The 114,180-nt window shown below is 72.6% G+C and carries 100 protein-coding genes, 2 tRNA genes, 6 pseudogenes and 1 riboswitch (2 of these 109 running past the window's edge); of the genes and pseudogenes, 59 read left to right on the forward strand and 49 right to left on the reverse strand.

Annotation, left to right across the window (positions count from 1 at the left end; translation table 11 throughout):
* A protein-coding gene (locus V1634_RS21225; protein WP_331209635.1) for a DNA-3-methyladenine glycosylase 2 family protein crosses the window boundary here: on the reverse strand, positions 1-1,027 show its 5' portion. It extends 590 nt beyond the left edge of the window; the window shows 1,027 of its 1,617 coding nt (coding positions 1-1,027); its start codon is at positions 1,025-1,027; its stop codon lies beyond the left edge, outside the window.
* Between the two features lie 202 nt (positions 1,028-1,229).
* Between V1634_RS21225 and ychF the strand changes: the two genes are divergently transcribed.
* The 3 genes and pseudogenes from ychF to V1634_RS21240 all read left to right on the forward strand — a co-directional run.
* Positions 1,230-2,318: a redox-regulated ATPase YchF gene (gene ychF, locus V1634_RS21230; protein ID WP_331209636.1), complete on the forward strand. Its 1,089-nt coding sequence runs from the start codon at positions 1,230-1,232 to the stop codon at positions 2,316-2,318.
* Positions 2,319-2,342: 24 nt separating this feature from the next.
* Positions 2,343-2,999 (forward strand): HAD family hydrolase, encoded by a 657-nt coding sequence (locus V1634_RS21235; protein ID WP_331209637.1) that lies wholly within the window; start codon positions 2,343-2,345, stop codon positions 2,997-2,999.
* 7 nt (positions 3,000-3,006) lie between these two features.
* Positions 3,007-3,438: pseudogene (locus V1634_RS21240) on the forward strand (winged helix-turn-helix transcriptional regulator); the annotation flags it as partial.
* Between the two features lie 198 nt (positions 3,439-3,636).
* On the opposite strand, the gene V1634_RS21245 reads toward V1634_RS21240, so the two are convergent.
* Both V1634_RS21245 and V1634_RS21250 read right to left on the reverse strand, forming a co-directional pair.
* A complete protein-coding gene (locus tag V1634_RS21245; protein ID WP_331209638.1) occupies positions 3,637-3,999 on the reverse strand; it encodes a PH domain-containing protein in 363 nt (120 codons plus the stop codon).
* A gap of 56 nt (positions 4,000-4,055) precedes the next feature.
* Positions 4,056-4,367, reverse strand: a complete 312-nt coding sequence (locus V1634_RS21250) for a 4a-hydroxytetrahydrobiopterin dehydratase (protein ID WP_331209639.1) — start codon at positions 4,365-4,367, stop codon at positions 4,056-4,058.
* 269 nt (positions 4,368-4,636) lie between these two features.
* Between V1634_RS21250 and V1634_RS21255 the strand changes: the two genes are divergently transcribed.
* Complete coding sequence (locus tag V1634_RS21255) at positions 4,637-5,023, forward strand: (deoxy)nucleoside triphosphate pyrophosphohydrolase (protein WP_331209640.1); 387 nt, start codon at positions 4,637-4,639, stop codon at positions 5,021-5,023.
* Between the two features lie 124 nt (positions 5,024-5,147).
* Here V1634_RS21255 and V1634_RS35495 read toward each other — a convergent pair.
* The 8 genes and pseudogenes from V1634_RS35495 to V1634_RS21290 form a co-directional block, all read right to left on the reverse strand.
* Positions 5,148-5,390: pseudogene (locus V1634_RS35495) on the reverse strand (succinate dehydrogenase/fumarate reductase iron-sulfur subunit); the annotation flags it as partial.
* 54 nt (positions 5,391-5,444) lie between these two features.
* A pseudogene (locus tag V1634_RS21260) lies at positions 5,445-6,233 on the reverse strand (succinate dehydrogenase/fumarate reductase iron-sulfur subunit); the annotation flags it as partial.
* Positions 6,233-8,158: a fumarate reductase/succinate dehydrogenase flavoprotein subunit gene (locus tag V1634_RS21265; protein ID WP_331209642.1), complete on the reverse strand. Its 1,926-nt coding sequence runs from the start codon at positions 8,156-8,158 to the stop codon at positions 6,233-6,235. The pseudogene V1634_RS21260 and the gene V1634_RS21265, both read right to left, overlap by 1 nt.
* 12 nt (positions 8,159-8,170) lie before the next feature.
* The gene (locus V1634_RS21270) at positions 8,171-8,992 is read right to left on the reverse strand and encodes a hypothetical protein (RefSeq protein WP_331209643.1); all 822 of its coding nucleotides are present in this window, start codon (positions 8,990-8,992) and stop codon (positions 8,171-8,173) included.
* A 292-nt stretch (positions 8,993-9,284) separates the two neighbouring features.
* A complete protein-coding gene (locus V1634_RS21275) occupies positions 9,285-10,037 on the reverse strand; it encodes a hypothetical protein (protein ID WP_331209644.1) in 753 nt (250 codons plus the stop codon).
* Positions 10,038-10,116: 79 nt separating this feature from the next.
* The gene (locus tag V1634_RS21280; protein WP_331209645.1) at positions 10,117-11,505 is read right to left on the reverse strand and encodes a TldD/PmbA family protein; all 1,389 of its coding nucleotides are present in this window, start codon (positions 11,503-11,505) and stop codon (positions 10,117-10,119) included.
* Positions 11,506-11,786: 281 nt separating this feature from the next.
* Complete coding sequence (locus tag V1634_RS21285) at positions 11,787-13,223, reverse strand: TldD/PmbA family protein (RefSeq protein WP_331209646.1); 1,437 nt, start codon at positions 13,221-13,223, stop codon at positions 11,787-11,789.
* Between the two features lie 85 nt (positions 13,224-13,308).
* Positions 13,309-13,863, reverse strand: coding sequence for a Uma2 family endonuclease (locus V1634_RS21290; RefSeq protein WP_331209647.1), 555 nt, complete (start codon positions 13,861-13,863; stop codon positions 13,309-13,311).
* A gap of 358 nt (positions 13,864-14,221) precedes the next feature.
* Between V1634_RS21290 and V1634_RS21295 the strand changes: the two genes are divergently transcribed.
* From V1634_RS21295 to V1634_RS21315, 5 genes are all read left to right on the forward strand, one after another.
* Positions 14,222-15,298: an ABC transporter ATP-binding protein gene (locus tag V1634_RS21295; protein ID WP_331209648.1), complete on the forward strand. Its 1,077-nt coding sequence runs from the start codon at positions 14,222-14,224 to the stop codon at positions 15,296-15,298.
* Positions 15,295-16,323, forward strand: coding sequence for an ABC transporter ATP-binding protein (locus tag V1634_RS21300; protein WP_331209649.1), 1,029 nt, complete (start codon positions 15,295-15,297; stop codon positions 16,321-16,323). The genes V1634_RS21295 and V1634_RS21300 overlap by 4 nt, the downstream gene beginning before the upstream one ends.
* 114 nt (positions 16,324-16,437) lie before the next feature.
* Positions 16,438-17,496: an ABC transporter permease gene (locus V1634_RS21305; protein WP_331209650.1), complete on the forward strand. Its 1,059-nt coding sequence runs from the start codon at positions 16,438-16,440 to the stop codon at positions 17,494-17,496.
* 9 nt (positions 17,497-17,505) lie between these two features.
* Positions 17,506-18,504, forward strand: a complete 999-nt coding sequence (locus tag V1634_RS21310) for an ABC transporter permease (protein ID WP_331209651.1) — start codon at positions 17,506-17,508, stop codon at positions 18,502-18,504.
* Between the two features lie 137 nt (positions 18,505-18,641).
* Positions 18,642-20,402, forward strand: a complete 1,761-nt coding sequence (locus tag V1634_RS21315) for an ABC transporter substrate-binding protein (protein ID WP_331209652.1) — start codon at positions 18,642-18,644, stop codon at positions 20,400-20,402.
* 66 nt (positions 20,403-20,468) lie between these two features.
* On the opposite strand, the gene V1634_RS21320 is transcribed toward V1634_RS21315, so the two are convergent.
* From V1634_RS21320 to metH, 4 genes are all read right to left on the reverse strand, one after another.
* Positions 20,469-20,957, reverse strand: a complete 489-nt coding sequence (locus V1634_RS21320; RefSeq protein ID WP_331209653.1) for a type II toxin-antitoxin system PemK/MazF family toxin — start codon at positions 20,955-20,957, stop codon at positions 20,469-20,471.
* A gap of 143 nt (positions 20,958-21,100) precedes the next feature.
* Positions 21,101-21,700: a TIGR03086 family metal-binding protein gene (locus tag V1634_RS21325; protein ID WP_331209654.1), complete on the reverse strand. Its 600-nt coding sequence runs from the start codon at positions 21,698-21,700 to the stop codon at positions 21,101-21,103.
* Positions 21,701-21,946: 246 nt separating this feature from the next.
* Entirely contained in the window at positions 21,947-22,549 is a 603-nt protein-coding gene (locus V1634_RS21330; protein ID WP_331209655.1) for a hypothetical protein, read from the reverse strand.
* Positions 22,550-22,654: 105 nt separating this feature from the next.
* Positions 22,655-26,302, reverse strand: a complete 3,648-nt coding sequence (gene metH / locus V1634_RS21335; protein ID WP_331209656.1) for a methionine synthase — start codon at positions 26,300-26,302, stop codon at positions 22,655-22,657.
* A gap of 16 nt (positions 26,303-26,318) precedes the next feature.
* Positions 26,319-26,401, reverse strand: a riboswitch (S-adenosyl-L-homocysteine riboswitch).
* A gap of 146 nt (positions 26,402-26,547) precedes the next feature.
* On the opposite strand from metH, the gene V1634_RS21340 reads away from it, so the two are divergent.
* On the forward strand, positions 26,548-26,961 hold the full coding sequence (locus V1634_RS21340) for a VOC family protein (protein ID WP_331209755.1): 414 nt from the start codon (positions 26,548-26,550) through the stop codon (positions 26,959-26,961).
* Positions 26,962-27,003: 42 nt separating this feature from the next.
* On the opposite strand, the gene V1634_RS21345 is transcribed toward V1634_RS21340, so the two are convergent.
* Complete coding sequence (locus V1634_RS21345) at positions 27,004-28,251, reverse strand: RNA polymerase sigma factor (protein ID WP_331209657.1); 1,248 nt, start codon at positions 28,249-28,251, stop codon at positions 27,004-27,006.
* 13 nt (positions 28,252-28,264) lie between these two features.
* On the reverse strand, positions 28,265-28,675 hold the full coding sequence (locus V1634_RS21350) for a YciI family protein (protein ID WP_331209756.1): 411 nt from the start codon (positions 28,673-28,675) through the stop codon (positions 28,265-28,267).
* A 267-nt stretch (positions 28,676-28,942) separates the two neighbouring features.
* Here V1634_RS21350 and V1634_RS21355 point away from each other — a divergent pair, with 267 nt between their 5' ends.
* Positions 28,943-29,770 carry a hypothetical protein gene (locus V1634_RS21355; protein ID WP_331209658.1) on the forward strand — a complete coding sequence of 276 codons (828 nt, stop codon included), beginning with the start codon at positions 28,943-28,945 and terminating at the stop codon, positions 29,768-29,770.
* 44 nt (positions 29,771-29,814) lie between these two features.
* On the opposite strand, the gene V1634_RS21360 is transcribed toward V1634_RS21355, so the two are convergent.
* On the reverse strand, positions 29,815-32,079 hold the full coding sequence (locus tag V1634_RS21360; RefSeq protein WP_331209659.1) for a S9 family peptidase: 2,265 nt from the start codon (positions 32,077-32,079) through the stop codon (positions 29,815-29,817).
* A gap of 166 nt (positions 32,080-32,245) precedes the next feature.
* On the opposite strand from V1634_RS21360, the gene mshB reads away from it, so the two are divergent.
* Entirely contained in the window at positions 32,246-33,265 is a 1,020-nt protein-coding gene (gene mshB, locus V1634_RS21365) for an N-acetyl-1-D-myo-inositol-2-amino-2-deoxy-alpha-D-glucopyranoside deacetylase (RefSeq protein WP_407951823.1), read from the forward strand.
* Positions 33,266-33,282: 17 nt separating this feature from the next.
* On the forward strand, positions 33,283-33,738 hold the full coding sequence (locus V1634_RS21370) for a hypothetical protein (RefSeq protein WP_331209660.1): 456 nt from the start codon (positions 33,283-33,285) through the stop codon (positions 33,736-33,738).
* 148 nt (positions 33,739-33,886) lie between these two features.
* Here the strand turns inward: V1634_RS21370 and V1634_RS35500 are convergent, their stop codons facing one another.
* Together V1634_RS35500 and V1634_RS21375 are read right to left on the reverse strand one after the other, a co-directional pair.
* Positions 33,887-34,246 (reverse strand): zinc ribbon domain-containing protein, encoded by a 360-nt coding sequence (locus V1634_RS35500; RefSeq protein WP_407951819.1) that lies wholly within the window; start codon positions 34,244-34,246, stop codon positions 33,887-33,889.
* A 6-nt stretch (positions 34,247-34,252) separates the two neighbouring features.
* Positions 34,253-35,080: an RNA-guided endonuclease InsQ/TnpB family protein gene (locus tag V1634_RS21375; protein WP_331209661.1), complete on the reverse strand. Its 828-nt coding sequence runs from the start codon at positions 35,078-35,080 to the stop codon at positions 34,253-34,255.
* A gap of 134 nt (positions 35,081-35,214) precedes the next feature.
* Here V1634_RS21375 and V1634_RS21380 point away from each other — a divergent pair, with 134 nt between their 5' ends.
* On the forward strand, positions 35,215-35,679 hold the full coding sequence (locus V1634_RS21380; protein WP_331209662.1) for a hypothetical protein: 465 nt from the start codon (positions 35,215-35,217) through the stop codon (positions 35,677-35,679).
* 26 nt (positions 35,680-35,705) lie between these two features.
* Here the strand turns inward: V1634_RS21380 and V1634_RS21385 are convergent, their stop codons facing one another.
* Positions 35,706-36,800 carry a GNAT family N-acetyltransferase gene (locus V1634_RS21385; protein WP_331209663.1) on the reverse strand — a complete coding sequence of 365 codons (1,095 nt, stop codon included), beginning with the start codon at positions 36,798-36,800 and terminating at the stop codon, positions 35,706-35,708.
* A 79-nt stretch (positions 36,801-36,879) separates the two neighbouring features.
* Here V1634_RS21385 and fdxA point away from each other — a divergent pair, with 79 nt between their 5' ends.
* Both fdxA and dapC read left to right on the forward strand, forming a co-directional pair.
* On the forward strand, positions 36,880-37,203 hold the full coding sequence (gene fdxA, locus V1634_RS21390; protein WP_331209664.1) for a ferredoxin: 324 nt from the start codon (positions 36,880-36,882) through the stop codon (positions 37,201-37,203).
* 35 nt (positions 37,204-37,238) lie between these two features.
* Positions 37,239-38,342, forward strand: a complete 1,104-nt coding sequence (gene dapC / locus V1634_RS21395) for a succinyldiaminopimelate transaminase (protein ID WP_331209665.1) — start codon at positions 37,239-37,241, stop codon at positions 38,340-38,342.
* 58 nt (positions 38,343-38,400) lie between these two features.
* Here the strand turns inward: dapC and V1634_RS21400 are convergent, their stop codons facing one another.
* Complete coding sequence (locus tag V1634_RS21400) at positions 38,401-38,877, reverse strand: MarR family winged helix-turn-helix transcriptional regulator (RefSeq protein ID WP_331209666.1); 477 nt, start codon at positions 38,875-38,877, stop codon at positions 38,401-38,403.
* A gap of 100 nt (positions 38,878-38,977) precedes the next feature.
* Between V1634_RS21400 and V1634_RS21405 the strand changes: the two are divergent.
* Positions 38,978-39,992 (forward strand): annotated as a pseudogene (locus V1634_RS21405) (GNAT family N-acetyltransferase); the annotation flags it as partial.
* Positions 39,993-40,028: 36 nt separating this feature from the next.
* Here V1634_RS21405 and V1634_RS21410 read toward each other — a convergent pair.
* The gene (locus V1634_RS21410; protein ID WP_331209668.1) at positions 40,029-40,877 is read right to left on the reverse strand and encodes a class I SAM-dependent methyltransferase; all 849 of its coding nucleotides are present in this window, start codon (positions 40,875-40,877) and stop codon (positions 40,029-40,031) included.
* 280 nt (positions 40,878-41,157) lie between these two features.
* Between V1634_RS21410 and V1634_RS21415 the strand changes: the two genes are divergently transcribed.
* Positions 41,158-41,385 carry a hypothetical protein gene (locus tag V1634_RS21415; RefSeq protein ID WP_331209669.1) on the forward strand — a complete coding sequence of 76 codons (228 nt, stop codon included), beginning with the start codon at positions 41,158-41,160 and terminating at the stop codon, positions 41,383-41,385.
* Between the two features lie 70 nt (positions 41,386-41,455).
* On the opposite strand, the gene V1634_RS21420 is transcribed toward V1634_RS21415, so the two are convergent.
* Positions 41,456-42,325 (reverse strand): tetratricopeptide repeat protein, encoded by an 870-nt coding sequence (locus V1634_RS21420; protein WP_331209670.1) that lies wholly within the window; start codon positions 42,323-42,325, stop codon positions 41,456-41,458.
* Positions 42,322-42,753 (reverse strand): hypothetical protein, encoded by a 432-nt coding sequence (locus V1634_RS21425; protein ID WP_331209671.1) that lies wholly within the window; start codon positions 42,751-42,753, stop codon positions 42,322-42,324. Before V1634_RS21425 ends, V1634_RS21420 begins: the two co-directional genes overlap by 4 nt.
* Before the next feature lie 205 nt (positions 42,754-42,958).
* Here V1634_RS21425 and V1634_RS21430 point away from each other — a divergent pair, with 205 nt between their 5' ends.
* The 4 genes from V1634_RS21430 to V1634_RS21445 all read left to right on the forward strand — a co-directional run bounded on the left by V1634_RS21430 (position 42,959) and on the right by V1634_RS21445 (position 49,315).
* Positions 42,959-43,618 (forward strand): SIMPL domain-containing protein, encoded by a 660-nt coding sequence (locus tag V1634_RS21430; RefSeq protein WP_331209672.1) that lies wholly within the window; start codon positions 42,959-42,961, stop codon positions 43,616-43,618.
* Positions 43,619-43,826: 208 nt separating this feature from the next.
* Complete coding sequence (locus V1634_RS21435) at positions 43,827-45,329, forward strand: class I tRNA ligase family protein (RefSeq protein WP_331209673.1); 1,503 nt, start codon at positions 43,827-43,829, stop codon at positions 45,327-45,329.
* Positions 45,330-45,336: 7 nt separating this feature from the next.
* A complete protein-coding gene (locus V1634_RS21440) occupies positions 45,337-45,984 on the forward strand; it encodes a nucleoside/nucleotide kinase family protein (protein ID WP_331209674.1) in 648 nt (215 codons plus the stop codon).
* Positions 45,985-46,171: 187 nt separating this feature from the next.
* The gene (locus tag V1634_RS21445; protein ID WP_331209675.1) at positions 46,172-49,315 is read left to right on the forward strand and encodes a putative bifunctional diguanylate cyclase/phosphodiesterase; all 3,144 of its coding nucleotides are present in this window, start codon (positions 46,172-46,174) and stop codon (positions 49,313-49,315) included.
* Between the two features lie 33 nt (positions 49,316-49,348).
* On the opposite strand, the gene V1634_RS21450 is transcribed toward V1634_RS21445, so the two are convergent.
* A complete protein-coding gene (locus V1634_RS21450; protein WP_331209676.1) occupies positions 49,349-49,927 on the reverse strand; it encodes a sugar O-acetyltransferase in 579 nt (192 codons plus the stop codon).
* An 18-nt stretch (positions 49,928-49,945) separates the two neighbouring features.
* Positions 49,946-50,899, reverse strand: a complete 954-nt coding sequence (gene dapD / locus V1634_RS21455; RefSeq protein ID WP_331209677.1) for a 2,3,4,5-tetrahydropyridine-2,6-dicarboxylate N-succinyltransferase — start codon at positions 50,897-50,899, stop codon at positions 49,946-49,948.
* Between the two features lie 116 nt (positions 50,900-51,015).
* Between dapD and dapE the strand changes: the two genes are divergently transcribed.
* Positions 51,016-52,089 carry a succinyl-diaminopimelate desuccinylase gene (dapE, locus tag V1634_RS21460; protein WP_331209678.1) on the forward strand — a complete coding sequence of 358 codons (1,074 nt, stop codon included), beginning with the start codon at positions 51,016-51,018 and terminating at the stop codon, positions 52,087-52,089.
* Positions 52,090-52,188: 99 nt separating this feature from the next.
* On the opposite strand, the gene V1634_RS21465 is transcribed toward dapE, so the two are convergent.
* Complete coding sequence (locus V1634_RS21465) at positions 52,189-52,350, reverse strand: hypothetical protein (RefSeq protein WP_331209679.1); 162 nt, start codon at positions 52,348-52,350, stop codon at positions 52,189-52,191.
* Between the two features lie 171 nt (positions 52,351-52,521).
* On the opposite strand from V1634_RS21465, the gene V1634_RS21470 reads away from it, so the two are divergent.
* Positions 52,522-53,403 carry an LOG family protein gene (locus V1634_RS21470; RefSeq protein ID WP_331209680.1) on the forward strand — a complete coding sequence of 294 codons (882 nt, stop codon included), beginning with the start codon at positions 52,522-52,524 and terminating at the stop codon, positions 53,401-53,403.
* A 76-nt stretch (positions 53,404-53,479) separates the two neighbouring features.
* Here the strand turns inward: V1634_RS21470 and V1634_RS21475 are convergent, their stop codons facing one another.
* Both V1634_RS21475 and V1634_RS21480 read right to left on the reverse strand, forming a co-directional pair.
* Positions 53,480-53,848, reverse strand: a complete 369-nt coding sequence (locus V1634_RS21475; protein WP_331209681.1) for a hypothetical protein — start codon at positions 53,846-53,848, stop codon at positions 53,480-53,482.
* Between the two features lie 163 nt (positions 53,849-54,011).
* Positions 54,012-54,389, reverse strand: coding sequence for a nuclear transport factor 2 family protein (locus V1634_RS21480; protein ID WP_331209682.1), 378 nt, complete (start codon positions 54,387-54,389; stop codon positions 54,012-54,014).
* 71 nt (positions 54,390-54,460) lie between these two features.
* Here V1634_RS21480 and V1634_RS21485 point away from each other — a divergent pair, with 71 nt between their 5' ends.
* From V1634_RS21485 to nudC, 10 genes and pseudogenes are all read left to right on the forward strand, one after another.
* Positions 54,461-54,901 carry a MarR family winged helix-turn-helix transcriptional regulator gene (locus V1634_RS21485; RefSeq protein WP_331209683.1) on the forward strand — a complete coding sequence of 147 codons (441 nt, stop codon included), beginning with the start codon at positions 54,461-54,463 and terminating at the stop codon, positions 54,899-54,901.
* A gap of 90 nt (positions 54,902-54,991) precedes the next feature.
* Complete coding sequence (locus V1634_RS21490; RefSeq protein WP_407951824.1) at positions 54,992-58,468, forward strand: ATP-dependent helicase; 3,477 nt, start codon at positions 54,992-54,994, stop codon at positions 58,466-58,468.
* Positions 58,465-61,932, forward strand: a complete 3,468-nt coding sequence (locus V1634_RS21495) for an ATP-dependent helicase (protein ID WP_331209685.1) — start codon at positions 58,465-58,467, stop codon at positions 61,930-61,932. Before V1634_RS21490 ends, V1634_RS21495 begins: the two co-directional genes overlap by 4 nt.
* A 259-nt stretch (positions 61,933-62,191) precedes the next feature.
* Positions 62,192-62,395: a transcription antiterminator/RNA stability regulator CspE gene (gene cspE / locus V1634_RS21500; protein ID WP_101369720.1), complete on the forward strand. Its 204-nt coding sequence runs from the start codon at positions 62,192-62,194 to the stop codon at positions 62,393-62,395.
* Positions 62,396-62,619: 224 nt separating this feature from the next.
* Positions 62,620-63,901, forward strand: a pseudogene (locus tag V1634_RS21505) (DEAD/DEAH box helicase); the annotation flags it as partial.
* 434 nt (positions 63,902-64,335) lie between these two features.
* Positions 64,336-64,542: a hypothetical protein gene (locus tag V1634_RS21510; protein WP_331209687.1), complete on the forward strand. Its 207-nt coding sequence runs from the start codon at positions 64,336-64,338 to the stop codon at positions 64,540-64,542.
* A gap of 69 nt (positions 64,543-64,611) precedes the next feature.
* On the forward strand, positions 64,612-65,583 hold the full coding sequence (locus V1634_RS21515; protein WP_331209688.1) for a hypothetical protein: 972 nt from the start codon (positions 64,612-64,614) through the stop codon (positions 65,581-65,583).
* Between the two features lie 82 nt (positions 65,584-65,665).
* Positions 65,666-66,979: a M16 family metallopeptidase gene (locus V1634_RS21520; protein WP_331209689.1), complete on the forward strand. Its 1,314-nt coding sequence runs from the start codon at positions 65,666-65,668 to the stop codon at positions 66,977-66,979.
* A complete protein-coding gene (locus tag V1634_RS21525; RefSeq protein WP_331209690.1) occupies positions 66,976-68,301 on the forward strand; it encodes a M16 family metallopeptidase in 1,326 nt (441 codons plus the stop codon). Before V1634_RS21520 ends, V1634_RS21525 begins: the two co-directional genes overlap by 4 nt.
* The gene (gene nudC / locus V1634_RS21530) at positions 68,298-69,269 is read left to right on the forward strand and encodes an NAD(+) diphosphatase (protein ID WP_331209691.1); all 972 of its coding nucleotides are present in this window, start codon (positions 68,298-68,300) and stop codon (positions 69,267-69,269) included. The genes V1634_RS21525 and nudC overlap by 4 nt, the downstream gene beginning before the upstream one ends.
* A gap of 286 nt (positions 69,270-69,555) precedes the next feature.
* On the opposite strand, the pseudogene V1634_RS21535 reads toward nudC, so the two are convergent.
* Positions 69,556-69,789: pseudogene (locus tag V1634_RS21535) on the reverse strand (hypothetical protein); the annotation flags it as partial.
* A 407-nt stretch (positions 69,790-70,196) separates the two neighbouring features.
* A complete protein-coding gene (locus tag V1634_RS21540) occupies positions 70,197-71,171 on the reverse strand; it encodes a helix-turn-helix domain-containing protein (RefSeq protein ID WP_331209692.1) in 975 nt (324 codons plus the stop codon).
* A gap of 315 nt (positions 71,172-71,486) precedes the next feature.
* Here V1634_RS21540 and V1634_RS21545 point away from each other — a divergent pair, with 315 nt between their 5' ends.
* A complete protein-coding gene (locus V1634_RS21545) occupies positions 71,487-72,797 on the forward strand; it encodes an MFS transporter (RefSeq protein WP_331209693.1) in 1,311 nt (436 codons plus the stop codon).
* Positions 72,798-72,876: 79 nt separating this feature from the next.
* On the opposite strand, the gene V1634_RS21550 is transcribed toward V1634_RS21545, so the two are convergent.
* Positions 72,877-73,122: a mycoredoxin gene (locus V1634_RS21550; protein ID WP_278058540.1), complete on the reverse strand. Its 246-nt coding sequence runs from the start codon at positions 73,120-73,122 to the stop codon at positions 72,877-72,879.
* Positions 73,123-73,262: 140 nt separating this feature from the next.
* On the opposite strand from V1634_RS21550, the gene V1634_RS21555 reads away from it, so the two are divergent.
* The 3 genes from V1634_RS21555 (at position 73,263) to V1634_RS21570 (ending at position 76,624) form a co-directional block, all read left to right on the forward strand.
* Entirely contained in the window at positions 73,263-75,428 is a 2,166-nt protein-coding gene (locus V1634_RS21555; RefSeq protein WP_407951820.1) for an ATP-dependent DNA helicase UvrD2, read from the forward strand.
* A 571-nt stretch (positions 75,429-75,999) separates the two neighbouring features.
* Positions 76,000-76,365 (forward strand): WhiB family transcriptional regulator, encoded by a 366-nt coding sequence (locus V1634_RS21565; RefSeq protein WP_278058546.1) that lies wholly within the window; start codon positions 76,000-76,002, stop codon positions 76,363-76,365.
* 1 nt (position 76,366) lies between these two features.
* Entirely contained in the window at positions 76,367-76,624 is a 258-nt protein-coding gene (locus V1634_RS21570) for a hypothetical protein (RefSeq protein ID WP_234359501.1), read from the forward strand.
* A gap of 115 nt (positions 76,625-76,739) precedes the next feature.
* Here V1634_RS21570 and V1634_RS21575 read toward each other — a convergent pair whose 3' ends face one another.
* The 3 genes from V1634_RS21575 to V1634_RS21585 form a co-directional block, all read right to left on the reverse strand.
* On the reverse strand, positions 76,740-78,131 hold the full coding sequence (locus tag V1634_RS21575; protein ID WP_331209696.1) for an ABC1 kinase family protein: 1,392 nt from the start codon (positions 78,129-78,131) through the stop codon (positions 76,740-76,742).
* A gap of 273 nt (positions 78,132-78,404) precedes the next feature.
* Complete coding sequence (locus tag V1634_RS21580; protein ID WP_331209697.1) at positions 78,405-79,559, reverse strand: hypothetical protein; 1,155 nt, start codon at positions 79,557-79,559, stop codon at positions 78,405-78,407.
* A gap of 225 nt (positions 79,560-79,784) precedes the next feature.
* Entirely contained in the window at positions 79,785-79,952 is a 168-nt protein-coding gene (locus V1634_RS21585; protein ID WP_165436864.1) for a DUF5679 domain-containing protein, read from the reverse strand.
* Positions 79,953-80,466: 514 nt separating this feature from the next.
* Here V1634_RS21585 and V1634_RS21590 point away from each other — a divergent pair.
* A complete protein-coding gene (locus V1634_RS21590; RefSeq protein WP_331209698.1) occupies positions 80,467-80,997 on the forward strand; it encodes a M48 metallopeptidase family protein in 531 nt (176 codons plus the stop codon).
* 85 nt (positions 80,998-81,082) lie between these two features.
* The gene (locus tag V1634_RS21595) at positions 81,083-81,682 is read left to right on the forward strand and encodes a hypothetical protein (protein WP_331209699.1); all 600 of its coding nucleotides are present in this window, start codon (positions 81,083-81,085) and stop codon (positions 81,680-81,682) included.
* A gap of 150 nt (positions 81,683-81,832) precedes the next feature.
* Here the strand turns inward: V1634_RS21595 and V1634_RS21600 are convergent, their stop codons facing one another.
* Positions 81,833-83,038 carry a zinc-dependent metalloprotease gene (locus tag V1634_RS21600; RefSeq protein WP_331209758.1) on the reverse strand — a complete coding sequence of 402 codons (1,206 nt, stop codon included), beginning with the start codon at positions 83,036-83,038 and terminating at the stop codon, positions 81,833-81,835.
* A gap of 182 nt (positions 83,039-83,220) precedes the next feature.
* Between V1634_RS21600 and V1634_RS21605 the strand changes: the two genes are divergently transcribed.
* From V1634_RS21605 to V1634_RS21640, 8 genes are all read left to right on the forward strand, one after another.
* Positions 83,221-84,237, forward strand: a complete 1,017-nt coding sequence (locus tag V1634_RS21605) for a YlbL family protein (protein WP_331209700.1) — start codon at positions 83,221-83,223, stop codon at positions 84,235-84,237.
* A gap of 100 nt (positions 84,238-84,337) precedes the next feature.
* Positions 84,338-87,370 carry a UPF0182 family membrane protein gene (locus V1634_RS21610; RefSeq protein WP_331209701.1) on the forward strand — a complete coding sequence of 1,011 codons (3,033 nt, stop codon included), beginning with the start codon at positions 84,338-84,340 and terminating at the stop codon, positions 87,368-87,370.
* 105 nt (positions 87,371-87,475) lie between these two features.
* Positions 87,476-87,552, forward strand: a tRNA-Met gene (locus V1634_RS21615).
* 203 nt (positions 87,553-87,755) lie between these two features.
* Positions 87,756-87,832: transfer RNA gene (locus tag V1634_RS21620), tRNA-Met, on the forward strand.
* Positions 87,833-87,969: 137 nt separating this feature from the next.
* Entirely contained in the window at positions 87,970-88,920 is a 951-nt protein-coding gene (sigJ, locus tag V1634_RS21625) for an RNA polymerase sigma factor SigJ (protein ID WP_331209702.1), read from the forward strand.
* A gap of 110 nt (positions 88,921-89,030) precedes the next feature.
* Entirely contained in the window at positions 89,031-90,224 is a 1,194-nt protein-coding gene (locus V1634_RS21630; RefSeq protein WP_331209703.1) for an NAD(P)/FAD-dependent oxidoreductase, read from the forward strand.
* 155 nt (positions 90,225-90,379) lie between these two features.
* Positions 90,380-90,871 (forward strand): anthrone oxygenase family protein, encoded by a 492-nt coding sequence (locus V1634_RS21635; protein WP_331209704.1) that lies wholly within the window; start codon positions 90,380-90,382, stop codon positions 90,869-90,871.
* A 67-nt stretch (positions 90,872-90,938) separates the two neighbouring features.
* Positions 90,939-91,190 (forward strand): hypothetical protein, encoded by a 252-nt coding sequence (locus V1634_RS21640; RefSeq protein ID WP_331209705.1) that lies wholly within the window; start codon positions 90,939-90,941, stop codon positions 91,188-91,190.
* Between the two features lie 132 nt (positions 91,191-91,322).
* Here the strand turns inward: V1634_RS21640 and V1634_RS21645 are convergent, their stop codons facing one another.
* Positions 91,323-92,624, reverse strand: coding sequence for an ABC transporter substrate-binding protein (locus V1634_RS21645; RefSeq protein WP_331209706.1), 1,302 nt, complete (start codon positions 92,622-92,624; stop codon positions 91,323-91,325).
* A 227-nt stretch (positions 92,625-92,851) separates the two neighbouring features.
* Between V1634_RS21645 and V1634_RS21650 the strand changes: the two genes are divergently transcribed.
* Positions 92,852-93,682, forward strand: coding sequence for a phosphoribosylaminoimidazolesuccinocarboxamide synthase (locus V1634_RS21650; RefSeq protein WP_331209707.1), 831 nt, complete (start codon positions 92,852-92,854; stop codon positions 93,680-93,682).
* On the opposite strand, the gene V1634_RS21655 is transcribed toward V1634_RS21650, so the two are convergent.
* The 3 genes from V1634_RS21655 to V1634_RS21665 form a co-directional block, all read right to left on the reverse strand.
* Positions 93,663-93,818 (reverse strand): hypothetical protein, encoded by a 156-nt coding sequence (locus V1634_RS21655; RefSeq protein WP_331209708.1) that lies wholly within the window; start codon positions 93,816-93,818, stop codon positions 93,663-93,665. The genes V1634_RS21650 and V1634_RS21655 overlap by 20 nt on opposite strands.
* Positions 93,819-94,006: 188 nt before the next feature.
* A complete protein-coding gene (locus V1634_RS21660; RefSeq protein WP_331209709.1) occupies positions 94,007-94,270 on the reverse strand; it encodes a hypothetical protein in 264 nt (87 codons plus the stop codon).
* Entirely contained in the window at positions 94,267-98,073 is a 3,807-nt protein-coding gene (locus tag V1634_RS21665; RefSeq protein WP_331209710.1) for an nSTAND1 domain-containing NTPase, read from the reverse strand. The genes V1634_RS21660 and V1634_RS21665 overlap by 4 nt, the downstream gene beginning before the upstream one ends.
* A gap of 152 nt (positions 98,074-98,225) precedes the next feature.
* Here V1634_RS21665 and V1634_RS21670 point away from each other — a divergent pair, with 152 nt between their 5' ends.
* The gene (locus V1634_RS21670; protein ID WP_331209711.1) at positions 98,226-98,855 is read left to right on the forward strand and encodes a hypothetical protein; all 630 of its coding nucleotides are present in this window, start codon (positions 98,226-98,228) and stop codon (positions 98,853-98,855) included.
* A 73-nt stretch (positions 98,856-98,928) separates the two neighbouring features.
* Entirely contained in the window at positions 98,929-99,333 is a 405-nt protein-coding gene (locus tag V1634_RS21675; protein ID WP_331209712.1) for an MmcQ/YjbR family DNA-binding protein, read from the forward strand.
* A 24-nt stretch (positions 99,334-99,357) separates the two neighbouring features.
* On the opposite strand, the gene V1634_RS21680 is transcribed toward V1634_RS21675, so the two are convergent.
* From V1634_RS21680 to V1634_RS21690, 3 genes are read right to left on the reverse strand one after another with little or no spacing between them, the layout of a single operon-like run.
* Positions 99,358-100,329, reverse strand: a complete 972-nt coding sequence (locus tag V1634_RS21680) for a phosphotransferase family protein (protein WP_331209713.1) — start codon at positions 100,327-100,329, stop codon at positions 99,358-99,360.
* Positions 100,326-101,840, reverse strand: coding sequence for a glycerol kinase GlpK (glpK, locus tag V1634_RS21685; RefSeq protein WP_331209714.1), 1,515 nt, complete (start codon positions 101,838-101,840; stop codon positions 100,326-100,328). Before glpK ends, V1634_RS21680 begins: the two co-directional genes overlap by 4 nt.
* Positions 101,841-101,894: 54 nt before the next feature.
* Complete coding sequence (locus V1634_RS21690; RefSeq protein WP_331209715.1) at positions 101,895-102,356, reverse strand: ATP-binding protein; 462 nt, start codon at positions 102,354-102,356, stop codon at positions 101,895-101,897.
* A 144-nt stretch (positions 102,357-102,500) separates the two neighbouring features.
* Here V1634_RS21690 and macS point away from each other — a divergent pair, with 144 nt between their 5' ends.
* Positions 102,501-103,676, forward strand: coding sequence for a MacS family sensor histidine kinase (gene macS, locus V1634_RS21695; RefSeq protein WP_331209716.1), 1,176 nt, complete (start codon positions 102,501-102,503; stop codon positions 103,674-103,676).
* A gap of 70 nt (positions 103,677-103,746) precedes the next feature.
* A complete protein-coding gene (locus V1634_RS21700; RefSeq protein ID WP_331209759.1) occupies positions 103,747-104,382 on the forward strand; it encodes a response regulator transcription factor in 636 nt (211 codons plus the stop codon).
* Positions 104,383-104,405: 23 nt separating this feature from the next.
* Here V1634_RS21700 and V1634_RS21705 read toward each other — a convergent pair whose 3' ends face one another.
* Positions 104,406-104,972, reverse strand: a complete 567-nt coding sequence (locus V1634_RS21705) for a DUF5709 domain-containing protein (RefSeq protein ID WP_331209717.1) — start codon at positions 104,970-104,972, stop codon at positions 104,406-104,408.
* Between the two features lie 301 nt (positions 104,973-105,273).
* Here V1634_RS21705 and V1634_RS21710 point away from each other — a divergent pair, with 301 nt between their 5' ends.
* Positions 105,274-106,473, forward strand: a complete 1,200-nt coding sequence (locus tag V1634_RS21710) for a glycosyltransferase (protein ID WP_331209718.1) — start codon at positions 105,274-105,276, stop codon at positions 106,471-106,473.
* 44 nt (positions 106,474-106,517) lie between these two features.
* Here the strand turns inward: V1634_RS21710 and V1634_RS21715 are convergent, their stop codons facing one another.
* Together V1634_RS21715 and hisN are read right to left on the reverse strand one after the other, a co-directional pair.
* Entirely contained in the window at positions 106,518-107,465 is a 948-nt protein-coding gene (locus V1634_RS21715; RefSeq protein ID WP_331209760.1) for a hypothetical protein, read from the reverse strand.
* Positions 107,466-107,536: 71 nt separating this feature from the next.
* Complete coding sequence (hisN, locus tag V1634_RS21720; protein ID WP_331209719.1) at positions 107,537-108,328, reverse strand: histidinol-phosphatase; 792 nt, start codon at positions 108,326-108,328, stop codon at positions 107,537-107,539.
* Positions 108,329-108,379: 51 nt separating this feature from the next.
* Between hisN and V1634_RS21725 the strand changes: the two genes are divergently transcribed.
* Complete coding sequence (locus tag V1634_RS21725; RefSeq protein ID WP_331209720.1) at positions 108,380-108,985, forward strand: DUF2087 domain-containing protein; 606 nt, start codon at positions 108,380-108,382, stop codon at positions 108,983-108,985.
* 13 nt (positions 108,986-108,998) lie between these two features.
* Here the strand turns inward: V1634_RS21725 and rsgA are convergent, their stop codons facing one another.
* Both rsgA and aroA read right to left on the reverse strand, forming a co-directional pair.
* The gene (gene rsgA / locus V1634_RS21730) at positions 108,999-109,946 is read right to left on the reverse strand and encodes a ribosome small subunit-dependent GTPase A (protein ID WP_331209721.1); all 948 of its coding nucleotides are present in this window, start codon (positions 109,944-109,946) and stop codon (positions 108,999-109,001) included.
* Positions 109,947-110,117: 171 nt separating this feature from the next.
* Entirely contained in the window at positions 110,118-111,428 is a 1,311-nt protein-coding gene (gene aroA / locus V1634_RS21735; RefSeq protein WP_331209722.1) for a 3-phosphoshikimate 1-carboxyvinyltransferase, read from the reverse strand.
* Positions 111,429-111,529: 101 nt separating this feature from the next.
* On the opposite strand from aroA, the gene V1634_RS21740 reads away from it, so the two are divergent.
* The 4 genes from V1634_RS21740 to V1634_RS21755 all read left to right on the forward strand — a co-directional run.
* Positions 111,530-112,252, forward strand: coding sequence for an SOS response-associated peptidase (locus V1634_RS21740; RefSeq protein WP_331209723.1), 723 nt, complete (start codon positions 111,530-111,532; stop codon positions 112,250-112,252).
* A 200-nt stretch (positions 112,253-112,452) separates the two neighbouring features.
* Entirely contained in the window at positions 112,453-112,857 is a 405-nt protein-coding gene (locus V1634_RS21745; RefSeq protein WP_203859080.1) for a WhiB family transcriptional regulator, read from the forward strand.
* 55 nt (positions 112,858-112,912) lie between these two features.
* Entirely contained in the window at positions 112,913-113,527 is a 615-nt protein-coding gene (locus V1634_RS21750) for an alpha/beta hydrolase family protein (RefSeq protein ID WP_331209724.1), read from the forward strand.
* A gap of 251 nt (positions 113,528-113,778) precedes the next feature.
* On the forward strand, positions 113,779-114,180 hold the 5' portion of the coding sequence (locus V1634_RS21755; RefSeq protein ID WP_331209725.1) for a sigma-70 family RNA polymerase sigma factor. The gene runs 450 nt beyond the window's last position; the window shows 402 of its 852 coding nt (coding positions 1-402); the start codon lies at positions 113,779-113,781; its stop codon lies beyond the right edge, outside the window.

Genomic DNA, 114,180 nt, shown 5'->3' on the forward strand with positions numbered 1-114,180 from the left:
CGAAGCCGTCCACCGCACGCGGCACCCGGATGCCGGGCTCCTTCGCCACCGCCTCCGCGAACGCGGGATCCGTGCCGAGCAGGGCGTCCACCGCCTCCGGGTCGGCGTCCAGGTCGAAGAGCCGGCGGCAGCGGGCCACCGCCGGAGCCAGGTCGCGGACGTCGGCGAGCCGGAGGGTGGCGCCGACGTACCCGGGCATCGGGGTCAGCGCGATCTCGGCCGGTCCGTTCGGCAGCCGCAGGCCACGGCGGTACGACCCGGCACCGACCTCCTCGATCCCGGGCACCGCCCGCAGGGCGAGGAAGTCCAGCAGCGCGTCGGCGTGCAGCGGTGCCCGGTAGGCGAGCCGCAGCGAGATCGTCCCCGGTACGCCGTTGCCGTCGGGGCCGGCAGGGACGGTCGAGGTGGCCGACGCAGCGCCGCGCGGCGGCCGGGAAGCACGGCGGGAGCCCGTACCGGCGGCGCGGCGTGCGGCGTCGCGCAGCCCGGACGGCGCGACCGCGTACACCTCGCGGATCGTGTCGTTGAACTGCCGTACGCTGCCGAAGCCGGCGGCGAAGGCGATCTCGGCCAGGCCGAGGTCGGTCGTCTCGACCAGGATCCGGGCGGTCTGCGCCCGCTGTGCCCGGGCCAGGGCGAGCGGACCGGCGCCGACCTCGGCGACCAGCATCCGGTTCAGGTGCCGCTCGGTGTAGCCGAGCCGGCTCGCCAGCCCCGGCACCCCCTCCCGGTCGACCACGCCGTCGGCGATCAGCCGCATCGCCCGGCCGACGACGTCGGCCCGGACGTTCCACTCCGGCGAACCGGGGGCGGCGTCCGGGCGGCACCGCCGGCAGGCGCGCAGTCCGGCCCGCTGGGCGGCGGCGGCCGACGGATAGAACCGGACGTTGTGCCGCTTCGGGGTCATCGCCGGGCAGGACGGCCGGCAGTAGATGCCGGTGGTGGTGACGCCGGTGTAGAACCAGCCGTCGAACCGCTGGTCCCGGCTGTCGACCGCCCGATAGCACCGCTCGAAGTCCAGCTCCATGCCTTCGATGGTGCACCGTGCCGGCCGCGCTGACTCGCGGAAATCGGACCTGGCCGTGCGTAGCCGGGCGCGGGTGGCCGGGGTCACCCGCCCGTCTCGCCCGTTGCGGTATCCCTCCGGCGGCGTCCGTAGACTTCATCCCGGGCCGGGCCGGTGACCGCACCGGGTCGCGGAAGGCTACGAGAGAGGCAGTCGCGTTCGCATGACTTCACTGACCATCGGTATCGTCGGCCTGCCCAACGTCGGCAAGAGCACGCTCTTCAACGCGCTGACCAAGAACGACGTACTCGCCGCGAACTATCCGTTCGCCACCATCGAGCCGAACGTCGGGGTGGTCGGCCTGCCGGACGAGCGGCTGGGCAAGCTCGCCGAGATCCACGGCTCGCAGAAGATCATCCCGGCGCCGGTCTCCTTCGTCGACATCGCCGGCCTGGTCCGGGGCGCGTCGAAGGGGCAGGGCCGCGGGAACGCGTTCCTGGCCAACATCCGGGATGCCGCCGCGATCTGCCAGGTCGTCCGGGTCTTCTCCGACCCGAACGTCGTACACGTCGACGGCAAGGTCTCGCCCGGCGACGACATCGAGACGATCAACACCGAGCTGATCCTGGCCGACCTCCAGACGATCGAGAAGGCCCTGCCCCGGCTGGAGAAGGAGGCGAAGGTCCGCAAGGACCGGGCCGCCGCCGTCACCGCCGCGAAGAAGGCGGCCGAGCTGCTCGACACCGGGGTCACCCTCTACGCGGGCGCGGCCAACGCCGGGATCGAGGTCTCCGAGCTGCGCGAGCTGCACCTGCTGACCACCAAGCCCTTCCTGTACGTCTTCAACGTCGACGAGGCGGAGCTGAACAACGCGGACCTGCTCGACGAGCTGCGGCTGCTGGTCGCCCCGGCCGAGGCGATCTTCATGGACGCCAAGGTCGAGTCGGAGCTGACCGATCTGCCCCCGGACGAGGCGCGGGAGCTGCTGGAGTCGATCGGGCAGTCCGAGCCCGGTCTCGACCAGCTCATCCGGGTCGGCTTCCGTACGCTCGGCCTGCAGACGTACCTGACCGCCGGGCCGAAGGAGGCCCGGGCCTGGACCGTCCCGATCGGGGCGACCGCGCCGGAGGCGGCCGGCGTGATCCACTCCGACTTCCAGCGCGGCTTCATCAAGGCCGAGATCGTCTCGTACGACGACCTGGTCGCCGCCGGCTCGATGGCGGCGGCCAAGGCTGCCGGCCGGGTCCGGATCGAGGGCAAGGACTACGTCATGCAGGACGGCGACGTGGTCGAGTTCAGGTTCAACGTCTAGTTCCGATCCGACGTCCGAGTACAAGTGATCAACGCGATCTTCTTCGATGTCGGCGGGACGATTCTCGACGAGTCCCGCGAGTTCGAGACCTGGGCGGACTGGCTGGGCGTTCCCCGGCACACGCTTTCGGCGGTCTTCGGTGCGGTGATCGCCCGGGGCCTGGACTACCGGGAGACGTTTCGGGTCTTCCGGCCCGATTTCGACCTCACGGTCGAGATCGAGCGCCGGGCGGCGGCCGGCAAGCCGGAGTCGTTCGACGAAGAGGACCTCTACCCCGACGCCCGACGGTGCCTGACCGCCCTGAAGGATCAGGGCCTGTTCGTGGGCCTGGCCGGCAGCCAGCCAGCCTGGGCCGAGAAGACCCTCCGCGCTCTCGACCTCCCGGTGGACGCGATCGGCACCTCGGGTGGTTGGGGCGTGGCGAAGCCGTCGCCGGCCTTCTTCGAGCGGGTCGTCCAAGAAGGCGGTGGCGACCGGTCCTCGATCCTGTACGTCGGCGATCGGCCCGACAACGATGTACGCCCGGCCGGGGCGGCCGGGATGCGGACCTGTCTGATCCGGCGCGGTCCGTGGGGTCACATCCTCGACGACCCGGCCGCCGCCGAGCAGTGCCTGTTCCGCATCGATTCGCTGGACGAACTCCCGGGCCTGGTCGCGAAGCACAACGCCGCAGCCGGCTAGCTCGCCGATGGTGCGGGGAACAGCCCGCTCAGCGGGATTGCCCGGCCGGGCTCGCCGCGACGGTGCCCGCGATCGGGGTGGTCGGGCGGCCGGTGAGCCGGGACGGGTCGCCGGGTGTGCCGGCGAGCAGACCCCGGCTGATCGCCTCGTCCACGTCGACCAGTACCTCGGCCAGCGGGGCGGGGACACCGGCGCTGGTCAGCACCGCGGTGCCCCGGCTCAGGATCCCCGGCAGCTCGTTGACGGCTGGACACCCGACGTCAACCGGGCGGACTGCCCGTCCCGGGGCGTGCTCGAACACGTCACCAGCCGCTGGGGCGTGCTGGTGCTGGCCGCACTGCCGCACCGGTCGTACCGGTTCAGCGAGCTGCGCCGCCAGGTCGGCGGGGTGGGCGAGAAGATGCTGGCCCAGACCCTCCAGACCCTGGAACGAGACGGCTTCGTGCACCGCGCGGCCCGGCCGGTGATCCGGCCCCGGGTGGACTACTCGGCGACCTCCCGGCCGGCCCGGAGGTCGCGGAGCAGGTGTCGGCGCTGGCACGCTGGGTCGAGGGTCGGCTCGGCGACGTGCTCGCGGCGCGCAGGGCGTACGACGCGACGCGGGAGTCCTGAACTCCGCCGTCGGCGCGGTCGGCGGTCAGGAGATGTAGTGCAGGATCACGTTGTGCACGTGGTGACTCTTCTGGTCGCCACGGAACTCCACCTCGTAGGTGTGGGTGCCGACGTTGATCGCGATGGCGCCGGTGGAGAAGAACGACCCGCCCCAGGACTTGTTGCTGACCACGCTCACACTGGTGATCTTCGAGTACGGGATGCTGGTGATCGCGAACTTCTTGCCGACGAACGACTTGTCCTGGATGATCACGCGTCGGTCGGTCAGCCCGATGAACCCGGTGCCCGTGCCGATGGCGTCGTAGACGGCGATGACCCGTTCCCCGTCGAGGAGGCCGCTCTCGATCTGCTTGAGCTGCTCGCGACGGTCATAGCTGACGTTGGTCATGATCCGAGGGTAGGGAGGGTGCGCCACCCGGGTGCCGCCCCGCCGGCCGGGCTCGGTCAGTGCGGAGCGGTCACCGCGCGGTAGACGTCCTCGATCCGGGCCGCAAGCGTGACCTCACCCTCGGTGATCTCGCTGTCGTCGCGCGAGCCGATCCTGATCTGGGTGTGTCCGTCCAGCCGGCGGATCTCCGGGCGGAGATGCAGCGCGTCCGCGATGATCTTTATCCGCTCGGTGAGGGCCGCGTGCTGGGTGTCGTCGAGGATGAGGGTCCTTCTGATCTGCTGTCCCTCGCGGGTCCAGCTGCCCAGTAGGGTGAGTGCGTCGCTCAGGTAGTCACGGTCCATCCGGCCACCCCACAGAGCACGCATCGCCAAACCTCCCAGGCGTCGTTGCCGGCTTGTGGCCAAATCGTCGCCATCCCGTGTCTCGGTCGGTGCTCCCTAGTCTGTCGCTGGCCGGCTGGTGTGTCCACGTCCACCCTTCCGTCTTCTGTTGACCGGTGGGCCCGGCGCAGCTACCCGAATTCCCGATTGATCTGGCACGCTGGACGCCCGTGCGGACCGATTGGGCGAACGGTAACGACCGTGATGGGCATTCCGAGGGGCATTCCGGGCGGGGGCGCCGGGATCCGAAGGTCGTGGTGGGGGCCGCCATCGTGGTCGCCGGCCGGGTACTCGCCTGTGCCCGATCTCACCCGCCGGAGGTTGCCGGCCGTTGGGAGTTTCCGGGCGGGAAGGTCGAGCCGGGCGAGTCCGAGGTCGCCGCGCTGGTCCGGGAGTGCGCCGAGGAGCTGGGCGTACGCGTCGAGATCGGTGACCGGGTCGGCCGGGACGTCCGGATGGGCCACGGCCGTTCGGTGCTCCGGGTCTATCTGGCCGAACTCGTCGACGGCGACCAGCCGCAGCCCCTGGAGCACTCCGAACTCCGCTGGCTGCGCCCCGAGGAGCTGGACAGCGTGCCGTGGCTGCCGGCGGACGTACCGATCGTGGCGGCGCTGCGCCCGCTGCTGGCTGCCGCCTCCTGACGAGGCCGGACCGGGCTGACCGACGGGCCGGGGCTGACCGACCGGAGCCGGACCGGGCCGATCGACCTCCGGGCCGTGGGCCGGGACCGCCGGGTGGCGACCCCTGCCCACGACCCGGGACGGATCAGTCCTTTGCCGGCGGCTGGTCCGGGTGGCTGTAGTTGAGCCCCTCGGACGGCAGCGGGAAGGTCACGTCGTCGCCGAACGGCGAGGGCGCGGCCGCCCTGTCGAAGGTGAACTCGCTGATCGCCAGCCGGCCCCGGGAGTCCAGCGGCGGAGCGGTCGGGTGCGGGACCTGGCGGGCCCAGTGCACGCCGCGCTCCGCGCTGGTGTCGGGGTCGTGCGACCCGCCGCCGTGCGCGTGCGCCGTGCCGAGCTGGTCGGGGTCGCGCGGGGTCTGGGCCTGCGCGGCCTCGTTCTGCTTGCCACGGCGGAAGATCTTGCTACCGAGCCACACAACAGGATCGTACCGTCGGTCGACGACGCGTTCCTTCATTGGGATGATCGCGTTGTCGGTGATCTTGATGTGCTCGGGGCAGACCTCGGTGCAGCACTTGGTGATGTTGCAGTAGCCGAGGCCCTGTGACGCCTGGGCGTACTCCTTGCGGTCCGACTTCGCGTCCAGCGGGTGCATGTCCAGCTCGGCGGCGCGGATGAAGTAGCGCGGCCCGGAGAAGGCGACCTTGTTCTCCTCGTGGTCCCGGACCACGTGGCAGGTGTTCTGGCACAGGAAGCACTCGATGCACTTCCGGAACTCCTGCGACCGCTCGACGTCGACCTGCTGCATCCGGTAGTCACCCGGCTCAAGGTCTGCCGGCGGCGCGAACGCCGGGGTCTCCCGGGCCTTCTCGTAGTTGTACGAGACGTCGGTGACCAGATCCCGGATGACCGGGAAGGTCCGCAGCGGGGTGATGGTGACCGTCTCGTTCTCCTCGAACGTCGACATCCGGGTCATGCAGCCCAGCCGGGGCATGCCGTTGATCTCCATCGAGCAGGAGCCGCACTTGCCCGCCTTGCAGTTCCACCGGCAGGCCAGGTCCGGCGCCTCGGTCGCCTGCAACCGGTGGATGACGTCGAGGACCACCTCGCCCTCGTTCACCTGCACCTGGTAGTCGGTCAGCTCGCCGCCGGACTCGTCGCCGCGCCAGACCTTGAAGTTCCGGGTGGAACCGGCCTTGCCGGCGCCGCCCGGCGCGTTCTGTGTCGCCATTACTTGGCCGCCTCCTCAGCGTGCGCCTCTGCGGTGAGGGCGTCGAAGTCCGCCAGTTCCTCTTCGGTCAGGTACTTGGCCAGCTCGGTGCGGTCGAAGAGCTGGATCAGCTCGGCCCGCATCTTCGGCAGCGGCTTCTGCTCCAGGCGTACCTTGTCGCCGTCGAGCGAGCAGACCAGGTTGACCGTGCGCCACTGCGGCGCCATCGTCGGGAAGTCCTCCCGGGTGTGGCCACCCCGGGACTCCTCGCGCTCCAGCGCCGCCCGGGCGGTGCACTCCGAGACCACCAGCATGTTGCGCAGGTCGAGCGCCAGGTGCCAGCCGGGGTTGTAGCGGCGACCGCCGGCCACCGCCACCCGGGTCACCCGGTCGCGCAGGTCGGCGAGCTTGACCAGCGACTCCTCCAGCTCACCCTTGCGCCGGATGATGCCGACCAGGTCGCCCATCACCGCCTGGAGGTCCTGCTGCAACGTGTACGGGTTCTCCCCGCCCTCGCGCTCCAGCGGGGCCAACGCCCGGTCCACCGCGGCCTCGACGTCCGACGCCGACACCTTCGGCCGGGCCGGCAGCCGACCGGCGTACGCCGAGGCGTGCTCACCGGCCCGCTTGCCGAAGACCAGCAGGTCGGAGAGGGAGTTGCCGCCGAGCCGGTTGGAGCCGTGCATGCCGCCGGAGACCTCACCTGCGGCGAAGAGCCCCTGCACGTGCCCGGCCGCAGCACCGCTGTCCGGGTCGACCTCGACGCCACCCATCACGTAGTGGCAGGTCGGGCCGACCTCCATCGGCTCGGCGGTGATGTCGACGTCGGCCAGCTCCTTGAACTGGTGGTACATCGAGGGCAGCCGGCGGCGTACCTCCTCGGCCGGCAGCCGGCTGGCGATGTCCAGGTAGACGCCGCCGGCCGGCGTACCCCGACCGGCCTTGACCTCGGCGTTGATCGCCCGGGCGACCTCGTCCCGGGGCAGCAGCTCCGGCGGGCGCCGGTTGTTGTCCGGGTCGGTGTACCAGCGGTCCGCCTCCTCCTCGGTCTCCGCGTACTGCTTGCGGAAGACGTCGGGGACGTAGTTGAACATGAACCGCTTGCCCTCGGAGTTCTTCAGCACCCCGCCGTCACCCCGGACCGACTCGGTGACCAGGATGCCCTTCACCGAGGGCGGCCAGACCATGCCGGTCGGGTGGAACTGGAGGAACTCCATGTTGATCAGCGTGGCGCCGGCCCGCAGTGCCAGCGCGTGCCCGTCACCGGTGTACTCCCAGGAGTTCGAGGTGACCTTGTAGGAGCGGCCGACGCCGCCGGTGGCCAGCACCACGGCCGGGGCCTCGAAGAGGACGAACTCGCCGGACTCCCGGTAGTAGCCGAACGCGCCGGCGATCTTGTCCCCGTCGAGCAGCAGCTCGGTGATGGTGGTCTCGGCGAAGACCTTGATCCGGGCCTCGTAGTCGCCGTGCGCCTTCTTGTCCTCCTGCTGCAACGAGACGATCTTCTGTTGCAGGGTGCGGATCAGCTCCAGCCCGGTCCGGTCGCCGACGTGCGCCAGCCGCGGGTACTCGTGGCCGCCGAAGTTGCGCTGCGAGATCTTCCCGTCCTTGGTGCGGTCGAAGAGCGCACCGTACGTCTCCAGCTCCCAGATCCGCTGCGGCGACTCCTTCGCGTGCAGCTCGGCCATCCGGAAGTTGTTCAGGAACTTGCCACCCCGCATGGTGTCCCGGAAGTGCACCTGCCAGTTGTCCCGGCTGTTCACGTTCCCCATCGCGGCGGCGGCGCCGCCCTCGGCCATCACCGTGTGGGCCTTGCCGAACAGCGACTTCGAGATGATCGCCGTCCGCTTCCCGGCGAGCCGGGCCTCGATCGCCGCGCGGAGGCCGGCGCCACCGGCACCGATGACGACGACGTCGTAGTGGTGTCGTTCGATTCGGGTAGTCATGTCAGAGGCCCTTTAGTTGATGAACCGCAGGTCGTCGAACCAGTTCGCGGAGAGCGCCATGACGTAGAAGTCGGTCAGCGCCAGGGTGCCCAGGGTGATCCAGGCGAGCTGCATGTGCCGGACGTTGAGCTTGGAGACGAACGTCCAGGCCCGGTACCGGACCGGGTGCTTGGAGAAGTGCTTCAACCGCCCCCCGGTGATGTGCCGGCAGGAGTGGCAGGAGATCGTGTACGCCCAGAGCATCACCACGTTGCCGAGCAGGATCAGGTTGCCCAGGCCGAAGCCGAAACCCTTCGGGCTGTGGAAGGCGAGGACCGCGTCCCAGGTGTTGATCAACGAGATGATCACCGCGGCGTAGAAGGTGTAGCGGTGCAGGTTCTGCCCGAGCAGCGGGAAGCGGGTCTCACCGGTGTAGGTCTTGTGCCCGTCCGGGACCGCGCAGGCCGGCGGCGAGAGCCAGAACGACCGGTAGTACGCCTTGCGGTAGTAGTAGCAGGTGAGCCGGAACAGCAGCAGGAACGGCAGGGTCAGCGCGGCGTCCGGGATGATCCACCAGCCGGGCAGTACCCGCCCGAAGTGCGCCGCCTCGGGAATGCAGGCCTCGGTCACGCACGGCGAGTAGAACGGGGTCAGGTAGTGGTAGTCCGCCACCCAGTAGAAGTCGTGCATGAATACCCGCACCGTCGCGTACGTGACCCAGGCGCCGAGCCCGATCACCGTGATCAGTGGAGCGAACCACCAGCGGTCGGTACGCAGGGTTTTTGCCGCGATGGCCGCGCGCTGGCGCACGCTCCCCGGCAGTCCGGCCGGAGGTGGGGCCGTCCTCGTAGTCATCTATGTCTCCCTGACGGGGCCCGGTCGCTATGACGGGCACGGATGGTGTTCCGGCGGGGCGCGCGGGGCAGGGGAAGACCCGCAGCCGCGCTACCTGCGTCCGCGTCGGTGCACACGTTACGCCGCACGTTGACAGGCACATGCGCAAGGGAGTCTCGCGGGTTTCCTGCCGATTACGAAAGTCCCGCTCCCGGATCCGGGCGCGGTTGTGCAGAACTTCACTCGGTGCGACCGGTCGTCGACCCCGGCGACCGGTCACCGGCGTCGACGTACCGGAGTGGAACGCGAGAGGTTACAGGTCCGGCGCGGCGAGTCTGCGGGCGGCGGAGGCACACTCCTCGGGCCCGTGCTGCAACCGGTCCAGCACCGGTCGGCCCGCCGGATCGCGCGGTGCGATGAAGAACGCCGGCTCACCGTTGGTCACCTGCCGGTCGAGCGCGTCCGCATAGCTGGCCCGGGCGTCGACCAGCCGCTGCCAGGACTCACCCCGACCGCCCGGTTCGTCGTCGTCCGGTTCGTCGTCACGCCCGCCCCACCAACCGCGTAGTCGTTCGATCTCGGAGAGGAACGGTCGTACGGCGGCGTTCTCGTCCCGGATCGCCGCCGCCCGCTCGCCCGGACCGCCGGTGGCACCGGGCGGGATCAGCCGGTTGAGCCGCTTCTCCAGCTCGCGGCAGGCGCTCTCGCCCCGGGCCTGCACCGTCCGCTCCCGGTCGGACTCCCGGGCGAACCGGCCCAGCCCGGCCGCGAACGCGCCGAGGCAGCCGCAGACCAGCAACACAACGACCGCCGCCCCGGCGATCGCGGCGATGGTCAGCCGGCGGCGCCGTCGGGCGGCCGGGTCGGGCTGGCGTCGCTGCCCTGCCGACCCGTCGGGACCGGCCGGCCCACCCGGAGGTACGTCGCCGGCCCGGCCCGCCGGCTCGGCCGGTCGATCGGTTCGCCCGGCGCTGCCCACCGACTCGGTCCGGTCCGGTTTCCCGGGCCCGTATCGGGAGCCGGTGCCCGCGTCGTCGGCGGCGGGGGTGGTCGCGTCGTCCGTCACGCCACACAGTCAAGCACCGCGACGCGATCCGGGCATCCCCGCGCCGGACGACGGGCACGTCCCGCCGTCCGGGCACCGGTCAGCCGGAGGCGCCGCCGGTGAAGTTCCACGAGGCCAGCCGGAGCGGCAGCGCCGACCACCACGCGCTGGAGAAGGTCTGGGACTGCAATGCCAAATGCCGGCCGATCCCGAGTACGGCGCCGGGGGCGAGCGCCTGCGGATAGGACTGGGTGAACCGGAAGTTCTGTACGGCGGCGGCCACCTCTCCGTCCTCGATCAGCCACACGCCGTTGCGGGTGAGCCCGGTGACGACCAGACTCCTCGGGTCGAGAACCCGGGTGTACCAGAGGTCGGTGACCAGCAGCCCACGGCGTACCTGGCCGACCAGCGCGGCGGTGTCCGCGTCGACCACCGGTCCGGAGACCTCGCCCGGCCTGGTCACCCCGTTCGGCGAAGCGGCCGGCGCGAGCCCGAGGTGCAGCGGTACCGCCCCGAACGACGCCCCGCCCGGCACCGCGTGCCCGGTCGACGCGGTACCGGCCTCGGCGGCGGTCCGCCGGTCGTGCGTGACCGTCCGGGTGACACCGTGCTCGACCAGCGCGACCGGGGTCCGGCGGGTGCCCTCGGCGTCGAACGGCAGCGCCGGGCCGGCCAGCGGGTCGTCCAGCAGCGTGACCGAGCGGTCGAACTGTTCCTCGCCCGGCACCGCGAACGAACGCTGCTCGTTGTACGCCTTGCCGTTGAAGCCGTACGTCGCGAGGTTCTGCAACAGGTCGGCGACGGCGGTCGGCTCCAGCACCACCTCGTACCGGCCGGGGGGAAGTTCGACGGGGGCGACCCCGGCCCGCGCCTTCACCGACGCCCGCGCGCCGAGTACCCCGCCGTGCAGGTCGGCGAGGCGGAACGAGCCCAGTCGGGCCACCCCGTCCGCACCGCCGCACCGGGCGATCCCGTCCATCGCCGCCTCGGTGCTCCGCCCGGAAGCCGCGTGCCCGGCCGTGTTGGCGAACGCCCCCTCCCGCCGCCCGGTACGGCAGTAGCCGGCTGCCTCCAGGCCGCCGACGGCGTCGACGAACTCGCGTACCCGCTCGGCCCGCTGTTCCGGCCCGGCCGCGGCGGTCGCCTCGTCCCAGTTGCCGTCGTCGTCCACGGCGGTCGGTGGGGTCAGCCCCGGCCAGCCCGGGTCGGGCGGGCAGTGCCGGACCGCCGCGACCGTACGCTCGACCAGGTCACGTACTCCCTCGGCACTGACCACGGTGGACGATCCGGTCGCGGTACGCCCGTCGAGGTGCAGCCGCAGCCGTACCGTCGTGGCGACGTCGGCCAGGTTCTGGTGGATGAAGGAGTTCGCGAACCGGGTCAGCGCCAGTTCGGCCCGCTCGGTGCCGACCTCCGCCTCCGCGCTCGGCCCGGCGACCTGCCGGACCAGTTCGACGACCCGGCCGGCAAGGTCGAGTGGGGATGTCATCGCTGCCTCCATAACCGCGCACACTCCCTCGTCGCGCTCACCGGTGCTGGCTTCGTTCGCGACTGCGGGGCTCGCAGGCCCGGCTCACTCCTCGCGCTCACCGGTGCTGGCTTCGTTCGCGACTGCGGGGCTCGCAGGCCCGGCTCACTCCTCGCGCTCACCGGTGCCGGCCTTTCGTTCGCGACTGCGGGGCTCGCAGACCCGGCTCACTCCTCGCGCTCACCGGTGCCGGCCTTTCGTTCGCGACTGCGGGGCTCGCAGACCCGGCTCACTCCTCGCGCTCACCCGCGGACTCCGACCCGGACGTTGCGGAACCGGGCCGGGGCGGCCGGGTGGCCGGTGTGGCCGATCTGCCCCGGCTGCCCCTTGCCGCAGTTCGGCGTGCCCCAGGCGACGGTCTCCGAGGAGAGCATGTCCATCGACCGCCAGAACTGCGGCCCGATCCCGGTGTACGTCGGGTTGCGCAGCATCCGGCCCCGCCGGCCGTTCTTGACCTCCCAGCCGATCTCGCAACCGAACTGGAAGTTCAGCCGCTTGTCGTCGATCGACCAGGAGCGGTTCAGGTCCATCAGCACACCGTCGTCGGTGGCCGCGATGATCTCGTCCAGGGTGTGTGGTCCGGGCTCCAGCCCGACGTTGGTCATCCGGACCATCGGCAGCCGGGCCCAGCCGTCGGAGCGGACGCTGCCGGCGTAGTCCAGGCCGGCGACCGCCGCCGAGTCCCGGCCGGCGAGCGTACCGACCCAGCGACCCTCCCGGACCGCGTCGCGCTTGGCCGCCGGGGTCCCCTCGTCGTCGAAGCCGAAGCTGCCGAGGGCGCCGGGGATGGTCGGGTCGATGGTGACGTTCATCAGTTCGGAGCCGTACCGCAGCGCGCCGAGCTGGTCGAGATCCAGCCAGGACGTGCCGGCGAAGGCGGCCTCCCAGCCGAGGATCCGGTCGAGTTCGATGGCGTGCCCCACCGACTCGTGGATCTGCAACGCCATCTGCTCGCTGCCGAGGATCAGGGTCGTCTCACCGGCGGGGCAGAGCGGTGCGGTCACCAGCTCCCGCGCCTCCTCGGCGATCCGGGCGGCGTGCGCGGTCAGGTCGAGCGAGTCGACCAGCTCCCAGCCCTGGGTGCCGTACTGGCCCCGGTAGCTGGGGTAGGAGCGGCGCTGCGTCTCGCCTTCGCCGAGCACCGTCGCCGAGATTCCCGCTCCCGACTCCCGGATGTGCTGGTCGATCCGGTGCCCCTCGCTGGAGACGAACCACTTGCGGGTGTCCCAGATCTGGTAGAGCCCCTCGGCCAGGTCGGCGCCGTGTTCCCGGGACGTGCCGGTGGCCCGGACCAGCAGGTCGCCCTTGTCCGACAGCGACACCGAGAGCGGGTCGACGGCGCACGGGGAACTCCACGATCCGGTGCTGGCCGGCGTCGGCAGCAGGCCGCTGCCGGGACCGGCGACCCGGCCACTCGCGGCGGCGATCCGCGCGGCCCGCTCACCCGCCGCCCGGGCCGCCGACTCCGCCAGCTCGGGTACGGCGTAGAAGCCCCATCCCGAGCCGACGAGTGCGCGTACCCCGATTCCGGCGCTCTCGTCCTGGGTGACGGACTCGATCTCGCCGTTGCGGGCGGACATCGACTCGTACCGGCGGTGCATCACCCGCGCGTCGGCGTACCGGGCCCCGGCGTCGAGGGCGGCCTGTACCGCCGCCGTCGCCACGTCGAACTCGGCCATCGGCATCTCCTCGCTGGTTCGCCCGTTCGCCTGATCCGGCCGGAGCCGAACCCGATCATGGATGACCTTATGCGAGGAGACGGGTTCAGCGCCGGGGGAGCAGGTCGTCCGGCCGGATTTCCGCCACCACCGGCTCGCTGAGCCGCAGGGATTCGCCGGACTTGGCCACCGCGTGCTCCACATAGTGGGAGCCGTCCAGGCGGTGCAGCCGTAGCGTGCCGGTCTCCTGCTCGACCAGCAGATACCACGGGATCCGGGCAGCGGCGTGGTAGTGCATCTTGAGCACCTTGTCGGTGGCGGCGTTGCTCGGCGAACTGATCTCGCAGACCAGCCGGACCGCCGTACCGTCGACGACCGGCTCGTCGAAGTCGATCTCGCCGGTGACCACCAGGTCGGGGATCGGAATCCGGCCCGGTTGCGGCCGTACGTTCACCGCCTCCAGCACGTGGAGTCCGGCGGCGCGCACGGCCGGCCGCAGGGCCGAGCGGATCTCGCCGGAGATGTGCTGGTGGCGAGGAGTGGGGGCAGGTGTCACGTGGAGGCTCCCGTCGAAGAGTTCGACGCGATCCCGGGTCTCGCCCAGGGCGAGGTATTCCGCTTCGGTCCACGGCCCGCCGTGCTCGAACACCGCCGCGGTCATGGCCACCTGCGGCCCGTCGTCGTGACTCGGTAGTTCGCCTCCGGTACGGCGCCAGTCTGGCACAGCGGACCGACACCGCGTGGACTGCGAGGCTCCTTCTCGGAAGCAGTGGCTTCCGTCGCGGGTACCCCACTGTCTCGGGGAAACAGCGCGATCTTCCCGGGGTGCCGGCGGTGGGGGTGGGTGGGGTCGACAGGGTGGGGCGGAGCCATTTGAATAGGGCGATGCGCCGGTCTGCCGGTGTGGGAGCCCGGTGGACTGGGAAGATCGGCACGTGTAGCTTATTTTCACCCTCTGAACTCTGCTGTAGGTTACCTTCACGCTCCCCCAGGGACGGAGCAGGAAGAGGAGGGCGCTGGTGGGAACACCGGAATCGGCAGCGTCGTCCGGAGCCCCGGTAACCGACCCCTACCTGCGAGTGCAGGACCTGCGGGTGCGGTTCCGCACCGAGGACGGGGTGGTACGGGCGGTCGACGGGCTCTCGTTCGCGGTGCGGCGCGGGCGCACCCTGGGCATCGTCGGCGAGTCGGGCTCGGGCAAGAGCGTGACCAGCCTCGCCATCCTCGGCCTGCACGACCCGAGGCGTACGGAGATCAGCGGCGCGATCCTGGTCGGTGGGCGGGACATCGTCGGGCTGCCCGACGCGCAGTGCCGCAGACTGCGCGGCCGGGACATGGCGATGGTCTTTCAGGACCCGCTCTCCGCGCTGCATCCCTACTATCCGGTGGGGCGGCAGATCGCCGAGGCGTACCGGGTGCACCATCCCGGTGCCGGTCGCCAGGCCGCTCGGCGACGTGCTGTCGAGATGCTGGGCCGGGTCGGCATCCCGCAGCCGGAGCGCCGGATCGACGACTACCCGCACGAGTTCTCCGGCGGGATGCGCCAGCGGGTCATGATCGCGATGGCCCTGGTCAACGACCCCGACCTGCTGATCGCCGACGAGCCGACCACCGCGCTGGACGTCACCGTGCAGGCGCAGATCCTCGACCTGCTGGCCGACCTGCAGTCCGAGTTCAACTCGGCGATCGTGCTGATCACCCACGACCTCGGGGTGGTCAGCCAGGTCGCCGACGAGGTACTCGTGATGTACGCCGGCCGGGCCGTCGAGCACGGCAGCGTCGAGCAGGTACTGCGTCGGCCGCAGCATCCGTACACCTGGGGGTTGCTCTCCAGCGTGCCGTCGTTGCACGGTGACGCGGACGCGGACCTGGTGCCGATCCGGGGCAACCCGCCGAGCCTGATCAACCTGCCGCCCGGCTGCGCCTTCCATCCCCGCTGCCGCTACGCCGACCGCACCGGCGGGCGCGCCTCGACCGAGGTTCCCGAGCTGCTGCCGGTGACCGAGGCCGGTCACCTGGTCGCCTGCCACCTGGCCGAGGCCGACCGGCAGCGGTTCTACGCGGCCGAGATCGCCCAGGTGGGGGTGGCACCGTGAGTGCGCGGACAGAGGTAGCGGTGGATCAGCCGGTCGGCACCGGAGGCGGTGAGCCGCTGCTGGCCGTGACCGGGTTGACCAAGCACTTCCCGGTGCGGTCCGGGCTGCGCCGTCACGGCCTGGTCCGCGCGGTCGACGGGCTGGACTTCGAGGTACGGGCGGGGGAGACCCTGGGGCTGGTCGGCGAGTCCGGCTGTGGCAAGACCACCACCGGCCGGCTGCTGGTCCGGCTGCTGGAGCCGACCGCCGGCCGGATCGTCTTCGAGGGGCGGGACATCACGCACGCCTCCCGGGGCGAGCTGCGGCCGCTCCGCCAGGACCTTCAGATCATCTTCCAGGATCCGTACGCCTCGCTGAATCCCCGGCACACCGTCGGACGGATCGTGGCGATGCCGTTGCAGGTCAACGGGATCGCCCCGCCCGGCGGGGTGAAGCAGCGGGTCCGCGAGCTGCTCGAACTCGTGGGCCTGAACCCGGAGCACTACAACCGCTATCCGCACGAGTTCTCCGGCGGCCAGCGGCAACGGATCGGGATCGCCCGCGCGCTGGCCCTGCGGCCGAAGCTCGTCGTCGCCGACGAGCCGGTCTCCGCGTTGGACGTGTCGATCCAGGCGCAGGTGGTCAACCTCCTCCGCGACCTGCAACGGGAGCTGGATCTCGCCTTCGTCTTCATCGCGCACGACCTCGCCGTGGTCCGGCACTTCTGCCAGCGGATCGCGGTGATGTACCTCGGGAAGATCGTGGAGACCGGGGACCGGGTGGAGATCTACCAGCGGCCCCGGCATCCGTACACCCGGGCGCTGCTCTCCGCCGTACCGGACGTGACGAAGTTGGGGCCGGCGGGGCGGATCCGGCTCACCGGGGACGTACCGACACCGCTGGACCCGCCGTCCGGCTGCCGGTTCCGGACCCGCTGCTGGAAGGCCCAGGAGATCTGCGCGACCCAGGAGCCGGCGCTCACCGGGTACCCGGGCGGGGGCGGCGCGGTGGCCTGCCACTTCCCGGAGGAGGGCGATCTCCAGTGAGTGCGAGGAATGAGCCGGGTTTGCGAGTCCCGCAGCGCGAACGAAGGCGGGCACAGTGAGTGCGAGGAATGAGCCGGGTTTGCGAGTCCCGCAGCGCGAACGAGGGCGGGCACAGTGAGTGAGCAGCAGATCGCGGCACAGGTCGGTGCGGTGGCGGCCGGGGTCGGGCCGACGCTCGACGACGTACCGCCGGAGGGCTCCACCTCGTCTGGCGGTGCGGCCATCCCACCGGGAGTCGAGGCGGCCGAGATCGTCGGCCGGTCGCCGGGTCAGCTCGCCTGGCGGCGGTTGCGCCGGGACAGGGTGGCACTGGTCAGCGGGGCGGTACTGGTCTTCTTCGTCCTGCTGGCGGTGGCCGCGCCGCTGGTGGCCCGCCTCTACGGCAAGGGCCCGGAGGACCGGTTCCCGGAACGGCTGGACCGCAACGGCTTCCCGCTCGGCTACGCCGGAGTCTCCGGGGAGCACTGGTTCGGCATCCAGCCGGGGATCGGGCGGGACATCTTCATCCAGGTGGTCTACGGGCTGCGTACCTCGTTGATGATCGCCTTCACCGCCGCCGTGCTGACCATCGCGCTCGGCGTGGTGATCGGCATCCTCGCCGGGTACGTCGGCGGCTGGCTCGACGCCGTGATCACCTGGATCATCGACCTGGCGCTCGCCTTCCCGTTCTACATCTTCTGCTTCGCGTTCGTGCCGCTCGCGGTCAACCAGTTCTACGGACCCCGCGACGAGGTGGCGTCGTGGTTCCGACCCGCGCTGTTGGTGTTGATCTTCGTACTCTTCAACTGGACGATCTCCGCCCGACTGGTCCGGGGACAGGTGCTCTCACTGCGTGAGCGGGAGTTCGTCGAGGCGGCCCGGGCCTCCGGGGCGGGACTCGGGCACATCCTGTTCCGGCAACTCCTGCCGAACCTCTGGGCGCCGATCCTGGTGACCTTCTCGTTGAACGTGCCGGCCCTGATCACGGCGGAGGCGGCGCTGTCGTTCCTCGGCATCGGGGTGCTGGAACCGACCCCCGACCTGGGCCGGTTGATCAACGACAGCGTGCGCTACATCCGGGACGTACCGAGTTTCACCATCGTGGGCGGGACCACGCTGTTCCTGCTGGTGCTGGCGTTCAACCTCTTCGGCGACTCGCTGCGCGACGCGCTCGACCCGAAGTCGAGCAGGTAGGAGGCGTCCGTGCTGCGATTCGTGGTCAAGAAGATCCTGCTGGCGCTGAGTACCCTGCTCGCGGTCAGCGTGATCACCTTCGGGATGTTCTTCGCGGTGCCGAACAACCCGGCCGAGCTGATGTGCGGGGACAGCAAGAACGTGTGCAGCCCGGAGCGGATCGAGATGATCGAACGCCGGATGGGGCTGGACAAGCCGATTCCGGTGCAGTACGGCGACTTCATGCGGGGCATCTTCGTCGGCCGTACCATCGGCTCCGGTGAGACCGCCCGGGACTGTCCGGCGCCCTGCCTCGGCTTCTCGTTCCGCAACGACGAGCCGGTGACCGGGATCGTCGGGCGTACCCTGCCGGTGACCCTGAGCATCGTCTTCGGCGCGGCCGTGGTCTGGCTGCTGCTCGGCATCTCGATCGGGATGGTCTCGGCGTTGCGCCGGGGGACCGCCTTCGACCGGCTGGCGGTCGGCACCTCGCTGGTCGGCGCCTCCATGCCGATCCTGCTCTTCGGGCCGCTGCTGCTGATCGGTCTGGTCTACGAGAGCGGCCTGCTGGGCTATCCGCGCTACACCCCGTTGACCGAGAACCCGCTGGCCTGGGCGTCGGCGATGATCCTGCCCTGGTTCGCGCTCGGCTTCCTCAACTCCGCGACCTACGCCCGGCTGGCCCGGGCGCAGATGCTGGAGACCCTCTCCGAGGACTTCGTCCGGACCGCGCGGGCCAAGGGACTGTCCAAAATCACCGTGTACGGCCGGCACGCGCTGCGCGCCGCGATCACCCCGATCATCACCATCGCCGGGCTGGACCTCGGCGCCTACCTCGGCGGCACGGTCATCACCGAGACGGTCTTCGGGTTCACCGGGCTCGGCAAGACCGCGCTGAACGCGGCGCTCAACCTGGACATGCCGATCGTGATGGCGACGGTGCTGCTCGCCGCCGTCTTCGTGGTGGCCGCCAACGTCCTGGTCGACGTGCTCTACGCGGTGGTCGATCCCCGGGTCCGACTCGGATGACCGGCCGGTGGCGGGTGCGGAAACGTTGTCCCATCGTTACTGCTATGAAACTTACCTTCAAGTTCCTTTGAGTGAATATTTCCTTCAACAGATCGATGCCGATCCGACCTGCGGGAACGAGACCAGGAGGACTTCCTATGCGACCCAGGCTCGCGGTGGCCGCGACGAGCGCCGCGCTCGTACTCGCGACCAGTGCGCTGGCCGCCTGCTCGGAGAACACCGGCGACAACGGTGACTCCGACAACGGCGGCGGCAAGCAGTTCACCAGCTCGATCGCGACCGACCCGAAGGACTCACAGGGGCCGGCGGCCGAGGTGCCCGGAGCGAAGCCCGGCGGCACGCTGAAGATTCTCCAGGAGGAGGACTTCGAGCACCTGGACCCGCAGCGCACCTACACCTTCTTCGGTATGTCGATCCAGCAGATGTTCCTCCGGACGCTGACCGTCTTCAGGGAGGACGGCAACGGCAACGTGCTGCTGGTTGGCGACCTCGCCACCGACCCGGGCAAGGACGTCAACAAAGACTGCAAGACCTGGGAGTACACCCTCAAGGAGGGGGTGAAGTTCGAGGACGGTACGCCGATCAGGGCGGCCGACGTGGCGTACGGGATCGCCCGCTCCTTCGAGGAGAGCATCGACGGCGGGCCGACGTACATCCAGGAGTGGCTGGCCGACAACGCGACGTACAACGCGAACTACAAGGGGCCGTACACCTCGGGCGTCGACGACGTCCCCGGGCTGGTCGTGCGCGGTGACCGTACGCTGATCTTCAACTTCGCCAAGCCGCACTGCGACCTGCCGTTCGCGCTCTCGCTGCCGACCTCGGTGCCGGTGCCGAAGGCCCAGGACACCCGTACCGAGTACGACCGCCGGGTGGTCTCCTCCGGACCGTACAAGATCAAGGAGTACGTCAAGGACACCCGGTTCGTGCTGGAGCGCAACCCGAACTGGGACCCGAAGACCGACCCGCTGCGGCACGCCTACCCGGACGGCATCGAGGTCGAGATCGGCCCGAACGACAGCGCCGCGACCGAGCGGGCGCTGGCCAGCCAGGGCGCCGACCAGTTCGCCGTCGCCTGGGACGAGGTCCCGCAGGCGCTGGTCAACCAGGTACTCGGCGACTCCTCGCTCGGTGAGCGGGCGCTGCGCAAGACCGCCCCGTCGGTCTGGTACCTGAGCATCAACAACGAGCGGATCAAGGACGTCAAGGTCCGCCAGGCGATCGCGTACGCCATCGACAAGCAGGGCATCCTTGCCACCCAGGGCGGCGACGCCTCCGGCAAGCTGACCCACACCCTGCTGGCCGACACCACCATCGGCCGGGCGGATTACCCGAACCCGTACGACGGCGGGCCGACCGGCAACCCGGAGAAGGCCAAGGAGTTGCTCGGCGGGCAGAAGCCCAAGCTGGTCTTCATGTCCCGGAACAGCGCCTTCGGCCAGCAGACCGCGCCGATCGTGGAGCAGAGCCTGGAGCGGGCCGGCTTCGACGTCACGGTGCAGTACGTCGACCAGCCGACCCACAACCCGACCGCCCGGACCCGCGGCAACCCGTACGACATCTACCTGTCGAACTGGGCGGCGGACTGGCCGAGTGCGGTCTCGACGATCCCGGTCCTCTGGGACGGCCGCAAGATCGGGCCGCAGGGCAACTCCAACGTGTCGTACTTCAACGCCGACGACGTGAACGCCGAGATCGACCGGGTGAGCAACCTACCGGCCGGCGAGGCTGGCCCGGAGTGGGCCAAGCTCGACCAAATGATCATGGAGAAGTACGTTCCGGTCGTGCCGGTCTACCAGGACAACACCTTCCTGGTCACCGGCACCAAGGTCGGGGGCCTGGTCATCTCCGAGCAGTTCGGCACCCCGGTCTTCTACAACGCACACATCAAGCAGTAGCGGTGTAAGGAAGGGCCCCTTCTTATCGCTTTTTGTATAAGAAGGGGCCCTTCCTTACACCTCGGCTCAGCGCCAGCCGTACCCGGTGCGCAGCGCTCGGCCGACCAGGTCGAAGCGGGCCCGGTCCAACACCGCGCCCTCCCGCCGGATGCTGTCCTCGCGCATCGTCAGCACCCGGTCGAGCCGGACCCAGCTCGGCCGGTTGTCCCGGTCCCACTCGCCGGGGCCGAGGGCGAGCCAGTGCCGCTGACCGTCCCGGTCGCTCTTGCTGGAGAGCATCAGCCCGAAGAGGGTCCGGCTGACCCGCCCGACGACCAGCACCGGACGGTCCTTGCCCTGGCGCGGATCGTCCTCGTAGGACACCCAGGTCCAGACGATCTCGCCCGGGTCGGCCTGCCCGTCCAGCTCGGGGGCGTAGACCAGCTCCCGGCGCTGCAACGCGGAGACCTGGCGTCGCCGTGCGAGCTGGGCGGGAACGGGGCCGGCGCTGCGAGCGGGGGTACGCCGAGCCACCCGGCTGACGGTCGCGGTCACGCCCTTCCAGAGATTCGCCACGGCGGAACCCTACCCGTCACCGTCGCCCCGGTCCGGTCCGGTCCGGTCCGGTCCGATCGATCACACCGGGCCGGACCGGAAGGAAGCGGGTCGTACCGCGCTCGCGGCGGGCCGACCGCCGGTGGGGACGCAGGGACGGCGGCTCAGCGAGCCGGCGGTTTCCAGCCGGGGTCGCGGCCGGCGAAGCCCAACGCCCTGTCGAACGGCGACGCGTCCGCCGGCACCGGCACCACCGGCCCGAACAGCCCCTCGCGGCCGGCGGCCTGCTCGGGGCGGGCCGACTCGGCGGTGAACGCCAGCACCGCCTCGGTGCTGGCCGGATCGCAGTGGAACGGCTGGCCGGTCGCCTTGGCCAGGTCCCAGCCGTGCAGCACCAGCTCGTCCAGCGCGACCACACCCATCACCTCGGCCGGCAGCGTCACCCCACCGGCCGTGGTCATCCCGGCCCAGGCGTCCGGCTGCCGCCAGGACTCGACCAGTTCGGTCAGCCTCGCCGGCAGCACGGTGCGCCACCGCGGATCGAGGTTGTCGGGACTGGCCGGCGGTGGCGGTGCGGAGGCGCCGGGGCCGTCCCCGCCGGACTTCCGCGCCGCCCAGCTGAAGGCGAGCGAGAGGCCCATCAGGTGGTCCAGCAGGGCGGCCACCGAGGTGTCGGTGCTCGGTGTCGGATCGGTCAACTGGTCGTCGGTCACGCCGCCGACCAGCCGGATCACCTCCTGCGCGGCAGGACCCAGGTCGAGCATCTGCGACTCCCTTCGGCGACTGGTGTGCGCAGGCGCGCCGGGCTCGACCCGTCGACCGACGGGCGATGCCGGAGCGGCGTGCCGGCGGGTGCGCTTCGGGCCGGCCGAACCGGCCCACGTCCGGCGGGCCGGACCGGGGTCGGACCGAGGCCGGACCGGGGTCGGCCGACCGTCCGGGAGACTATCCAGCACCACCGACAACCCTGGCCGGAAACCGGCCGGCGACCGCGTGGCGGGGTGCGCGGGTCAGCCGATCCGGAGCACCAGGTCACGGAGCCAGACCGACCACCGTGGACTGTCGTGCACCCGCTCCGGGACCAGGTAGCGCTCGTGGTCCACCCGGCGGATCACCTCGTCACGTACCGGCAGCAGGGTGATCTCGATGCTGAACGGCCGAACCGACCGGCCCAGCGACCGTTCGACCTGGCGTACCACGTCGGTGGCGGCCGAGTTACCCGGACCCGGCCGGGTGAAGGAGTCCCCCTGCCGGGCAACGTGCCAGTCGCGGGCCTCCGGCCAGCGTTCCGCGACCACCCGGCGCAGCGCCGGCCGCGGTGCCAGGCCGAGCGGATCCGGGGTGTCGTCGGCGGGCTCCAGACCGGCCCGCGGACGCGGACGCCGTCCCGCCGGGTCGACCAGCGAGAGCCACCAGCCGAGCCACTCCGCGCCCGGCACGAAACCGAGCGGCCGGGTCGGCGCCGGGAGTTCGTCGAGGTCCAGCGGGCCGGGCACCAGCCGGTGCGCCGGCACCTCGATGCACTCGCTGGCCCGGATCCACAGTGCGCAGTCGAGCAGAAAATCCCACCGGCGGATGCCGATCCGCCAGGAAAGCGGGCCTCGCAGTTCCACCGGCGTCTCCTCACCTCGGCCGCCACTGACCAGGGTAATGAGCCGAACGGAGGATAGGCGGGGACAAATGGGTGGAGAGCTGGCTAACCGACCGGGCGACGTCGGTCACTGTTCGGGTTCGTACCCCAGGTTGGGGCGGAGCCAACGCTCGATCTCGGCGACCGGCAGGCCCCGCCGTGCCGCGTAGTCCTCGACCTGGTCCCGGCCGAGCCGCCCGACGGTGAAGTACCGCGACGACGGGTGCGCGAAGAGCAGCCCGCTGACACTGGCGGCCGGCGTCATCGCGTACGACTCGGTCAGGCCCATCCCGAGTGCCTCGGCGTCGAGCAGCTCGAAGAGCCGCCGCTTGAGGCTGTGGTCGGGGCTGGCCGGATAGCCGAGGGCGGGACGGATGCCCCGGAACCGTTCGGCGTGCAGATCCTCGATCGCCGGGTCGGCGTCCGGCTCGTACCAGTCCCGCCGGGCCCGCAGGTGCAGGTATTCCGCGAACGCCTCGGCGAGCCGGTCGGCCAGCGCCTTGACCATGATCGCCCGGTAGTCGTCGTGCCGCGCCTCGAAGCCGGCGGCCAGCTCCTCGGCACCGTGGATCGCCACCGCGAAGCCGCCGAGGTGGTCACCGGCCGGCGCGACGTAGTCGGCGAGGCAGCGGTTCGGCCGCCCGGCCGGCTTGGCGGTCTGCTGGCGCAGCATCGGGAAGCGGGTGTCGGCCTCGCCGGTCAGCACGATGTCGTCACCCTCGGCGCGCGCCGGCCAGAAGGCGTACGAGCCGACGGCGTGAAGCGAGCCGTCCGCGATGATCTGGTCGAGCATGGTGTTGGCGTCGTCGTAGAGTTCCCGGGCCACCGGCTGGTCGAGAATCGCCGGGAACTTCCCCTTCAACTCCCAGGCGAGGAAGAGGAACTGCCAGTCGATCATCTCGCGCAGCGCGGTCAGCTCGGGCCGGACGACGCGTACGCCGGTGAAGGCCGGCACCGGCGGCTCCGTGTGGTCGACCTCTTCCCGGTTCTCCCGGGCCTGGTCGAGGGTGAGCAGCGGAACCCGGTCCCGCCCCTCGTGCTGCTCGCGCAGCCGCTGCTGCTCGGCCCGGTTGCGCACGTCGAGTTCGGCGGCCCGCTCCGGGTTCAGCAGGTCGGAGACGACCCCGACCACCCGGGACGCGTCGAGCACGTGCACGGTGCTGCCGTCGTACGCCGGGGCGATCCGGACCGCGGTGTGCTGCCGGGATGTGGTGGCCCCGCCGATCAGCAGCGGCAGGTTCATCCCGCGCCGCCGCATCTCGGTGGCGACCGCGACCATCTCGTCCAGGGACGGTGTGATCAGCCCGGAGAGCCCGATCGCGTCGGCGCCCTCGGCGATCGCGGTGTCCAGGATCTTCGCGGCCGGCACCATCACGCCGAGGTCGACCACGTCGTAGTTGTTGCAGCCGAGCACCACGCCGACGATGTTCTTGCCGATGTCGTGCACGTCGCCCTTGACCGTCGCCAGTACCACCTTGCCCTGGCCCCGGTTGCTCTCCAGCCGGCCCTCCGCCCGGGCCTGCTCCTTCTCCGCCTCCATGTACGGCTCCAGGTAGGCGACCGAGCGCTTCATCACCCGGGCGCTCTTCACCACCTGGGGCAGGAACATCTTGCCGGAGCCGAAGAGGTCGCCGACGACCTTCATGCCGTCCATCAGCGGCCCCTCGATCACGTCGAGCGGGCGGTCGGCCTGCTTGCGCGCCTCCTCGGTGTCGGCCTCGATGAAGTCGACGATGCCGTGCACGAGCGCGTAGGAGAGGCGCTCGGAGACCGGCGTCTCCCGCCAGCCGAGGTCGACGGTGCGCCGGGTGCCGGAGCCGCTGACCGTGGAGGCGAAGCCGACCAGCCGGTCGGTCGCGTCCGGACGCCGGTCGAAGAGTACGTCCTCGACGAGTTCCAGCAGGTCGGCGGGGATGTCCTGATAGACGGCGAGCTGACCGGCGTTGACGATGCCCATGTCCAGCCCGGCCCGTACGGCGTGCAGCAGGAACGCCGAGTGCATCGCCTCGCGTACGACGTCGTTGCCCCGGAACGAGAACGACAGGTTGGAGATGCCGCCGCTGGTCCTCGCCCCCGGGCAGCGCTCCTTGATCAGCGGGAGCGCCTCGATGAACGCCTTCGCGTACCCGTTGTGCTCGCTGATCCCGGTCGCCACGGCCAGTACGTTCGGGTCGAAGACGATGTCGGTGGGGGCGAACCCGGCCCGCTGGGTGAGCAGGTCGTACGCCCGGGCGCAGATCGACACCTTGCGTTCGGTGGTGTCCGCCTGGCCGAGTTCGTCGAAGGCCATCACCACCACACCGGCGCCGTAGTCCCGGATCCGCCGCGCCTGCTCCAGGAAGACCTCCTCACCCTCCTTGAGGCTGATCGAGTTGACGATCCCCTTGCCCTGTACGCACTTGAGCCCGGCCTCCAGCACGCTCCACCGCGAGCTGTCGATCATGACCGGGATGCGGGCGACCTCGGGCTCGGTGGCGATCAGGTTCAGGAAGGTGGTCATCGCCCGCTCGCTGTCGAGCAGGTCGGCGTCCATGTTCACGTCGAGGATGTTGGCGCCGCCGCGTACCTGCTCCAGCGCCACGTCGACGGCGGCCTGGTAGTCGTCGGCCTCGATCAGCCGGCGGAACCGGGCCGAGCCGGTCACGTTGGTCCGCTCGCCGATCATCACGAAGCCGGTGTCGGCGCCGATGGCGAACGGCTCCAGGCCGCTGAACCGGGTGGCGGCCGGCACCGCCGGCACCGGCCGGGGCGGCTGGCCGGCGACGGCGGCGGCGATCTGGGCGATGTGGTCGGGGCCGGTGCCGCAGCAGCCGCCGACGATGTTGACCATGCCGGCGTCGGCGAACTCGCGGAGCAGCCGGCCGGTCTCCTCGGGCTGCTGGTCGTAGCCGCCGAACGCGTTCGGCAGCCCGGCGTTGGGGTGGCAGGCGACGTAGGTGTCGGCCAGCCGGGCCAGGTCGGCGACGTGCGGGCGCATCTCGGCGGCGCCGAGCGAGCAGTTCACCCCGACCGCCAGCGGTTCGGCGTGCGCGATCGAACTCCAGAACGCCTCGACGGTCTGCCCGGAGAGGGTCCGGCCGCTCAGGTCGACGATGGTCACCGAGATCCAGAGCGGCAGCTCGGGCGCGACCTCCCGGGCGGCGGCGATCGCGGCCTTCGCGTTCAGCGTGTCGAAGATCGTCTCGATCAGCAGGATGTCGACGCCGCCTGCGGCCAGCGCCCGGATCTGCTCCGCGTACGCCTCGCGGACCCGGTCGAAGGAGACGGTCCGGAAGGCCGGGTCGTCCACCCGGGGCGAGAGCGAGAGGGTCACGTTCAGCGGCCCGACCGAGCCGGCGACGAACCTGCCGCCCGCGGAGTCGGCGGCCTGCCGGGCGAGCTGGGCGCCGCGCAGGTTCATCTCCGGGACCAGCGACTGGAGGCCGTAGTCGGCCTGCGCGATGCTCGTCGCGGTGAAGGTGTTCGTCGAGGTGATGTCCGCGCCGGCCGCCAGGTAGCGCCGGTGTACGTCGAGGATGACGTCCGGCCGGGTCAGGTTGAGCAGGTCCGGGTTGCCGGTCACGTCCTGTGGGTGGTCGGCCAGCAGCTCGCCCCGGTAGTCGGCGGGAGTGAGCCCGGCACCCTGGAGCATCGTGCCCCAGGCACCGTCCAGCACCACGATCCGCTCGGCGAGCAGCTCCCGCAGGGCCCGGGTGCGGGCCGCCCGCGTCTCGGTGCCGTTCGAAGCCGTACCCATTGGCCACCTCCGTCGTAGAACGGAGGCGCCCTTGGAAAGATCGAATCCTCGGGTCGAGCGTGGCGGGCATCTCTGCCCGTTGCAGCGCCTCTCGACCCGGGGATCGAGAATACCGGAAAGGGCTCGGCGGGACCGAAACCTTCGCGCAGTGTGGGACAGCGCTCAGCACCTGCCCGGGTCTTGACCTGAAGCGCGGTTCAACTCGCAGGCTTGATCCTTCCGATGGAAGGAGTCTGGCGTTGACGATCGATCCGAGGGCCCATCTCCGGCTGGCCCGACCGACCCGGGATCCCGCCGCGATCGAACGCTTCTATGTCGCCGGGCTCGGCCTGGAGGTGCTCTACCGGGGCGTCGGCAACGGTCCCGGGGAGCACGACCTGGTGATGCTGGGCTGGCCCGGGGCGGGGTGGCACCTGGAGATCGTCAGCGGTGCCCACCTCGCCGCCGAGCCGGCGCCGAGCGCCGAGGACCTGCTGGTGCTCTACCTTTCCGGACCGCTCGACGAGGCCCTGCTCGCCCGACTCGCCTCGGCCGGTGGCCGCCGCGTCTCCCAGGGCCCGTACTGGGACCGCTGGGCCGTCACGTTCGCCGACCCCGACGGCTACCGCCTCGTCCTCTGCACCCGCTCCTGGGGGACGGGGGCCACTTCCGGGGAGTAGCGCGCTCGACGACTCGGACAGGCCACTGTTCCCGAAACAGCGTCACGGATCGGTGCTGGCGAGGCGGGCGGCGCGGGCGTTGAGGTAGCGCTGTTGGGGGAGGGCGGGGGCGCGGCGGGCCGCTGTGGCGTACGCCGCTCGGGCTGCGGGGCGGTCTCCGGCCAGTTCGAGCAGGTGTGCCCGGACCGCGTGCAGGCGGTGGTCGTCGGCGATCCGGTCGTCGGCGGTGAGCCGCTCCAGCAGGTCGAGCCCGGCACGCGGCCCGGAGGCCATCGCCACCGCCACGGCGTGGTTGAGCGCCACCACCGGGTTGGCGGCGATCCGCAGCAGCACCTCGTAGAGCGCGACGATCTGCGGCCAGTCGGTCGCCTCGGTGCTCGGCGCCTCGTCGTGCAGGGCCGCGATCGCCGCCTGCACCTGGTAGTGCCCGGTCGGTCCCTTCGGCAGCGCCGCGCTGACCAGGGCCACCCCCTCGGCGATCTGCCCGGCGTCCCAGCGGCTCCGGTCCTGCTCGGCCATCGGGACCAGCGCGCCGTCCGGGCCGGTACGCGCCGGGCGGCGGGCGTCGGTGAGCAGCATCAGGGCCAGCAGCCCCGTCACCTCGGCGTCGTCCGGCAGCAGCCGGTGCAGCAGCCGGGCCAGCCGGATCGCCTCGGCGGAGAGTTCGGTGCGGTAGAGGGCCGGGCCGGAGGTGCTGACGTACCCCTCGTTGAAGATCAGGTAGAGCGCGTGCAGCACGGCGCCGAGCCGGCCGGTGCGCTCTGCGGCCGGCGGCATCCCGAAGGGGATGCCGCTGTCCTTGATCCGCTGCTTCGCCCGGGTGATCCGCCGGGTCATGGTCGACTCCGGCACCAGGAAGGCCCGGGCGATCTCGTGGGTGGTCAGGCCGCCGACCGCACGCAGGGTCAGCGCGATCTGCGAGGCCGGCGACAGGGCGGGGTGGCAGCAGAGGAAGAGCAGGATCAGGGTGTCGTCGGCGTCCGACGGCGGTCGGTCGGCGGCCGGGGCGAGCCGCTGCTCCGGGAGGGCACGGCGGGCGACGGTCTCCTCCCGGCGCCGCCGGGCCTGCTCGGCCCGGAGCAGGTCGGTGAGCCGGCGCGACGCGACGGTGATCAGCCAGGCCCGGGGATTATCCGGAACGCCCTCGTCCGGCCACCGGGTGGCGGCGGCCAGCAGGGCCTCCTGTACGGCGTCCTCGGCCGTGTCGAAGTGCCCGTACCGGCGGATCAGCGCACCGAGGACCTGCGGCGCCAGCCGGCGCAGCAGGTCCTCCACGTCGTTTCCCGGCACGCCGGCGACGGTCCTACAGCTCCTCGACGCCCTCGGCGATCGGCCGGATGTCGACGTACCACTCGTTGCTCAGGGTCGCGGTCTCCGGGTGCGGAGTGCGGGCCAGCTTCGCCGCGATCTCGGTCGCCCGGTCGAAGCTGGCGCAGTCGACGATGGTGTAACCGGCCAGCACCTCCTGGGTCTCCGGGTACGGCCCGTCGGTCACCACCGGTACGCCGTCGGAGAGCCGGACCCGCCGGGTGTGCACCGGTGCGCTCAGCCCCCGGGCGTCGACGAACTCCCCCGATTCGACCAACTCGTTGTTCCAGGCGGCCATGAACTCGTGCAGCGCCGCCATGTCCTCCGGCGCCCAGGCCGGGGAGTCCTCGCTGTCCTTGCCCGCCATCGCGTCGTAGTCGCGCTGCGACCCGGTCAACATGATCATGTACTTCACGGTGACTCCTCTCCGGTCGGCACCGCCTCCGGTGCCTGCTCGGTGGAGACGTCGGGGCCGGTGGACGGTTCCGGACATCCATCCGGGCGGTAGTCCGCCAGACCGGTCCGCCGGGCTGGAGGCCGACCGGGACCCGGCCGTGCCATGGCGTGATTCTCGCACCTAGGCCCGCCCCGCCGGCCCCCGCCGGTGGGCACGGTTCCGTTTTTCCGGCAGGCTGTCCGGAACCGGTGTGCCCGGCCCGGCCGTCTCAGCGGGATGCGGTCACCGATCCGGGCCACCAGTGGCCTCGTCCCGGCCGTCGTGGCGGTCGGCCTGCTCGGTCTGCTCACCGGCTCGACACCCGGGTTCGACCCGGGTACGGTGCCGGAACCGCCGGCCGACCCGGGCACACTGGTGCTCCAGCTGCGGGAGTGGCGGAGCATGACCCCGCCGTACGAGCGGGCGGAACTGCCGGAGTTCACCCTCTACGGGGGCGGCCGGGTGATCGTCGGGGCCGGCTGGGACGGCTCGGTGTACCGGGCCCGCGAGTACCGCCTCGACCAGGACCGCTACCGGCAGCTCTACCGGCTGGCCCACGCCGCCGGCCTGGCCCGGGCCCGTCATCTCGACGAGCCGATGCCCGCCACCGACGGCTCGTTGCTGGTGGCCTCCCTCCGCTCGGCCGGACGGTTGCACACCACCACCCTGGTGTCGCCGGCCGAGGACGAGACCGGGGCACGGCGGCGGATCGTCGAGTTCCGCCGGACGGTACGGCTCCTCGTGCCGACCGAGGACCGGATCGGCGGCGCCGGCTACCGTCCGACCCGGCTCGCCGTACTCGTCACGGTCGGGTGGGGTGCGCCGGGGGACGACAGCGCGTCGCCGCCGTGGCCGGGGCCGGAGCTGCTGACCGGGACCCGTACCCGGGTCGGTCTCTGCACGCTGCTCGGCCCGGCGGCTCCCGACGCGGAGACGGTGGCGCTGGCCCGCGCCGCACCGCTGACGACCCGCTGGCGCAGCGGTGGGCAACTGGTCGGCGTCGTGATCCGCCCGTTGCTGCCGGACGAGTACGACTGCGCCGACCTCGACCGCAACACCCCGTGACAGATCGTTGGGCGGATCTTCCGGGATGCTGCCGCAGCGGCCGCCTACAGGTGTTGCCGGAGGAATTGCAGTTCGAGCGCGAGCAGCCGCTCGGCGGTGCCACCGGCGGCCATGTGGGTCGCACCGGTCAGCGGGATCACCGAGTGGGTACGGCCGGCGGCCAGCAGCGCGGCGGAGAGCCGCAGGGTGTGTGCGGCCACCACGTTGTCGTCGGCCAGCCCGTGCAGCAGCAGGATCGGCCGGACCTCGTCGGGGGCGCGTACCGGTTCGGCGGCGACCTCCAGCAGCGAGTGGTGGGCGTACACCTCGGGGCTGTCGGCCGGCATCCCGAGATAGCGCTCCGTGTAGGCGGTGTCGTAGAGCGTCCAGTCGGTGACCGGGGCACCGGCGATGGCGCACCGGAACAGGTCGGGCCGGCGCAGCGCGGCCAGCGCGGCCAGCCAGCCCCCGAACGACCACCCCCGGATCGCCACCCGGCCCAGGTCGAGGTCGGGGTGCTTGCCGGCGAGGGCGGTCAGCGCGTCCGCCTGGTCGGCCAGGATCACGTCGGCCAGCCGCCGGTGCACCACCTTCTCGAACGACGGCGCCACCCCGGGGGTACCCCGGTTGTCGATGGTGACCACGGCGTAGCCGGCGTCGGCCCACCACTGCCGCTCCAGCCACGCCGACCGGGCGGCCACCACCTCCTGGTGGCCGGGGCCGCCGTAGACGTCGAGCAGCACCGGCAGCCGCCGGCCCGCGACGTGGTTGCCGGGATAGACCACCGCGGCCGGCAGCCGCCGGTCGGTGACCCGTTCCAGCGCGGGCCGGGGCGCGTACGGCGGGCTCGCGGCGAGCGAGCGCAGCGCGGCCACCTCCTGGTCGCCCCGCCAGACCGTCCAGGTGCTGCCGGCCACGTCGAGCGAGCGGGACTGCACCACGAGTACGTCGCCGCCGGCCGTCGCGCTGTGCCAGCCCGGGTCGCCGGTCAGCCGCCGGGCGTCGATCCCGCCGGCACCGATCGCGGTACGCACCCGGAACAGGTGCTGCTGGCTCGGCTCGCCGTCGCTCCCCTCGACCAGCAGGTCGGGGCTGCCGTTGCGGTTCGGCAGCCAGCCGACCACCCGGCGGACGTAGAGCGACGGCGGGGTGAGCAGGGTGCCGTCGGCGAAGAGGCAGCGGGCGTCGTAGCCGTCGTGCGCGAGTTCGCCGCCGACGAGTACCCGGCCGTCGGGCAGGTGTCGAGGGGTACCGGCGACCGGCTCCACCCAGCGCGGGTCGGCGAGTTCGGCGTGCACCTGCGTCTCGCCGGTACGCGGGTCGACCGCCAGCACCAGACCGTGCTGCTGCAACCGGCGCAGTACGGTGATCAGCGGCCCGGTCTCGGCCCACTCCACCGAGACCAGGTAGGGGTAGGTCTCCCGGTCCCAGTGCACGTCCACCCAGCCGCCGTCGAGGTCGAGCAGGTGCAGGCTCACCTCGGCGTTCGGCCCGCCGGAGCGCGGGTACGCCACCGAGCGCGGCGGGCTGGCCGGGTCACCGGGGTCGTGCAGGTACCAGCGGGGCAGCCGGGACTCGTCGACCCGGGCGGCCAGGATGGAGCGCCCGTCCGGCGCCCACCAGTACCCCCGGAACCGGTCGAACTCCTCGGCCGCGACGAACTCGGCGAGCCCCCAGGTGACCCCGGCGTCCTCGCCGGCCAGCAGGGTGTCGGTGCCGTCGGAGTCCACCACCCGCAGCTGCCCGACCCGGCCGCCGTCACCGGCGGCGTCGGTGACGTAGGCGAGCCGCTGGCCGGTCGGGTCCGGTCGGGGGTCGACCACCGGGCCGGTGACGGCGACCTCGACGACGTCCCCGTGCACCAGGTCGGCCCGGAACAGCCGGCCGTCGAGGGTGAAGACCGCGATCCGGGCGGCCGGGTCGGTGGCGTAGGAGGCGATGCCGGAGGCGCTCAGCCGGAGCCGTTCGCGTAGGGCCCGCTCGGTCGAGTGCGGCGTGCCGGCCAGGTCGGTGCCGACGGCGGGTCCGGGACCGGCGAACCCGGTCGGCTGGGCGCCGGCGGCGGCCGCCGCCAGGTCGGTGGGGTCGGCGACCGGGCGCGTCCGGGTCGGGTCGGCGTCGGCCGCCGGGTCGGCGAGCAGGTCGGCGGGGTCGGCGACCAGCCGTTCGGTACCGTCGGTGACGTCCAGCATCCAGAGCGCGTCGACCGGGTCGGTGGGGCCGCCGGAGCGGAGGAAGACCACCCGCGAGCCGTCGCTCGCCACCGTCACGGCCCGCGGCGCGCCGCGGCTGAACCGGCGGGTACGGGCGGCCAACTCCGGGTACTCCACACCGTGATCGTAGAGCCGGGCGGTCGGCGATGTGGCCGAGCCGGGCATCGCCGCCCGGTCGGGTACCGGTGGTGGCCTGATTACTCTGCGGAGGTGGCGGGCCGCTCCTGCGTAGGGTGAATCGGTCCGGCCGCGTAGAGTTGCCCGGGTGACGAACCCGAGCGAGGTGGCCGTCCCGGCCGAGGAAACCGAGCCGTTCGGTTCCGCCGATCCGGCCCGGCCGATCCGGCGGCTGCTGCTGGTGCACGCGCATCCGGACGACGAGGCGATCGGCACCGGCGCCACGATGGCGTACTACGCGGCGGCCGGCGCCGGGGTCACCCTGGTCACCTGCACCCTCGGCGAGGAGGGCGAGATCCACGTACCGGCGCTGCACGGGTTGGCCGCCGCCGAGGCCGACCAGCTCGGCGGGTACCGGATCGCGGAGCTGGCCGCCGCCTGTGCCGCGCTCGGGGTGCGCGACCACCGGTTCCTCGGCGGCGCGGGGCGGTACCGCGACTCGGGGATGATGGGGCTGCCCACCAACGACCACCCGAGGGCGTTCTGGCGGGCCGATCTCGACGAGGCGGCCGGTCACCTGGTCGAGATCATGCGCGAGGTGCGCCCGCAGGTGCTGGTCACCTACGACCCGAACGGCTTCTACGGGCACCCGGACCACATCCAGGCGCACCGGGTGGCGATGCGGGCGGCCGAACTCGCCACCGCCGAGGGTTTCGGCCCCGACAAGATCTACTGGACGGCGATGCCGAGGAGCGTGCTGGAGGCGGGTCTGGTCGCCTTCGCCGATGCCGCCGACAACCCGTTCGCCGGCACCGAGCAGGCCGACGACCTCCCGTTCGGTACCCCGGACGAGCAGATCGCGGCCCGGATCGACGGCACCGACCAGCACGCCGCCAAGGAGGCGGCGATGCGGGCGCACGCGACGCAGATCCCGGACAACTCGTGGCTCTACTCGATCGCCAGCAACTTCGGTGGCGAGTTCATGGGCGTGGAGTACTACACCCTCGCCATCGGCTCCCGGGGCCCGGGCGCCGGCCCGTACGGCTGGGAGGACGACCTCTTCGCCGGGCTACCGGTGGCGGATGCCGACCCGAGCGGGCCGGTACCGGCCGGCGATGCCCCGACCGACCCGGCCGCAGCCCCGACGCCCCCGACCGGTACGCCGGCGGAGGCGGGCGCGCGGTGAGCCTGTCGGGCCCGTCTGTGTCCATTCCGTCCGAGCTGGAGCCGGTTCCGTCGCCCGCCGAGCCGTCGGCGGTGCACCGGGTGGTCGACGTGCTGCTGCGGGTGGTCGGTGGCGTGGTCGCGGTGGTGGCGGCGGCGGTCACCGCGGTGCTGGAGCTGATCCTGTCGATGCTCCGGGTCGGCGGGGTGTTGATCGGGGTTTCGGTGCTGGTCACCGTGCTGGCGAACGTGGCGCTGGGCTGGTTCGCGCCCCGGGTGGTGGGCCGGCGCTGGGCGCTGGCGCTGCCCGCCGTCGTCTGGTTCGCCCTGATGGTGGTCGCCGCGGGTGGCACCTCGGAGGGTGACGTGCTGATCGCGGCCGACAACTGGGTCGGACTGGTGATGATCTTCGCCGGTTCGGTGACCTTCGCGATCATGGGCTTCCGCGTGATCATGAACCCGCGCGGTCCGGAGTCCCGGCAGCTCCGGCTCTGATCCCACCTGTCCCGACCCCGCCACCGCTCGGCCCCGGACCGCTCGCACCATGGATCCACGTAGGCACGGGTGGTAGAACTCTGTGGCAAGAAGCTCCGCACGGACGGGGCCCCGAGGGAGGCGGGGGAGGAGGCCAAGAGGACGTGCGTTAACGCTTCCCCATGGCTGGAAGCCGGGGAATTTCTGGCTCGGATTGCACCCGACCACCATCCTGGGAGGAGGTGATCGCATGTCTTACGTCGTCGGCACCAGCACGGCCGCGCTCTGCCGTGGCGAGGATCGTCCTCGCGGCGTTCCGGTCCCGACATGCGGTGTATCCGCATTCGTCGCACCGGAAGACTCTGACACCCAGCCCGAGGCGGTGCTTGGCTCTCGTACCGCACTGCGAGCAGGTCATCGTGGTGTAGGCGGGCGGTACCAGCACCACCTTCCGGCCCGCCCGCCGGCCACGCTCGACCAGTTCCCGTTTCGCCGCCCCGATCGCCGCGTCGGCCGACTTGCGAGCCATCCGGGATTAGGTCAGGAATGTCGGCGTGAAGTCCTCGACCGCGATCGTCGCGTGGTTGTCGACGATCTTCTTCGCCCAGACGCGGGCGTCGTGGGTGTTCTGCCGGGCCGCCTTCTTCGCGATCTTCGCCGCCTGGCGTCTGGCGCGCAGGTAGCCCTTCGACGGCGGGGCGCCCTTCGCCCTGCGACGGCGGGCCATCCGGCGTTGGAGTTTGGCGAGTTCGGCGGCGCACCGTTTCCGGTGGCCGTGGTGTGGCAGGTCGTAGACCGGGTCGGTGGTCGTCGCGGTCGTGGCGACACCCCAGTCGACACCGATCGCACCACCAACCTCGGGCGCGGGCGCGATCTCGCGGCGGACGACGAAGGAGGCGTACCAGTGCCCGAGCGTGTCCTGGTAGACCCGGACGCTGGTCGGATCGGACGGCAGTTCGCGGGACCACACGACCGGGATGGTGATGCCGCCGGGCAGCCGCAGCCGCTGGTCGCGCATCGAGAAGCCACGTGTGGTGTATCCAAGGCTGGGCAGTGCGTTCTTCAGTCGTTTGGCCCTGGGTCGGCCGCGTCCCTTCACCTTGAAGGAGTGGTGGAGGGCGAGAGCGTAGGTGCGCAGCGTCTGCTGCTGGACGACCTGGGACCCGTCCCGCAGCCACGACGAGTGGGCCCGCGCCTCGGTCAGCAGCTTCGACAGCTTGCCGAAGGTGGGTTTACGCCCGGTCTTGTACTGGTGGACGGCCTCGTTCCACAGCCAGCGGCAGCGTCCCCACTCGGCGAGGAGTGTGGTCTGCGCGGTCGCGCCGGGGCGCAACCGGTAGGTATACCGCACCGTCTCGTCCACGCCTTGCAGCATCTCAGCCGCATCCGACAGTTCCGCATACCGAGAGGAGTCACGCCAATGCCGAGAACCACCACCATGCCTGACCGCCCTTTCCTCCCCATGGCTGAAGCCAGGGGTTTCTCGGGCGGCTCCTGATGAAGGAGCGTTGGCTGCCGGTCGGAGTACTCGCGGGTGTGCTGTTCGGGATCAACGTCGCGGCCCGCCTGGTGGCCCGGTTCGGCTTCGGTGACAACACCGAGGTGCAGGACCGGATCTCGCTGGGCATGTTCGCCGCGATCGGGGTGGTCCTGGCGACCCTCGCGTTCCTCCGGGGGCAGCGCCGTCCGCTGCCGGACTGGGCCGGGGAGATGGCGCTCGCCGTACTGGTCGCGATGCTGCTGACCGTCTTCGTCGGCCCGTTCGTCAGCGGCAGCCAGCCGTTCGCCTCGGGAGCCGGGGCGTTCTTCTCGCAGATCTGGCTCTACGCCGGTTTCACCTTCGGCGGGGTACTCGTCGGCTACCTGCTGCTCACCGCGTTCGGCCGGGACTACCGGTCGCAGTCGCTGAAGCGGTACGCCGAGGCGAAGCAGTCCAAGCCCCGCCGGGTCGTACGCCGCTGAGCCGCATCAGCCCCGCCCAGGTCGGCTCAGTGCGGCGCGACCCGGGTCTGGTAGGTGTGGTGGGTGGTGAAGCCGAGCCGCCGGTAGAGCGAGACGGCGGCCTCGTTGCGCTCCTCGACCTGGAGGAACGCCCGGCTCGCCCCGAGCCCCGCCGCCCACTCGGCCAGCGCCCGGACCATGTGCTGGGCCAGCCCCCGGCGGCGGGCCGCCGGGACCACCTCGATCAGGCTCAGCCCCAGCCACCGGTCCTTACCGGTGACCGTGCCCCGGGCCACCGCGACCAGTTCCGGCGCGTCGCCCGGCCCGCCTGCGGGCGGCGTGGCGTAGAGGTGGACGAAGCGGACCTGCCGCACGGCGGTGAGGATGTGCCGGGCGGCGGCCGGCAGCTCGGCCGGAGCACCGGGATCGTCAAGCTGCTCGGCGTGGTCGGGCTGCTCGGCGGCGTCGGGCGAGCCGGCGGCGTCCGCGTCGAGCCGGGCGTACCGCCGGGTCTGCTGCGCCTTGCGCTGCGCGGCCAGGGCGAACCACTCCGGCGAGGCCGTCTCGGCCAGCTCCGGCGCCGGCAGCTCCGGCCGGGCGGGGACGGTCTCCAGGATCGTCGCCAGCGGCGCGGTCTGCACGAGTACCAGTGGCCGGGCCGTCCAGCCGCGCTCGTCCAGCGCCGCGCCGAGGGGGGCGGCCAGTGGGAGCGGCACGTTGACCATGGGCGGGCGGCCGCGCTCGGCGTACCAGCGCTGGACCGCGTCGATCGCCTCGTCGAGCGGCCGGTCGGGGTCACCCACCGGCAGCGCGCTGTTCGCCCGTCCGGACCAGCCCTCGGCGGTACGCAGCAGCCAGTCGCCGAGCCGTTCGCGTACCGGTGCCGGCCAGGCCTCGTCGGAGGCGAGTTCGAGTTCGACCACCGCCGCCGCGTTCGGGCGCCGGGCCGGCGGCACCCGCTTGGCCCGGTGCACCTCGCGCAGCGGGACCCGGAGCGGCCCGTTCGCGGTGGCCAGCGTGAGATGGGTCTCGGTCAGGTCGACCAGCTCGCCCAGGGCGTCGCTGAACAGGGTACGTCCGCTCTGATTTCCGACAATCCGCCGAACCACTATCCGGTGTCCCACATCGCGGCGTCCGAGCACGATCGACCCCCTCCCCGGCGACATACTAGGCTCTTACCGTCGCGATCGATCGCGGCGTGGCTTGCGGAGGAGAAGATCGGTGACCTACATCATCGCCGAGCCGTGCGTGGATGTGCTCGACAAAGCGTGCATCGAGGAGTGCCCGGTCGACTGCATCTACGAGGGCAACCGGATGCTCTACATCCACCCCGACGAGTGTGTCGACTGCGGGGCGTGCGAGCCGGTCTGCCCGGTGGAGGCGATCTTCTACGAAGACGACGTGCCGGAGCAGTGGAAGGACTACACCACCGCCAACTACGAGTTCTTCGAGGACCTCGGGTCGCCGGGCGGAGCCTCCAAGATCGGCAAGATCGAGAAGGACACTCCCTTCGTCGCGGCCCAGCCGCCTCGGGGTGAGCACTGAGCGGCCCGGCACCGGCTGCCGGCGGTACGCCCGAGGTGGGGCGCTCCGGCCGTACCGGCAACCTGCCCGACTTCCCCTGGGACCTGCTCGAGCCGGCGAAGGCGCTGGCCGGGCGGCACCCGGACGGGATCGTCGACCTCTCCGTGGGTACCCCGGTCGACCCGGTGCCCGCCTCGATCCGGGCGGCCCTGGCGGCGGCCTCGGACACGCCCGGCTATCCGCTGACCGCCGGCTCCCCGGCACTGCGCGCGGCGATCACCGAGTGGGTCACCCGGTTCTGCGGCGCTGATCCGGAGACCGTCGGCGTGCTGCCGACCATCGGCTCGAAGGAGCTGGTCGGCTGGCTGCCCACCCTGCTCGGCCTCGGCCCGGGCGACGTGGTGGCGATCCCGCAGGTCTGCTACCCGACGTACGAGGTCGGGGCCCGGCTGGCCGGCGCGGAGGTGGTCCGGGCCGACGCCCTGACCGCGCTCGGCCCCGACCCCCGGGTACGCCTGCTCTGGGTCAACTCGCCGTCCAATCCGACCGGTCGGGTCCTGCCGCCGGAGCACCTTCGCAAGGTGGTGGACTGGGCCCGCGAGCGTGGCGTGGTGGTGGCCAGTGACGAGTGCTACCTCTCGCTGGGCTGGGAGGAGACGCCGACCTCGATCCTCGACCCGGCGGTTTCCGGCGGCGACCACGCAAATCTGCTGGCCGTGCACTCGCTCTCCAAGCGCTCCAACCTGGCGGGCTACCGGGCCGGCTTCGTCGCCGGTGACCGGAGCATCGTCGGCGCCCTGCTGGCGGTGCGGAAGCACGCCGGGATGATCGTGCCGGCTCCGGTGCAGGCGGCGATGGTCGCGGCGCTCGGCGACGAGGCGCACGTGGCCGAGCAGCGGGTCCGGTACGCCGCCCGCCGCGAGGTGCTGCGCGACGCGCTGGTCAAGGCCGGTTTCGAGATCGCGCACTCCACGGCCGGGCTCTATCTGTGGGCCAGCCGGGACGAGGACTGCTGGGCCACGGTGGACTGGTTCGCCGAGCGGGGCATCCTGGTCGCGCCCGGCGGGTTCTACGGTCCGACCGGCAACCGGCACGTCCGGGTGGCGCTCACCGCGACCGACGAGCGGGTGGCCACCGCCGCGGAGCGGCTGCTCGGCTGAACCGCGCGCGGCCACGGGCACTCGCGCCGGGAACCGGCGGCGTACCCGGGCTGAGCGGTCAACCGCCCGCGGGCCGGGTTCCTTCGAGCCTTTCGGCGATCTGTTCGATGGCGGCGAGATCGTCGGCCGTGAGCCGGTCGATGAAGTGCCGCCGAACCGACTCGAGGTGCACGGGCGCGGCGTTCTCGAGGGCATCCAGCCCTTGCTCCGTGAGTACGAGGAGGCAACCTCGGCCGTCGGTCGGGTCGGGTGCGCGCCGGAGCAGACCGCGCCCTTCCATCCGGGCGGCGTGCCGGGACAGCCGACTACGTGACCAGCCCATCTTGTCGGCCTGCTTCCCCAGGGTGTTTGTGTGGTCGGGGCGTTCGGACAGGGTACTGAGTACCTCGTAGTCGGGCTCGGAGAGTCCGATCGCGGCCAGGTCGCTCGCCGTGCCGCTCTGGACGGCGACCATCACCCGCAGAAACGCCCGCCACGCCCGTTCCTCCTCAGGAGTCAGCCAGCGCACGGTCCGAACCTGCCGTTTTGTTGACATGGAATCAACTTAGCATCTAGGCTTCGTTTCCATGTCAACGAGATCTCTCCGCGTCCTGGTGGTGTCGTGCGCGACCCGGCCTGGTGCCCTCGGTCCTGCCGTGGCACGGTGGCTGACCGAGACCATCGCCCCGCGTGCCAGCGAGCTTGGCGTCGAACTCGTGCCAGTGGCCCTCGGCGACCTGAACCTGCCGTTCCTCGACGAGGAGGAGCATCCTTCGAGCGGTGTCTACCGGCACGAACACACGCGCAGGTGGAGTGCGCTCGTTGACGGGGCCGACGGGTTCGTCGCCGTCACTCCGGAATACAACTACGGAATGCCGGCGACCCTGAAGAACGCGCTGGACTACCTCGGCCGCGAGTGGGCGTGGAAACCGATGGGCTTCGTCAGCTACGGCAACACGTCGGCGGGCACCCGGTCGGTCCAGCACGCGAAGCAGGTGGTGACCACACTGCGGCTGGTCCCGCTCGGCGCCACGGTGGCGATCCGGATCGGCGACGCCGTCGAGGATGGGCGGCTGCGGCCCGACCCGGCCCGCGACGCGGCCGGGATCGGCCTGCTGGACGAACTGGTCCGGCTCGCCCACGCCCTACGGCCGATGCGCGAACGCGCACGCGTCGGGACACTTCCCGGCCCGCTGCCGGGGTCCTACGTGCGACGGCTGACGCCCGACGACGGGCCCGAAGTCACCGTGCTGCAACGGTGCTGCTGGGCGGACGAGGCGATCGCCAATGACACCACGGAAATACCCGCCCTGCACGAGTCGCCGGACGAGGTACGCGGGTGGCTGGCCACCTGGCACACCACGGGCGTCTGGCTGGATGGCCGGTTGCTGGGCATGGTGCGGACCCGTCGGGTCGAGACCGACTGGCACGTGGGTCGGCTCGCCGTCGTACCCGACCTCCGGGGCCGAGGACTGGGTCGATGGCTGCTGCGTACCGCCGAAGCCGCCGCCGATCTGGACTGCGACCGCATCCTGCTGTCCACCGGCGCGAGGAGCGCCCGGAACGTCGACCTCTACCACAGCGAGGGCTACCGGTCGGAACCGTCTGCTAGCCCTGAGGCGGTCATCAACCTCGCCAAGTTCCGCGACCCATCGATCGGGACGGCGGCCTGCCGGTAGCCCTCGTGGCGCGGGGTGCTGCCAATGGTCAGTCCACGGGAGCGGTGGCTCGCAGGCCGTAGAGCAGCGGGATTCGTGGCTCGCCGGTCGGCAGCCGCCACCAACCTCGTTCCGTGCTGGTCATCCGGGGCCAGCGCGGCCACGGCGCCTCGTCGCTCTCCCGCAGCCCGGTCACCCGCAGGCCGGCGCCGACCAGCGCGTCGACCAGTTCACCGAGACCGTGCGACCACTCGTAACTCACCGTTGCCCCGTCCAGCGGCGGCCCGTCGGTGTAGCTGTGCGCGGAGTCGAGGCGGCGCGGGCCGCCCCCGGCCAGGTAGTCGTGCCGGAGCACCAGGTCGGTGCCCTCGTCCGGGGCCGGGACGAGGCCGAGCGCGGCCAGCAGCGGGTGGAACTCCACCACGTACACGGTTCCGCCGGGTCGCAGCAGTTCGGAGACCACGCGTGCCCAGCGGTCCAGGTCGGGCACGTAGACCAGCGCACCCTTGCCGGTGTAGACGACATCGAACCGGCGACCGGCGAGGGCCGACACGGCGTCGAAGACGTTGGCCTGTACGTACTCGATGTCGAGCCCGGCCTCGGCGGCGATCCGCCGGGCCGCCGTGACGGCCGCGCCGGAGATGTCGAGACCGACCGTGCGGGCACCGCGCCGGGCGAACGCCGCCGTCTCGGTGCCGAGATGGCACTGTAGGTGCAGCAGGTCGCGACCGGAAAGGTCGCCCAGGTCGGACCACTCGAACTCGGCGAACCAGAACTCGGCGTCCCGGCTGCCGACGCCGTAGAACTCACTGGCCAGGTGGACCGGTGTCCGGGCGTCCCAGTTGGCCTCGATCGCGCGCATCATGCCGCTGACGGTTTCGTCGAACTCGTCGGTCACCGGTCCATCCAGCCACGACCGGCCGACCGGTGTAAAGAGCCGGCTCGCCGACGCATGTCGGACGGGGCGGCTGAGCGGATCGATCAGGATTCGAGAAGCAGGTCTCGTGCCGCCGCAACTAGCGTGACGGTCAACTCACCCGGTACCACAGGTGTCCGTTGGGACGGCGTGCCGACTGCCGCCCACCGTCACCACCTACCGATCGTCCACACGAACCGGCGCAAGGACCCACCGGGAGGTCGCCGGGTTCCGGGGCCGGTGTTCTCGTTGAGGAGTCACGTTGAACTGGAGCAAATTCATCCGGCAGAGTCACCGTTGGCTCTCCATGACCTTCACGGTGAGCATGATCATCGTCTTTGTCGCGCTGGCCCTGGGGGAACCCGCCGAGTGGGTGTACTACCTCCCGCTCTACCCGCTCGTCCTGCTGCTCTTCAGCGGCCTGTACCTGTTCGTGCTGCCGTACACGGCCAGGTGGCGCGGCAATCGACGCACGGTTCGACCGAACTGACGTCGGCGTACCGCGGTGACGCCGCTGGGCGCCGCCGGAACGCCTGCCGAGCGCTGGTCGGCCCGGGTGCTCAGCGCCAGTTCCGGCGGAACCAGCGGCGCACCAGCGGCGGCACGATCCAGGAGTAGACGCAGAACAGCAGCCACAGCAATCCGAGCGCCGCCGAGAGCGTGGTCAGGCCGGCCGCGCGTAGCCCGAAGACCAGGGTGATCGCGCCCAGCCAGACCTTCAGCGGTCCGATCCGCAGTACCGGCCGGATCGGCAGCATCAGCGGATGTTGCGCGATCTTCAGCTCCAGGGCGGACTCGGCGAACGTCTGCTTGCTGGGCATCGCGGCGGCGGCCTGCCGGTAGCCCTCGTACGCCACGCCGATCCGGCCGCGTGCGGCACTGGTGCTGCCGAGCAGGGCGTGCGCGGCCGGGTGCTCCGGATGGGCGGCGACGAACTCCCGGCTGATCCGCTCGGCGGCCCGGTCGTCGCCGCTGGCGAAGGCGACCTGGACGCGGGCGGCGTAGACGACCGGTTCCTCCGGGGCCAGCGCCGTGGCCCGCTCGACGAGTTTCGCCGCCTTCGCCACCTGCCCGTTGGCCGCACAGACGTCAGCGTAGGTGCAGAGCAGGTCGACGTCGTGCGGTGCCTGGGCCAGCCCGTCGAGCAGGGCCCGCTCGGCGACCTGCGGGCGGCCGAGCCGGTGCTCGGCGCGGCCCAGGTGCCACAGCAGGTCCGGGTCCGGCCCGGCGGTGGCCAGACCGGCGCTGGCGGACTCGACCACCTCGGACCAGCGACCGAGGTGGCCCAGCGCGGCGCAGCGCAGCAGGGTCGCGGGCCCGTCGACCGCCTCGTCGGCCGGCAACCTGGACAGTTCCGCCAGAGCTTCCTGTGGCCGGTCCGCCAGCAGCAGGGCTTCGGCCCGGGCCAGCACCGGCGACGGGGCGGTCATCGGACCAGCACCAGGATGAGGATGGCCTCCAGCAGGCCGAGGCCGATGGCCGCGGCGAAGCCGGGACCGATCAGGCTGGCGGGCTCACCACGGCCGTACGAGTAGCCGCGGAAGGGTGCGCGTTGGAAGGCGAGTACCACCAGCCAGACAAGTGCGCCGGTGATCATGCCGGCCACCCGTACCCCTGAGCTGCCGTCGACGGCCGCGCTCACCGCGAGCCGTGCGCCGAAACCGACCAGCCCGGCCGCGGCGATGGCGAGCAGGCGGTTGCCGGGCAGTCCCAGCCGTCCGCCGTTGAGCACGCCCAGCACGGTCGCGGCCAGCGGGCCGCCGAAGACGGCCGGGTACACGATCGACTCGGGCCGCCACGGCGGTCTGTCGGGCGCGGGCCGCTCCTGGATCGTCGGAGTGAACAGCTCGTCCTGCATCAGCTCCCCATCTCTGCGTCGCGGTCCTCGGCCGGATCGAGCTGCCGGTCGAGGGCGCCGGCACAGCATAGTGACCGTCCTGGCGCGACCGCTGCCTCCAGCCCGCCGGCGCGAGCGTCCGGACGGCCCTGGACAAGCGCCGGAGGCGCCCGGGCCGTCGCCCTGAGGATCTGCCGTCGCGCCCCGCCCGGACTAGGGTGGCCTGATGACGGAGCAACCCTTCGTGTCGGTACGTAGTGAGGTGACCCGGGAAGTTCCCCCGGAGATCGCCCGATTCTCGGTGACCGTCGCCGCGCGGGACAAGAACCGCCCGGCGGCGCTGACCCGGCTGGCCGAGCGGTCCGCAGCGGTCCGGGCGCTGATCGACGGCTACGGCGACGCGATCGAGCGCCGGGAAACCGGCGACCTGTGGGTACGCCCCGAGCTGAAGGGCTCCGGAGAGAAGGTGACCGGCTACGCCGGCAGTGCCACCACCACCGTGACGGTGACCGATTTCGAGGTGCTCGGCGAGCTGATGCTCCGGCTCGCCGACCAGGACCAGACGACCGTCGCCGGCCCGTGGTGGGCGCTGCGGCCGGGCAGCCCGGTTCACCGGGAGGCCCGCCGGGCCGCCGTCGCGGAGGCGATCGCCCGGGCCCGGGAGTACGCCGACGCGCTCGGTGCCGAGGTGACCGCGCTGCTGCACCTCTCCGACGCCGGGCTGACCGAGCAGCCGCTGATGATGACCCGGGCCGCACAGACCATGGGCTACCGGGCGGCCGGCGGGGGCCCGCCCGAACTCGACCTCGACCCGCAGGTGCAGACGGTGCACGCCACCGTCGAGGCCCGGTTCGCGATCACCCCGCCACCGCTGGCGGCCGGCTGAATGCCGGTGCGTGACGGCGACGTACCGCACTAGGATGACGTCGATGAGTGCCGCGACCCAGACCCGACTGATGCGCCGGCCCCGGAGGGGCCGGAGCTAGGTCGCGGCGCACACCGCCCGCGTCGAACGGGCCTCTCGATCCTTCGAGGGGTCCGTTTTCGTGTGTGTGCGGGTCCGGGCCCCTCCCGACATCTCCGTGGAGGGCGCCATGACCTACCTGACCACGCCGATCTACTACGTCAACGACCTGCCGCACGTCGGCCACGCGTACTCGACGGTGCTCGCCGACGCGCTGGCCCGGTGGGAGCGGCTCTGCGGGCGACCGGTCCGGCTGGTCACCGGCACCGACGAGCACGGCGCCAAGGTCCGCCGGGCGGCGGCGGAGGCCGGGATCGCACCGGCCACGCTCGCCGAACGCACCGCCGGCCGGTTCCGGGCCACCTGGGACCGGCTCGGCATCGGGTACGACGAGTTCGTCCGCACCACCTCGGCACGGCACCGGGAGACGGTGACCGAACTGCTGACCCGGGTGTACGAGGCGGGCCACCTCCGCCCCGGCCGGTACGACGGGCGGTACTGCGTCGGCTGTGAGGCGTACGCGACGGAGCTGGTCTGTGCGGTGCACGGCCGGCCGACCGAGCTGGTCGGCGAGGAGAACTGGTTTTTCCGGCTCTCCGAGTTCACCCGGCCGCTCGCCGAGTGGTTCGACCGGTGTCCGGAGGCGGTCCGGCCGGCCGCCCGCCGCAACGAGGCGCTCGGCTGGCTGCGCCGGGGACTGACCGACTTCTCGATCAGCCGGGCCGGCCTGGACTGGGGCGTCCCGCTGCCCTGGGACCCGACCCAGGTCACGTACGTCTGGTTCGACGCCCTCGGCAGCTATCTCACCGCCGCCGGTTGGCCCGCGCCGGAGTACGCCCACTGGTGGCCGGCCCGGCACGTCATCGGCAAGGACATTCTGCGGTTCCACGCGGTCTACTGGCCGGCGATCCTGCTCGCCGCCGACCTGCCGCTGCCGGAGCGGATCACCGTGCACGGCTTCCTGCTGCAACGCGGCAGCAAGATCGCGAAGTCCGGGGAACGGACCGTCGCCCTGGACGACCTGCTCGACCGGTTCGGGCCGGAGGGGCTCCGCTACCACCTGCTCCGGGACAACCCGGTCGGCCCGGACGGGGAGTTCTCGCCCGCCTCGGTGCAGGCGCGCTACAACGCCGACCTGGCCAACACCCTCGGCAACCTGCTCTCCCGGGTGACCGCGCTGGTGGTGTCCCGGTGTGCCGGGACCGGCCCGGCCCCGGGCCGGTCCTCCCCGCTCGCCCCGGCCGCCGCCCGCTGGGCCGAGGCCGGCGCGGCCGGGTGGTCGGCCGGGGCGCCCTCCGAGGCGCTGGCCGCCGCGTGGCGGCTGGTGGCGGCGACCAACTCCTACCTGGTCTCGGCGCAGCCGTGGCGGTCGCCGGCCGGCTCGACCGAGGCGGCCACCGTACTCGGCGACGCGCTGGAGGCGCTGCGCATCGTCGCCGTACTGGCCGCACCGGCGGTACCGGAGACCGCCGGGCGGATCTGGCGGCAGATCGGGCTCGGCGGGTACGCCCCACGGGTGCCCGAGGACCTGGCCTGGGGCGGCTATCCGGGCGGCCGTCGGGTCACCAGGGCGGCGCCGCTCTTTCCCCGGCTGGCGGCCGGCGAGCCCCTGCCGGCCGGCGGGGTGGGATAGTTCCCGGGTGCGCCCCGATCCGTCTCCCCACACCCTGGACCAGTTGGTGGCCCGGGCCCGCGCGTTGGCGTCGACCGGGCCGCGCCGGTTGCTCGGCATCACCGGCGCGCCGGCGGCGGGCAAGTCGACCCTGGCCGGGCTGCTGGTGGCGGCGCTGGGCGGAGTTGCCGAGCTGGTGCCGATGGACGGCTTCCACCTGGCCGAGTCCGAACTGCACCGGCTCGGCCGGCACGCCCGCAAGGGCGCGCCGGACACCTTCGACGCGGCCGGCTTCGTCGCGCTGCTGCGCCGGCTGCGAGCCGGCACGGAGACGGTGTACGCGCCGGAGTTCCGCCGGGAGCTGGAGGAGCCGGTCGCCGGGGCGATCCCGGTCCCACCGTCGGTGCCGCTGGTGGTGGTCGAGGGCAACTATCTGCTGGTACCCGACCAGCCCTGGGGCGAGGTGCGTGGCCTCCTCGACGAGGTGTGGTTCCTCGAACTCGACGAGTCCGAGCGGCTGCACCGGCTGACCGAGCGGCACATCGCGTTCGGCCGGCAGCCTATGGAGGCGGCGGCCCGGGCCCGGGGCACCGACCAGCGCAACGCCGAACTGATCGCCGGCACCGTCGACCGGGCCGACCTGATCGTCCGGATGGCACCGTCCAATCCGGCCTGACCCGGCAGGTCCGAACAGGTCCGTCGCCGGAGGTCCCGGGTTGCTCACTGCCCATCGGGCGCCACCACTACCCGGCGGGGCGATGGCGAAGCGCATCGAGGACTGGTAGACCGATCGGCGAAGCTGTTTGGACCGGTGGTGCAGCCGTCGGCGACGATCGGCAGGAGCGACGATCGGCAGGAGAGCCGTGTCAGTTCGGAAACTGTTGGCCGGGTACGCCGGGGTGAACGCCGCGCTGCTGGTCAGCTTCTTCGCCCTGCCGGTGCCGCGTCCGGTGGTGACCGCCGTGTTCGGGTTGACCAGCATGGTGGCCATCGCGGTCGGGATCCGCCGGTACCGGCCGCAGCGGGCGTACTCCTGGTGGCTGTTCGCGGCGGCGCTCGGGGTCTTCGCGGCCGGCGACACCGTCTACCTGCTCGCCGCGAACCTGCCGCTCGGTGACTCCCGAACCGACTCCGGACTCGTCTCCGACCTCTTCTATCTGGTGATGGTGCCGCTGATCGGTGCGGGGCTGCTCGGGCTGACCCGTTCCACCACCGGAGCCCGGGACCGGTCCGGGCTCCTCGACTTCCTCATCTTCACCACCGCCGGTGCCTTCCTGCTCTGGGTGATGGTGATCCGGCCCTACCTCGTCGGTCCGGGGCCGAGCACCTTCGAGCAGTCGGTGCTGGCCGCGTACGCGCTGCTCGACGTGCTGCTGCTGGCCACCGCCGTACGGGTGGCGGTGACCTCGCGGGGCAGCGTCGCCGGGCTGCTCCTGGCGGCCGGCGCGGCCGGGATGCTCGTCTCCGACCTCAGCTACGGTGCCGCGCTGCTGCGCGGTGCCTGGCACCCGGGCGGCCCGGACGAGCTGGGCTGGCTCGCCTTCTACATCGCCTGGGGGGCCGCCGCGCTGCACCCGTCGATGGCGACGCTGACCGAAACGGCCGCGCCCCCGGACAGCGAGATCGACAAGACCCGGCTGGTTCTGCTGGGGATCGCCGCGACGCTCGCCCCGGCGGTGCTGTTGCTGGAGGTGGTCAACGGGGACGTCCGGGACGGCGCGGTGATCGCCGTGGTCGGCGGGGTGGTCTTCGCGCTGGTACTGAGTCGGCTCGCTGACGCGGTCGACGGGCACCGGCAGGCGGTGGCCCGGGAGCGGAGCCTGCGGCAGTCCGGTGCCGAACTGGTGGCCGCGACCGACACCGCCGAGGTGCGCCGGGCGGTACGGACCGCGGTGGCCCGGCTGGTGCCCCGGCACTCCCCACACCGGATGGTCTTCACGATCAACCACACCGACGGGGTGCCGGCGACCACGGTGAGCATCTGGGGGCCGGGGATGGCCACGCCGTCACCCTTCTATCCCGCCCCGACCACGGCCGCGGCCCGGCGTAGCCGGCTGCTCCGGGTCCGGACCCTGCAACCGGCGCTGGCCGAGCAGCTTCGCGGCTTCGAGAGCGTCGCGCTCTGCCCGCTGGTCGGTGACGGCCGGGTCGACGGCGGGGCCAGCGGCGCGTTACGGGTCGGTGCGCTGCTGGTCGCCACCGACAGCCGGCTGCTGCCGACCCTGCGGGACTCGCTGGAGGTGCTGGCCGCGCAGGCGGCGATGGCGCTGGAACGGATCAGCCTGGCCCAGGAGATCAACCGCCGGGACAGCGAGGCGTACTTCCGCAGCCTGGTGCAGAACGCGGCGGACGTGATCCTGATCGTCGACGACGACCACCGGGTCCGGTACGCCAGCCCGTCGGTCCGATCCGTACTCGGCGTCGAGCCGGCCGACTGCACCGACCTGGGCACGGTGCTCTCCGCCGAGGACCAGATCTCGGTCCCCGCCCTGCTCGACACGGCGCTGACCGAGTCGGACCGTCGGGGAGTCGACTGGAGCGTACGGCGCCCCGACGGGCAGCGGGTGCAGTTGGAGGTGACCTGTCGGGACCTGCGCCGGGACCGGACCGTACGTGGCTTCGTGCTGACGTTGCGGGACATCACCGAGCGGGTCCGGCTGGAGCAGGAGCTGTCCCACCGATCGGTGCACGACTCGTTGACCGGGCTGGCCAACCGCGCCTCCTACCAGGACCAGGTGTACGAGGCGGTGGAGAAGGCCCGGGACGGCGACCGTACCGTCGGCACGCTCTCCATCGACCTCGACGAGTTCACGGCGGTCAACGACACCCACGGGCACGCGATCGGGGACGCGCTGCTGGTCGCCGCCGGTCAGCGGCTGCGGGAGATCGTCGGAACGAACGACCTGGTGGCCCGGCTCGGCGGCGACGAGTTCGCCGTACTCATCCCCGACGCGGACGACCCGGAGCAGGTGGAGCAGGTCGCCGACCACCTGGTCCGGGCGCTCGCCGAGCCGCTGGAGATCGGTGACACCGTGGTCAACGGCTCGGTCAGCGTCGGGGTGGCCACCACGGCCGATGCCAGCGACGCGGGTGAGCTGCTGCAACGGGCCGACCTCGCGCTCTACGTCGCCAAGGGGGCCGGCAAGGGGCGCTGGTGCCGCTACCAGTCGGAGCTGCACACCGCGATCGTGGAGCGGCTGGAGCTGCGGGCGGCGCTGACCGAGGCGGTGCAGAAGCTCAGCTTCTCGGTCGACTACCAGCCGATCGTCGACATGCGGACCCGGGTGACGGTCGGCTTCGAGGCGCTGGCCCGGTGGCACCATCCGGCGCGGGGGCCGGTGCCGCCGGAGTTGTTCATCGGGCTGGCCGAGGAGACCGGGCTGATCGAGCCGATCGGGGACTACGTGCTGCGCCAGGCGGCCGGTGCGGTGGCCCGGTGGAGCGCGGAGCGGGGCGAGACGGGTGTGCCGTACGTGAGCATCAACGTCTCGGCCCGGCAGCTCCGTACCCCGGGCTTCGTCGGTACCGTGCGTGCCGCGCTGACCGCCGCCGACGTACCGCCGGACCGGGTGATGCTGGAGATCACCGAGAGCCTGCTGCTGCGGGACCAGGAGCCGGTCTGGGCCGAACTCTCCGAGCTGCGCACCCTGGGGCTGCGGGTCGCCATCGACGACTTCGGCACCGGCTTCTCGTCGTTGAGCTACCTCCAGCAGATGCCGGCGGACGTACTCAAGATCGACCGGTCGTTCACCGAGACGGTGGCGTCGTCGCGGCGGCAGCGGCTGCTGGTGGAGGGGATCATCCGGCTGGCCGGCACCCTCGGCCTGGACATCATCGCCGAGGGGGTGGAGACGGAGGCGGTCCGGACGATCCTGCTGGACATGGGCTGCGCCTCCGGGCAGGGCTACCTTTTCGCCCGGCCGCTGAAGGACCACGACGTGCTGCGCTGGCTGGGCGACGCACCCGCACCCGGCACCCTGCCGAAACCCCGCCCCACCGCCGAGTGACGCCTGCGGTCCCCGCCGTGCAGCAAGGCAGGTTCAGCCGGCCAGCGGGCGTACGACCCGGGCCGGGTTGCCGACGGCCAGCACCCCGGCCGGCAGGTCCCGGGTGACCACGCTGCCGGCGCCGACCACGGTGTCCGGGCCGATGGTGACCCCGCCGAGCACGATCACCCCGCCGCCGAGCCAGGCGTTGTCGCCGATGGTGATCGGCCGGGCCGCCTCCCAGCCGGCCCGCCGCTGCTCCGGGTCCAGCGGATGGTGCGGGGTCAGCAGTTGCACGTTCGGCCCGACCTGCACGTTGGCGCCGAGCTCGATCGCGGCGACGTCCAGCAGTACGGCGTTGAAGTTGAGGAACGACCCGTCGCCGATCCGGATCTGGCTGCCGTAGTCGCAGTAGAACGGCGGCCGGACCACCACCCGGTCGCCGACCGCGCCGAGCAGCTCGCGCAACAGTGCCTCGTGCTGCTCCGGCCGGTCGGCGGGCGTCGAGTTGTAGCGCTGCACGAGCAGGGCGGCCCGGCGGGTCAGCGCGGTCAGTTCGGGGTCGTCGGCCCGGTAGCGGTCACCGGCGAGCATCCGCTCCCGAGGCGAGCGCGGATCCGCGTCGGTGGCCACCTCGCCGCACCTGCTCCCTCAGTCGTTGGCGTGCAGGGCGGCGTTCAGCTCGATGCCCCGGCCGGTACGCGGCTTCGCCTCCAGGGCGCCGGTCACCGAGTTGCGCCAGAACAGCAGCCCGTCGACTCCGGAGAGTTCGCGGGCCTTGACCACCCGGCCGTCCGGCAGGGTCACCTTCGAGCCTGCCGTGATGTAGCAGCCCGCCTCGACCACGCAGTCGTCGCCGAGGGAGATCCCGATCCCGGCGTTGGCGCCGAGCAGGCTCCGCTCGCCGATCCGGACCTTCTCCTTGCCGCCGCCGGAGAGGGTACCCATGATCGAGGCGCCGGCACCGATGTCGGAGCCGTCCCCGACCACCACCCCGGCGACGATCCGGCCCTCCACCATGGAGGCGCCGAGCGTGCCGGCGTTGAAGTTGCAGAAGCCCTCGTGCATCACGGTGGTGCCGCTGGCCAGGTGGGCGCCGAGGCGGACCCGGTCGGCGTCGGCGATCCGGACCCCGGACGGGACGACGTAGTCGGTCATCCGGGGGAACTTGTCGACCCCGTAGACGGCCAGATGCCGGCCGGCGGCCCGCTCGATCACCCGCAGCTCGTCGACCCGCTCCGGCGGGCACGGGCCGGCCGAGGTCCAGGCGACGTTCGCCAGCAGCCCGAAGATGCCGTCGAGGTTCAGTTCGTTGGGCCGGACCAGGCGGTGGGAGAGGAGGTGCAGCCGGAGGTACGCGTCGGCGGCGTCCTTGATCGGGTCGGCCAGCGAGCCGATCTCGGTGACCACCACGGCGGTACGCAGCCCCGGCAGCGCCCGCTCGCCGATCGCACCCGGCGGCAGGTCGAGTACGTCGCCGTTCTCGCCCGCGACCAGCGGGGACGAACCCAGGCCGAGCTTGCCGGTCGGATACCACGTGTCGAGCACCTGGTCTCCGGCGAGCGTCGCCACTCCGATTCCCCAGGCGGGCTGTGCGGTCGTCACCCGGTTTACCTCTCCGTCATCCGTCTGGCGCCTCGGCCCGACCGTGAGTGTGGAACGTCATTTCCGAGCCTTGGACGCGTCCCGGCGATACGACCTTGACGGTACCGTCTCCCACCATGGAGAACCCGCTCACCCCCGAGGTGTTGGCCGATCCGGTGGCGCTGACCCGCGCCCTGGTCGACATCGAGTCCGTCTCGCGCAACGAGAAGGAGATCGCGGACTGCGTCGAGGATGTGCTCAGGAACGTGCCGCACCTGACCGTGGCCCGGCACAGCAACACGATCATGGCCCGTACGGACCTGGGGCGGGCCCAGCGGGTGGTGTTGGCCGGGCACCTGGACACCGTGCCGTTGAACAACAACTTCCCGTCGAGCGTGCAGGGTGACCTGATCTACGGCTGCGGTACCTCGGACATGAAGTCCGGGGTGGCGTACGCGCTGCACCTGGCGGTGAGCGTGCCCGAGCCCCGGTACGACGTGACCTACTTCTTCTACGAGGCCGAGGAGATCGAGTCCCGCTACAACGGGCTGACCCTGGTCGCGCAGGCGCACCCGGAGTGGCTGACCGCCGACTTCGCGGTGCTGCTGGAGCCGACGCACGGGGTGGTCGAGGCGGGCTGTCAGGGGACCATGCGGGCGATCGTCAGCGCGACCGGCCGGCGGGCGCACTCGGCCCGCTCCTGGAACGGGGTGAACGCGATCCACGGCATCGGCGGCGCGCTCAACCGGCTGGCGGGGTACCAGGCCCGGATGGTCACCATCGACGGCTGCGTCTACCGCGAGGGGATGAACGCGGTCCGGATCAGCGGCGGGGTGGCCGGGAACGTGGTACCGGACCTCTGCGAGATGGAGGTGAACTACCGGTTCGCCCCGGACCGGACGGCGCAGGAGGCGGAGGCGCACGTCCGCGAGGTCTTCGACGGCTACCAGGTCCGGGTGACGGACTCGGCGCCCGGGGCGCTGCCCGGGCTGACCGAGGCGCCGGCCCGGGAGTTCCTGGCGGCGGTCGGCGCGGACCCGATCGGCAAGCTCGGCTGGACGGACGTGTCGCGCTTCGCCGCGCTGGGCATTCCGGCGCTCAACTTCGGGCCGGGCGACCCCAACCTAGCGCACGCCCCGGACGAGCACGTGGAGATCGGCAAGATCCGGGACGGCGCGGCCACCCTGCACCGCTGGCTCGCCTCGCACTGACTCCTACGTCGCGACGAGGAACGGCCCGGTGTCGGCCGGCGGGGGGCCCACTGCCCCCCGCCGCCACCCGGTTCCCCGGGGTATACCGGCGACGGACTACTAGCCGTCGACGTGCTGCTGCGTACGCGATTCCTGGTCCGGCCCCGGGTCGTCGATGGCGCCGACCGGCGCGGCGTTGCGCGCCATCCGGCGCTCCGCAACCACCGCCCGGATCCGGCGCTGCATCTGTCGTCGAAGTCGGATGATCTCCCCGCTGGTCATCACCGTTACCCCCCGAAGGTGCGCGGCCGTGGTGTGGGCGCCGCGCTTTCCCCCTTTGTGATTGGTAGACGCCCCCCAGCCCCGTTCGGTTGCACCGGCGCTGGATGTTTGTCCTGTGACGTACCGGATCACGCCACCCCGGCCGTGGTCCACCGGATTACGGTGGAGCCCATGAACCACAGCGAGGGGCGAAACGGCGGCCGGGGTCCGGGACCGGAACGGCACCGGGGTGCGGTAACGCTGCGCCGCGAGTCCATTCCGTTGAGTACGGCCGACCAGCGGCTGCTCGACTCCCGCAGCCGGGGCGACTGGAAGACCAAGGACGCCTGGCGGGCGCTGCGCATCCTGTCCGAGTTCGTGGAGGGCTTCGACACCCTGGCCGACCTGCCCCCGGCGGTCAGCGTCTTCGGCTCGGCCCGGAGCAAGCCGGACAGCCCGGAGTGCGAACTGGCCGAGGAGCTGGGCGCGGCGCTGGCAGCCGCCGGCTACGCGGTGATCACCGGGGGTGGGCCGGGCGTGATGGAGGCGGCGAACCGGGGCGCCACCGAGGCGGGCGGACTCTCGGTCGGGCTCGGCATCGAGCTGCCGTTCGAGCAGGGCATCAACGACTGGGTCGACCTGGCGATCGACTTCCGGTACTTCTTCGCCCGCAAGACCATGTTCGTCAAGTACGCCCAGGCGTTCGTGGTGCTGCCCGGCGGTTTCGGCACCCTGGACGAGCTCTTCGAGGCGTTGACGCTGGTGCAGACCGGCAAGGTGACCCGGTTCCCGGTGGTCCTGATGGGTACGGCGTACTGGAGCGGGCTGCTCGACTGGCTCCGGGACACCCTCGCCGCCGACGGGAAGATCGGCCTCGCCGACCTCGAACTGATCATCGTGACCGACGACGTGAACGCCGCCGTCCGGCACATCATCGAGGCGGACGCGGCACTCGCCGCCGAGCAGGAGGCGCTCCAGGAGACCGCGATCGCCCAGGCCGAGGCCGCCCAGCAGTCGGCGGCGCAGCAGTCGGGCGCTCGGCAGTCGGGCGTCGGCAGGCGGCCGGCCCGCTGAGCCGCCGGTCCTCCGGCACGTCGCGGCGTCCCGGCCCGCACCTGCCGGGCAGGAGCGGACCGGGCGATCCAGCTCGCTACGACAGCACCCGGATGCTGCCGGGCGCGAAGACGGTCGACTCGCCGGGCGGGAGCGCGAGCGACGGGAAGCCGGTGCAGAACTTCCCGGCGTAGACCACGATCGTGGCGTCGGTCTGGTTCCGGACCGTCGTGCCGGTCGGGAACTCGGCGTTGACGTCGTGGCAGCCGGCGGCCGGGTCGACCAGGATGGCGGTCGGGCCGGTGGGACCGCCGACCACGACCCGGCCGTTGGCGGCGAGGCCGGGTGAGGCGGCCAGCCCGACCGCCGCCGCGGCCAGCAGGCCAACCACCCCCACCCTGGCGGTACGGCGCCAGGCGCTCGACCGACCTGCCGGCGTACGGGACGGGGTTTGCACGGTTGCCATCAGGATCCTCCCCGGGATCGACGTACGGACCGATGACCGGCCGTCAACGCCGCTGCCCCCACGCAAGCGGTCCTCCTCGGCCGGACGCCTGGCACGCTACGGCCGGGGAACTTCATTTCGCTTTCACGCGGTCCGGGCAAGTCCGGGGCGGGTCTGGCGGTGTTCAGGGGGCCAGGTCGGCGGCCGCGTGCAGGGCCGCGTGCAGGTCGTCGTGGCGGTGCGCCAGGGTCACCGCGCCGTCGCGTACCCGGAACAGCGTCGCCACCCTGGTCGGCGCGGTACGGCCGGCGTCCGCCGCCGTGGGGTCGGGCCAGGTGGCGTCCTGCTCGACCACGATCGTGTCGCTGTCGACCGGGTGCCAGGAGACCGGGTGCAGGGCGATCCCCGAGCCGACGATCCACTCCACGAACGCGTCGGCCGGGATCGGGCCGGTACCGCGCGGCCCGGAGACGTCGACCGGGTCGGTCACCGCGGCGCGGGCCGCCGACAGGTCCCGCTGGTTGACGGCGGCGTGCCACCGGGAGACAACTTCTTCTAACATGACCATCCTCCGTATGCGATTCGCATGTGACCGTATGCGAATCGCATAAAAGCTGCAAGGAAGGGGTGGCGATGGCTTCCGGCGGTCGGGTGCTCTTCTCGTTCGTGCGCTACTGGTCCCGGCGCTGGACCGGTGCCGGCCTCGGCGTCGACGCCGAGCGGGGCCGGGACGTGATGGTGGTGGAGGCGGTGGCGGCGCTGACCGGCCGCGGAGTGCTGGCATCGGTCAACGACGTGGCCCGGGAACTCGGCGTCGACCAGTCCGGCGCCAGCCGGATGGTGTCCCGGGCCGAGCGGCTCGGGCTGCTCTCCCGGGTGCGCCCGTCGGCCGTCGGCGGGGCGACGGCGATCTCCGTCACCGGCGAGGGGCGGAAACTCCTGCGTGCCGCGTACGCCTGGCAGGACGAGGTGCTGGGTACCCTGACCGCCGACTGGTCCCGCGAGGAGGTCCGTACCCTGGTCGAGCTGATGGGCCGACTGGTCGAGGCCCAGCACCGCATCGACGCCAGGTAGTGGCGACCGGCGTACCGGGAGTGCGACAGGGACGTGGCGCGGGGCGTACCTGAGGGTGGCTCGTCGGGGTGGCGTGGTGTGATGGGCGGCGTGCAGGCGTACCGGCTGGTCCGTCGGCCGGCCGAGGCCGGGCCGACGCGACACGACGACCCCGTGCAGCGGGAGGTGGTCGGACACACCGACGGCCCGCTGCTCGTCCTGGGTGGACCGGGTACCGGCAAGACCAGCACCCTGGTCGAGGCGGTGGTCGCCCGGGTGGCCGAGGGCGTCGACCCGGAACGCGTCCTGGTGCTCGCGTTCAGCCGCCGATCCGCCACCGCGCTGCGGCACCGGATCGAGGCCCGGATCGCCGAGGTCACCAACCGGGTACTGCACGAGCCGCTGGTCCGCACCTTCCCGGCGTACGCCTTCGGGCTGCTGCGCAGGTCGGCGGCGGAACGCGGCGAGCCGTCCCCCCGACTGCTCACCGGTCCCGAGCAGGATCTGATCATCCGGGAACTGCTCGGCGTGGTCGGGGTCGAGGAGAGCGAGCCCGGAGACGGGGACGGCATCGACGACCCGGTCGGCTGGCCGGCGGAGTTGCGCCCGGCACTGCGTACCCGGGCCTTCGCCGAACAGCTCCGCGACCTGCTGATGCGGGCCGCCGAGCGCGGGATCGGGCCGGTCGAGCTGGCCCGGCTCGGCGAGAAGCTCGGCCGGGCCGACTGGCCGGCCGCCGCCCGCTTCCTCCGGCAGTACGTCGCCGTGCTCGCCCTGCGCGACGTCACCACCCGGGGCTCGGTCGCCTACGACCCCGCCGAACTCGTCCGGGCCGCCTCCGGGCTGCTCACCGACGACCCCGACCTGCTCGACGCCGAACGGGCCCGGCTGGCGTACGTCTACGTCGACGAGCTGGCCGACACCGACCCGGCCCAGGTGGACCTGCTGCACCTGGTGGCCGGCGGCGGCAAGCCACTGGTCGCGTTCGGCGACCCGGACTCGTCCACGTACGCCTTCCGGGGCGCCGACCCGGAGATCGTGCACAACTTCGCGCACCGGTTCCGTACCGTCTCCGGGGCGGTGGCCCGGACGCTGGTGCTGCACACGTCGTACCGGGCCGGGCCGGGCCTGCTGGACGCGACCCGGCGGCTGGCGCGGCGGCTGCGCGGGCCGGTGGCCCACCGCGACCTGCATCCGGTGCCGGACGCCGAGCCGGGGACGGTGGAGATCCGCACCTTCCGTTCCGGCACCAGCGAGGCCGCCTACCTGGCGCACGCGCTGCGCTCGGCGCACCTGCTCGACGGGGTGCCCTGGTCGCGGATGGCGGTGCTGCTCCGCTCCACCACGCTGCAACTGCCGCCGTTGCAGCGTGCCCTGCACACCGTCGGGGTGCCGACCGTGGTACACGCCGAGGACCTCCCGCTGCACCTGCAACCGGCGGTGGCGCCGTTCCTGCTGCTGCTGCGCTGCGCGCTCGAACCGGACCGGCTCGACGAGGAGGCGGCGGTGACGCTGCTGCACTCGCCGCTCGGCGGCGCCGACCCGCTGGCCGAGCGGCGGCTGCGGCAGGGGCTGCGCGCGCTGGCGCTGGCCGGTGGCGACCGGCGCCCCTCCGGAGACCTGCTGGTGGAGGCGTTGCGAGACCCGCGCGACCTGCTCACCATCGAACGCCGCTGGGCGGCACCGGCCCAGGCGGTCGCGAACCTGCTGGCTGCCGCCAAGGAGGCTGCCGCCGTGCCCGGGGCGACCGCCGAGGACGTGCTCTGGGCGGTGTGGCGGGCCAGCGGGCTCGCCGAGCGCTGGTCCGGCGCGCTGGCCCGGGCCCGTACCGCCGCCGGGGCGCAGGACAGCGGGCTGCGCTGGCGGGCCGCCGCCGCCGACCGGGACCTGGACGCGATCGTCGTACTCTTCGACGCGGCGGCCCGGTTCGTCGACCGGCTGCCCGGGGCGCGTACCGAGGTCTTCCTCGACCACGTGCTCGGGCAGCAGTTGCCGGCCGACACGCTCGCGCCGAGCGCCGACCGGGGCGAGGCGGTACGCCTGCTCACCGCGCACGCGGCCAAGGGGCTGGAGTGGGACCTGGTCGCGCTGGCCGGCGTACAGGAGGGGATCTGGCCGGACCTGCGGCTGCGCGGCAGCCTGCTCGGCTCGGAACGGCTGGTCGACCTGCTCGCCGGCCGGGGTGCGGGTGCCGGTGTCGCGGCCACCCTGGTGGGGCAGAGTTCGGCGATGCTGGACGAGGAACGCCGGCTCTTCTACGTCGCCGCCACCCGGGCCCGGCGCAGGCTGCTGGTCAGCGCGGTCGCCTCGGCGGCGGTCGGTGTCGCCGACCACGAGGAGCAGCCGAGCCGCTTCCTCTACGAACTCGGCCCCACCGTCGAACGCCCGGACGACGGCGACGGGCACACCGGCAGAGGCGGACCGGACGGCGGGGGCGGCCCCGGCGGCGCGGGCGGGGCGACCCCGGACCCGGACGGTGTGCCGGCCGAGGAGGCGGACGGGCCGCCCGACGACGTACCGACGCTGCCCGTCGCCCGGCCGCCCCGGGCGCTGACGCTGTCGGCGCTGGTCGCCGAGCTGCGTACCGCCGTCACCGACCCGGAGGCGTCGCCGGCCCGGCGGCGCGCGGCGGCGGCCGAGCTGGCCCGGCTGGCCGTCGCCGGGGTGCCGGGAGCACATCCCGACGACTGGTGGGGGCTGCGGCCGCTCTCCGACGACCGGCCGCTGGTCGACGAGGGCGAACCGGTCCGGGTCACCCCGTCCGGGATGGAGAGCGCGCTGCGGTGCAGCCTGCGCTGGCTGCTGGAACGGCACGGCGGCAAGGCGCCGGCCAGCTCCGCGCAGGGCGTCGGCAACCTGGTGCACGCCGCCGCGATGCTCGCCGAGGACGCCAGCGCCGACCGGGGCAAACTGCTGGAGTACGTGACGGCCCGGTTCGACGTGATCGAACTCGCCGCCCGCTGGATGGCCGGCACCGAACGGGCCCGCGCCGAGGTGATGGTCGACAAGCTGCTGCGCTGGCTGGCCGGCAACCCACGCCGGTTGCTCGCCATCGAGCACGAGTTCGCGGTACGCCTCGACGACCCGAAGCGACCGATCGAGCTGACCGGCCGGGTCGACCGGCTGGAGGTGGACGCCGAGGGCCGCCTCGTGGTGATCGACCTCAAGACCGGCAAGTCGACCGCGGTGACCGCCTCCGAGCTGGCCGAACATCCGCAGCTCGGTGCCTACCAGGCGGCGGTGGAGGCGGGCGCGTTCGAAGACCTCGGCGCCGGGTCGGAGTCCGGCGGGGCGGCGCTGGTGCAGCTCGGCACCTCGACCCAGGACGCCCGGGAGCAGGTACAGCCGCCCGCCGGGGCGGCCGAGGAGGCGGGTGGCTGGGCGCGGGCGATGGTCCGGCGCACCGCCGACACGATGGCCGCGGCCACCTTCTCCGCCGTCGCCAACTCGAAGTGCCGGGTCTGCCCGGTGCGCAGCAGTTGCCCGATCTCCGGCCAGGGGCGGCAGGTCGTCGAGCCGCCCACCCGGCGCCGTCCGGACACCCCGCCGAAACCGCCCGGCCAGCGTGGCGGCGGGGGCGCCCGATGACCCAGCCCTCGCTGTTCACCCCGCCCCCGCCGCAGCGGGTCGCCGACGCCGGACCGCGGTACACCCCGGTCGAGCTGGCCAAGCTGCTCCGGCTGCCGGCACCCACCCTGGAGCAGGCCGCGATCATCTCGGCGCCGGTCGAACCGCTGCTGGTGGTCGCCGGTGCCGGCTCGGGCAAGACCGAGACGATGGCCGCCCGGGTGGTCTGGCTGGTCGCCAACGGGTACGTCGAGCCCGGGCACGTCCTCGGGCTCACCTTCACCCGGAAGGCGGCCGGGGAACTCGGTACCCGGATCCGGACCCGGCTCGGTCAACTCGTCCGCCGGCTCGGCCGCAACAGCCGCAACAGCGACGACGACCCGTTCGGCGGCGAGCCGACCGTGGCGACGTACCACTCGTACGCGGCCCGGATCGTCACCGAGCACGGCCTGCGCGGCGGGTACGAGCCGTCGACCCGGCTGCTCACCGAGGCGTCCCGCTGGCAGATCGTCGACTCGATCGTCCGCAACCACGACGGCGACATGTCCGAGGTGGAGCGGCAGCCGAGCACGGTCACCGACGCCGTGCTGGCGCTCGCCGCCGACCTGGCCGAACACCTGGTCACCCCGGACGGCCTGGCCGCCTGGACCGGCCGGTTCTTCGCCGAGGTGCAGTCCCGACCCGGCCGGGTCTACGCCGACGTACGCAAGGCGCTGCACGTCCAGCAGCTCCGGCTGCGGCTGCTGCCACTGGTCCGGGCGTACGCCCAGCGCAAGGACGACTTCGAGGCGATGGACTTCGGCGACCAGCTCGCCCGGGCGGCGCTGGTGGCCCGGGACCACCCGGAGGTCGGCGCGATCGAGCGCGGGCGCTACAAGGTGGTGCTGCTCGACGAATACCAGGACACCAGCCACGCCCAGGTGGTGCTGCTCCGCTCGCTCTACGGCGGCGGCCACCCGGTCACCGCCGTCGGCGACCCGTGCCAGTCGATCTACGGCTGGCGGGGCGCCAGTGCCGGCACCCTGGACCGGTTCCCGACCGAGTTCGCCCAGCCGGACGGCACCCCGGCGCAGGTGCGCACCCTCACCACGAGCTGGCGGAACCGGCCGCAGATCCTGGACGTCGCCAACGGGCTCGCCGCGCCGCTGCGGGCCGCCGGGGCGCAGGTCGCCGAGCTGGCCGCCGCGTTCCGGGTCGACGAGGAGATCCCCGGCCGCACCGGGCGGGGGTACCCGGGCGGCACGGTGCACTGCGCGCTGCTCGACACGTACGCCGACGAGGCCGACTGGATCGCCGACAGCATCCTCGCCGCCTGGCGGGGCGCGGCCCGGATGCCGGACGCGCTGCCGGAGCAGATTCCCGTGGTGGCCCGGCCGACGACGGCGGTCCTGGTCCGGCTGCGCAGCCAGATCCCGGCGATCGAGGCGGCGCTGCGCGACCGGGGACTGCCGGTCGAGGTGGTCGGCCTCGGCGGGCTGCTGGACACCCCCGAGGTCCGGGACGTGGTCTGCACCCTGCGGGTGCTCTCCGACCCGACCGACGGTGCCGCGCTGCTCCGGCTGCTGACCGGGGCACGCTGGCGGATCGGCCCGCGCGACCTGGTCGCCCTGCACCGCCGGGCCACCGCGATCGCCCGCGCCCGCCGGGAACTGCCCCGGTCCGACGACGACTCCGAGCCGGAGATCGTCACCGACCGGCTGGACGAGGCGACCCTGGTCGAGGCGCTGGCCGACCTCGGGCCGGCGCAGGCGTACTCGGCGGAGGGCTACGCCCGGCTGCGGGCGTACGCCAGGGAACTCGGCCTGCTCCGGCACCGCCTGGACCAGCCGCTGCCGGACCTGCTCGCCGACGTCGAACGGACCATCGGCCTCGACGTCGAGGTGGCGGTACGCGCCGGCAGCGACGGCCGGGGCGGCGACGCCGGCCTGGCCCGGGGCCACCTCGACGCGCTCGGCGACGTGGCGGCCCGGTTCGCCGGTGACTCGGCCGGTGCGCCGCTGCACGCCTTCCTGGCCTTCCTCGCCGCCGCCGAGGACGAGGAGCGGGGACTCTCCCCGGGCGAGGTGGAGGTGGTGGAGGGTGCGGTGCAGATCCTCACCGCGCACGCCGCCAAGGGCCTGGAGTGGGACGTGGTCTCGGTGGCCGGGCTGAGCCGGGGAGTCTGGCCGGGTACCGCCCGGGGCTCCGACCACTACCTGCTCGGCCTCGGGGTGCTGCCGTTCCCGCTGCGCGGCGACGCGGACGGGCTGCCCGAACTGGCCCTTGCCGACGCCGACGACCAGAAGGCGGTGGCCCGGGCGCTGGCCAGCTTCACCGACGACTGGCGGGCGCACGACGAGCGGGAGGAACGCCGGCTGGCGTACGTGGCGGTCACCCGGCCACGCCGGCTGCTGCTCTGCTCCGGCTACTGGTGGGGCGAGGGGACGAAACGCCCACGTGGCCCGTCGACGTTCCTCTCCGAGGTGTACGAGTGGTGCCTGACCACGCCTGAGGCCGGCGAGAGCGGCTTCGTGGTGGACGCCTGGGCGCCGGAGCCGGCGGCGGACGCCAGCAACCCGACCACCGAGGTGGTGCTCCGGGCCGAGTGGCCGGCCGACCCGCTCGGCGCCCGACGCCCGGTACTCGCCGAGGCCGCGGCCCTGGTCCGCCGCCTCATCGCCGAGGATGAAAGGAAGGGCCCCCTCTTATCGCTTTCGGTAGATGCGGGGGCCCTTCCTAACACCTCAGCCGAGGCGGCGGTGGCGCCGGACGCGGAGGCGGTGGTAGAGCCGGACGCGGAGGCGGCGGCTGCTGCGGCGGCGTGGCGACGCGAGGCCGAACTGCTGCTCGCCGAGCGGGACATGCTCGCCGACCGCTCCGGACCGGTCGAGGTGGCGCTCCCCGGCCACCTGTCGGTCTCGCAGCTCGTGACGCTGCGCCGGGACCCGGCGGCGCTGGCCCGCGCGTTGCGCCGGCCGATGCCCCGGCGCCCCGAGCCGTACGCCCGGCGGGGCACCGCGTTCCACTCGTGGCTGGAGCAGCGGTACGGGATCAGCCGGCTCCTAGACGTCGACGAGCTGCCCGGGGCGGCCGACTCGGATGCCGCCCCGGACGAGGCGCTGGCCGAGTTGCAGGAGCGGTTCCTGGCCAGCGAGTGGGCCGAGCGCACTCCGGTGGAGGTGGAGGTGCCGTTCGCCACGTCGATCGGCGGGCTGCTGGTCCGGGGCCGGATGGACGCCGTCTTCACTCTGCCCGGCGGCCGGTACGACGTGGTCGACTGGAAGACGGGGCGGCAGCCGACCGGGGTCGAGGCGGATGCCGCCGCGGTGCAGCTGGCGGCGTACCGGCTGGCCTGGGCGGAGCTGGCGGGTGTGCCGGTGGACCGGGTCCGGGCGGCCTTCCACTACGTACGGGACAACGTGACCGTACGGCCGGCGGACCTGCTCGACGCCGACGGCCTCGCCGCGCTGGTGGCGCAGGTGCCGGAGACGGCGGCGGGTGGTTGAGCCCTCGGAGGGGCGGCTCATCCGATCGGATCGCCGGAATCCGCTCGCTCGGGCCGATCGTGTGCTAACGTTGCGGCGTTGCAGTTTTGGTTCCCAGAGACTCTGTGTGCGCCTGCGGGATTGTGACCGTAGGCGCTCTTTGTTATGTCCGGAGTTCTCCGGGCGGGGCGACCAGAGCGACAGCCGTCCACCACCTCGGTGGGCAACAACTCGGTCCGCAACAGGTGCGGACCGAACGTTCCGTCAGGAGACGAAACACATGGCAATTGGCACCGTGAAGTGGTTCAACGCCGACAAGGGCTTCGGCTTCATCACCCCGGACGGCGGCGGCGCCGACGTCTTTGCCCACTTCTCCGCGATCCAGAGCTCGGGCTACCGCAGCCTGGACGAGAACCAGCGGGTGGAGTTCGAGGTCACCCAGGGCCAGAAGGGCCCGCAGGCGGAGAACATCCGCCCGATCTGACCGAGCATTCCTGCGCGGCGCAAGCTCGACGCAGAGGTTCGACCACCGCGCCCAGACCGGCGTGGTGACGCGGCCAGCCCGCGCCCGACGGCACGGGCTGGCTCCCGCGTATTTCCCGGTCCGTGGCTGCGGTCACCGGGCGCACCGCCGCCGGTGGCCGAGCCGCGGCGGCGGTGTGCCCGGTGATCTTCCTCGACACGTACCGCTTCGAGGAAGGTCCCGCAATGACCCGCACCATCCACTCTTTCGCCGACGCGCCGCTGGCCGCCGGACTGCACGTCGCGTTGACCGAGAACGGCATCCTCACGCCGTTCCCGATCCAGGCGGCCACGCTGCCCGACTCGCTGGCCGGTCGGGACGTGCTCGGCCGGGGCCGTACCGGCTCCGGCAAGACGCTCGCGTTCGGCCTGCCCCTGCTGTCCCGTACCGCCGGCCGCCGGGCCCGGCCGGGCCGCCCCCTCGGGCTCGTCCTGGTCCCGACCCGCGAACTCGCCCAGCAGGTGACCACCGCGCTGGCCCCGTACGCCCGTACGCTCGGGCTGCGCTGCGTCACCGTGGTCGGCGGACTCTCGCTGAGCCGGCAGGCCGCCGCGCTGCGGGCCGGCGCGGAGGTGGTGATCGCCACACCGGGACGGCTGGCCGACCTGGTCGACCGGGGAGACTGCCGGCTGGACGAGGTCACCGTCACGGTGCTCGACGAGGCCGACCAGATGGCCGACATGGGCTTCCTTCCGCAGGTGACCGACCTGCTGCGCCAGGTGGCGCCGGGTGGGCAGCGGATGCTCTTCTCGGCCACTCTGGACCGTGGCGTCGACCGGCTGGTCCGCCGGTTCCTGACCGACCCGGTCTCGCACTCCGTCGACCCGACGACCGCCACCGTCACCGCGATGACCCATCACGTCCTCCAGGTGGAGGCGGTGGACAAGACGACGGCGACGGCGCAGATCGCGGCCCGGGAGGGTCGGGTGATGCTCTTCGTCGGTACCAAGCACCGCGCCGACCGGCTGGCCAAACAGTTGATGACCCGGGGCGTACGGGCGGCCGCCCTGCACGGCGGCAAGTCGCAGCCGCAGCGGACCCGTACCCTGGAGCAGTTCAAGTCCGGTCAGGTGACCGCCCTGGTGGCGACCGACGTGGCGGCCCGGGGCATCCACGTGGACGGGCTCGACCTGGTGGTGAACGTCGACCCGCCGACCGACTCGAAGGACTACCTGCACCGGGGTGGCCGTACGGCCCGGGCGGGCGAGTCCGGCCGGGTGGTCACCCTGGCGCTGCCCGAGCAGCGCCGGGAGGTGGCCCGACTGCTCAGCGATGCCGGCATCCGGCCCGAGACACTGGCGGTCCGCCCCGGTGACCCGGCGCTGATGCGGCTCACCGGAGCGCGGGTCCCGTCCGGGGTTCCGGTGTCGGCGCCGGCCGCCCGACCGACGACGACTCCGAAGACCCCGAGGACGCCGAGGACCGCGACGGCGGTCTCGGCGGCGGTGCCGAACCCGCGGTCGGAGAACGGTGGAAGTCGCCGGGCATCGCGTTCCCGCCGGCTGCGCCGGGTCGCCTGACCGGTCGACCGCCTTCTCCGGCGTCGCTCACCCCTGCCTGACTTTCCAGGCTTGCTCTCCCTCGCCGGCTTCCCGGCGTCGCTCACCCCTGCTTGGCGCCACTCTTTCCCCGCGCAGGGCCCGCCCTCGCTCCCGCCCGTCGTCGCTCGGCGGGCGGTGCGGTTTTCTGGTGTCGGTTGGTGACGGCGGGTGAGGGCGCGCTGACCGTCAAACGCCCCGTCCCGAGTGGCGAGGCAGTCGATGCTCCGATCGGTCAGGACAACTATGCCCGCGAATACACCTGATCGGGTCCGATGGGCGACTGCGGAGTAACTATCGACGGGTCATCCTGTCCTGGGGAACCAGCGGCCACGGGGGTGGGTCGCGGTGGGGGAGGTTGCGATGACCGTGCGTGTCGGTCAGGGCTCGACGCGGGAGATCCTGGTAGTGCTCCTGCTCGCGGTCACCGGTCTACTCCTCGCCACGGTCGTCGTGTTCACCCCGTGGTACGGCCTGGCCGCCGGGGCGCCCGAGGTCGAGGTGGTCGAGATGCACTCACCGGCGACCTCCGGCGACGCGATCGAGATGACGGTCGCCGGTGACGGCTGACCGCCCTCCGCCGCTCTCGGGCGTCCGGCGGGTCGGCTCGCCGGACCGCCGGTGGTGTTCACTAGGGAGATGCCGGACAACGTCCCGCCGGGGACCGACGGCGCCGAGGGTCGGCCCGGCGCCGCCTGGGCCGCCGGTGCCGTAACCCGGATCGGCCTGCCCGCAGCGCCGCTGGAACTGCCCGAACCGACCCCCGGTACGCCTGCTCGGGACCGTCGGCTGTGGTGGTTCGCCGGTGCGGCCGGTGGAGTACTCGTGATCGGCCTCGTGGTGGTGCTGGGGCTGACCATGTCCGGCGGGGTCGACCCGCTGTGGAGCCGGCCGGAGGCGCCGACGGACGTACGGCCGCCGTTGGCCCGGAAGTGCCCGCTGCCCGGCTCGTCGGCGCCGGCCGCACCCGGTGCGCCGTCGCCGGGCGTACCCGGTTCGCCAGGGCCGGGCGTACCCGGTTCGCCAGGGCCGACGGTCCCGGAGCCGGACCCGGTCGTCCCGCCGGGCGGGCCGGGGCAGCCGCGCAGCGGGGAGCGGACCGTCGACCCGGAGGCCGGGATCTCCTACGCCAGCTACGGCCCGCCGTGGCAGCCGTGGCAGACGGTGTGGAGTGCCGGGGCGCTGGAGGTGCCGTACCGGGTCGGGCAGCACTTCGTCACCGAGCGGGAGTACGACGGGTTCAGCGACTACCACGCCTCGATCCTGTCGGCGGCGGTGCCGGCGGCGGAGAACGACGCCCTCACTTTCGACCTGGAGTGCGTCGGCCGGCAGGTGGCCAGCGACGTCCGCGCCGAGTACTACCCGCAGCCGAACCGCATGGAGTCGATCCGGGACGGGCGGACCACGCTGGGCGGGCGGCCGGCCTGGGTCTCGGTGTTCCGGCTGCACTTCACCCGGCCACGGCTGCGGGCCACCGACGAGTTGGCCGCCGTCGCCTGCATCGACGTGGGCCGGTCGACCGTCGCGATCCTCTACGTCTCGATACCCGGGACCCATCGGGAGTTCGACTGGGTGGTCGAGCACGCTCTCGCCTCGGTCCGCCCCGCCTGAGGCGTGTGGGGGTACGCCGCAGGTGTGGTCAGGTAGGCCGAGGCCGACCACCGGTGGTGGCGGGACGCGCTAGGGTCGGTGCGTGGCGGCGGGAAGATCGAGAATTCCAACGACGAAGCATTCGGTCGAGCGGTTCACCCTCGACAACGGCCTCCGGGTGGTGCTGGCCCCGGATCGCAGCGCCCCGGTGGTCGGCGTGGCAGTCGTCTACGACGTGGGCATCCGGTCGGAGCCGGAGGGCCGGACGGGTTTCGCGCACCTCTTCGAGCACCTGATGTTCCAGGGCTCGGAGAACCTGGAGAAGCTGGCGCACTTCAGGCACATCCAGGGCGCCGGCGGGACCTTCAACGGCTCTACCCACCTGGACTACACCGACTACTGGGAGACGTTGCCGAGCAACGCGCTGGAGCGGGCCCTCTTCCTGGAGGCGGACCGGATGCGCGGGCCGCGACTGACCGAGGAGAACCTCCGCAACCAGGTCGACGTGGTGAAGGAGGAGATCCGGGTCAACGTGCTGAACCGGCCGTACGGCGGCTTCCCCTGGCTGCGGCTGCCGCCGGTCATGTTCGACACGTTCCCCAACGCGCACGACGGGTACGGCTCCTTCGACGACCTGGAAAGCGCCAGCATCGCCGACGCGACCGACTTCTTCGACCGGTACTACGCCTGCGGCAACGCCGTACTGGCCGTCGGCGGGGACCTGGACGTGGCGGAGGCGACGGCGCTGATCGAGCGGCACTTCGGGGACGTACCGGCCCGGCCCGCGCCGGCCCGGCCGGACTTCGCCGAGCCGGACCTGACCGGCGAGCGGCGCGAGTCCTACACCGACCGGCTGGCGCCGTTGCCGGCGGTGGCGGCGGCCTGGCGGGTACCGGACCCGATCGGCGACTTCGCCGGCTACCTGCCGTACGTGGTGCTGGCCGAGGTGCTCACCGACGGCGACGCGTCCCGGCTGGTGGAGCGGCTGGTCCTGCGGGACCGTGCGGTGACCAGCGTCGGCGGGTATCTCGGGCTGATGGGCGACCCGTTCGACGTACGGGACCCCACCGCGCTGGTGCTCCAGGCCCACCTGCCGCCTGGCGGCGGGGTGGAGAAGGTGCTCCAGACCATCGACGAGGAACTCGACCGGCTCGCCACCGACGGGTTGGACGGCGACGAGCTGGCCCGGACCCAGGCCCGGATGGCGACCCACCTGCTCCGGGAGACCGACGCGGTGCTCGGCCGCACGCTCCAGATGGCGGTGCTGGAGCAGCAGCGGGGTGATCCGGGGTTGCTGGGTGAGCTGCCCCGGCTGGTCGGCGAGGTCACCGAGGAGCAGGTGCGGGCAGCGGCCGCCACCCTGCGACCGCAGCGCCGGGCCGCCGTCGAGGTCGTTCCCGGTGGAGGTGTCAGGTGACCGTCCGTACGCTGCCCCCGCTCGGGCCGAACCGCAAGCTCAAGCTGCCCCGCGAGGTCGAGCGCACGCTGCCCAACGGGCTGACGGTGATCGTGCTGCGCCGGCCGGCGGTACCGCTGGTCGAGCTGCGGCTCTGGCTGCCGTTCGGCCGGGCCCACCTGGCCCGGGGGCTGATGATGTCCCAGACGCTGCTCTCCGGCACCGGGACGATGACCTCGGTGCAGCTCGCCGCCGAGTTGCAGAAGGTCGGCGGCGGGCTCTCCGCCGGGGTCGACGCCGACCGGCTGATGATCTCCGGCAACGGCCTCTCGACCGGACTGAACCGGATCCTGGAGCTGCTCGCCGAGGTGCTCACCGGGGCGAGCTACCCGAACGACGAGGTCGCCACCGAGCGGGCCCGGCTGATCGACGGGATCCGGATGGCGCAGAGCCAGCCGACCCACCTGGTCCGCAAGGCGCTGCTGAAGCGGATCTACGGCAAGCACCCGTACTCGGTGCAGACTCCGGAACCGGAGCAGGTCGAGGCGGTCCGGCCGGCGGCGTTGCGCAGCCTGCACGCTGCCCGGGTACGCCCGACCGGAGCGGTCCTGCTGCTGGTCGGCGACGTGCAGCCGGCAAAGGCGCTGGACGCGGTGGAGCGGGCGCTCGGTGGCTGGACCGGGGACGGTGCGCCGGGCGAGCTGCCGCCGATCCCGCCGCTGGAGCCGGGGCCGCTGCTGCTGGTGGACCGGCCCGGGTCGGTGCAGTCGTCGGTCCGGCTGGCGCTGCCGGCGGTGCCGCGTACCCATCCGGAGCATGCCGCGCTGCAACTGGCCAACCTGGTCTTCGGCGGTTATTTCTCGTCCCGCTGGGTGGAGAACATCCGGGAGGACAAGGGGTACACGTACGGGCCGCACTCGTTGATCGAGCACGCCGTCGCCGGTTCCACGCTGATGGTCTCCGCCGAGGTGGCGACCGAGGTGACCGGGCCGGCACTGCTGGAGACGGTCTACGAACTGGGCCGGCTGGCCTCGCTGCCGCCGAAGGAGGACGAGCTGGAGCAGGCCCGGCAGTACGCCCTCGGTACCCTCCAGCTCGGCATCTCGACCCAGGCCGGGCTGGCGGCGGTGGCCAGCGCGTACGCCGGTTCCGGGCTGCGCCTGGAGTTCCTGGCCGAGCACGCGGCCCGGTTGGCGAGGGCGACCCGGGACGACGTGGCGACGGCGGCGGCGAAATACCTGGCGCCGGCCCGGGCGGTCACGGTGGTGCTGGGCGACGCCGCTCAGGTCGAGGGCCCCCTGGGTGTGCTGGGACCGGTCCGGACCGAGGCCGCGGGATCGTGACCTCCGGTCCACCGCCGACGGACCTGCCGGCAGGTCATCCGCCGCTGGCCCGGTCCACGCTCGACCGGGCCGCGCACCGGCGTACCGACCCGGGCTGGTTGGCCGAGGCCTGGCAGCGGGCCCGGGTGCTGGTGGTGGACGTGGCGAACGGCGGCCGGAGCCTGGTCGGTTCGGCCGGTAAGAAGCCGGAGTTGATCCTGCTCGGTCCGGACGCGGCCGCGGACAGCGCGCCGGCCGCCCGGCTCTTCCTCGGCGTCGAGCCGGACGGGGTACCGGTCTTCGCGGTCGACGCGCCGCTGCCGGAGCTGGCCGGCACCCGGCCGGCGAACCTGCGCGAGGTCGGCCATCTGCTCAGCGACCGGGACGCCGGGCTCTTCACCACGGCGGTGGCGCTGGCGAACTGGCACGCCCGGCATCTGTACTCGTCGCTGACGGGGCTCTCCACCGTGGTCGGGGACGCGGGTTGGTCCCGGCGGGACGAGGCGGGCAACCAGCTCTGGCCGCGTACCGATCCGGCGATGATCGTGCTGGTGCACGACGGCGTCTCCGGTCCCGGCGGGCGGTGCCTGCTCGGCAACAACGCGGCCTGGCGCTCCGAGCGGGGGCTGCGCCGGTATTCCTGCCTGGCCGGCTACGTCGAGCCGGGGGAGTCGGCCGAGGACGCGGTGGTCCGGGAGGTCACCGAGGAGGTCGGCCTCGTCCCGTACCAGATCGGGTACGTCGCCAGCCAGTCGTGGCCGTTTCCGGCCTCGCTGATGCTGGGTTTCTTCGCCCTGGCCGACCCGGATCGGCCGATCCGGCTGGACCCGGCGGAGATCGCGTACGCGGGCTGGTTCAGCCGGCGGGAGATCGCCACGGTGCTGGCCGGGGAGGCGGTCGAGGTCGGTGCCGGGCTGCGGTTGGCGCTGCCGCCGCCCTCGTCGATCGCGTTGTTCCTGATCCGGACCTGGTTGGAGGATGCCCGGTAGTCCGGGAACTCTTCCGCACAAATCTTGGCCCGCGAGCGTCGTTGCCGCGACGATCACGGGCCAAGATCATAGGCCGTCGTTGCCGGGTCAGGCATGGTGCGTGGCGGGGGACGCCACCCCGGTCGACGACGGTCGTCTAGCCGAACCTCGACTGTGGGCCGAGGTTCCTGGGTTGCGGGTCGACGCTCGGCGGGCCGAACTCGGCCGGCCCCGGTCCGGGTGTGTCGACGGGCAGGGCCCGGTCGGCGGTCTGGTCCCGGAACGGCTGGTTGCGGTGCCGCCGGTCGGGCTCGCCCACCGGCACCACCTTGACCCGCTGTCGCCCGGACCGCACCGCGCCCACACTGGACAGTGCCCGGGCGAGCAGCAGGGCGGCGTCCCGGTCCTCGGCGCGGACGATCTGCCGGCGCTGTTCCGGAGAGGTCTGTTCGTCGCGGAGGCGTTCCCCCTGCGCCCAGGCAGCGGCCAACTCGTCATCAGCGGCGGCACGGATATCCGTGCGAACGATTAGAAACCGCATGGGTGTCTCCGAAGGCCGGTGACGGACGATGATCCTGCGATTACCTAACGAAGTCATTTCGTGGAACTTCCACGCCCCTCGGGTTATGTTCACTCATTCTTGGCCGGTGGGCAAGTGAAACGCGCCAATTGGAGTAGTTGCTCGTCCGATCAGGTGACACAGGGTCACGCCGCTGAGGTAAAGCGGGAGGTCGGGGTGCCGCCGGTTGACGCAGGGTCAGCGCCGCTGCGGCGTACGACGAAGCCGCCGGCTCCCGGAGCGGGAACCGGCGGCTTCGGACTCGAATCTGTGCGGCTTCGGACGAGAGTCTGTGCGGCACCTGCGGAGTGCGCCGGGACCGGCCACGACACCCGGACCCGGCGCGTCCGTCGAGCACGGCGGGCGCCGGGGCCGGATTCCGGCCGCGACTACTGCTCGGTCAGCCGCCCGGAGCGGCGACTGCGCTGGGTCGGCGGCATCCCCGGGTCGCGGCTCGCCGGCTTCCGGGGAGCCGACGAGCGCTGCGCCGCCGTCTCGGCCAACCAGGTGATCGTCTCCTCCGGACTCAGCGCCGCGTCCTGGAGCCACTCGAAGACCATCGAGTAGGTCGCGATCTCCTTGGGTTCGGTCACCATCAGGTTGGTGGCCAGCCCCTCGATCGCGAGCGTCTCCGGATCCTGCGGCTCGGCGAAGCGGTAGAGCGAGAACCCGGTGTGCGGCAGATACCAGTCCGCGATGGTGTGCTCGGTGGGGAGTACCTGGAGCGTCACGTTGGGCAGCCCGGCGAGCTTGCGCAACTGGATCAGTTGGCCCCGCAGCACCTCGCGCGGGCCGGCCCGTCCGCCGAGCGCAGCCTCCTCGATCACCGCGTGGTAGCGGGGCGGTTCGACCTCGCGGGTGAGCAGCGACTGCCGGGCCATCCGGGCCGCCACCTCGGTCTCGGCGTCCTCGGTGTCGTCGGTGTCGGGGTCGTCCACGAGCTGCCGCGAGGAGAGGATGCGCAGGTTGACGTAGCCCTTGCTCTGCAACAGGCCGGGCACGATCACCGGGCTGTACTCGCGGATCTCCGCACAGCCCGCCTCCAACTCGGCGTAACCGCGCTGCCGCGGCGTCATCGTCGCGTACGAGCGCAGCCAGCCCCGGATGTCGCCGGCCTCGTTGGTGATCGCGGTCAGTTCGTCGCGCAGTGTCCCGGTGACCTTGTAGAGGTCCAGCAGGTCGAGGACGTCACGCAGGTCGGGCCGACTGCGGCCGTTCTCCAGCCGGGACAGTTTGGAGGCCGACGCCCAGCCCACCGCCTCGATGACCTGGTCGCCGGTGAGCTTGGCGGACTCCCGCAGCTTGCGCAGTTCCGTGCCGAGCCTGCGCCGCCGCAGGATCGGGCTGGGTTGAGCAGGAGGCACTGGATCCTCGCTCTCGTTTCCGTCGAGCCCGTCGCCGGGCAGGTGCGGACCGTCCAGGTCGCGCTCCCGGCGGTCCAGTATGCCGCTCGTACTTCACGGCGTGCCGTCGAATGGTAACGGCGTGTCTAAATGGAGGAGGCTTTCCGGGACGCTTCCACCCCCTGCCGTCAGATAGCCGATCGAGTTCCGAGCGCGACCGGCGACCCCGCCACCATCGATTGCGACAAATTCTCACCCCATCCGTCGGCGGTGAGCACAACCCGGGTGTCCACGGTCCCCGAGCGGCTCGCCGCCACCTCGAAAGGGACCCCTCGCATGCGAAGCATCCTGCGTCGCCCCGACTTCCGGCTGCTCTTCGCCGGTCTGATGTTCAGCATGACGGCAGAGTCGATCATGCTGTTGGCGCTCGCCGTCTGGGTGAAGGACCTGACCGGTTCCGACGGCATGGCCGGCGCCACCATCTTCGCCATGGTCGCGCCGATGGCCCTGGCCCCGATCGTCGGATGGGTCGTCGACCGGTTCCGCCGCCGTTCCTTCTTCCTCGCCGCCAACCTGGGCACGGCGGTGGTACTCACCCCGCTCTTCCTGGTCCGGGACCGTGCCGACGTCTGGATCATCTACGTCGTGGGTGCCCTGTACGGGCTCTCCTACGTCGCCCTCGGCGCGACCCTGAACGGGCTGATCAAACAGATCGTGCCCGAGGAGCTGATGGCCCAGGCGAACGGCGTCCTGCAGACCGTCAAGCAGGGCCTGCGGCTGATCGGCCCACTGGCCGGGGCGGCTCTCTACACCGGGGCCGGCGGCTGGACACTGCCGACGGTCGGCATGATCGGTTTCGTCGCCGCCGCCTGTGCGGTCTCCGCGCTGCGGATCGCCGAACGGCGGCCCGGCCCGGCACAGCTCCGCTGGGCGACCGAGGTCGGGGCGGGACTGCGGCACATGGTCGGCGAACCGGCGCTGCGCCGGGCGGTCGTCGGCGCCGCGCTGGCTGTCCTGGTGATGGGGTTCAGCGAGTCGCTGATCTTCGCGTACGTGGACCGGGGGCTGGGCCGGGAACCGGGCTTCGTGGGAGTGCTGGTCACGGTGCAGGGCATCGGCGGGGTGCTCGGCGGGCTCTCCTCCCCGGCCGTGGTACGCCGGTTCGGCGAGCTGGCCGCGCTGGCCGTCGGGGTGGCGCTCTTCGCGCCCGGTGCGCTGCTGCTGGCGTACCCGACGATCTGGCTGGCCTTCGTCGCCCTGGTGCTGCTCGGCTTCGGCCTGCCGATCGCCTTCGTGGGGCTGAACACGCTGATCCAGCGCCGTACCCCGGGGCCGCTGCTCGGCCGGGTCACCGCCGCCTCCGAGGCGTTGATCAGCGGCCCGCAGGCGATCTCGATCGGCACCGGGGCGCTGCTGGTCGGCTTCGTCGACTACCGGCTGCTCTTCGTGGTGATCGCGGTGGTGATGACGATGGCGGCCGGGTACCTCTGGGCCGGGCGGGCCCTCTCCGCACCACCCGCCCCCGGTACGGCGACCCGCTCCGACGGCGCACCGAACGTACCGGCGCCCGACGTGATCCTGCCCGACGTACCGCCGGTCGCCGGCTCGGCGGAGGCGTCGCCGGCCTCGGGATCCCGGCCCCGCTGAGCGGCCCGCCGAGCGGCCCGCGCGGACGTGCGGCCGGTTGGTCGGCGGTGGGCCCGGGCGGGGCCCACCGCCGAGCCGGTCAGCTTCCGGCGAGTGCCGCCAGGTGCTTCTTGACGTCGACGATCGACGGGTTGGTCAGGGCCGAACCGTCGTCGAACCGCACCGTCGGCACCGTCTGGTTGCCGCCGTTGACGCTCATCACATACTCCGCGGCGGCCAGATCCTGCTCGATGTCCACCACCGTGTAGCCGATGCCCTCCCGGTCAAGCTGTGACTTGAGCCGGTGGCAGTAGCCGCACCAGGACGTGGAATACATCGTCAACATCGTCGAGACCTCCGCGGTGCTCAGTCGTTTCCCGGCCTGGCCGGACCGGTTCGGCCCGGTCGGGCGTCGATCGGACGGGTTGCCGATCGCACAGGCTAAAGGTGCAACGTCGGGAGGGGCTGCCATGATTCCTACCTGTGGTGGCTGACTCGCGCGTGGAACGGATCCTGGCCGGACTCGACCCGGAGCAGCGCACCGCCGTGACCGCTCCGGCCGGGCCGGTCTGCATCCTGGCCGGCGCCGGCACCGGCAAGACCCGGGCGATCACGCACCGGATCGCGTACCGGGTGACGGCCGGCGAGGTCGCCGCCCGACACGTGCTCGCGGTCACCTTCACCGCCCGGGCCGCCGCCGAGCTGCGGGCCCGGCTCGGCGCGCTCGGCGTACCGGGGGTGCAGGCCCGGACCTTCCACGGTGCCGCGCTGCGCCAGGTCCGCTACTTCGCCTCCCGGCTGCTCGCCGGCCGGGAGATGCCCGAACTGCTGGACAGCAAGGTGCGGCTGGTCACCCTGGCCGCCGCCCGGGCCGGGCTGCGCACCGACCGGGCCGCCGCGCGGGACCTGGCCGGCGAGATCGAGTGGGCCAAGTCGTCCCTGGTCGAGCCGGGGGAGTACGTCGTCGCGGCGGCCAAGGCGTTGCGCGAGACACCGCACGACCCGGCCAGGGTGGCCGAGGTCTACGCCGGCTACGAGAACGTCAAACGTGCCAACGGTGTGATCGACTTCGAGGACATGCTCCGGGCCGCGGTGTGGGGGATCGAGGAGCACCCGGACGTCGCCGAGCAGATCCGGGCCCAGTACCGGCACTTCGTGGTCGACGAGTACCAGGACGTCAACCCGCTCCAGCAGCGCCTGCTGGACGCCTGGCTGGGCGGCCGGGACGACCTGACAGTGGTCGGCGACGCCAGCCAGACGATCTACTCGTTCACCGGTGCCACCTCGGCGTACCTGATCGACTTCCCCCGCCAGCGCCGGGACGCGGTGGTGGTCCGACTGGTCCGGGACTACCGCTCGACGCCGCAGGTGGTCGGGCTGGCCAACGCGGTGATCCGGCAGGCCCGGGGCGCCGAGGCGCGACTGCGGCTGGAGTTGGTCGGGCAGCGGCCGCCGGGTGCCGAGCCGGAGCTGCGGATCTTCCCCGACGAACCGGCCGAGGCCGCCGCCGTGGCGGTGCGCTGCCGCGACCTGATCGCCGCCGGGACGCCGGCCCGGGAGATCGCCGTGCTGTTCCGGACCAACGCGCAGTCCGAGGCGTACGAGAAGGCGCTCGCCGAGGCGGAGGTGCCGTACCAGGTCCAGGGTGCCGAACGCTTCTTCGAGCGGCCCGAGGTGCGGCAGGCGCTGGTCGCGCTCCGCTCCGCGACCCGCTCGACGCCGGGGGAGACGCCGCTGGTCCGGGCCGTGGTGGAGGCGCTGTCGGCGGTCGGTTGGGCGCCCGACCGGCCCCCGCCGGGTGGCACCGCCCGGGAGAGCTGGGAGGCGCTGGCCGCCCTGGTCCAGCTCGCCGAGGAGTACGCGGCGACCCCGGTCGTACTGCCGATCGGCGAGGCTGCCTCGGTCGAGCGGCCGGTGTCGCTGTCGGACTTCTGTGCCGAGCTGGGGCGGCGGGCCGCCGCGCAGCACGTGCCGACGGTCGAGGGCGTGACGCTGGCCTCGCTGCACTCGGCGAAGGGGCTGGAGTGGGACGCGGTGTTCCTGGTCGGGCTCTCCGACGGCACGCTGCCGACCAGCTACGCGAAGACGGCCGAACAACTGGAGGAGGAGCGCCGGCTGCTCTACGTCGGGGTGACCCGGGCCCGCCAGTGGCTCTGGCTGTCGTACGCCTCCGCGCGCTCGCCCGGTGGCCGGGCCCGCCGGCCGTGCCGGTTCCTGCCCCAGTTCGACCGTTCCGGCGGTGTGCGCACCGTCGAGGCGCCCGGCGGCAGTCGGAAACCCGACCGTCGGCGTACCCAGGTCGTCTCCTGCCGGGTCTGCGGGGCGACCCTGCTGGCCGGCGCGGACCGGAAACTCGGCCGGTGCGCCACCTGCCCGTCCGACCTGGACCCCGAACTCCTCGACCGGCTGCGCGACTGGCGGGCCCGGGTCGCCGGGGCGCAGAAGGTCCCCGCGTACGTCGTCTTCACCGACGCCACCCTGGTCGCGCTCGCCGAACGCCGCCCCGGCCGACCCGCCGAGCTGCTCGCCATCGCGGGGATCGGCCCCCGCAAGGTCGCCCTGTACGGCGACGCGGTGCTGGCCCTGATCGGCGGCGTCGGCGTGCAGGACGTACTGCTGACGGAGGAGCCGACCGAGCCGGCCCCGGGCTGAGCCGAGGGCTGGTCGGCGGCTGTCGGAAGAAAGTTCCGAACTCCCGCCGTAATTCGTTTGCCCTCGCGCCGGGAGGAGGAATAGCCTCATGGCACACCTCGCGAGCGGCGGCTTTCAGGCTGTTCAAGAGGGGGACGAGTCCGATGTTGGCGACGAGTGAGAGTCAGGAGGTGGCCCCAATGGGGACGACCTATGTCACCCAGCGACCGTGGGCGCTGCCTGCTGCCCCAGCTCCGGTGTCAGAGGTCGGCTGCATGCTGATCACTGATCTCCTCCAGCGCTCGCAGGCGCACCAGGTCCTGACCCAGGCCGAGCTGGTTCAGGCCCCCGCGTCCGCTGAGCACCAGGGGACCAATGGATTCACGGGCAATGGCATCCGTGTCGGCGTCAAGCGGATGGATGTCAGCGGGGTTCCACCTCGAGGGAGACCGGTCTAACACAGACCAGCCGGCTCACCTCGAGGCCGCGGACCCCGTACACCGGGATCCGCGGCCTTAGTCATTTCCGCACTGCCGAAAGTAAGTCGGAACAGCGATCTACGAGATCGAAACGAGAGAGAGGTGACCGGGCGATGAGTCTGGCGTTGGCCCCCCTCGACGCGAACGTCGAGCTGGAGGCGAACCTGCCCTGCCGGAAGTTCGACCCCGACCTGTGGTTCGCCGACTCGCCTGCCGAGCTGGAGCTGGCCAAGTCGCTCTGCGGGGACTGCCCGCTGCGCGTCGAGTGCCTCGCCGGTGCGGTGGACCGGGCGGAGCCGTGGGGCGTCTGGGGCGGCGAGATCTTCGAGCGTGGCGCGGTCGTTCCGCGCAAGCGGCCCCGTGGTCGCCCGCGCAAGGAGGATGTCGCCCGTGACGCGGCGCTGCGGGTCGAGGCCCAGGCGCGGCTGGCGGCCAGTGGCCTTGCCGAGTCGCGCAGCGCGGTCCGGTTGGCGGCCTGACATGAACCCGATCCGTACGAACGCCGGTCTGGTATCGGCGCCGAACACCGCGATGGCCGCGGTGTCGAAAACCATCACTGCCATGCCCATCCGAGACGGAGCCACCAAGATGCATCTCATCCACGAAGCGTTGTCACGGGCTCGAATGCGCCTGCCTCAGGCCGGTCGCAGCACCACGAGCACTGAGGCAACCCGATCCGCCCGCACCATCGCGCTGGAGGCCCGTCGTCGGGCCGCCCGCGAGCTGGGCAGCTTCTGAGCCGTCGGCCGAGGCCGTCGGTACGTACCCAACCTGACACCGAAACAGCCGGGCCGGTCGCGGCGGGAGGAATCCCGCCGTGGCCGGCCCGGCGCCGTGACGTACCCGTGGTGGCTCAGGCCACCGGGGCGAATCCCGGCAGCCAGCGCTCCACGATGCCCCGGTAGGGCGCCTTCGCCTCCAACTGGCAGAGCACCCCGATCGAGCCGAGGGTCACCCGGTGGATCAGCAGGTACGACGGCGGCAGGTTGAGCTGCCGCGAGAGCTGGTACGCCGGGGAGCGCGGGTTGGCCAGCCGGGCCGCCTCGACCCGCAGCCAGGCCCGGGTGAACCGGAACTCCTCGACCGAGAGCGGTTGCAGGATCGGCATCAGGAAGTCGAGTACCGCCTGGGCGTCGATCGGGGTGTCGGGCCGGATGAACCCCTCCTCGCGCAGGCCGGCCACCACCGCGTCGGCGTCACCGGCCAGGGCCAGCCGGACCAGCCGACCGATCGGTTCCGGGTGCCCGCCGGGGAGCCGGGCCACCGCACCGAAGTCGATCACGCCGAGTCGCCCGTCCGGCAGCAGCCGGAAGTTGCCGGGGTGCGGATCGGCGTGCAGCAGTCCGGCGCGCATCGGGGCCGAGAAGTGCAGGGTGGCCATCAGCCGGCCGGCCTGGTCGCGCTCGCTCTCGGACCCCGAGTCGATGATCGCCGACATCGGGGTGCCCTCGACCCAGTCGGTGACCAACACCCGGGGCGAGGCGGCGACCACACCCGGTACGAAGATCTCCGGGTCGTCGGCGTACGCGGCGGCGAAGACCCGCTGCGACTCCGCCTCGAGCTCGTAGTCCAGCTCCTCGCTGATCCGCTCCCGCAACTCGCTGAGCAGCGGTTTGATGTCCAGGCCCGGCTGGATCGCCCGGAACATGCCACCGAGCCGGGAGAGTTGCTTCAGGTCGGAGAGGAGCGCCGGTCCGGCACCCGGGTACTGCACCTTGACCGCGACCGGCCGACCCGCCGGGGTCGGGGTACCCGTCTTGGCCGCCGCCTTCGCGCCGCGCCGCCGGACGGCCGGGGTGCTGCCGCCCTCGACCTTCCAGATCGCCCGGTGTACCTGGCCGATGCTGGCCGCCGCGGCCGGCTTGTCGTCGAACTCGACGAACAGCGACCGCCAGTCCGGCCCGAGCTGCTCGGCGAGCACCTTGTGCACGCTGGCCGCCGGCAGCGGCGGAGCCGACTCCTGGAGCTTGGTCAGCGCCTGCCGGTACGGCGCCGCGATCTCCTCGGGCAGCGCCGCCTCGAAGACCGACAGAGCCTGCCCGAACTTCATCGCCCCGCCCTTGAGCTGGCCAAGCACGCTGAAGAGCTGCTCGGCGGTGCGCTGCTGGATCTCGTTGGAGATCACCTCGGAGGCGAGGCCGGTGACCCGCTTGCCGACGCCGAGGACGGTCCGGCCAGCGAAGCCGAGTGGCAGTGCGGCGAGCTTGGCGGTCCGGGAGACGGCGCGGCGCGGGATGTCGGTCACCAGATCATTGTTACCGACTCGACGAGATCCGGTCCGCCGTCGGCGGGTGGCTCAGGCCACGTCCTCGCCGCCGCGGACCGGCCGGGACCTGATCCGGGCGCCGGAATCCGCCCCGCCGTCCCGGGCCGTGCCCGACTGGGTGGGCCCGGCGCGCTGGTCCGGTCCGTGGAACAAGCTTCACGTCTGTTCCGCTCGGGCGGTTCCGCCGGTCCCCGGCGCGCCGACCGGACCGGGCCGACGGGGAGGTCGCCGGGGCACGTCCGCCGCGCGGTCTCAGCCGGTCCCCGGGTCCGGATCCGGATCCGCGGACCGGGGCGGGGCTTCGGGTGGACGTGGGGTTTCCGGCGGGCGCGGGGCGCGGCGGGACGGCGTACCGCGTCGTCGTCGGGTGCAGCCACATGCCGGATGTGGCGGCCAGGTACGGCGGCGCAGCCGTCCGGCACCGGTCACCTCGACCGCCCCGCCCACCGTCTCCGGCGTACCGCCGTCGAGGAAGGTGAGGACCTCGCCGACCGCGTATCCGACCGCCGTGACCAGGGTCGAGGTCAGGCAGGGTTCCTGGCCGTCCCCTGCGGCGAGCTGGGCGGCGAGGCCGGGCCAGCCCGGATCGCGGTCCCGGCGGTGCAGGTCGACGCAGTTGAGGCAGGGCGATCCGGCGGCCCGGACCAGTGGGCCGACCACCGGGACGCCGTCGCGCATGGTCAGCAGCAGGTGGGCCTGCCGCTGCTGGGCGTAGCCGGCGGCGAGTAGTCCGGCGGGGCGGTCGGCCCCGACCTGGACCACCAGGTCGGCGGTACCGCGCCGGACGGCTCGGGTGGTGGTTCCGGGTACGGAGCGGGCGATCGCGTCCGCGACGGCGGCGGCGCTGGGCCGGCGTACGTCGGTGGCCAGCAGTCCGCCGCCGCCGACGATGTCCGCCGGCCGGACCTGCCCGCGCAGGTCCGGGTGCACCTGGCCGACGCCGGCATGGGCCAGGGTGACCGCCACCGGGGCGGCGAGCCGGCCCTGACCGGTCACCACGACCCGGGCCGCTGCCCGGCGCCGGAGCAGTTGGGCCGGGGTGCCGGGCGAGTCCCGGCCGTGCAGGGCGAGCGCCGCCGCCTCGGCGGAGAGCCGCTGCCGGGCCGGCTCGGGCAGGTCGGTGGGGAGCAGGGTCTGCGCGGCGACCACCAGGCCGGCGGCGCGCAGGGTGTCGATCAGGGTACGGGCGTCGTCCCGGGACACGTTGATCGTTTCCGCGTGGTCGAGGACGGCCCGCTCGCTGCGACTGCCGTCGAGCAGGTCCAGCAGTCGGCCGGCGGACGGGTTGGCGACCTCGACCAGGACGGCGCGCCGGGGGTCCAGGCCGAGTTGCAGGGTGTGCCGGTCACGCCAGAGTCGGGCGAGTCCCGGCAGCAGGGTGGGGCGGGGCAGCACGGTTCGGGTCATGGAGCGACACGCTGTCACCGCTCGGGTGCGGGCGGGCAGCGGTTGTCCACAGCGGTTGGGGGCTGTGCACTGCTCTATCCACAGGATCTGGGCGGTTATCCACAACCGATCGGTAACTTTTGTCGCCGCGCGGACATCACACCGGGTGTCCGTAGCGCGACAGTGAAAGCGGGAAGGGGTGGCGCTCGGCCACCCCTTCCCGCAGTTCCGCGTGGTTCTCGATGATCAGACCTTGGCCTTGCCGAGGATCCGGTTGACGGTCGTGCCGCAGACCGGGCACTTGCCCTTGGCCATGTTCATGCCCGTCTTGGAAACCTCGACGTTGCCCTCGAAGTCACGCTTTTCCTTGCACTTCACGCAGTACCCGTTGTAGGTCTGGGCCTTCTCGGCCACGGTGCCCTCCTCGTCTCATCCGCCGGCTCTCGCGAGCCTGGCGTGCGCCCGGCGGCGGGCGGCCACGTGGGCGCCAGCGCTGGGGTTTCTCCGCGGTCACCGATGTGACCGCCGGTCCGCGGACCCTACCCAGGTCTGGGCAGTTCCATGTCAGCAATCTGTCGACACTGTGAGGAAGCCGACGACCAGAGTGTGCATGCCGGAATAGGTCGGATAAGTCAGTTTCGCAGGGACACGCCGGATGAACCACGCCAGATCGCTGATCGAGGGGCCTGGCGAGGTCGGCGGATGATCGTTTACGGTTGCCTCCGGCGCTCGCCCCGTACGGCGCCCGGAGGGGCGATCGGAGCCGATCATGGGCGTGCGAGCGATCACCGCAATGAATTTTTTCCGGACGGCTCGTCGCTAACTGGTATTTTTCCGGCGGCTATCTATGGGTTGACTCTTGCGGTGACCTGGTCAGTAAGCATTAGTTTTCCATCGTGAACGAAACCCGGGGCTGCGCGGGCCGCTAATGGCGGGGTTGCGGAAGCCGGTCGTCGAGGTACGGCGCAGTCAGCGCCGGCGCCGGACGGTGTCCGCCTATCGGGACGGCGAGCGCGTCGTCGTGCTCATCCCCGACCAGTTCTCCCGCGCCGAGGAGACCGAGTGGGTGGATCGGATGCTCGCCCGGCTCGCCGCCCGGGAGGAGCGGCTCGGGCGTTCCGACGAGGAGCTGCTGCTCCGGTCCCGCCGGCTGATCGACCGCTACCTGAGTGAGCACGGCAGGGCGGCGGTGCCGGCCAGCGTACGGTGGGTGACGAACCAGAACGGGCGGTGGGGCTCCTGCACCCCGGCCGACCGGACGATCCGGATCTCGCACCGGATCCAGGAGATGCCGGAGTGGGTGATCGACTACGTGCTGCTGCACGAGCTGGCCCACCTCGTCGTGCCCAGTCACAACGCACGGTTCTGGGAACTGGTCGGGCGCTATCCGAAGACGGAACGGGCCCGCGGCTACCTGGAGGGCGTCGCCGCGACCAGCGGGATCCTCCTGCCGGACTGAGCCCGTACCGGTGCGCCCGGTCGAACCCGGACGGGCGGTGCGGCCGGGCCGGGTGCCCGGCCCGGAAGGTCGGTAAGGTCGGCGGGTGACCCGCCGTGTGATCGTGGTGATGCTCGGACCCGTCGCCTGGGCGCCGCCCGGGACCGACCCGGACCGCTGGCGGTCGGCACTCGCCGAGGACGTGGTCGACCTGGTCGCCACCCTGGCCCAGGTGGAGCCGGCGATCGCCGCGACCGCTCCCGACCGCGCGCTGGCCGACGCGGTCGCCTGGCCCGGCATGCCGGTCTACGACCTGCCGAGCCACCGGGTCGGGGCGGCGTTCGACGCCGCGACCCGGGACGGCTACGACCAGGCCGCCGTGCTCGTCGCCGACGCGCCCGACGTGCCCGGCCTGATCCTCGGCAAGCTGCTCCGCCCGCTGACCAGCCGCACCGTCGCGGTCGCCCCGGCGACGAACGCCGGTGCCGGCCTGCTCGGCCTGGCGGCCCGGCTACCCGCACCGGACTGGCTGCCGGAACTCGACCTCGACACCGCCGGGGTGGAGCTGGTGCGCGGTGCCGCACCGCGACCGGCAGAGGTGGCGGTGGCGCCGGGCTGGCGTCGGCTCCGCGGCCCGGCCGACCTCGCGACGCTCGATCCGGCGGTCGAGGGCTGGGACACCACCCGGGTACTGCTCGGCGGCTGACGCCGGGACGTCCACCGCCCACCGCGGGGTGTGCCGTCACCACCCGCACCCCGCATGCCCGCCCGGGGCGCCGGCCGCTCCGGGGCGCACCGCTGCGCGCCCGAGTGCCGGCTCACCTCGGGGGCACCGCTCGGCGCCCCCGAGGTGTCGTCACTCCGGGTCGCGTCGCTCCGAGTCCGGCTCGCCGGAGTCGTCCTCGGACCCGGGCTTGCCAAAGTCGAAGTCCTCCAGATCGCCAAGGTCGAGTTGGGACCGGGCGAAGGCGTCCGGGTCGGCGAAGTCCTCCTCGGCCGGGAGCAGGTCCGGGTGTCCCCAGAGCGCGTCCCGGCCGGCGATGCCGCGGTGCTCGGTGAGCGCCGCCCAGAGCGCGGCGGCCTCGCGCAGCCGGCGGGGGCGCAGCTCCAGCCCGACCAGCGCCGCGAAGGTCTGCTCGGCCGGACCGCCGGCCGCCCGACGCCGGCGGAACGCCTCGGAGAGCCGGTTCACGTTCGGCAGCCGCTCGGCGGCGGCGGTGTCGACGACGTGGCACACCCAGCCCTCGACCAGGGCCAGCGCGGTCTCCAGCCGGGCCAGCGAGGCCTTCTGCGCCGGAGTGTCCTCGGGGGTGAAGATGCCCTCGACCGAGAGCGCCTGCATCGACTCCGGGTTCATCGGGTCGAACCGGCCCATCGCCTCCTCGATCGCCTCCCGGTTCACCGTGATGCCGTTGGCGTACATCTCGACGGTGGTCAGGACGTGCCCGCGCAGCCACGGTACGTGCTGGAAGAGCCGCTGGTGGGCGGCCTCGCGCAGCGCGACGTAGAGGCGTACCTCGTCCTCCGGGAGTTCGAGGCCCTCGCCGTACGCCCGGATGTTCGCCGGCAGCAGCGCGGCCGTGCCGGCCGGACCGAGCGGCAGGCCGATGTCGCCGGCCGAGAGCACCTCGGCGGCGAGCGAGCCGAGCGCCTGCCCGAGCTGGCCGCCGAAGAGCGCCCCGCCCAGCGTGGTCAGCATGGACTGCATCGGGCCGAGCTGCGCCCGGGCCTCCGGCGGCACCAGGTCGCCCATCGCGGCGACCATCCGCCCGGCCACCGGGTCGCAGAGCTTCTTCCAGACGTCCAGCGTCTTGTAGATCCACTCGTTCCGGTTCCACGCCACGGAGGTGCGGATCCCGGAGGGGTGTGCCGAGGTCGGGTCGAGCCAGAGGTCGGCCAGCCGGAGCGCCTCCTCGACGGCGTTGCGCTCGTACGGCGTCACGGCCGGGTCGCCGGCCGAGGAGAGCTGGCTGGCCGCGACCTGGCGGGCCAGGTCCCAGTTGACCGGGCCGCTGCCCGGCGCGGCGAGCAGCTGTTGCAGTTGCGCCATGAACTGCTGCATCTGCTGCGGGTCGTTGGGGTCGGGCGGCTGGCCACCCGGCAGGGCGAAGCCGAACGGAATATCAGGCACGCGTCCACGGTACGCGCGCCGGGCGGTGCGCCGCCTGCCCAGGTGTCACGCCGAGGGCGAACCTCGGGTTGGCGGGCCGGCCCGGAGGTGCCGGCTGGGTAGGCTTGGCGGCCATGAGACGTCGCGGTGTCACTGTTCTGCTCGGCGCGGTGCTCACCGCCCTGCTCAGCATCGGCGTACTCGCCGCCCCGATCCCGTACGTGGTGCTCGGTCCGGGGCCGACGGTGGACACGCTGGGCCGGCAGGACGACAAAGAGGTGATCCAGGTGTCCGGCCGGGAGACCTCGACGTCGGCCGGACAACTCCGGCTGACCACGGTCGGCGTGCAGCCCGACGTCAAGCTGCTCTCCGCGATCGCCGGCTGGTTCTCCTCGGACGAGGCCGTGGTGCCGTACGAGTTGATCTACCCGCCGGGTCAGACCCAGCAGCAGGTGGAGGAGCGCAACGCGGAGGACTTCGCCGCCTCGCAGACCAGTGCCGAGACGGCGGCACTGCGCGAACTCGGCTACCCGGTGCAGGTGGTGGTCAAGAGCGTCACGGCGGGTGGCCCGTCGGAGGGGATCCTCAAGGTCGGCGACGTGTTCACCTCGGTCGACGACAAGCCGGTGGTGGTGGCGAGCAGCCTCACCGACCTGATCCGGGCGCGGCCGGCCGGCTCCCGGCTGAAGATCGGCTACACCCGGGACGGCAAGCCGGCCACCGCGACCATCGTCAGCGCGACCACCGACAACAACCCGCCCCGGATCGGGGTGGAGATCGAGCAGCGGCAACCGCACCCGTTCGAACTGAAAATCGACCTCGGGGACATCGGCGGGCCCAGTGCCGGGCTGATGTTCGCGCTCGGCATCATCGACAAGATCCGGACCGAGGACCTGACCGGCGGAAAGATCATCGCTGGTACCGGCACCATCGACGACCTGGGCGAGGTCGGTCCGATCGGCGGTATCCCGCAGAAACTGGTCGGCGCGAAGAACGCGGGCGCGAAGTATTTCCTGGTACCGGCCGGAAATTGCGAGGAAGCCGTCCGCAACGCCCAGTCCGGGCTGCCGATGGCCCGGGTCGGAACCCTCGACGAGGCACTGAGCGCGCTGGACACGATCCGGGCCGGAGGCGAGCCGCCGAAGTGCTGAACCACCGGGGGCCCGAAGGGGGACCGGTCGGACTCAGGAACACCCCGTAGTCTAGGTGCTCTGATCAGAGCCGGTCATTGCCGAAGGTGCGGAGCCAACAGTGGTCATGCGTAGCAGCCCCCTACCAAGAATGAGTCGACGCGGTCGCGTCACGGTCGGCGTACTCCTCGGGGTGTTCCTGCTCCTAACCCTGCTGGGCTGGGGCGTCCAGGCCTGGACCGACTGGCTCTGGTTCGACGAGGTCAACTACACCCGGGTCTTCAGCGGGGTGCTGGTCACCCGGATCCTGCTCTTCGTGGTGATCGGCCTGGCCATGGCGCTGCTGGTCGGCGGCAACATGTGGCTGGCCTACCGGCTGCGGCCGGTGCTCCGGCCGAACTCGCCGGAGCAGGTGACCCTGGAGCGCTACCGTTCGGTGCTGGCGCCCCGGATCGGCACCTGGCTGGTCGCGATCGGGGTGGTCGTCGGGCTCTTCGCCGGCCTCTCCGCGCAGACCCGCTGGGGTCAGTGGATGCTGTTCCGCAACTCGCAGAGCTTCGGCATCGAGGACCCGGAATTCAAGATCGATATCGGGTTCTACGTCTTCCAGTTCCCGTTCCTGCGCTATCTGCTCGGCGTCGGCTTCACCGCCGTGGTGCTCGCCGTGATCGGCTCGCTGGCGATGCACTACATCTTCGGCGGAGTCCGGCTCCAGGGCGTCGGTGACCGGATGACCAGCGCCGCCCGGGCCCACCTGACCACCCTGGTCGCGGTCTTCGTGCTGCTCAAGGCGCTGGCCTACGTGCTCGACCGGCGGGCGATGCTGCTGGAGTTCAACGAGGGCGTCGACCTGCACGGCGCCGGCTACGCCGACATCAACGCGCTGCTGCCGGCGAAGGAGATCCTGGCCTACATCTCGGTGGTGGTCGCGCTGGCGATCATCCTCTTCTCCAACGCCTTCATCCGGAACCTCGTCTGGCCCGGCATCTCGCTCGCCCTGCTCGGCATCTCGGCGGTGGCGATCGGCGGCATCTACCCGTGGGCGGTGCAGACCTTCGAGGTCAAGCCGAGCGTCAAGGACAAGGAAGCGGCGTACATCGAGCGCAGCATCAACGCCACCCGGGACTCGTTCGGGCTCGCCACCACGGTGATGGCGCCGTACAACGCGGCGAACCTGAAGCCGCCGGAGTCGCTGGCCACCGACACCTCGGTGGTGCCGAACATCCGGCTGCTGGACCCGCAACTGGTCTCAGAGACCTACACCCAGCTCCAGCAGGTGCGAGGCTTCTACGACTTCGGCCCGAAGCTCGACATCGACCGCTACCAGGTCAACGGGGAAACCCAGGACTACGTCGTCGGGATGCGGGAGATCAACTACCTGGAGCTGACCGACCAGCAGAGCAACTGGATCAACCGGCACACCGTCTTCACCCACGGGTACGGCCTGGTCGGTGCCCCCGCCAACCAGGTGGTCTGCGGCGGGCAGCCGTACTTCGTCTCCGGCTTCCTCGGCGAGCGCGCCGAGGAGGCCTGCTCGTCGGCGAACGAGACGATCCCGGCCACCCAGCCGCGGATCTACTACGGCGAGCAGATGGACGGCAGCGACTACGCGATCGTCGGGCAGCCCGAGGGCGAGAACCCGGTCGAGTTCGACCGGCCGACCGGCCGGGACGGTGGCGAGCAGTACTACACCTACACCGGCTCGGGCGGGGTCGAGATCGGTTCCTTCGGTCGTCAACTGCTCTACGCGATCAAGGAGCAGGAGCCGAACTTCGTCCTCTCCGGCGCGATCAACGACGCCTCCAAGCTGCTCTACGTGCGTAACCCGCGCGACCGGGTGGAGAAGGTCGCGCCCTTCCTCACCCTGGACGGCGACCCGTACCCGGCGGTGGTCGACGGGCGGATCCAGTGGATCGTCGACGGCTACACCACGGCGGCCACCTACCCGTACGCCGAGCAGGTGAACCTCCAGCAGGAGACCGCCGACGAGCTGACCGGGCTCGGCACCTTCGAACTGGCCCGGGAGAACGTCAACTACATCCGGAACTCGGTGAAGGCGACCGTCGACGCGTACGACGGCACGGTGCAGCTCTACCAGTTCGACGAGACCGACCCGGTGCTGAAGGCCTGGAACAAGGCGTTCGGCGGCGACCTGGTGAAGCCGAAGTCGGAGATCCCCGCCGCCCTGGCGGCACACTTCCGCTACCCGGCCGACCTGTTCAAGGTGCAGCGCAACCTGCTGGCGAAGTTCCACGTCACGGACCCGTCCGAGTTCTTCTCCGGGCAGGACTTCTGGGAGGTGCCGAACGCGCCGGACGCGCCGGACTCCGGTGAGCGGCAGCCGCCGTACTACCTCTACACCAAGCTGCCGGGGCAGGACGCGCCACGCTTCCAACTCACCTCGGCGGTCACCCCGGCCGGCCGGCAGAACCTCGCCGCGCTGATCAGCGGGTCGTACCTGAACGGCCAGCCCCGGTTGGAGGTGCTGGAACTGCCCGACCAGACGGCGGTCTCCGGGCCGGTCCAGGTGCACCAGAAGATGACCAACAACGCCAACATCCGGCAGGAACTCAACCTGCTCTCCTCGAACCAGGCCCAGGTGCAGTACGGCAACCTGCTCTCGCTGCCCTTCGGCGACGGCATGCTCTACGTCGAACCGGTCTACGTGAAGAGCAACCAGACGAACGCCTATCCGCTGCTGCAACGGGTGCTGCTCTCGTACGGCGACGGCGGCCAGTACGTCGTGTTGGCGAACAGTCTCGAAGAGGGCATCAAACAGCTCGTCGAGCAGGGCAAGAAGGCCGCCCCGACCACCCCGACGACGCCACCGCCACCTACCGACGGCGGCACCAACCCGACGCCCACCCCGACGGCACCACCGGCGGACACCAACCCGCAGCTCACGCCGGAGCTGGCCGCAGCCGCGAGCAAGGTGCAGGCCGCGATCGTCGAGGTCAAGGCGGCCCAGACCGCCGGTGACTTCGAGCGGTACGGCCGCGCGCTCAAGGCGCTCGACGAGGCGATGACCGAGTTCCAGAACGCCCAGCGGGCGAGCGGTAACCGGGCACCGGCTCCGGGCGGGTCTCCGGCCCCGGCCGGCTCACCCGGGGCGAGTGGCGGTACGCCCAGCGCGCCGGCATCGCCGAGCGGCTGACCAGGTCGTACGTGGCTGCCCGGCGGCGGTGACATCGCCGTCGTCGGGCAGTTCCGGCCCTGTTTTGCGGGGCGTGGGCGGCGTGCGCTAGGGTTAACGAGCCGACGCGGGGTGGAGCAGCTCGGTAGCTCGCTGGGCTCATAACCCAGAGGTCGCAGGTTCAAATCCTGTCCCCGCTACCACAGAACCATCAGATAGAACCCGGATCCTCAAACATGGGGGCCGGGTTCTTGCTTTTCCGGCATTCCTTCCGCCGGTCTGCTTTGCCTCGCCGCCGTTCCTTGCGCTGCACGTGTCCTCTGCTGCTGCCGGGGTTCCCTTGCACCGCCGGTGTTTCTATTTGAGTTGGACTTCGGCGCCAGTTGGGCTAGGGTTCATCCGGCGACGCGGGGTGGAGCAGCTCGGTAGCTCGCTGGGCTCATAACCCAGAGGTCGCAGGTTCAAATCCTGTCCCCGCTACCAACGAGAAACGGCCCCTCGGATCTTTCCGAGGGGCCGTTTTCAGGTCACCAGCCGACCGGCCCCGACATCGCCGGGGATGCCGGCGAGGAGGATCGCCCGGCGTTGCCGGCTCCGGCCGGCGTGCTTAACTGGTGGCGATGCTCAGCACGCACGAGGTCGACCTCTTCGAGCGCTCCAGGGGCCGCCTGGAGGCGATCGCCTACCGCCTGCTGGGCTCGGCGACCGACGCCGAGGACGCGGTCCAGGACACGTTTCTGCGGTGGCAGGCGGCCGACCGGGAACACATCGAAACGCCCGAGGCGTGGCTGACGAAGGTACTCAGCAACGTCTGCCTCAACCAGCTCACCTCGGCACGGGCCAGGCGCGAGAGGTACGTGGGGAGTTGGCTGCCGGAGCCGCTCCTCGCCGGGGACCGGATGCTCGGCCCGGCCGAAACCGCCGAACAGCGCGAACTGGTCTCGATCGCGGTACTCACCCTCATGGAGCGGCTGTCGCCGAACGAGCGCGTGGTCTACGTGCTGCGCGAGGCATTCGGCTACCCGCACGGCGAGATCGCCCGGATCCTCGACATCACCGAGGCGAACTGCCAGCAGATCTACCGGCGGGCCAGGCAGCACGTCAGCACCGACCGGGTCCGGATCGAGATCGACGCCTCCGCCGCGAAGAAGATCGCCGAGGAGTTCATCGCCGCCGCCGTCAGCGGCGACACCGAGCCACTGGTCAGGCTGCTGACCGACGACGCGGTGAGCATGTCCGACGGCGGCGGCCGGGTCCCGGCCCGCAGCACCCCGGTCGTCGGTGCGCTCGGCATCGCGCGGTTCCTCCGGAGCGTCTTCGCGCCGAACGACGCCAAGCGGGCCACCTTCGAGGCCCTGGTCGGGGGCAGTTTCACCATGCACGCCGTCGTCGTCAACGACGCCCCCGCCGTGCTGGTCGCGGTCGGTGAGCGGGTGGTCGGCGTCATGTCGCTCGACGTCACCCCGGACGGTGTGGCCGCGATCCATGTCCAGGCCAACCCCGACAAGCTGGAACGCGTGACGCGCCAGTGGTCCGCCTCCGATCGCGGAGAGCCACCCGGCCTGGGCTGATCGGGCCGCCCGGCCCCGGCCGGTGACGCAGGTTACAGCGACTCCTGTCAGGGATCGTGCCGCTATCCGGTTCAGGAGGCGAGCAGGCCACACCAGACAGGAGCGGAACCATGAAGCACCGCATTGTCGTCCTCGGGGCCGGTTACGCCGGGGCCCACGCCGCCGGGCGCCTCGCCCGTCGGCTCCACTCCGACGACATCGAGATCACCCTGGTCAACGCCGACCCCGATTTCGTCGAGCGGGTCCGGCTGCACCAGCTCGCGGTCGGGCAGGAGCTGCGGCCCCGCCCGTTGCGTGACATCTTCGCGGGCACGGGTGTCCGGCTACTACCGGCCCGGGTCACCGCCGTCGATGTCACCCGCCGGACCGTCGACATCGCGGACCGGCACGGCGCCGGCCAGATCGGTTACGACACCCTCGTCTACGCCCTCGGCAGCACCGTCGCCGACCACGGGGTACCCGGTGTCGCCGAGCACGCCCACCACGTCGCCAGCCGGCCGGGCGCGCTGCGGTTGCGCGAGCGGCTGCACGAACTCGGTGCGGGTGCCACCGTACTGGTCGTCGGCGGCGGCCTCACCGGCATCGAGGCGGCCACCGAGATCGCCGAGGCCAGGCCGGACCTCGACATCGCGATCGCCACCCGTGGCAGCCTCGGCGACTGGCTGAGCGACAAGGCCCGGCGGCACCTGCGCGCAGTCTTCGACCGGCTCGGCATCACCACCCACGAGCACACCGACGTCGTACGCGTCGACGAGACCGACGTGGTGACCGGTACCGACGAGCGGATCCCGGCCCAGGTGACCGTCTGGACGACCGGCTTCGCCACCCACCCGATCGCCGCCGCCACCACCCTGGCGGTCGCCGACACCGGGCAGATCGTCGTCGACGACACCATGCGTTCGGTCTCGCACCCCGACGTCTACGCCGTCGGCGACGCCGGGCTGGCGGAGGGAGCGGGCGGCCGGCCACTGCGGATGTCCTGCGCCTCGGGGATTCCGATGGCCTGGAAGGCCGCCGACGCCATCGCGGCGCGGCTGACCGGCCGCAGGATGCCCGACAACACGATCCGCTACGTCCAGCAGTGCGTCAGCCTCGGCCGCCACGACGGCATCATCCAGTTCGTGACCGCCGACGACCAGGCCAAGTCCTCGGCCCTCACCGGCAGGGCGGCCGCCCGGTACAAGGAGTTCATCTGTGCGGGTGCCGCCTGGAGCATCGCCCACCCGACGGTCATGCTGCCGTCCCGCCGCCGTCGGGCCACCGCGACCGTCGGGGCCGAGCCCCTCCCGGTCACTGCCCGCTGAGCCGCCACCGCTCGGACCGTAACTCTGACCGGCCCTCCAGATGATCGTCTGGGGGGCCGGACCGCGCTCGCGGCGGGCTTGGGCGGCCCGGGTAGTTCGGTGATACTGCCACTGCCGGAACTGCCGGCGCGGACCGACGGGAGGGCGGACGATTGGTGACCGGGGCCGTACTGGGCGCTGCCGCGCTGACCACCGGACTGGTGGCCGGCGTCTTCGTGCTGTACGCACACACGATCATGCCCGGGCTGGGCCGGACCGACGACCGTACCTTCGTGGGCGCCTTCCAGGCCATCGACCGGGCGATCATCAACCCGTGGTTCATGTCCTGCTTCTTCGGTGCCCTGGTCCTCACCGGTGTCGCCGCCGCCCTGCACCTGCCGGCGGAGGGGCGCGGCGGGCTGCCGTGGACCGTCGTGGCGTTCGTGCTCCAACTCGCGGTGATCGTGATCACCCTGGCGGTGAACGTACCGCGCAACGACGCGATCAAGGCGGCCGGCGCCCCGGACCGGATCGCCGACCTCGCCGGGGTACGCCGGGACTTCGACGAGGCGAGGTGGCGGGCGTGGAACCTGCTCCGGGTCGTACTCAGCTGCGCGGCGTTCGGGTCTCTGCTCGTCGCGCTCGTGGTGTACGGCCACCGGGGCTGAGCGGGTTCCCGTCTGGTGATCGGCCGCGTTGCCGGCGGGACTTGCGGGTAGCCCCGAGGATGTAGCCATGGAGATTTTCCGGAACTGGTGGGTCCGCCTGACCGCAGTGCTCGGTACGGCGGCGTTGACAGTGTTCGTACCGGCCGTCGCCTGGGCGTCGAGCGGGCCCGGCGAGATGGTGCTGGAGGCGGCCCGGGGGCGTCGGGCCCGGGGCAGCTTCGGGATCTGGGGACTGGTCTGCTGCCTGATCGTGGTCGGCGTGATCGTCGCCGTCCTGGTCCTCGTCATGCGCAACCGCCGGTCGGGGGGGAAGCGCTGAACAGCCGCACCGGGTGATCCGGCCCGGCAGGCAGCCGCCGCCCCGTGCGCTGGGCCGGGCGGACCCGGTCTCCGGGTGAGGGAAGGGACCCCTCCGCCGACGCAGAACGGTGGACGGGTCCCTCCCCGGCGGTCAGCTCGTCAGCGCGGCGTTCGCCTGGCTGATGAAGGACGCCGCGGCCGTACGCGGGGAAGCCTTGCCGAACTGGACGCTCTCCGCCGCCTGGATCAGCAGTTGCTTGACCGTGGCGTGCCCCTTCGGCGGCGGTACCGGCGCCGGTCCGAACTTCTCCGTCATGGTGGTCTCGAAGGCCACCGACTGCTTCATGCTCTCGTCGGTCAGCGATGCCTCCACGGTCCGCCGTACGTCCAGGTTGGCGCTCAGCCCCCGCTCGGTACCGAGGATCTCGCCGGCCACGGCGTCGTTGACCAGGAAGTCGATGACGTGCACGACGATGTCCGGATGGCGGGTACCCCGGAAGGCGGCCCAGTAGAGCGAGGCGCGGGCCCAGTGCGCGGCCGGGTTGCCGGGATAGCTGACCACCTTGAGCTTGTCCTTGGTCAGCTTCTGCAACTCCGGTAGCTGGTTGGACCAGACGAACGAGGTCGCCGCCTGGCCGCTGGCCACCAGTTGCTTGGTCACGTCACCGCTGTTCGCGGGCTGGATCACCTGCGGCGGCGGGGCCGCTCCGCGCTCCCGGGCGTCGGCCCACAGCTCGAACCAGCGGGCCAGGTCGCTCTCGGTGAAGCCCACCTGCCGGCCCCGGTAGAGCTCCTTGTCCTGCGAGCGCAACCAGAGCCAGAGCGCCTTGTAGTCGGCGGACGGGTCCATGGTGCCGAAGACCTCGCCGTCGGTGCGTTCGGTGACCTGCTCGGCCCACGTCAGGTAGTCCTGGTAGGACATCCCGATCTGCGGCTCGGGCAGGTCGTACCGGTCGAGCAGGCTCTTGTTGTAGATCAGGCCGGGGGTGTTCTCCGCCGCCGCGGCGGCGACCGTACGCCCGGTCACCTGACTGGACTGCGCCAGACCGGCGGGCAGCTTGCGCAGGTCCAGCACGTCGGTCCGGACGTAGTCGGTCAGGTCCAGCAGGATCTCCCGCTGGGCGTACTCGGTGAGGTAGTTGTCGTCGATCTGGAAGATGTCCGGGGCGTTCCCGGCGGCGGCCTCCGTGGAGAGCCGGTCGAAGTAGCCGGCGTTGCCCTGGAAGGTGAACTTGAAGGTGACGTCCGGGTAGCGCTTGGTGTAGACCTCCAGCGCCTGCTTGGTCAACTCGGCCCGCCGGTCGCCGCCCCACCAGAAGACGGAGAGTTCGACCTTGTCGTCCTGTGGCGCGGCGTCCTCGGCGGTGCAGCCGGCGGAGAGCGCGGTGACGACGACGAGCAGCGCGGCACCCAGGCGCCGGCCGAGTCGGCCGGCCGGCGGTCTGGCTGCCACGGGGGAGGGGAGGGGAAGAGGCACGACAACTCCTGACGACAACACCGGGTCAGCTGTGACGGCAACCGGATCATTTACACAGCCGGCCTCGGCGGGTGTCAACGCCCGTACGGGCAGGATCCTCCCAACCGCTGCCCGGAACGGACCGGATGTCGGGGTCGGCCCGGCGACCGGGCCGGCGCGGGCCGCACCGGGTCCGGCCCGGCGACCGTGATGTACTTGGTCACGTGGAACTGCTGCATTCGGGCAAGGTCAGGGACGTCTACGCCGACGGCGACGACCTGATCCTGGTCGCCTCCGACCGGGTGTCGGTCTACGACGTGGCGCTGCCGACCCCGATTCCGGACAAGGGCAAACTGCTCACCGCGCTCTCGCTCTGGTGGTTCGACCAACTCGCCGACCTGGTGCCGAACCACGTCGTCTCGGCCACCGACGTGCCGGCGCAGTGGGCCGGGCGGGCGATCCGGGTCCGCCGGCTGGAGATGATCCCGGTCGAGTGCATCGCGCGGGGCTACCTGACCGGTTCCGGCATCAAGGAGTACGAGCGGAGCGGTTCCGTCTGCGGCGTACCGCTGCCACCCGGCCTGGTGGAGGCGTCGATCCTGCCGGAGCCGATCTTCACGCCGACCACCAAGGCACCGCAGGGTGAGCACGACGAGGCGATCACCTTCGACGACGTGGTGGCGAAGGTCGGGTCCGAGACCGCCGAGCGGCTCCGCGAGATCACCCTCGCCGTCTACCGGCGCGGCGCCGAACTGGCGGCCGACCGGGGCATCCTGGTCGCCGACACCAAACTCGAACTCGGCTGGGCGGCGGACGGCACGATGACGCTCGGCGACGAGGTGCTCACCTCCGACTCGTCGCGGTTCTGGCCGGCCGACTCCTACCAGCCGGGCCGGGAGCAGCTCTCGCTGAGCAAGCAGTTCGTCCGGGACTGGGCGGTCGGCACCGGCTGGGACAAGACCGGGCCGGCCCCGGAGATGCCGCCGGAGTTCGTCGAGGCCGCCCGGGCCCGCTACGTCGAGGTGTACGAACGGCTCACCGGCCGCCGCTGGTAGCGGCCAGTTCGGCCGGCCGGAACCGTTCGCTGTCCACTTCCCGCTGCCAGAGTCGGATCCGCTGGATGCCGTACCCCTCCGTGCCGATCGCGATCCGCAGGGGCTCACCGTCGTGCAGGTCCACCGAAGAGGTCACGCCATAACGACCTGCCGGCGAACTGTCAGCGACGAAGCGTGGAGCCGGCGGCGCGGACGGGTTGGCCTCCTCGGGGTCGATGTGCCGGCTCAGGGCTGGCCGGCGACCGGCGCGGCGGCGGGGAGCGGCGGGGAGCGGCGCGGCCGCGGGCGTCGGCTCGCCGGGGTGCGGGACGGTGGGCGGGGCGATCAGCCCACCGGCGACCAGGGCCAGCGGGGCGGCGGCGGGCAGCACCGCGAGGCCGTCCGCCGGATAGCTCGTCCGGCCAGCGCGAAGAGCGGGGCCGAGACGACTATCGAGACGACCACGGAGACGATGACCAGCGGCACGGTGGCGGGCAGGCCGGCGAGGGTGAGCCCGGTCCATGAGGGCCACGGTGCGGCGGTCGGGCCGGTGCGGCCGGAGCAGGGCCACCACGACGCGCTGACCCGCCGCCGGGTGGGCCGGCTCACGCATCCGGCCGGCCCGGCCGCGCACCGTCCAACAGGAACGCCCGCCGCTCGTCCGGGGTGAACGGCCGGGTGGCCCGGGTGGCCGCGGTGCCGAGCAGCCGGTCGACCGGACCGCAGACGTCACAGCGCCAGATCCGTACCGAGCCGTCGGAGTGCACGGTGGCGACCCGCTCGCCGTCCGGGGCGAACGCGAAGCCGAGCGGCCCCGGGCCGAGGGTACGCAGGGTCACCGGTTCGGTCGCGCCGCCGGCCGCCCAGAGCTGGATCCCGACCAGCTCCTCGCCGCCGCCGAGGATCGCCAGGTGCCGCCCGTCCGGCGTGTAGCCGAGCCGGGTGGTGGCGGCACCCTGGCCGGCCGAGGGAAGCACCACCCGGGCGGCACCGCCGGTCGCGGGCCAGACCCGGATGGTGCTGTCCCGGCTCAGCCCGGCCACCGAACCGCCGTCGGGGCTGAACGACACCGAGCTGACCGGATCGGCACCGCCGGGCAGGGTGGCGACCGCGTCCCCGTCGACGGTCCGGACCCGCACGCCGCCGTCCTCGGTGCCGGTCGCCACCCGGGCGCCGTCCGGGCTGAACGCCGCACCCGAGCCGCTCGACGCCAGGTCCACGGCGACGGGTCGACCGTCGAGACGGTCCCAGAGCCGGATACCGGCGCCACCACTGGTCAACAGCCGCCGGCCGTCGGGCCCGAACACCACCCGGGTCGCCCGGCCCGCCTCGAACGCGACCAGTTGCCGCCCGGTCGACCAGTCCCAGAGCCGGACCGTGCCGGCCGCGTCGAGACTGGCCAGCCGCCGCCCGTCCGGCGCGAACGCGACGTCCATGGTCATCCCGGCGTGCCCGGGCAGTACGACCCGGGCGGCGGAACCGGCGGCGCGGGGCGGGCCGGCCCGGTCGGCCGGTACCGGCCAGATCCGGACCGTACCGTCGAAGATGCCCGCGCTGGCCAGGTGGCTGCCGTCCGGGCTGAACCGGGCGGCGTGCACCAGGCCGTCGTGCGGTTGTGCGATCGCCGGGTCGAACGGGCCCCCGACGTCCCAGCGCCGGACGGTGCCGTCCTGCCCCACGCTGACCAGCCGGCCGTCCGGGGTCAGCGCGACCGCGCAGACCGTACCGGCGTGCCCGCGCAGCGGCAGCGGGTCGAAGGCACCGGTCGGGTCCCAGATCGTGATCACGCCGTACGCGTTCTTGGTGACCAGCCGGCGGCCGTCCGGGCTGAACGCGGCCGGAAACGCGCTGCGCTGCCGGCCGAGTACGGTCGGCTGGCCGCCGTCGGTCGGCCAGATCCGCAGTACGCCGCCGTCCTCGGTGGTGGCGTTGTCGACGCCGGCGATCCGCCCGCCGTCCGGGCTGAAGAGCAGGCCGTCGGCGGTACCGGTGGAGTCGGGCAGTACCGTCGGCGTCCGCTCCGGTTCGGCGACCCGCCAGATCCGGGTCGGGTCGCCGGTGCTGGCCACGGCGAGCCGCTGTCCGTCCGGCGACCAGGCCAGCGAGAAGACGAAGCCGCGGGCGGCCGGCAGTGCGCGGGCCTGTGGTGTGCCGGTCAGCTCCCAGATCCGGACCACGCCGGCCCCGTCCCCGGTGGCGAGTCGGCGACCGTCCGGGCTGAACGCGACGTCCCGGACCGGACCACGGTGACCGGAGAGGGACACCGGGGCGCGGTCGGGTTCGGCGGTGTCCCAGAGCCGCACCGAGGCGGACTCGCCGGCACTGGCGACCCGTCGACCGTCCGGGCTGATCGCCAGCGCGGTCAGCACCTCCGGACCCGGCTGTGCCAGCGGCACCGGCGGCCGGTCGGGCGCGGCCGGCTGCCAGAGCTGTATCGACTTGCGCTCCCCGGCGGCGACGGCGTACCGGGCGTCCGGGGTCAGCGCCGCCTGCCTGACCGGCGCGGCGAAGACCTGCCGACCCTCGATCCCGCGCCAGCTCAGCGTCGCCTGCCGCAGCACCGTCTCGGCCTCGGCGTCCGGCCGCACCTCGAAGGCCCGCCGGGCCAGCAGGAACGCCAGTTGCGGATCGCGGGACATCTGGGCCCGCGCCCCGGCGACCAGTTGCCGGTGTACGGCGAGATCCCGCTGCCCCCGCGCCTGCCCGGCCTGCACCACCGCCAGCGAGGCGAGCACGGTCACCACCGAGACGACGACCGCCAGCGCGGCGCCGAGCAGTTGCCGACGCCGCCGCCGACCGGTCGCCCGGCGGTCCTCGGCCCGCCGGCTGGCGTCCAGGTACTCCCGTTCCGCGCTGGTCAGGCTCTCCGGGTGCGCCTGCGCCCACGCCTGGGCCCGGGACAGCGCCAGGCCCCGGTACAGCCCGCCCGGGTCGTGGCCGAGCGACCGCCATCCCGCCGCCGCCTGGGTGAGCTGCCGGTGCACGCGTACCCCGTCGAGGTCCTCGGCGAGCCAGCGGTGCAGCCGGGGCCAGGCGTCGAGCAGCGCCTCGTGGGCCAGCCGTACCGAGCGGTCGTCCAGGGTGACCAGTCGGGCGGCGGCCAGCCGCTCCAGTACGCCCGAGGTCAGCGCGTCCGTCTCGGCCAGTTCGGCCCGGTCCACCCGGCGGGCGGTCGGCAACCCGGGCCGGTCCAGTGGGGCCGCCGACTCGTCCGCGGTGCCGATCTCCACCATCCGCAGCAGTACGTGCCGGGCCGCCCGCCGCTGTCCCGGGTCGAACTCCTGCCAGACCCGTTCGGCGGTCTGCGCCACCGCGCCGTCGATCCCACCGGCCGCCTGGTAACCGGCCAGGGTCACCGCGCTGCCCCGGCGGCGCCGCCACGCCTCCAGCAGCACGTGCGAGGCGACCGGCAGCGCACCGGCCCGGCCGGCGACCTGGGCCACGATGGTGGAGACCAGGGCGCCCTCGACCATCGCACCGGCCCGCTCGGCGGGGCGTACCACCGCGTCCCGGACCTGGGCGGCGGTCATCGGCCCGACCAGGACCTGGGCGTCGGCCAGCGCCGCCACCAGCTCGGGCAGCTCGGCGCAGTGCCCGTAGAAGTCGGCGCGTACCCCGAGTACGACCCGCAGCCGGCTCTCCGGCGCGGCGACGGCGGCCAGCAGCGCCGCCACGAACCCGGCCCGGCCGTCGGCGTCCCGGCAGAGCGTGAAGATCTCCTCGAACTGGTCGACCACCAGCCACAGGTCGACCTCGGCGGGGGCGTCGGCCAGCAGTTGCCGGACCGCCAGGTGCAGCCGCGCCGGGTCGGCGGCGAGATCCGCGCGGAGCGCGCCGGCCGGAACCCGGAGCAGCCGGGCGAGCTGTACCGCCAACTCGCCGAGCGGATCCGGGCCGGGGGTCAGCACGAGCACCGGCGGTTGTTCCGGCCGGCTCGTGACGGTGGGCACCAGCCCGGCCCGGAGTACCGAGGACTTGCCGCTGCCGGAGGCGCCGAACAGCGCCACGAACCGCCGGGCGGCCAGCCGCCGCCGCAGGTCGTCGACGACGTCCTCGCGGCCGAAGAACCACTCCGCCCGCTCCGGCCCGTACGCCAGCAGACCCTGGTAGGGAGCGTCGTCCGGATGGGGCGGGGTGGGGGTAGGCAACTCGTCCCGGGCGATCTGGCGCCACCGGGCCTCCCACTCGACCGGGTCACCGCCGCACGCGGTGACGTACGCCAGGGTTACGGCGAGGGTCGGCAGCCGACGCCCGCCGGCCGCCTCGGAGAGGGTGGTGGCGGAGAAGTGCGCCCGCCGGGACAGCTCCCGGTAGCCGGGCAGGCCGGCCTTCTCCCGAAGCAGGCGAAGCCCGGCGGCGAACTCCCGCACCTGCGGGGTACCGGGCCCGAGTGCGCCCTCTGGTCGCGGCACTGTCTTCCTCACTCGTGGTAGCTCGTCGGTCGACTGTCCGGAGTTGATTGTCCGGGGCGGCGGGCCGAAGCCGGACAACGAGTCGGCGACTAGACATCTCCTCAGCGGGGTGCGACGGGCGCCCCACCAGCCAGATCACGAGGTGATCAGTAATGCGATCCATCTTCCTCCGCAGTCCGCTCCGCCAGCGCAGTCCGTTCCGCAAGCTCTTCGTGCGGTCACCGGGTGCGACCGTCCCCGGGACAGCCGGGAGGCCGGGCCGGCGGATCGGGGCGGCGGCGCTCCTGCTCGGACTGACCGTGGCCCTGCTCGCCGGGACGGCGTCCCCGGCCAGCGCCGCGATCATCACCGTCCAGGACGGCTTCGAGGGCGCCCAGGCGGCGAACTGGAGCTTCAGCCACGTCGGTGACGGCACCGGCGGGATCAGCTCGCTGCAAACCCACAACGGGGTCAAGGACGGGTTCCTCTCGATGCGCAGCGCCGGCTTCTCCTCGGTCGGCCGGCGGGTCTTCCTGCCGCCGACCACGAGCTGCACGGCGGGCATCTGGGTGAACCCGGTACTCGCCACCCAGCAGATCAACTTCGAGATCATCGAGCCGAAGAGCTTCACGTACGTGGCGCTGAAGACGGTGGTGCTCAGCGGCGCTGCGCCGTACACCTTCGTCTCCACCTCGTGGAACCACGGCCCGACGGACATCCTGGTCCGGGTCTCGCTGATCGGCGTCAACGGCGTGCAGTTGGGAACCTGGGTCGACGACCTGGGCATCCTCTGCCACACCTGAGTCGCGGACGCGTTCTCACACAGTGGGGTGCCGCCCCGGCCAGGGGCGGCACCCGCCGTGCGAGGCTTCCGGTATGGGACACCCGATCATGTTCGACGAGTCGGATCCGCTGCTGCACCGGGTACGGTCGCTCGCGCTGGCCTTTCCGGACGCGGCCGAGAAGGTCTCGCACGGGCGCCCCACCTTCCACACCACCAAGGTCTTCGCCTACTACGGCGGATCGGTGAAGGTCGACGGCGGCCACCGGCAGCACGAGCAGTCGGTGCTCGTCCTGGTCGACCCCGACGAGCGCGAGGCGCTGCTGGCCGAAGAGCACTGCTACCTGCCGATGTACCTGGGTGCCTACGGGTGGGTCGGGGTGGATCTCACCGACGACACCGACCGGGCCGAGATCGGTGAGCTGCTGGACGCCAGCTACCGGCGTACCGCCGGGCCACGCCGGGTCGCCCGGCTCGACGGTCGCCCGCCGGGCCGGTGACGTCGCCTCTCCCCGGCCAGCGGTTCAGTCCGGTAGGCCCGCCTCGACCCAGCGGCGGATCACCTGTGCCGCCTGGTCGGCGACGGGATTTCCGGCGGGCCGGGTGACGAGGTCGCTGAGCGCGAACATGTCCAACACCCGGCCAAGGTAGGCCCAGTCCGGCGGCAGCGGCAGGTCGGCGGGCTGGTGGGCGGCGTACCCGGCCCGGAAGCCGCCGACGAACTCGGCCGGATAGTCGGCGCCGAACCGCAGCATGTTGGCGGCATCGGCGTACGGGCAGCCGGAATAGCCGAACTCCCAGTCCAGTACGGCGACCACCCGCCAGCTCCCGCCGTCCCGGCTGACCAGGATGTTCTTCGGGTTGATGTCGGAGTGCACCAGTCGGGCGTGGCCGTCCACCCGGGCCAGTGCCGGGGCGTGGGTGCCGCACAGGGTCGCCCAGGCGTCCCGGGTGGGCCGGTCGAGCCGCTCGGTCACGGCCATGCAGCCCACCACGACCTCGGGCAACTGCGCCGACCACGGGGATTCCGCGCGTACGGTGAGCCGCTCGTCGGTGAAGAAGCCGGGCCGGTCGTACGTCACCGCGCCGATGCCGGCGACCACCCGGCCCACCTCGACACCGAGGCCGGAGAGCGCCACCCCGTCGGCGGCGAGCACCTGCTCCAGCGGGCTGCCCGACACGTACTCGATCGCCGTCGCCGGGCGGGCGTCCGGATCCCCGTCGGCGGCCGGCAGCACGAGCAGTACCTCGGGCACCGGGACGTACCGGCGGGCGGCCGCCATGACCGCGGCCTCGATCGCCGGGTCGGGGCCGCCGAGCCGGACGACCACCTCGCCGTCGGCGAGGGTGACCAGGCAGGTCTCGTGGGAGAACCCGCCGGCCAGCCGCCGGGTCTCCAGCAGCCTGCTGCCCAGCGCCTCGGCGACCGTGTGCAGCTCGTCCCTGGTCCGCGACCCGGTCGCCTGAGGCCCTCCGCGATCCGTCGGCGCCGTCACTCCTCCTCGACCCAGTCCAGGGTGCGGGCCACCGCCTTGCGCCAGTTGCGCAGCTCGCGGTCCCGGTGCGCCGGCTCCATCGCCGGTGTCCAGTCGGCGTCCTGGCGCCACTGCGCGCGCAGCGTCTCAAGGTCCGGCCAGAAGCCGACCGCCAGGCCGGCGGCGTACGCGGCACCGAGGCAGGTGGTCTCGCTGACCTCGGGGCGGACCACCGGTACGTCGAGTACGTCGGCGAGGAACTGCATCAGCAGCTCGTTGGCGGTCATCCCGCCGTCCACCCGGAGCCGGCGCAGCGCCACGTCCGAGTCGGCGTTCATCGCGTCGACCACCTCGCGGGTCTGCCAGGCGCTCGCCTCCAGCACGGCCCGGGCCAGGTGCCCCTTGGTGACGTAGCCGGTCAGTCCCGCGATGACCCCCCGGGCGTCGCTGCGCCAGTGCGGGGCGAACAGCCCGGAGAAGGCCGGTACGACGTAGCAGCCGCCGTTGTCCTCGACGGTCCGGGCCAGCTCCTCGACCTCCGGCGCGCTCGAGATCAGCCCGAGGTTGTCCCGCAGCCACTGCACCAGCGACCCGGTGACCGCGATCGCCCCCTCCAGGGCGTACGTCGCCGGCTGGTCACCGATCCGGTAGCCGACCGTGCTGAGCAGCCCGTGCCGGGAGGCCACCGGACTGGCGCCGGTGTTGAGCAGCAGGAAGCTGCCGGTGCCGTAGGTGCACTTCGCCTCGCCGGGATGGAAGCAGGTCTGCCCGAAGAGTGCCGCCTGCTGGTCGCCGAGCGCGCCCGCCACCGGTACCCCGGCCAGCGGCCCGGCGCTCCCGCTTCCGGGGAGGCCGTCCGCGGTGCCGTAGACCTCGGCCGACGAGCGGATCTCCGGCAGCATCCCGGCCGGAACGCCGAGCACGTCGAGGAGTTCCGGATCCCAGTCGAGGGTCCGCAGGTTCATCAGCAGGGTCCGGCTGGCGTTGGTCACGTCGGTGACGTGCCGCCCGGTCAGCTTCCAGATCAGCCAACTGTCCATGGTGCCGAAGAGCACCTCGCCCCGGTCGGCCCGGTCCCGCAGCCCGTCGACGTTGTCGAGCAGCCAGCGCAGCTTCGGCCCGGAGAAGTAGGTGGCCAGCGGCAGCCCGGTGCGTTCCCGGAAGCGCTGCTCGCCGTACTCGCGGTCGAGCCGGCGCAGCAGCGGCGCGGTGCGGGTGTCCTGCCAGACGATGGCGTGGTGCACCGGCCGGCCGGTGGCCCGGTCCCAGACCACCGTGGTCTCCCGCTGGTTGGTGATGCCGATCGCGGCGAGCCGGTCGGCGCCGATTCCCGCCTCGGTCAGCGCCTCCGGCACCACCTGGCAGACGGCGGTCCAGATCTCCTCGGCGTCGTGTTCGACCCAGCCGGGTCGGGGGAAGATCTGCCGGTGCTCGCGCTGGGCCATCGACACGATGCCGCCGGAGGCGTCGAAGACGATGCAGCGGGACGAGGTGGTGCCCTGATCGATCGCGGCGACGAACTGACCGGTCATGCGCAGCACCGTACCCGGCGCCCGGGCCGTCGTCATCCGGCCCGGGAGCCGGAGTCACCCCGTCGGCCGCTCGGTCCCGGTGTCGTCCAGGTGGGCGCTGATCCGCACGGTGGTGCCCGCCGGACCGCTGTCGACCACCATCTCGTCGCTGAGCTGCCGGGCCAGCCAGAGTCCCCAACCGCCGGCGATTTCGGGCAGGGGGCGCCGCCGGTCGTCGAGCCGGTCGGCCCCGATCCCGGCACCGGTGTCGGAGACGAGGCAGTAGAGGATCTCTCCGGTACGCCACAGCCGCAGCCAGCCCTGCCCGCCGCCGTGCCGTACCGCGTTGGTCATCAGCTCGTTGACGGCCAGCACGAAGTCGTCCAGGCGGGCGCCGCTGAGCCCGGCCGCCTCGGCGCGTGCCGCGACGGCGTGCCGGATCTCGGTCACCCGGTCGCCGTCGAAGGTCTCGGTGAGCAGCGGAGGCGCCGCATCGGGCGCGACAGCAGTGGGCGCGAGGGGGTCAATGTCGCTCATGGCCGTCCCACCGCTGGTCGTCGAGTCCTTTCGTGGCTTTCCCACCCTACGTCAGGGTATGTAGCTGCGCATCCGGGCCGGCCGGTCGACCCGGACGGGCGTGCGGGGTCCTCCGGCCGAACGAAGCTGTGCGATGGTCTCTGCGTGTCGGACTCGACGAGCGACGCGCCGGGCGGTCGCCGCCGCGACCCGCCGGGCAGCCTCCAGGCGCCGCTGTGGCGGTCCATCGCCGTCTACCGGTTCGCCGCCCTGGCCTACGTCGCCGTGTTGGCGGTACGCAACCTGAGCGACTACACCCATCCGGTGTCGGGCGCGGTACTGCTGCTGGCCATGACCGGCTGGACGGTGTTCGCCGGCTACGCGTACGCCGATCCGGCCTGGCGACGCTGGCCGCTGCTCGTGGCCGACCTGGCCGTGGTGCTGGCGGTGGTGGTCGCCGCCCCCCGGGTGGTCGGCCGGGAGGTGCTGAACGACGGGGTACCCCCACCCAGCGTCGCCTGGCTGGCCGGGCCGGTACTCGCCTGGGCGGTCTCCGGCGGGCGGCGGCGCGGCGTGGTCGCGGCGCTGGTGATCGGCGGCACCGACCTGGTGGCCCGGGAACGGTTCGCCCAGGCGTCGCTGACCGGCGCCGCGTTGATGCTGCTCGCCGGGATCGCCGTCGGGCACGTCGTCCGGCTGGCGGTGATCGCCGAGGAGCGGTTGCAGCAGGCCGTCGAGTTGGAGGCGGCGACCCGGGAGCGGGAGCGGTTGGCCCGGGGGATCCACGACTCGGTCCTCCAAGTGCTGGCCCTGGTCCAGCGCCGGGGCGCACACCTCGACGGCGAGGCGGCCGAACTGGCCAGACTCGCCGGGGAGCAGGAGGCGGCGCTGCGGTCGCTGATCGCCAGCCGGGCACCGACCGGGCTGGACCGCCAGGAGGTCGACCTGCGCTCGCTGCTCGGCCGGTACGCCTCGGCCACGGTCTCGATCGCCGCCCCGGCCACCCCGGTGCCGCTGCCCGCCGGAACCGCCGGTGAGGTCGCGGCGGCGGTGGGCGCGGCGCTGGACAACGTGGCCCGGCACGGCGGTGGCCGGGGCTGGGTACTGGTCGAGGACGACGCGGCGGCGGTCACCGTCTCGGTCCGCGACGACGGGCCGGGGATCCCGGCGGGACGGCTCGCCGAGGCGGCCGGTCAGGGGCGGCTCGGCGTGGTCCAGTCGATCGAGGGCCGGATTGCCGACCTCGGCGGCACGGTCCGGATCAGCTCCGCACCAGGCGAGGGGACGGAGGTCGAGCTGCGGATCCCCCGCGACCGCGCGATTCCCGGGCAGCGCACGTGATCGTGTGGACGGTACCGGCTCGTCTAGGCTCGCCGGTGTGACCGACGAGGGCGTGCCGGCTGTCCGGGTGATGGTGGTGGACGACCATCCGATGTGGAGAGAAGGGGTGGCCCGCGACCTCACCGAGGCCGGCTACCACATCGTCGCCACCACCGGTGAGGGGCGGCAGGCGGTCCGGGTCGCCCCGGCCACCCGGCCCGACGTGGTCGTACTCGACCTGCAACTGCCGGACATCTCCGGTGTCGAGGTGCTCCGGGCACTGCTGGCCGAACTGCCCGGGGTCCGGGTGCTGATGCTCTCGGCCAGCGGCGAGGAACAGGACGTGCTCGACGCGGTGAAGGCCGGGGCCACCGGCTACCTGCTCAAGTCCGCCGGTCCGGCGGAGTTCCTCGACGCGGTGCGGCGTACCGCCGCCGGGGACGCGGTCTTCACGCCCGGGCTGGCCGGTCTGGTGCTCGGGGAGTACCGGCGGATCGCCGCCGCGCCGGCACCCCCCGGAGACGACCTGCCCCGGCTGACCGAGCGGGAGACCGAGGTACTCCGGCTGGTCGCCAAAGGGCTGTCCTACAAACGGATCGCCACCCGGCTCGGACTGTCGCACCGTACGGTGCAGAACCACGTGCAGAACACCCTCGGCAAGCTGCAACTGCACAACCGGGTCGAACTCACCCGCTACGCCATCGAGCAGGGCCTCGACGGCGACTGACCGGCTCGGGAGGACCGGTCGGGTCACGGCGGGGGCTGGGTCTCGTTGATCGCCAGCTCCTCGGCGCTCGCGCCGCCGCCCGCCGCACCCCGGTCCACGGCGACGGAGTCGGGCTCGTCGTCGTACCGGGCACCCTCGTCCGGCTCCGCCAGCCGGCCGACCGGGCCGCCGCCCGGTGCGTCCCCGAGGTTGCCGTGGTCGTAGATCGAGACCGGGGAGTTCGGGTCGGAGGTGGGACCCGGATCCATCACGTCGGCGTCGAGCTGTGCCTCGGCGGCGGCCTCGTCACTGTCCGCCTCGTCCGAGAGCGCCCGGTCGACCGTACCGGCGTACGGGTCCTCGACCGGCACGTCGGGCCGCTCCTGGGAGAGCCGGTAGTCCAGCGACTCGCCGTCGGCCTGCTCCTCGGCGGTGGTGCCGTACCGGTCCACCGCCAGCGGCCGGTCGGTGGGAAGTGCGGCGGGATCCCAGCCGTCCGCCTCCCGACCGGTCGCGACGTCGTCACCGGCCGTCGAGTCGTCGTCGGCGGTGCCGGGCAGGCCCTCCGCCTCCGGGTCGGACACGGGCGTCGGAAACTCGTCATCGCGCATGACAGATCACTACCCGCTCGCCGGGTACCCGTAACCGGGCGAAGGCGACCGGGCGCCCCGCCGGCCGCGACCGCGCGTTCCCGGCCCCGCCGGGGCCGGTGCGGTTAGCCGGCGACGAAACGGGAAGGACGGCGACGGCGCGGTCGGTGACCGGCCCCGCGACGCCGGCCGTCAGCGACGAACGGCCCGGCCGGTGGGGTGGGCGGACCGGTTTGCCAGGTTTCCGCTCGGCCCGCCGTGGTTAATGGGAGCCTCTGATCGAGCGGCCCTAGCCCGCCCTTGCCGTCGCTGGAGGTGACCCATGCGCGTTGGCCTCGTCTGCGCACACGCCGGCCCGCCGCACGAGCGTCGCGGCCAGTTCGCCGGCACGCACCAGCACGTGGCCCGGGTGGCCGTCGAGCTGACCGGGCGGGGCCACGACGTACGGGTCTACGAGCGGCTCGACGACCCCGACGCGCCGCCGGTCAGCGAGATCGGCGGCTACCGGGTGGAGCGGGTACCGGTGGGTCCGTCCCGGGCCACCGGCACCGCCGAGCTGGTGCCGTACGTGCCGGAACTCGGCCGCTGGCTCACCGAACGCTGGGCCGGGGAGTGGGCCCCCGAGGTGGTGCACGGACACTTCTGGATCGGCGGCCTGGCGGCGGCGAGCGCCGTCCGGGACACCGTCATCCCGGTCGTGCAGACCTTCCACTCCCTCGGCGTCGAGCAGCTGCGCCACCTCGGCGAGGCGTACCGCGGTCCGGGGCAGCGGATTCCGCTGGAGCGGGCGCTGACCCGGGCCGTGGACATGGCGGTGGCGCAGTGCACCGACGAGGTCGACGAGCTGACCCGGATGGGGTTGCAGCGCGCCTCCGTGGTGGTGGTGCCGGCGGGCGTGGACACCGAACTCTTCGCCCCGGAGGGCGAGGCGGTGCCCCGGGACCGGCGACCGCGCATCCTGGCCGCCGGCGGGCTGGAGCCGGGACACGGACAGGAGGACCTGATCCGGGCGTTGCGGCTGGTCGGGGACGTCGAGCTGGTCATCGCCGGTGGCCCGCCCGCCGAACACCTGAACAACCACGCCGAGGCCCGCCGGCTGCGCGAGGTCGCCGAGTCCAGCGGGGTCGCCGACCAGATCAAACTGGTCGGCTCGGTGCCGCACGACCAGATGTCCGCCTGGTACCGCTCCGCCGACGTGGTGGCCTGCACCCCCCGGTACGCCTCCGCCGGACGGGTGCCGCTGGAGGCGATGGCCTGCGGCGTACCGGTGGTCGGCTACTCGATGGGCGGCATCGTGGACACCGTGGTCGACGAGGTCACCGGCCGGCTCGTCCCGCCCGGCGACGTACGCGGGCTGGGCGTGACGCTGCGCCGGCTGCTCGCCGCCGACGCGGAGCGGTTCGCGTACGGGCACGCGGCGGTGGACCGGGTGCGGTGCAGCTACACCTGGGACCGTACGGCCGGCGCGCTGGAGCGCCTCTACGAGCGGGTGGTACGCCGACGCCAGCCCGCTCCGAGCTGACGCTGGTCGCCCCGGCCGGCCGGGACGGCTCCGGGGATCGACGGTCAGCGGCGGGGGACCGGTGCGATCGGGGCCGATCGGCGCCGGCCGGGCACCGCCGTCGACCCCGGCAGTCGGGGACCCGTTCGGGCCGGTGGCGCCGCAGGGGAGCGTACCGGGAGGTTCCGGCCGCGCTGGTCGGGCAGCGGGCCGTGCTGGTGCTGTGGCTCGGCGTACCGGGTCAGGCCGAGCACCGCGACCAGGGTGACCAGGAAGCCGATCCCGGCCAGCCACTCCCGGCCCGGCCAGATCCGGTCGCCGAGGAGCAGCAGCCCGACGACCGCCGCCGGTACCGCCCCGGCGGCGTCCATCGCGGCCACCGCCGCCGTGGTCGAGCCGCGCTGCATCGCCAGGCCGAGCAGCAACTGCCCGACGATCGAGTGCACGATCAGCAGGTAGAGCAGGGGATCCCGGAGGAAGGCGTCGAACGAGTGCACGGAGGCGAGCGGCCGGGCGGCCACGGCGGCGGCCGAGAACGCCAGCCCGGCGAGCGCGCCGAGCGCCACCGAACCCGGCACGCCGTGCAGGCGTACGGCCGGGAAACCGAGTGCGCCGATCACGCCGAGCGCGACGACCAGCGCGACCACCCCGGCGGTCCCGAGCTGCCGGGACGGCGCCGGCTTCGCGGCCAGCACCAGGGCGGTGATCCCGACCAGCAGGAGTACCAGCAGCAGGACCTCGGCGGCCGGCAGCCGCCACTTGAGCACCAGCACCCCGAGCAGGGCGGTGACGCCGAGCCCGGCCGCCACGCTCGCCTGGACCAGGAAGAGCGGCAGGTCGCGGCGGGCCAGGAAGGCGAGGACGAAGCCGAGCACCTGGCAGGTCAGCCCGACCAGATAGCTGCGGTGCCCGACCAGCCGCAGCAGCAGCCCCGGGTCGAAGGTGTGGTGCAGGGTGGTCCGGGTCGCGGCCATCGACTGGAGCAGGTTGGCCACGCCGTAAGCGGCGATCATGGCCGCGAGGAAGCACCAACCGGTGGACACCTGGCGAGGATAGAGGCTGCTGTGTCGCTTCGCTCGGCCGGCTAGCCGAGCCGGTCGAGCAGATCCTGGTGCAGTTTGCCGTTGCTGGCGATCGCGCTGCCACCGGCGGGACCGGGCCGTCCCTGAAGGTCGGTGAAGGCGCCGCCGGCCTCGGTCACGATCGGGATCAGCGCGGCCACGTCCCACAGGGACAGCTCCGGCTCGACCATCGCGTCGACCGCCCCCTCGGCGAGGAGCATGTAGCCGTAGAAGTCGCCGTACGCCCGGCTCCGCCACACCGACCGGAGGATGTCGAGCATCGGGTCGAGCCGGCCGGTCTCCTCCCAGCCGTGCAGCGAGGAGTAGCAGAAGCTGGCGTCGGCGAGCCGGCCGACCCCGGAGACCCGGATCGGGGTGGCGGCGGCCTGGTGCCTGCCCGCGTACGCCCCGAGTCCGGTCGCCGCCCACCAGCGGCGGCCCAGAGCCGGTGCCGACACCAGCCCGACGACCGGGGCGTCACCGTCCATCAGCGAGATCAGGGTGGCCCAGATCGGCACTCCCCGGACGAAGTTCTTGGTGCCGTCGATCGGGTCGACCACCCACTGCCGGGAGCCGGCTCCGGCGGGCGCGGCGGAGGCGCCGTACTCCTCGCCGAGCACGCCGTCGCGGGGCCGGGTGCGGGCCAGGGTGGCCCGGACGGCGCGTTCCACGGCGGTGTCCGCGTCGGTGACCGGCGTCAGGTCCGGCTTCGCCTCCACGTGCAGGTCCAGGGCCCGGAACCGGGCCATCGAGATCGAGTCGGCGGTGTCGGCGAGCATGTGCGCCAGGGACAGGTCGTCCGCGTACCGGGCCATGGCGGAAACCTACTCGATCCGCTTCGCCCCGGTGCGTTAGCATCCCGCGCCGTGGCCACCGAACCGATTTCCGACGCGTCCCCCGAAATGTTGATCGGCCTGCTGGCCGAGCCGGACCGGCTGGCCGCCTTCGCCGCCGTGGTGCTCGGCGCGGGCGAGGTCGCCGAGGTGGCGGAGCGGACCGGGCTGCCGGCCCGGACGGTGCTCGCCGCGCTGCGCCGGCTGGAGTCCGGCGGCCTGGTCGAGACGGTGGACGGCCGGGCGGTCGCCCTGGTCGGTGCGTTCAAGGAGGCGGTCCGCGCCCGTCCGCCCGCCTCCGCCGAACCGGACGCGGAGCTGGACCCGGACCGGGCCGTCGCGGCGGTGCTCCGGGCCTTCGTCCGGGACGGCCGGATCGCCCAGATGCCGGCCGCGCAGGGCAAGCGCCGGCTGCTGCTCGAACACGTCGTGACGACCTTCGAGCCGGGGGTGCGCTACTCCGAGCGGGAGGTGAACGCGCTGCTGCGGGCCTGGTACGACGACTACGCTGCGCTGCGCCGCTACCTCGTCGACGAGGTGCTGCTGACCCGTCGGGACGGCGTCTACTGGCGCAGCGGCGGCCCCGTCGACCTGGACCCCGGCCCGGCCGCGAGCGACCCCGACGGCCTGCCCGGGTAGCGGCCCGGCGGAGCTACTCGACGTCTCCGGCCCGGGAGGCCAGCAGCCGGCGGTACGACGCCAGCCGGCGCGGGTCGGCGTTGCCGGCCGCCACCCAGGCGTCGAGCGCGCAGTCGGCCTCGTCCGGGGTGTGCTCGCAGTTCGGCGGGCACTCGACGGTTCCCTCGACCAGGTCGGGGAAGCCGTGCAGCAGGCTTTCGGCGGAGACGTGCGCCAGGCCGAAGCTGCGGATCCCGGGGGTGTCGATGATCCAGCCGGGATGGGTGCGCCGGTTGCCGGGCAGCGACGGCAGGCGCAGCGCGACCACGCTGGTGGAGGTGTGCCGGCCCCGGCCGATCGCGCTGACCGTGCCGACCGCCCGGTCCGCCTCCGGAACCAGCCGGTTCACCAGCGTCGACTTGCCCACCCCGGAGTGCCCGACCAGCACCGAGATCCGTTCGGCGAGCAGCCCGCGCAGCTCGTCGAGGTCCGAGCCGGGGCCGACGAGTACGTGCCGCAGGTCCAGCTCGGCGTAGTAGCCGAGTACCCCGTCGGGCGGTGCCAGATCCGCCTTGGTCAGGCAGAGCAGCGGCTCGATGTCGGCGTCGTACGCCGCCACCAGGCAGCGGTCGATGAACCCGGTCCGGGGCGGCGGGTCGGCCAGCGAATTGACGATCACGAGCTGGTCGGCGTTGGCCACCACCACCCGTTCGAGCCGCCCCTCGGCGGTGGTCTCGTCGTCGTCGGCGGTACGCCGCAGCACGGAGGTCCGCTCGGTGATCCGGACGATCCGGGCCAGTGCTCCCGCCGTCCCGGAGGTGTCCCCGACCAGGGCGACCCGGTCGCCGACGACCACCGACTTGCGGCCCAGCTCGCGGGCGCGCATCGCGGTGACCATCCCGCTGTCGGCCCGGTCACCCCGCCCGGCCGCCGGGTCGTCGCCGACCACGCAGGTGTAGCGGCCCCGGTCGACGGCGATCACGAAGCCGTCGACGGCGTCGGAGTGCCGGGGCCTGGTCCGGGTACGCGGGCGCGACGAACGCCCGGGTCGTACCCGTACGTCGTCCTCGTCGTACTCGCGCTTGCCCGCCAGCTCTGCTCCCCGTCTCGTCTTCCGGCGACGGCGACCAGCGAGGGGACCGATCGGTCCCGGCTATCGGCGCCCGTCGCCTCCGGTCACCATCGTCGACCATAGTGCCGGGAACTCGGGCATGGTCTTGGAGGTACACGCCACGTCGTCCAATTCGACGCCGGGCACGGCGAGCCCGATCACCGCCGCCGCGTGCGCCATCCGGTGGTCGGCGTAGGTCCGGAACGTCCCGCCGCGAAGCTGCCGGGGCCGGATCTCCAGCCCGTCGGCGGTGTCGGCGACATCGGCGCCGAGGCCGGTCAGCTCCCGGGCCAGCGCGGCGAGCCGGTCGGTCTCGTGGCCCCGGATGTGCCCCACCCCGCGCAGCCGGGACGGCGAGTCGGCCAGTACGGCGAGCGCGGCCAGCACCGGGGTGAACTCGCTGACGTCGGAGAGGTCGGCGTCGATCCCACGGATCCCGCCGGCGCCGCTCACGGTGAGACCGTCGGTGCCCAGGGTCACCTCGCCGCCCATCCGGGAAAGCAGTTCCCGCAGCGTGTCGACCGGTTGCAGGCTGCTGCGCGGCCAGCCGAGCAGGGTCACCGTGCCCCCGGTGACCAGCGCGGCGGCGAAGAACGGCACCGCGCCGGAGAGGTCCGGCTCGATGTCCCAGCCTCGCCCGGAGAGCCGACCCGGCTCCACCACCCAGACGTCCGGGGTGGCGTCGTCGACCGCGGCACCGGCGGCCCGGAGCATCTGCACGGTCATCCGCAGGTGCGGGGCGGACGGGACCGGCGGGCCGACGTGCCGGACCACGATCCCGCGCTCGAACCGGGCCCCGCCGAGCAGCAGCCCGGAGACGAACTGGCTGGAGGCGGAGGCGTCGATCACGACCTCGCCGCCGAGCACCCGGCCGGCGCCCTGCACGGTCAGCGGCAGGCTGGCGCCCTCGGTGGTGTCGATGCGTACCCCGATGGCGCGGAGCGCGCCGACCAGCGGGCCGAGCGGGCGGAGCCGGGCGTGCGGGTCGCCGTCGAAAGTGACCGGCCCCTCGGCGAGCCCGGCGACCGGCGGCACGAACCGCATGACCGTGCCGGAGAGCCCGACGTCGACGTGGGCCGGGCCCTGGAGCGGACGGGGCCGGACCAGCCAGCGCTCGTCGTCCACAATGGAGACGTGCGCGCCCATGCCGCGCAGCCCGGCGGCCATCAGCTCGGTGTCCCGGGCGCGGAGCGGGTGCCGCAGCGTGGAGGGGCCGTCGGCCACCGCGCTGAGCACCAGCGCCCGGGCCGTCAACGACTTGGAGCCGGGCAGCCGCAGCGTCGAGGCGACCGGGTCGGTCGCGGTCGGCGCGGTCCAGGGCTCGAGCGGACGGACCGCCGTGAGATTCGGCACCGGTACATTCTGCCCCGTCGGCAGGGGCGTCGTATCGGAGCATCGGCCCCTCCCGCCTGACGGGACGGCCAGCCGGCGCCGGAGGCGCTAGCGTGGCGAGCATGTGCGGCAGGTACGCGACCACCCGTAGCGCGGCCGATCTGAGCGCGCTCTTCGAGGCGTACGACGAGACCGGCGGGCGGCTCACCGCCGACTACAACGTCGCGCCGACCGATCCGGTGCCGGTCGTGCGGGTCTGTCCCGACTCGGGCGGTTCGGTGCTCTCCGTGGCCCGGTGGGGTCTGCTGCCGCACTGGGCCAAGGACGCCCGGGGCGCCGCCCGCATGATCAACGCCCGCGCCGAGACGGTCGCCACCACCCGGGCGTACGCGCAGTCGTTCGCCCGGCGCCGCTGCCTCGTCCCGGCCGACGGCTGGTACGAGTGGGTCAGCCGGGACGGCGGCAAGCAGCCGTACTTCATGACTCCGCGCGACGGCGGGGTGCTCGCCTTCGCCGGACTCTGGTCGGTCTGGCGCGGTGCCGGCGACCCGCTGCTCACCTGCAGCGTGGTCACCACGGCGGCGCTCGGCGAACTGGCCCTGGTGCACGACCGGATGCCGCTGCTGCTGCCCCGGCAGCGCTGGTCCGACTGGCTCGACGGCGACGACGACCCGGCCCTGCTGCTCGCGCCGCCGGACGATAAGTCGCTGGCCGAGATCGAGATCCGGCCGGTCGGCAGGGGCGTCGGAGACGTCCGGAACGACGGTCCGGAACTCCTGGCCCGGGTCACCGCCCCGCCGCTGCGCGCGTTACCAGAAGAACCGGTCGCGTCGACGCTGTTCTGAGCACGCAACCGCGTATTTGCCTGCACCGATTTGCCACCCTTCGAGGTGGATCGTCGCCCGCAGTTTTCCACACCTTTGCCGAGAGCACTTGTCACGCATCGTGGTGGTGCGATAGAACACAGCGCCGGCAGTGGGTGTCGGCTCGCACCGGGCGAGCGGCACTCACCGATCTTCGTCGGTCCCACGGGGGAGGTGGGTGAATGACACGGGCGCGGATGCCACGCCCGCACGAGGTTGCCGCGGCACGACGAGACCCGAGGCTGCTTCGGGCACTCAGTGAGCGGCGTCTGGACGATGCCTGGCGTACCCGGGGGGTGTGCCAGAGCGTGGACCCGGAAACATTTTTCCCGGCACCGAGCGAGCCGGCCGACTCGGCCGTCGCGCTGTGCCGGACCTGTGACGTACAGGGACCCTGCCTCGCCTGGGCGCTTGAGGTGGGTGACTGCCACGGCGTATGGGGAGCGACCACGCCGCGTGAACGCCGGGCGATGTTGGTCGCCTGGCGGGACCAGGTGGAGCGTGATCCCGATGCGGTCGGCGACGCCGGACCACCGGTCCGGGACCGCCTGTTGACCCTCGTCCCGCTCAGTTCCAGCCGCCGCTGACCCGTCCACCGCCGACCGCCGGGTCACCCGGTGGACGGTGCCATACAGTGGCGCCGTGCGGCACGGTGACGAGATCGACACTCCACGGGGCCCCGCCCGGGTGGACGTCGACCTGCTGCGTCCCCGCCCGGCGACCCTGCTGGTGCTCGGGCACGGTGCGGGCGGCAGCGTGGACGCGCCGGACCTGGTGGCGCTCCGGGACGCGGCGGTCGGGGCCGGGGTCGCGGTGGCCAGGGTGACCCAGCCGTACCGGGTGGCCGGCCGGCGGGCACCGGCCCCCGCCGGTCACCTGGACGAGGCGTGGGTGGCGGTCGTCACCGAGCTGCTGGGCCGGTACGACCCGACCCCCACCCTGGTGGTCGGCGGCCGGTCCAGCGGCGCCCGGGTCGCCTGCCGCACCGCCGCCGTGCTGGGCGCCTCCGGGGTCGTCGCGCTCGCCTTTCCACTCCATCCGCCCGGCCGACCGGAGCGGTCCCGGGCGGCGGAACTGCGTACCGGGCTGCCGACCGTGGTGCTCAACGGCGACCGGGACCCGTTCGGCGTACCGGCTGCGGAGCCGGGCATCCGGGTCGAGGTGCGGCCCGGCGAACGGCACGACCTGCGGCTCGACCCGGCGGGAACGGCCGGACTGGTGCTCGGCTGGCTGCGCGAGCGGGGCTGGGCGGGCTGAGGTCTCCCGCCGGCCGTTTCTGTCCTGCCGGCGTGATCGTTGCTCCAACTGATGCCGGACGCCGCCTGCGATTCCGCGAATCGGATGTGGCGCCCGGTTTCATCCTCCCAGGCCCTTCCTGGTCCCAGCCGTGGCAGATCCGGTCGGATTGGTCACGGCCGGGGCCAGGGATGGGCGGTGAACGGAATGCCTCGCCCGGTGCGGCGGTTACAACTCCCGGAAGCCAAAGGAGCCACGAGGGGGTTTGCCCGGTGTCGACCGAGACACGGAGCCTGGAGCACGACCGCGAGGTGCGGTGGCCCGACCGGAGGCGGAACGCTCCGCCCTCCCGGTCGTCCGGCGACCGGCCCGGGGCGGGTGCCGGCCCGGCCCGAACGGAGTCGCCGACCCGCGCTTTCCGCGTATCCTCGGCGGGACAGCCGAATAACGCTGCGGTGGTGGGGAAGAAGGTCACCGCGCCGGTTCGGTACCGAGGCGAGGGAGACGGCCGGTTGACAGCGGAGAAGACGGACGAGCGCAGGGCCCGGTTCGAACGTGACGCGCTGCCCTTCGTCGACCAGTTGTACGCCGCCGGCCTGCGGATGACCCGCAACCCCGCCGACGCGGAGGACCTGGTCCAGGAGACCTTCCTGAAGGCGTTCGCCGCGTTCCAC

The sequence above is a fragment of the Plantactinospora veratri genome, assembly GCF_036421995.1.
GTDB classification, from domain to species: domain Bacteria; phylum Actinomycetota; class Actinomycetes; order Mycobacteriales; family Micromonosporaceae; genus Plantactinospora; species Plantactinospora veratri.

Bases quoted from the DNA above. Each gene is read 5' to 3' on its own strand.
- V1634_RS21280 (WP_331209645.1), bottom strand. From the start codon at position 11,505: ATGACATCCCCACTCGACCTTGCCGGCCGGGTCGTCGAACTGGTCCGG.
- V1634_RS21475 (WP_331209681.1), bottom strand. From the start codon at position 53,848: ATGGCAACCGTGCAAACCCCGTCCCGTACGCCGGCAGGTCGGTCGAGC.
- V1634_RS21325 (WP_331209654.1), bottom strand. From the start codon at position 21,700: ATGCTCGACCTGGGTCCTGCCGCGCAGGAGGTGATCCGGCTGGTCGGC.
- dapE (WP_331209678.1), top strand. From the start codon at position 51,016: ATGGAGAACCCGCTCACCCCCGAGGTGTTGGCCGATCCGGTGGCGCTG.
- V1634_RS21515 (WP_331209688.1), top strand. From the start codon at position 64,612: ATGCCGGACAACGTCCCGCCGGGGACCGACGGCGCCGAGGGTCGGCCC.
- V1634_RS21550 (WP_278058540.1), bottom strand. From the start codon at position 73,122: ATGTTGACGATGTATTCCACGTCCTGGTGCGGCTACTGCCACCGGCTC.
- V1634_RS21380 (WP_331209662.1), top strand. From the start codon at position 35,215: ATGAAGGAGCGTTGGCTGCCGGTCGGAGTACTCGCGGGTGTGCTGTTC.
- V1634_RS21350 (WP_331209756.1), bottom strand. From the start codon at position 28,675: ATGATCATGTTGACCGGGTCGCAGCGCGACTACGACGCGATGGCGGGC.
- V1634_RS21715 (WP_331209760.1), bottom strand. From the start codon at position 107,465: ATGATCGCCGCTTACGGCGTGGCCAACCTGCTCCAGTCGATGGCCGCG.
- V1634_RS21745 (WP_203859080.1), top strand. From the start codon at position 112,453: ATGACACGGGCGCGGATGCCACGCCCGCACGAGGTTGCCGCGGCACGA.
- hisN (WP_331209719.1), bottom strand. From the start codon at position 108,328: ATGGCCCGGTACGCGGACGACCTGTCCCTGGCGCACATGCTCGCCGAC.
- V1634_RS21480 (WP_331209682.1), bottom strand. From the start codon at position 54,389: ATGTTAGAAGAAGTTGTCTCCCGGTGGCACGCCGCCGTCAACCAGCGG.
- V1634_RS21430 (WP_331209672.1), top strand. From the start codon at position 42,959: ATGACGGAGCAACCCTTCGTGTCGGTACGTAGTGAGGTGACCCGGGAA.
- V1634_RS21600 (WP_331209758.1), bottom strand. From the start codon at position 83,038: ATGCAGCAGTTCATGGCGCAACTGCAACAGCTGCTCGCCGCGCCGGGC.
- V1634_RS21690 (WP_331209715.1), bottom strand. From the start codon at position 102,356: ATGAGCGACATTGACCCCCTCGCGCCCACTGCTGTCGCGCCCGATGCG.
- V1634_RS35500 (WP_407951819.1), bottom strand. From the start codon at position 34,246: ATGGCTCGCAAGTCGGCCGACGCGGCGATCGGGGCGGCGAAACGGGAA.
- V1634_RS21245 (WP_331209638.1), bottom strand. From the start codon at position 3,999: ATGACCAACGTCAGCTATGACCGTCGCGAGCAGCTCAAGCAGATCGAG.
- V1634_RS21710 (WP_331209718.1), top strand. From the start codon at position 105,274: ATGCGCGTTGGCCTCGTCTGCGCACACGCCGGCCCGCCGCACGAGCGT.
- V1634_RS21465 (WP_331209679.1), bottom strand. From the start codon at position 52,350: ATGACCAGCGGGGAGATCATCCGACTTCGACGACAGATGCAGCGCCGG.
- V1634_RS21355 (WP_331209658.1), top strand. From the start codon at position 28,943: ATGCGGTCACCGATCCGGGCCACCAGTGGCCTCGTCCCGGCCGTCGTG.
- V1634_RS21545 (WP_331209693.1), top strand. From the start codon at position 71,487: ATGCGAAGCATCCTGCGTCGCCCCGACTTCCGGCTGCTCTTCGCCGGT.
- V1634_RS21315 (WP_331209652.1), top strand. From the start codon at position 18,642: ATGCGACCCAGGCTCGCGGTGGCCGCGACGAGCGCCGCGCTCGTACTC.
- V1634_RS21495 (WP_331209685.1), top strand. From the start codon at position 58,465: ATGACCCAGCCCTCGCTGTTCACCCCGCCCCCGCCGCAGCGGGTCGCC.
- glpK (WP_331209714.1), bottom strand. From the start codon at position 101,840: ATGACCGGTCAGTTCGTCGCCGCGATCGATCAGGGCACCACCTCGTCC.
- V1634_RS21670 (WP_331209711.1), top strand. From the start codon at position 98,226: ATGCGATCCATCTTCCTCCGCAGTCCGCTCCGCCAGCGCAGTCCGTTC.
- V1634_RS21630 (WP_331209703.1), top strand. From the start codon at position 89,031: ATGAAGCACCGCATTGTCGTCCTCGGGGCCGGTTACGCCGGGGCCCAC.
- V1634_RS21565 (WP_278058546.1), top strand. From the start codon at position 76,000: ATGAGTCTGGCGTTGGCCCCCCTCGACGCGAACGTCGAGCTGGAGGCG.
- ychF (WP_331209636.1), top strand. From the start codon at position 1,230: ATGACTTCACTGACCATCGGTATCGTCGGCCTGCCCAACGTCGGCAAG.
- V1634_RS21740 (WP_331209723.1), top strand. From the start codon at position 111,530: ATGTGCGGCAGGTACGCGACCACCCGTAGCGCGGCCGATCTGAGCGCG.
- V1634_RS21265 (WP_331209642.1), bottom strand. From the start codon at position 8,158: ATGACTACCCGAATCGAACGACACCACTACGACGTCGTCGTCATCGGT.
- V1634_RS21400 (WP_331209666.1), bottom strand. From the start codon at position 38,877: ATGTCAACAAAACGGCAGGTTCGGACCGTGCGCTGGCTGACTCCTGAG.
- V1634_RS21470 (WP_331209680.1), top strand. From the start codon at position 52,522: ATGAACCACAGCGAGGGGCGAAACGGCGGCCGGGGTCCGGGACCGGAA.
- V1634_RS21590 (WP_331209698.1), top strand. From the start codon at position 80,467: ATGGCGGGGTTGCGGAAGCCGGTCGTCGAGGTACGGCGCAGTCAGCGC.
- V1634_RS21705 (WP_331209717.1), bottom strand. From the start codon at position 104,972: ATGCGCGATGACGAGTTTCCGACGCCCGTGTCCGACCCGGAGGCGGAG.
- metH (WP_331209656.1), bottom strand. From the start codon at position 26,302: ATGGGTACGGCTTCGAACGGCACCGAGACGCGGGCGGCCCGCACCCGG.
- V1634_RS21485 (WP_331209683.1), top strand. From the start codon at position 54,461: ATGGCTTCCGGCGGTCGGGTGCTCTTCTCGTTCGTGCGCTACTGGTCC.
- V1634_RS21510 (WP_331209687.1), top strand. From the start codon at position 64,336: ATGACCGTGCGTGTCGGTCAGGGCTCGACGCGGGAGATCCTGGTAGTG.
- V1634_RS21285 (WP_331209646.1), bottom strand. From the start codon at position 13,223: ATGGCCGAGTTCGACGTGGCGACGGCGGCGGTACAGGCCGCCCTCGAC.
- V1634_RS21570 (WP_234359501.1), top strand. From the start codon at position 76,367: ATGAACCCGATCCGTACGAACGCCGGTCTGGTATCGGCGCCGAACACC.
- V1634_RS21700 (WP_331209759.1), top strand. From the start codon at position 103,747: ATGGTGGTGGACGACCATCCGATGTGGAGAGAAGGGGTGGCCCGCGAC.
- V1634_RS21435 (WP_331209673.1), top strand. From the start codon at position 43,827: ATGACCTACCTGACCACGCCGATCTACTACGTCAACGACCTGCCGCAC.
- V1634_RS21420 (WP_331209670.1), bottom strand. From the start codon at position 42,325: ATGACCGCCCCGTCGCCGGTGCTGGCCCGGGCCGAAGCCCTGCTGCTG.
- V1634_RS21250 (WP_331209639.1), bottom strand. From the start codon at position 4,367: ATGCGTGCTCTGTGGGGTGGCCGGATGGACCGTGACTACCTGAGCGAC.
- cspE (WP_101369720.1), top strand. From the start codon at position 62,192: ATGGCAATTGGCACCGTGAAGTGGTTCAACGCCGACAAGGGCTTCGGC.
- sigJ (WP_331209702.1), top strand. From the start codon at position 87,970: ATGCTCAGCACGCACGAGGTCGACCTCTTCGAGCGCTCCAGGGGCCGC.
- V1634_RS21580 (WP_331209697.1), bottom strand. From the start codon at position 79,559: ATGACCCGAACCGTGCTGCCCCGCCCCACCCTGCTGCCGGGACTCGCC.
- V1634_RS21640 (WP_331209705.1), top strand. From the start codon at position 90,939: ATGGAGATTTTCCGGAACTGGTGGGTCCGCCTGACCGCAGTGCTCGGT.
- V1634_RS21675 (WP_331209712.1), top strand. From the start codon at position 98,929: ATGGGACACCCGATCATGTTCGACGAGTCGGATCCGCTGCTGCACCGG.
- V1634_RS21605 (WP_331209700.1), top strand. From the start codon at position 83,221: ATGAGACGTCGCGGTGTCACTGTTCTGCTCGGCGCGGTGCTCACCGCC.
- V1634_RS21290 (WP_331209647.1), bottom strand. From the start codon at position 13,863: ATGACCGCGGCGGTGTTCGAGCACGGCGGGCCGTGGACCGAAGCGGAA.
- V1634_RS21425 (WP_331209671.1), bottom strand. From the start codon at position 42,753: ATGCAGGACGAGCTGTTCACTCCGACGATCCAGGAGCGGCCCGCGCCC.
- V1634_RS21270 (WP_331209643.1), bottom strand. From the start codon at position 8,992: ATGACTACGAGGACGGCCCCACCTCCGGCCGGACTGCCGGGGAGCGTG.